This window comes from Frankia sp. QA3 (assembly GCF_000262465.1).
Classification (GTDB): domain Bacteria; phylum Actinomycetota; class Actinomycetes; order Frankiales; family Frankiaceae; genus Frankia.
Genome location: NZ_CM001489.1, coordinates 2,869,853 through 2,980,520, shown reverse-complemented (window position 1 = coordinate 2,980,520; position 110,668 = coordinate 2,869,853). Strand labels below are relative to the sequence as shown.

At 71.8% G+C, this 110,668-nt stretch carries 92 protein-coding genes, 1 tRNA gene, 8 pseudogenes and 2 CRISPR repeat arrays (1 of these 103 only partly in view); of the genes and pseudogenes, 57 read left to right on the top strand and 44 right to left on the bottom strand.

Going from position 1 to position 110,668, the window contains the following annotated elements; translation table 11 throughout:
* Positions 1 to 1,219 (top strand): annotated as a pseudogene (locus FRAQA3DRAFT_RS12260) (hypothetical protein); the annotation flags it as partial.
* 30 nt (positions 1,220 to 1,249) lie between these two features.
* Here the strand turns inward: FRAQA3DRAFT_RS12260 and FRAQA3DRAFT_RS12255 are convergent.
* Positions 1,250 to 2,047, bottom strand: coding sequence for an IclR family transcriptional regulator (locus tag FRAQA3DRAFT_RS12255; protein WP_232292018.1), 798 nt, complete (start codon positions 2,045 to 2,047; stop codon positions 1,250 to 1,252).
* 154 nt (positions 2,048 to 2,201) lie between these two features.
* The gene (locus FRAQA3DRAFT_RS38090; RefSeq protein WP_255347017.1) at positions 2,202 to 2,327 is read right to left on the bottom strand and encodes a hypothetical protein; all 126 of its coding nucleotides are present in this window, start codon (positions 2,325 to 2,327) and stop codon (positions 2,202 to 2,204) included.
* A 186-nt stretch (positions 2,328 to 2,513) separates the two neighbouring features.
* On the opposite strand from FRAQA3DRAFT_RS38090, the gene FRAQA3DRAFT_RS12250 reads away from it, so the two are divergent.
* From FRAQA3DRAFT_RS12250 to FRAQA3DRAFT_RS12235, 4 genes are all read left to right on the top strand, one after another.
* On the top strand, positions 2,514 to 2,795 hold the full coding sequence (locus FRAQA3DRAFT_RS12250) for a hypothetical protein (protein WP_009739344.1): 282 nt from the start codon (positions 2,514 to 2,516) through the stop codon (positions 2,793 to 2,795).
* 707 nt (positions 2,796 to 3,502) lie between these two features.
* Complete coding sequence (locus FRAQA3DRAFT_RS35005) at positions 3,503 to 3,751, top strand: hypothetical protein (RefSeq protein WP_035920903.1); 249 nt, start codon at positions 3,503 to 3,505, stop codon at positions 3,749 to 3,751.
* Entirely contained in the window at positions 3,736 to 4,317 is a 582-nt protein-coding gene (locus FRAQA3DRAFT_RS12240) for an extracellular solute-binding protein (RefSeq protein WP_051054326.1), read from the top strand. Before FRAQA3DRAFT_RS35005 ends, FRAQA3DRAFT_RS12240 begins: the two co-directional genes overlap by 16 nt.
* Before the next feature lie 70 nt (positions 4,318 to 4,387).
* Positions 4,388 to 5,050, top strand: coding sequence for an FMN-dependent NADH-azoreductase (locus FRAQA3DRAFT_RS12235; RefSeq protein WP_009739342.1), 663 nt, complete (start codon positions 4,388 to 4,390; stop codon positions 5,048 to 5,050).
* Here the strand turns inward: FRAQA3DRAFT_RS12235 and FRAQA3DRAFT_RS12230 are convergent.
* The gene (locus tag FRAQA3DRAFT_RS12230) at positions 5,047 to 5,499 is read right to left on the bottom strand and encodes a pyridoxamine 5'-phosphate oxidase family protein (protein ID WP_009739341.1); all 453 of its coding nucleotides are present in this window, start codon (positions 5,497 to 5,499) and stop codon (positions 5,047 to 5,049) included. The two genes, FRAQA3DRAFT_RS12235 and FRAQA3DRAFT_RS12230, sit on opposite strands and share 4 nt — an antisense overlap.
* 157 nt (positions 5,500 to 5,656) lie before the next feature.
* On the opposite strand from FRAQA3DRAFT_RS12230, the gene FRAQA3DRAFT_RS12225 reads away from it, so the two are divergent.
* On the top strand, positions 5,657 to 6,436 hold the full coding sequence (locus FRAQA3DRAFT_RS12225) for an enoyl-CoA hydratase-related protein (RefSeq protein ID WP_035922830.1): 780 nt from the start codon (positions 5,657 to 5,659) through the stop codon (positions 6,434 to 6,436).
* A gap of 41 nt (positions 6,437 to 6,477) precedes the next feature.
* On the opposite strand, the gene FRAQA3DRAFT_RS12220 is transcribed toward FRAQA3DRAFT_RS12225, so the two are convergent.
* Together FRAQA3DRAFT_RS12220 and FRAQA3DRAFT_RS12215 are read right to left on the bottom strand one after the other, a co-directional pair.
* Positions 6,478 to 6,732: a Txe/YoeB family addiction module toxin gene (locus tag FRAQA3DRAFT_RS12220; RefSeq protein ID WP_009739339.1), complete on the bottom strand. Its 255-nt coding sequence runs from the start codon at positions 6,730 to 6,732 to the stop codon at positions 6,478 to 6,480.
* Positions 6,729 to 6,980 carry a type II toxin-antitoxin system Phd/YefM family antitoxin gene (locus FRAQA3DRAFT_RS12215; protein ID WP_009739338.1) on the bottom strand — a complete coding sequence of 84 codons (252 nt, stop codon included), beginning with the start codon at positions 6,978 to 6,980 and terminating at the stop codon, positions 6,729 to 6,731. Before FRAQA3DRAFT_RS12215 ends, FRAQA3DRAFT_RS12220 begins: the two co-directional genes overlap by 4 nt.
* A gap of 294 nt (positions 6,981 to 7,274) precedes the next feature.
* Here FRAQA3DRAFT_RS12215 and FRAQA3DRAFT_RS38730 point away from each other — a divergent pair.
* The 4 genes and pseudogenes from FRAQA3DRAFT_RS38730 to FRAQA3DRAFT_RS12195 all read left to right on the top strand — a co-directional run.
* Positions 7,275 to 7,493 (top strand): annotated as a pseudogene (locus tag FRAQA3DRAFT_RS38730) (hypothetical protein); the annotation flags it as partial.
* Complete coding sequence (fdhD, locus tag FRAQA3DRAFT_RS12205) at positions 7,463 to 8,305, top strand: formate dehydrogenase accessory sulfurtransferase FdhD (protein ID WP_009739337.1); 843 nt, start codon at positions 7,463 to 7,465, stop codon at positions 8,303 to 8,305. The pseudogene FRAQA3DRAFT_RS38730 and the gene fdhD, both read left to right, overlap by 31 nt.
* Before the next feature lie 97 nt (positions 8,306 to 8,402).
* The gene (locus FRAQA3DRAFT_RS12200) at positions 8,403 to 9,932 is read left to right on the top strand and encodes a CYTH and CHAD domain-containing protein (protein WP_009739336.1); all 1,530 of its coding nucleotides are present in this window, start codon (positions 8,403 to 8,405) and stop codon (positions 9,930 to 9,932) included.
* A gap of 416 nt (positions 9,933 to 10,348) precedes the next feature.
* Positions 10,349 to 11,125, top strand: a complete 777-nt coding sequence (locus tag FRAQA3DRAFT_RS12195) for a flavodoxin domain-containing protein (RefSeq protein WP_009739335.1) — start codon at positions 10,349 to 10,351, stop codon at positions 11,123 to 11,125.
* A 32-nt stretch (positions 11,126 to 11,157) separates the two neighbouring features.
* Here FRAQA3DRAFT_RS12195 and FRAQA3DRAFT_RS12190 read toward each other — a convergent pair whose 3' ends face one another.
* From FRAQA3DRAFT_RS12190 to FRAQA3DRAFT_RS12175, 4 genes are all read right to left on the bottom strand, one after another.
* Positions 11,158 to 12,081: an LLM class F420-dependent oxidoreductase gene (locus tag FRAQA3DRAFT_RS12190; protein WP_009739334.1), complete on the bottom strand. Its 924-nt coding sequence runs from the start codon at positions 12,079 to 12,081 to the stop codon at positions 11,158 to 11,160.
* A gap of 24 nt (positions 12,082 to 12,105) precedes the next feature.
* On the bottom strand, positions 12,106 to 12,696 hold the full coding sequence (locus FRAQA3DRAFT_RS12185; RefSeq protein ID WP_035922829.1) for a TetR/AcrR family transcriptional regulator: 591 nt from the start codon (positions 12,694 to 12,696) through the stop codon (positions 12,106 to 12,108).
* A 409-nt stretch (positions 12,697 to 13,105) separates the two neighbouring features.
* Positions 13,106 to 13,312: a hypothetical protein gene (locus FRAQA3DRAFT_RS12180; protein WP_009739332.1), complete on the bottom strand. Its 207-nt coding sequence runs from the start codon at positions 13,310 to 13,312 to the stop codon at positions 13,106 to 13,108.
* A 533-nt stretch (positions 13,313 to 13,845) separates the two neighbouring features.
* A CRISPR array of direct repeats spans positions 13,846 to 14,123; the repeat unit is 24 nt; unit sequence GTCGTCCCCGCACGCGCGGGGATC.
* Complete coding sequence (locus FRAQA3DRAFT_RS12175) at positions 14,124 to 15,005, bottom strand: alpha/beta fold hydrolase (RefSeq protein WP_009739330.1); 882 nt, start codon at positions 15,003 to 15,005, stop codon at positions 14,124 to 14,126.
* A gap of 193 nt (positions 15,006 to 15,198) precedes the next feature.
* Between FRAQA3DRAFT_RS12175 and FRAQA3DRAFT_RS12170 the strand changes: the two genes are divergently transcribed.
* The 10 genes and pseudogenes from FRAQA3DRAFT_RS12170 (at position 15,199) to cas2e (ending at position 27,517) form a co-directional block, all read left to right on the top strand.
* Positions 15,199 to 15,807 carry a TetR/AcrR family transcriptional regulator gene (locus FRAQA3DRAFT_RS12170; protein ID WP_009739329.1) on the top strand — a complete coding sequence of 203 codons (609 nt, stop codon included), beginning with the start codon at positions 15,199 to 15,201 and terminating at the stop codon, positions 15,805 to 15,807.
* A gap of 194 nt (positions 15,808 to 16,001) precedes the next feature.
* Positions 16,002 to 16,687: a CRISPR direct-repeat array (repeat unit 28 nt; unit sequence GTCGTCCCCGCACGCGCGGGGATCTTCC).
* Positions 16,688 to 17,114: 427 nt separating this feature from the next.
* Positions 17,115 to 19,997, top strand: coding sequence for a CRISPR-associated helicase Cas3' (cas3, locus tag FRAQA3DRAFT_RS12165; protein ID WP_157468291.1), 2,883 nt, complete (start codon positions 17,115 to 17,117; stop codon positions 19,995 to 19,997).
* A 66-nt stretch (positions 19,998 to 20,063) separates the two neighbouring features.
* Positions 20,064 to 20,980, top strand: a pseudogene (locus tag FRAQA3DRAFT_RS12160) (IS5 family transposase).
* Between the two features lie 97 nt (positions 20,981 to 21,077).
* Positions 21,078 to 22,727 (top strand): type I-E CRISPR-associated protein Cse1/CasA, encoded by a 1,650-nt coding sequence (gene casA, locus FRAQA3DRAFT_RS12155; protein ID WP_009739327.1) that lies wholly within the window; start codon positions 21,078 to 21,080, stop codon positions 22,725 to 22,727.
* Positions 22,728 to 22,767: 40 nt separating this feature from the next.
* A complete protein-coding gene (gene casB, locus FRAQA3DRAFT_RS12150) occupies positions 22,768 to 23,382 on the top strand; it encodes a type I-E CRISPR-associated protein Cse2/CasB (protein ID WP_009739326.1) in 615 nt (204 codons plus the stop codon).
* Between the two features lie 80 nt (positions 23,383 to 23,462).
* Positions 23,463 to 24,605: a type I-E CRISPR-associated protein Cas7/Cse4/CasC gene (cas7e, locus tag FRAQA3DRAFT_RS12145; RefSeq protein WP_009739325.1), complete on the top strand. Its 1,143-nt coding sequence runs from the start codon at positions 23,463 to 23,465 to the stop codon at positions 24,603 to 24,605.
* Entirely contained in the window at positions 24,602 to 25,429 is an 828-nt protein-coding gene (gene cas5e, locus FRAQA3DRAFT_RS12140) for a type I-E CRISPR-associated protein Cas5/CasD (RefSeq protein ID WP_009739324.1), read from the top strand. Before cas7e ends, cas5e begins: the two co-directional genes overlap by 4 nt.
* A 6-nt stretch (positions 25,430 to 25,435) precedes the next feature.
* Positions 25,436 to 26,245 carry a type I-E CRISPR-associated protein Cas6/Cse3/CasE gene (gene cas6e, locus FRAQA3DRAFT_RS12135; RefSeq protein ID WP_009739323.1) on the top strand — a complete coding sequence of 270 codons (810 nt, stop codon included), beginning with the start codon at positions 25,436 to 25,438 and terminating at the stop codon, positions 26,243 to 26,245.
* Position 26,246: 1 nt separating this feature from the next.
* A complete protein-coding gene (gene cas1e / locus FRAQA3DRAFT_RS12130) occupies positions 26,247 to 27,242 on the top strand; it encodes a type I-E CRISPR-associated endonuclease Cas1e (RefSeq protein WP_009739322.1) in 996 nt (331 codons plus the stop codon).
* Entirely contained in the window at positions 27,239 to 27,517 is a 279-nt protein-coding gene (gene cas2e / locus FRAQA3DRAFT_RS12125) for a type I-E CRISPR-associated endoribonuclease Cas2e (protein WP_009739321.1), read from the top strand. Before cas1e ends, cas2e begins: the two co-directional genes overlap by 4 nt.
* 236 nt (positions 27,518 to 27,753) lie before the next feature.
* Here the strand turns inward: cas2e and FRAQA3DRAFT_RS12120 are convergent, their stop codons facing one another.
* From FRAQA3DRAFT_RS12120 to FRAQA3DRAFT_RS12100, 5 genes and pseudogenes are all read right to left on the bottom strand, one after another.
* Entirely contained in the window at positions 27,754 to 28,608 is an 855-nt protein-coding gene (locus FRAQA3DRAFT_RS12120; protein WP_009739320.1) for a mycofactocin-coupled SDR family oxidoreductase, read from the bottom strand.
* A gap of 84 nt (positions 28,609 to 28,692) precedes the next feature.
* Entirely contained in the window at positions 28,693 to 29,346 is a 654-nt protein-coding gene (locus tag FRAQA3DRAFT_RS12115) for a TetR/AcrR family transcriptional regulator (protein ID WP_009739319.1), read from the bottom strand.
* 81 nt (positions 29,347 to 29,427) lie between these two features.
* Positions 29,428 to 29,628, bottom strand: a pseudogene (locus tag FRAQA3DRAFT_RS12110) (FAD-dependent oxidoreductase); the annotation flags it as partial.
* Positions 29,629 to 29,754: 126 nt separating this feature from the next.
* Positions 29,755 to 30,327 carry a DUF1707 domain-containing protein gene (locus FRAQA3DRAFT_RS31545; RefSeq protein WP_009739318.1) on the bottom strand — a complete coding sequence of 191 codons (573 nt, stop codon included), beginning with the start codon at positions 30,325 to 30,327 and terminating at the stop codon, positions 29,755 to 29,757.
* 102 nt (positions 30,328 to 30,429) lie between these two features.
* On the bottom strand, positions 30,430 to 30,897 hold the full coding sequence (locus FRAQA3DRAFT_RS12100) for an NUDIX domain-containing protein (protein WP_035922824.1): 468 nt from the start codon (positions 30,895 to 30,897) through the stop codon (positions 30,430 to 30,432).
* Positions 30,898 to 31,482: 585 nt separating this feature from the next.
* Between FRAQA3DRAFT_RS12100 and FRAQA3DRAFT_RS12095 the strand changes: the two genes are divergently transcribed.
* Together FRAQA3DRAFT_RS12095 and FRAQA3DRAFT_RS35000 are read left to right on the top strand one after the other, a co-directional pair.
* A complete protein-coding gene (locus FRAQA3DRAFT_RS12095) occupies positions 31,483 to 32,718 on the top strand; it encodes an ABC transporter substrate-binding protein (protein ID WP_009739316.1) in 1,236 nt (411 codons plus the stop codon).
* A 101-nt stretch (positions 32,719 to 32,819) separates the two neighbouring features.
* Positions 32,820 to 32,987 carry a hypothetical protein gene (locus tag FRAQA3DRAFT_RS35000; RefSeq protein ID WP_157467314.1) on the top strand — a complete coding sequence of 56 codons (168 nt, stop codon included), beginning with the start codon at positions 32,820 to 32,822 and terminating at the stop codon, positions 32,985 to 32,987.
* Positions 32,988 to 33,055: 68 nt separating this feature from the next.
* Here the strand turns inward: FRAQA3DRAFT_RS35000 and FRAQA3DRAFT_RS12085 are convergent, their stop codons facing one another.
* The 3 genes from FRAQA3DRAFT_RS12085 to FRAQA3DRAFT_RS12075 form a co-directional block, all read right to left on the bottom strand.
* Positions 33,056 to 35,755: an RNA polymerase sigma factor gene (locus FRAQA3DRAFT_RS12085; protein WP_035920898.1), complete on the bottom strand. Its 2,700-nt coding sequence runs from the start codon at positions 35,753 to 35,755 to the stop codon at positions 33,056 to 33,058.
* 213 nt (positions 35,756 to 35,968) lie between these two features.
* Entirely contained in the window at positions 35,969 to 38,512 is a 2,544-nt protein-coding gene (locus FRAQA3DRAFT_RS12080; protein WP_009739314.1) for a TIR domain-containing protein, read from the bottom strand.
* 126 nt (positions 38,513 to 38,638) lie between these two features.
* Positions 38,639 to 39,313: an SDR family oxidoreductase gene (locus FRAQA3DRAFT_RS12075; protein ID WP_009739313.1), complete on the bottom strand. Its 675-nt coding sequence runs from the start codon at positions 39,311 to 39,313 to the stop codon at positions 38,639 to 38,641.
* A gap of 148 nt (positions 39,314 to 39,461) precedes the next feature.
* Here FRAQA3DRAFT_RS12075 and FRAQA3DRAFT_RS12070 point away from each other — a divergent pair, with 148 nt between their 5' ends.
* From FRAQA3DRAFT_RS12070 to FRAQA3DRAFT_RS12055, 4 genes are all read left to right on the top strand, one after another.
* A complete protein-coding gene (locus tag FRAQA3DRAFT_RS12070) occupies positions 39,462 to 39,992 on the top strand; it encodes a MarR family winged helix-turn-helix transcriptional regulator (RefSeq protein ID WP_009739312.1) in 531 nt (176 codons plus the stop codon).
* Between the two features lie 214 nt (positions 39,993 to 40,206).
* Positions 40,207 to 41,214 (top strand): alpha/beta hydrolase, encoded by a 1,008-nt coding sequence (locus tag FRAQA3DRAFT_RS12065; RefSeq protein WP_009739311.1) that lies wholly within the window; start codon positions 40,207 to 40,209, stop codon positions 41,212 to 41,214.
* Positions 41,215 to 41,381: 167 nt separating this feature from the next.
* Positions 41,382 to 42,485, top strand: a complete 1,104-nt coding sequence (locus tag FRAQA3DRAFT_RS12060; protein WP_009739310.1) for a hypothetical protein — start codon at positions 41,382 to 41,384, stop codon at positions 42,483 to 42,485.
* A 67-nt stretch (positions 42,486 to 42,552) separates the two neighbouring features.
* Complete coding sequence (locus FRAQA3DRAFT_RS12055; protein ID WP_009739309.1) at positions 42,553 to 43,587, top strand: hypothetical protein; 1,035 nt, start codon at positions 42,553 to 42,555, stop codon at positions 43,585 to 43,587.
* 26 nt (positions 43,588 to 43,613) lie between these two features.
* Here FRAQA3DRAFT_RS12055 and FRAQA3DRAFT_RS12050 read toward each other — a convergent pair whose 3' ends face one another.
* The gene (locus FRAQA3DRAFT_RS12050; protein WP_035922823.1) at positions 43,614 to 44,312 is read right to left on the bottom strand and encodes an NADPH-dependent F420 reductase; all 699 of its coding nucleotides are present in this window, start codon (positions 44,310 to 44,312) and stop codon (positions 43,614 to 43,616) included.
* Positions 44,313 to 44,584: 272 nt separating this feature from the next.
* Here FRAQA3DRAFT_RS12050 and FRAQA3DRAFT_RS12045 point away from each other — a divergent pair, with 272 nt between their 5' ends.
* From FRAQA3DRAFT_RS12045 to FRAQA3DRAFT_RS12035, 3 genes are read left to right on the top strand one after another with little or no spacing between them, the layout of a single operon-like run.
* The gene (locus FRAQA3DRAFT_RS12045) at positions 44,585 to 46,126 is read left to right on the top strand and encodes a hypothetical protein (RefSeq protein WP_051054321.1); all 1,542 of its coding nucleotides are present in this window, start codon (positions 44,585 to 44,587) and stop codon (positions 46,124 to 46,126) included.
* The gene (locus tag FRAQA3DRAFT_RS12040; RefSeq protein ID WP_009739306.1) at positions 46,123 to 49,104 is read left to right on the top strand and encodes a DEAD/DEAH box helicase; all 2,982 of its coding nucleotides are present in this window, start codon (positions 46,123 to 46,125) and stop codon (positions 49,102 to 49,104) included. Before FRAQA3DRAFT_RS12045 ends, FRAQA3DRAFT_RS12040 begins: the two co-directional genes overlap by 4 nt.
* Positions 49,101 to 50,294, top strand: a complete 1,194-nt coding sequence (locus FRAQA3DRAFT_RS12035) for a hypothetical protein (RefSeq protein WP_009739305.1) — start codon at positions 49,101 to 49,103, stop codon at positions 50,292 to 50,294. Before FRAQA3DRAFT_RS12040 ends, FRAQA3DRAFT_RS12035 begins: the two co-directional genes overlap by 4 nt.
* Positions 50,295 to 50,326: 32 nt before the next feature.
* Here the strand turns inward: FRAQA3DRAFT_RS12035 and FRAQA3DRAFT_RS12030 are convergent, their stop codons facing one another.
* Complete coding sequence (locus FRAQA3DRAFT_RS12030; protein ID WP_009739304.1) at positions 50,327 to 51,199, bottom strand: NAD(P)-dependent oxidoreductase; 873 nt, start codon at positions 51,197 to 51,199, stop codon at positions 50,327 to 50,329.
* Between the two features lie 111 nt (positions 51,200 to 51,310).
* Between FRAQA3DRAFT_RS12030 and FRAQA3DRAFT_RS12025 the strand changes: the two genes are divergently transcribed.
* Complete coding sequence (locus FRAQA3DRAFT_RS12025) at positions 51,311 to 51,622, top strand: DUF488 family protein (protein WP_232292013.1); 312 nt, start codon at positions 51,311 to 51,313, stop codon at positions 51,620 to 51,622.
* A gap of 300 nt (positions 51,623 to 51,922) precedes the next feature.
* Complete coding sequence (locus FRAQA3DRAFT_RS12020) at positions 51,923 to 52,279, top strand: group 1 truncated hemoglobin (RefSeq protein ID WP_009739303.1); 357 nt, start codon at positions 51,923 to 51,925, stop codon at positions 52,277 to 52,279.
* Positions 52,280 to 52,342: 63 nt separating this feature from the next.
* Here the strand turns inward: FRAQA3DRAFT_RS12020 and FRAQA3DRAFT_RS12015 are convergent, their stop codons facing one another.
* The gene (locus FRAQA3DRAFT_RS12015) at positions 52,343 to 52,885 is read right to left on the bottom strand and encodes an Lsr2 family protein (protein ID WP_009739302.1); all 543 of its coding nucleotides are present in this window, start codon (positions 52,883 to 52,885) and stop codon (positions 52,343 to 52,345) included.
* 378 nt (positions 52,886 to 53,263) lie between these two features.
* On the opposite strand from FRAQA3DRAFT_RS12015, the gene FRAQA3DRAFT_RS12010 reads away from it, so the two are divergent.
* Positions 53,264 to 53,668 (top strand): PPOX class F420-dependent oxidoreductase, encoded by a 405-nt coding sequence (locus tag FRAQA3DRAFT_RS12010; protein WP_009739301.1) that lies wholly within the window; start codon positions 53,264 to 53,266, stop codon positions 53,666 to 53,668.
* A 58-nt stretch (positions 53,669 to 53,726) separates the two neighbouring features.
* Here FRAQA3DRAFT_RS12010 and FRAQA3DRAFT_RS12005 read toward each other — a convergent pair whose 3' ends face one another.
* Entirely contained in the window at positions 53,727 to 54,524 is a 798-nt protein-coding gene (locus FRAQA3DRAFT_RS12005; RefSeq protein ID WP_009739300.1) for a trans-aconitate 2-methyltransferase, read from the bottom strand.
* An 82-nt stretch (positions 54,525 to 54,606) separates the two neighbouring features.
* Positions 54,607 to 55,074, bottom strand: coding sequence for a hypothetical protein (locus FRAQA3DRAFT_RS12000; protein WP_157467313.1), 468 nt, complete (start codon positions 55,072 to 55,074; stop codon positions 54,607 to 54,609).
* Between the two features lie 308 nt (positions 55,075 to 55,382).
* Here FRAQA3DRAFT_RS12000 and FRAQA3DRAFT_RS11995 point away from each other — a divergent pair, with 308 nt between their 5' ends.
* On the top strand, positions 55,383 to 56,213 hold the full coding sequence (locus FRAQA3DRAFT_RS11995) for a hypothetical protein (protein ID WP_035920896.1): 831 nt from the start codon (positions 55,383 to 55,385) through the stop codon (positions 56,211 to 56,213).
* 54 nt (positions 56,214 to 56,267) lie between these two features.
* Here the strand turns inward: FRAQA3DRAFT_RS11995 and FRAQA3DRAFT_RS11990 are convergent, their stop codons facing one another.
* The 4 genes from FRAQA3DRAFT_RS11990 to FRAQA3DRAFT_RS11975 are packed head-to-tail and all read right to left on the bottom strand — an operon-like array spanning position 56,268 to position 62,376.
* Positions 56,268 to 57,359, bottom strand: coding sequence for an LLM class flavin-dependent oxidoreductase (locus FRAQA3DRAFT_RS11990; RefSeq protein ID WP_009739298.1), 1,092 nt, complete (start codon positions 57,357 to 57,359; stop codon positions 56,268 to 56,270).
* Entirely contained in the window at positions 57,356 to 59,338 is a 1,983-nt protein-coding gene (locus FRAQA3DRAFT_RS11985; RefSeq protein WP_009739297.1) for an ABC transporter ATP-binding protein, read from the bottom strand. Before FRAQA3DRAFT_RS11985 ends, FRAQA3DRAFT_RS11990 begins: the two co-directional genes overlap by 4 nt.
* Complete coding sequence (locus FRAQA3DRAFT_RS11980; protein ID WP_009739296.1) at positions 59,331 to 61,148, bottom strand: ABC transporter ATP-binding protein; 1,818 nt, start codon at positions 61,146 to 61,148, stop codon at positions 59,331 to 59,333. The genes FRAQA3DRAFT_RS11985 and FRAQA3DRAFT_RS11980 overlap by 8 nt, the downstream gene beginning before the upstream one ends.
* 28 nt (positions 61,149 to 61,176) lie before the next feature.
* Positions 61,177 to 62,376, bottom strand: a complete 1,200-nt coding sequence (locus FRAQA3DRAFT_RS11975) for an LLM class flavin-dependent oxidoreductase (RefSeq protein WP_009739295.1) — start codon at positions 62,374 to 62,376, stop codon at positions 61,177 to 61,179.
* Between the two features lie 1,373 nt (positions 62,377 to 63,749).
* Here FRAQA3DRAFT_RS11975 and FRAQA3DRAFT_RS11970 point away from each other — a divergent pair.
* From FRAQA3DRAFT_RS11970 to FRAQA3DRAFT_RS11960, 3 genes are all read left to right on the top strand, one after another.
* Positions 63,750 to 64,805, top strand: a complete 1,056-nt coding sequence (locus FRAQA3DRAFT_RS11970; RefSeq protein WP_009739293.1) for an alcohol dehydrogenase catalytic domain-containing protein — start codon at positions 63,750 to 63,752, stop codon at positions 64,803 to 64,805.
* Between the two features lie 154 nt (positions 64,806 to 64,959).
* Complete coding sequence (locus FRAQA3DRAFT_RS11965) at positions 64,960 to 65,607, top strand: HD domain-containing protein (RefSeq protein ID WP_009739292.1); 648 nt, start codon at positions 64,960 to 64,962, stop codon at positions 65,605 to 65,607.
* Between the two features lie 30 nt (positions 65,608 to 65,637).
* On the top strand, positions 65,638 to 66,201 hold the full coding sequence (locus FRAQA3DRAFT_RS11960) for an SDR family NAD(P)-dependent oxidoreductase (RefSeq protein ID WP_009739291.1): 564 nt from the start codon (positions 65,638 to 65,640) through the stop codon (positions 66,199 to 66,201).
* A 286-nt stretch (positions 66,202 to 66,487) separates the two neighbouring features.
* On the opposite strand, the gene FRAQA3DRAFT_RS34995 is transcribed toward FRAQA3DRAFT_RS11960, so the two are convergent.
* The 4 genes from FRAQA3DRAFT_RS34995 to FRAQA3DRAFT_RS11945 form a co-directional block, all read right to left on the bottom strand.
* Positions 66,488 to 66,646, bottom strand: coding sequence for a hypothetical protein (locus tag FRAQA3DRAFT_RS34995; RefSeq protein ID WP_009739290.1), 159 nt, complete (start codon positions 66,644 to 66,646; stop codon positions 66,488 to 66,490).
* 352 nt (positions 66,647 to 66,998) lie between these two features.
* Entirely contained in the window at positions 66,999 to 68,723 is a 1,725-nt protein-coding gene (locus tag FRAQA3DRAFT_RS11955; protein WP_009739289.1) for a bifunctional diguanylate cyclase/phosphodiesterase, read from the bottom strand.
* Positions 68,724 to 68,852: 129 nt separating this feature from the next.
* Positions 68,853 to 71,012, bottom strand: coding sequence for a squalene--hopene cyclase (gene shc / locus FRAQA3DRAFT_RS11950; RefSeq protein ID WP_009739288.1), 2,160 nt, complete (start codon positions 71,010 to 71,012; stop codon positions 68,853 to 68,855).
* Positions 71,005 to 71,643, bottom strand: a complete 639-nt coding sequence (locus FRAQA3DRAFT_RS11945) for a TetR/AcrR family transcriptional regulator (protein WP_035920894.1) — start codon at positions 71,641 to 71,643, stop codon at positions 71,005 to 71,007. Before FRAQA3DRAFT_RS11945 ends, shc begins: the two co-directional genes overlap by 8 nt.
* Positions 71,644 to 72,012: 369 nt before the next feature.
* Between FRAQA3DRAFT_RS11945 and FRAQA3DRAFT_RS11940 the strand changes: the two genes are divergently transcribed.
* The 4 genes from FRAQA3DRAFT_RS11940 to FRAQA3DRAFT_RS11925 all read left to right on the top strand — a co-directional run bounded on the left by FRAQA3DRAFT_RS11940 (position 72,013) and on the right by FRAQA3DRAFT_RS11925 (position 75,145).
* On the top strand, positions 72,013 to 72,636 hold the full coding sequence (locus FRAQA3DRAFT_RS11940; protein ID WP_009739286.1) for a phosphatase PAP2 family protein: 624 nt from the start codon (positions 72,013 to 72,015) through the stop codon (positions 72,634 to 72,636).
* A gap of 88 nt (positions 72,637 to 72,724) precedes the next feature.
* Positions 72,725 to 72,809: transfer RNA gene (locus FRAQA3DRAFT_RS11935), tRNA-Leu, on the top strand.
* 58 nt (positions 72,810 to 72,867) lie between these two features.
* The gene (locus FRAQA3DRAFT_RS11930; RefSeq protein WP_035920893.1) at positions 72,868 to 73,191 is read left to right on the top strand and encodes a hypothetical protein; all 324 of its coding nucleotides are present in this window, start codon (positions 72,868 to 72,870) and stop codon (positions 73,189 to 73,191) included.
* Between the two features lie 421 nt (positions 73,192 to 73,612).
* Positions 73,613 to 75,145, top strand: a complete 1,533-nt coding sequence (locus FRAQA3DRAFT_RS11925; RefSeq protein ID WP_035920892.1) for an ISL3 family transposase — start codon at positions 73,613 to 73,615, stop codon at positions 75,143 to 75,145.
* A 442-nt stretch (positions 75,146 to 75,587) separates the two neighbouring features.
* On the opposite strand, the gene FRAQA3DRAFT_RS11920 is transcribed toward FRAQA3DRAFT_RS11925, so the two are convergent.
* Entirely contained in the window at positions 75,588 to 75,884 is a 297-nt protein-coding gene (locus FRAQA3DRAFT_RS11920; protein ID WP_009739283.1) for a MerR family transcriptional regulator, read from the bottom strand.
* 145 nt (positions 75,885 to 76,029) lie between these two features.
* Between FRAQA3DRAFT_RS11920 and FRAQA3DRAFT_RS11915 the strand changes: the two genes are divergently transcribed.
* Complete coding sequence (locus tag FRAQA3DRAFT_RS11915; protein WP_157467311.1) at positions 76,030 to 76,248, top strand: hypothetical protein; 219 nt, start codon at positions 76,030 to 76,032, stop codon at positions 76,246 to 76,248.
* Position 76,249: 1 nt separating this feature from the next.
* Positions 76,250 to 77,473 (top strand): PP2C family protein-serine/threonine phosphatase, encoded by a 1,224-nt coding sequence (locus FRAQA3DRAFT_RS11910; protein WP_009739282.1) that lies wholly within the window; start codon positions 76,250 to 76,252, stop codon positions 77,471 to 77,473.
* Between the two features lie 153 nt (positions 77,474 to 77,626).
* On the opposite strand, the gene FRAQA3DRAFT_RS11905 is transcribed toward FRAQA3DRAFT_RS11910, so the two are convergent.
* From FRAQA3DRAFT_RS11905 to FRAQA3DRAFT_RS11890, 3 genes and pseudogenes are all read right to left on the bottom strand, one after another.
* A complete protein-coding gene (locus tag FRAQA3DRAFT_RS11905) occupies positions 77,627 to 78,535 on the bottom strand; it encodes a phosphorothioated DNA-binding restriction endonuclease (protein WP_009739281.1) in 909 nt (302 codons plus the stop codon).
* Positions 78,536 to 79,498: 963 nt separating this feature from the next.
* A pseudogene (locus tag FRAQA3DRAFT_RS36005) lies at positions 79,499 to 79,958 on the bottom strand (IS5 family transposase); the annotation flags it as partial.
* An 840-nt stretch (positions 79,959 to 80,798) separates the two neighbouring features.
* On the bottom strand, positions 80,799 to 83,003 hold the full coding sequence (locus tag FRAQA3DRAFT_RS11890; RefSeq protein WP_009739279.1) for a helix-turn-helix domain-containing protein: 2,205 nt from the start codon (positions 83,001 to 83,003) through the stop codon (positions 80,799 to 80,801).
* Positions 83,004 to 83,123: 120 nt separating this feature from the next.
* Here FRAQA3DRAFT_RS11890 and FRAQA3DRAFT_RS11885 point away from each other — a divergent pair, with 120 nt between their 5' ends.
* From FRAQA3DRAFT_RS11885 to FRAQA3DRAFT_RS11880, 3 genes are all read left to right on the top strand, one after another.
* Positions 83,124 to 83,927, top strand: a complete 804-nt coding sequence (locus FRAQA3DRAFT_RS11885) for a nuclear transport factor 2 family protein (RefSeq protein WP_009739278.1) — start codon at positions 83,124 to 83,126, stop codon at positions 83,925 to 83,927.
* Positions 83,928 to 84,202: 275 nt separating this feature from the next.
* Positions 84,203 to 84,400, top strand: coding sequence for a hypothetical protein (locus tag FRAQA3DRAFT_RS31540; protein WP_051054320.1), 198 nt, complete (start codon positions 84,203 to 84,205; stop codon positions 84,398 to 84,400).
* On the top strand, positions 84,401 to 84,958 hold the full coding sequence (locus FRAQA3DRAFT_RS11880) for a transposase (protein WP_051054319.1): 558 nt from the start codon (positions 84,401 to 84,403) through the stop codon (positions 84,956 to 84,958).
* Between the two features lie 65 nt (positions 84,959 to 85,023).
* Here the strand turns inward: FRAQA3DRAFT_RS11880 and FRAQA3DRAFT_RS36000 are convergent, their stop codons facing one another.
* The 6 genes and pseudogenes from FRAQA3DRAFT_RS36000 to FRAQA3DRAFT_RS11855 all read right to left on the bottom strand — a co-directional run bounded on the left by FRAQA3DRAFT_RS36000 (position 85,024) and on the right by FRAQA3DRAFT_RS11855 (position 92,752).
* Positions 85,024 to 85,335, bottom strand: coding sequence for a hypothetical protein (locus tag FRAQA3DRAFT_RS36000; protein ID WP_035920890.1), 312 nt, complete (start codon positions 85,333 to 85,335; stop codon positions 85,024 to 85,026).
* Positions 85,336 to 85,392: 57 nt separating this feature from the next.
* Positions 85,393 to 86,322 (bottom strand): annotated as a pseudogene (locus tag FRAQA3DRAFT_RS11870) (IS3 family transposase); the annotation flags it as partial.
* 63 nt (positions 86,323 to 86,385) lie between these two features.
* Positions 86,386 to 87,302: pseudogene (locus tag FRAQA3DRAFT_RS11865) on the bottom strand (IS5 family transposase).
* A gap of 87 nt (positions 87,303 to 87,389) precedes the next feature.
* A pseudogene (locus tag FRAQA3DRAFT_RS11860) lies at positions 87,390 to 88,109 on the bottom strand (helix-turn-helix domain-containing protein); the annotation flags it as partial.
* Between the two features lie 156 nt (positions 88,110 to 88,265).
* Entirely contained in the window at positions 88,266 to 88,754 is a 489-nt protein-coding gene (locus FRAQA3DRAFT_RS33060; RefSeq protein ID WP_009739275.1) for a hypothetical protein, read from the bottom strand.
* A gap of 89 nt (positions 88,755 to 88,843) precedes the next feature.
* Positions 88,844 to 92,752: a diguanylate cyclase domain-containing protein gene (locus FRAQA3DRAFT_RS11855; RefSeq protein WP_198287080.1), complete on the bottom strand. Its 3,909-nt coding sequence runs from the start codon at positions 92,750 to 92,752 to the stop codon at positions 88,844 to 88,846.
* A 583-nt stretch (positions 92,753 to 93,335) separates the two neighbouring features.
* Here FRAQA3DRAFT_RS11855 and FRAQA3DRAFT_RS11850 point away from each other — a divergent pair.
* A complete protein-coding gene (locus FRAQA3DRAFT_RS11850) occupies positions 93,336 to 94,157 on the top strand; it encodes an IclR family transcriptional regulator (RefSeq protein ID WP_009739273.1) in 822 nt (273 codons plus the stop codon).
* Between the two features lie 54 nt (positions 94,158 to 94,211).
* Here FRAQA3DRAFT_RS11850 and FRAQA3DRAFT_RS11845 read toward each other — a convergent pair whose 3' ends face one another.
* Positions 94,212 to 95,387, bottom strand: a complete 1,176-nt coding sequence (locus FRAQA3DRAFT_RS11845) for an acyl-CoA dehydrogenase family protein (RefSeq protein ID WP_009739272.1) — start codon at positions 95,385 to 95,387, stop codon at positions 94,212 to 94,214.
* Positions 95,388 to 95,515: 128 nt separating this feature from the next.
* Here FRAQA3DRAFT_RS11845 and FRAQA3DRAFT_RS11840 point away from each other — a divergent pair, with 128 nt between their 5' ends.
* From FRAQA3DRAFT_RS11840 to hpaD, 7 genes are all read left to right on the top strand, one after another.
* Positions 95,516 to 96,394, top strand: a complete 879-nt coding sequence (locus FRAQA3DRAFT_RS11840; protein WP_009739271.1) for a MaoC/PaaZ C-terminal domain-containing protein — start codon at positions 95,516 to 95,518, stop codon at positions 96,392 to 96,394.
* A complete protein-coding gene (locus tag FRAQA3DRAFT_RS11835) occupies positions 96,394 to 97,884 on the top strand; it encodes a benzaldehyde dehydrogenase (RefSeq protein ID WP_009739270.1) in 1,491 nt (496 codons plus the stop codon). Before FRAQA3DRAFT_RS11840 ends, FRAQA3DRAFT_RS11835 begins: the two co-directional genes overlap by 1 nt.
* 92 nt (positions 97,885 to 97,976) lie before the next feature.
* Positions 97,977 to 99,503 (top strand): fumarylacetoacetate hydrolase family protein, encoded by a 1,527-nt coding sequence (locus FRAQA3DRAFT_RS11830; protein ID WP_009739269.1) that lies wholly within the window; start codon positions 97,977 to 97,979, stop codon positions 99,501 to 99,503.
* Between the two features lie 73 nt (positions 99,504 to 99,576).
* Entirely contained in the window at positions 99,577 to 100,293 is a 717-nt protein-coding gene (locus FRAQA3DRAFT_RS11825; protein ID WP_009739268.1) for a GntR family transcriptional regulator, read from the top strand.
* Positions 100,290 to 101,225 carry a 4-hydroxy-tetrahydrodipicolinate synthase gene (gene dapA / locus FRAQA3DRAFT_RS11820; protein WP_009739267.1) on the top strand — a complete coding sequence of 312 codons (936 nt, stop codon included), beginning with the start codon at positions 100,290 to 100,292 and terminating at the stop codon, positions 101,223 to 101,225. The genes FRAQA3DRAFT_RS11825 and dapA overlap by 4 nt, the downstream gene beginning before the upstream one ends.
* Before the next feature lie 95 nt (positions 101,226 to 101,320).
* Positions 101,321 to 102,853 carry a 5-carboxymethyl-2-hydroxymuconate semialdehyde dehydrogenase gene (hpaE, locus tag FRAQA3DRAFT_RS11815; protein WP_035922808.1) on the top strand — a complete coding sequence of 511 codons (1,533 nt, stop codon included), beginning with the start codon at positions 101,321 to 101,323 and terminating at the stop codon, positions 102,851 to 102,853.
* Positions 102,854 to 102,921: 68 nt separating this feature from the next.
* Positions 102,922 to 103,953, top strand: a complete 1,032-nt coding sequence (gene hpaD / locus FRAQA3DRAFT_RS11810; RefSeq protein ID WP_009739265.1) for a 3,4-dihydroxyphenylacetate 2,3-dioxygenase — start codon at positions 102,922 to 102,924, stop codon at positions 103,951 to 103,953.
* A gap of 58 nt (positions 103,954 to 104,011) precedes the next feature.
* Here hpaD and FRAQA3DRAFT_RS11805 read toward each other — a convergent pair whose 3' ends face one another.
* From FRAQA3DRAFT_RS11805 to FRAQA3DRAFT_RS11795, 3 genes are read right to left on the bottom strand one after another with little or no spacing between them, the layout of a single operon-like run.
* On the bottom strand, positions 104,012 to 105,247 hold the full coding sequence (locus FRAQA3DRAFT_RS11805) for an NAD(P)/FAD-dependent oxidoreductase (RefSeq protein ID WP_009739264.1): 1,236 nt from the start codon (positions 105,245 to 105,247) through the stop codon (positions 104,012 to 104,014).
* Between the two features lie 50 nt (positions 105,248 to 105,297).
* Entirely contained in the window at positions 105,298 to 105,621 is a 324-nt protein-coding gene (locus FRAQA3DRAFT_RS11800) for a 2Fe-2S iron-sulfur cluster-binding protein (protein WP_009739263.1), read from the bottom strand.
* Between the two features lie 23 nt (positions 105,622 to 105,644).
* Positions 105,645 to 106,865: a cytochrome P450 gene (locus FRAQA3DRAFT_RS11795; RefSeq protein WP_009739262.1), complete on the bottom strand. Its 1,221-nt coding sequence runs from the start codon at positions 106,863 to 106,865 to the stop codon at positions 105,645 to 105,647.
* A gap of 154 nt (positions 106,866 to 107,019) precedes the next feature.
* Between FRAQA3DRAFT_RS11795 and FRAQA3DRAFT_RS11790 the strand changes: the two genes are divergently transcribed.
* From FRAQA3DRAFT_RS11790 to FRAQA3DRAFT_RS11775, 4 genes are all read left to right on the top strand, one after another.
* The gene (locus tag FRAQA3DRAFT_RS11790; RefSeq protein ID WP_009739261.1) at positions 107,020 to 107,934 is read left to right on the top strand and encodes a LysR family transcriptional regulator; all 915 of its coding nucleotides are present in this window, start codon (positions 107,020 to 107,022) and stop codon (positions 107,932 to 107,934) included.
* A gap of 159 nt (positions 107,935 to 108,093) precedes the next feature.
* Positions 108,094 to 108,846, top strand: coding sequence for an alpha/beta fold hydrolase (locus FRAQA3DRAFT_RS11785; protein ID WP_009739260.1), 753 nt, complete (start codon positions 108,094 to 108,096; stop codon positions 108,844 to 108,846).
* A gap of 348 nt (positions 108,847 to 109,194) precedes the next feature.
* Complete coding sequence (locus FRAQA3DRAFT_RS11780) at positions 109,195 to 110,322, top strand: NDMA-dependent alcohol dehydrogenase (protein ID WP_009739259.1); 1,128 nt, start codon at positions 109,195 to 109,197, stop codon at positions 110,320 to 110,322.
* A gap of 69 nt (positions 110,323 to 110,391) precedes the next feature.
* Positions 110,392 to 110,668 carry the 5' portion of an ABC transporter substrate-binding protein gene (locus FRAQA3DRAFT_RS11775; protein ID WP_083873593.1) on the top strand. Its footprint extends 1,130 nt past the window's final position, so only the first 277 of its 1,407 coding nucleotides appear in the window; its start codon is at positions 110,392 to 110,394; its stop codon lies off the right edge, out of view.

Here is a 110,668-nt window from a genome sequence, read left to right as displayed (position 1 = left end):
GGAGGACCCGCCCGACGCACACGCCGGCCCCGCCACCTTCCCGGGTCGCCTCGGTGGATCACCAGCCGCGGGGATGACCGGCGCTCACCTCGGGGACCCGCCGCCACGCGGGCCCGCAACGCCGGCCCCCGCGGCGCCCAGGGCCGCGGACGGCCGCATCCGGATGCGGCGCGACTCGCGGCCGGGGTCGCTGCGCGCGGTCCCGATCGGCGGGGATCCCGGTCCGCCGTTCGGCGCGCCGCCGCGCGACGGCTTCCGGGCGGTGCGGCCCGACGAGCGACAGGCGACCGGGATGACGCCCACGGCGACGGGCGGCGCAGGGGCGGCCGGCGCGCATCCCCGGACCAGGCCGGTGCCGGTGGGGGGAGCGGGGGAAGGATCGCTGTGCGTGTGTGGGCGGAGCAACCCGCCCGGCAGCCGGTTCTGCCCCTGCGGGGAAGCGGTGGAGGCATGGGCCCCCGCCGAGCGGGACCGGCAGTCGGCCGGGTCCGGGGAACACCACTCGCCCCTGGTGGACTACGGCGAGCATCGCCGGTTCGACCGGGAGATGCGGCTGGCCGCGGGCGCCTGGCGCGGCTACGACAGGCCGCTCGCCGGCCGGGTGACGGCGATGCGCACCGCCGCGGTCGGCGCGGTCGTCGCCGTCGCCCTGGTGTTCGCCGGCCCGTGGGGCGGCGGTTGCCGAGGCTGGGTCGCCGAGCGGGCCGCGGGCATCCTGCCACACTCCTACCGCGAGATCGACGTGCACTCGGCCAGCGTCAGCCGGTCCCCCGCCGACGCCGGGCGGGCAGACCCGGCCGGCCGCCCCCCGCTGGCCGCCGTCGACGGGTTCCGCAACCGCGCCTGGGCGACCGCCTGGCATGCCGACCGGCCGATCGACCTGACGGCCCCGTGCGCGCAGACGACTGGTCGCAGCGCGAAGCTCATCCTGCGCTTCGATGAACCGGTCCGGATCGACCGGATCGCGATCCGCGCCGGCCTGGACGACGCCGATCCCGCCCGGCTGAACCAGGCGCGGCCGAAACGGGTCGGCGTCCAGCTCGGCGAGGGCAACTGCAAGATCGTCCAGTTGCGCGACACCGCCGACCGGCAGGAGCTGGACCTGCACGGCCGGGGCGTCGACTACGCCGCGATCTGGGTCGTCGACGCCTTCCCCGCGCCGGGCGGGGCGGGCGACGTCGTGGCGATCAGCGAGCTGGACTTCCTGACCGCCCGCTGAGCCCCGAGCGGCCGGCGACGGCCCGGCCGGTCACCCGGCGGGGGCGCCGCCGCGGGCGACCGGACGGGCAAGCTGCTGCTCGATCTCCCGCGCCGATCGGCGCACCGCGTCCGCGAGGCCGCGGGGGATGGTCTCGGCGACGACGACCACCGCCAACGACGCCACCGCCCGTCCGTCCGGCCCGCGGACCGGCGCGGCCACGCAGCAGATGCCGGTGGCGACGTCCTGCCGGTCGAACGCCGCGCCCTGTTGCTGGATCATCGCCCGGGTCTGCCGCCACTGCGCGTCGGAGAACTCCGGGGGGCCGGCCAGCTCCGGGCGATCGGCCAGCAGCGCCTGTCCCGACGCGGTGACGAGCGGTATGGAGCTGTTCCCCGGCTCGATCATGACGCTGCCCGGGGCGACCACGGAGGCGACGGTGATCAGTTCGCGGTCACGCAGGACGGAGAGCCCGGCCGTCGAGCCGGACGCCGAGGCGAGCTCCGCCAGCGGCGCCCGGGTGGCGGCCCGCAGCCAGCGGAACGGCCGGTCCGGGCTGGCGAGCTGCCGCAGCGCCTGGCTGACCCGGTAATCCCGCCCGTCGCGTGCCACGATGCCGAGCTCGGTGAGCTGGTCGAGCAGGCGGTGGGTGGTCGTTTTCGGTAGGCCCGCCATCCTGGACAGCTCCGACAGGCCGGTCGTGCCCGCCAGGGTCAGCGCGTCCAGCAGGTCGAAGGCGCCTTCCAGGACGCCGCGGGACCGCCCGGCGGGCAGCCGGGCTAGGTCGTCGAACGGCTGGCCGCCCGCCTCGATGCGCCCACGGGCGCCCACCTCCGGATGTTCGACCACGACGTCCCCCGTCTGCCAGCGCGGTGGCCGGAGCACCGTGGCTCTGCCCCTGACGCTCACCGCATCGTCAGTCCAGTGCAGCGTCCCCGGCCCGGGACGGCTCGACATCGTGAAAAGCCGGCTTGTCCGCACGGCCGGCCCGGGGCCGGTGGCGTCAGGCCGAGCCGACGCACCCCGCCATGATCTCGCGGCCGGGGCGGGTACGACGCGAGTAGTCCACTACTCGATCGGCGGCGGATGACACGGCGTCGGCGACGCGCATCACCTCGCGCAGTTCCACGCCCGCGAACCTAGCCGGACCGGCTCGCCGTCGACTGTTTCGCGTTCCAGTCGTCGCACTTGCCGATAAACCGTATATTTTTTGCACTATTTTAGCGTCCGAGGGCGAGAGAGATCCACGGGCAGGCCGACGGCACGTGCGTGGCCGCCGGCAGCGCCCCGGCAGGGCTGAGGAGGTTCCATCACTGTGAGCACCCGTCTGCGGATCGGCGTCATGAACCCCGACCGGGCGGCAACCTATCTGATGGTCGACGACAGCGCGCTGGAAGATGACCCGGTGAAGATCGCCCGCCGGCTGCATGACGCCATACCGGTCGCTGGCAGGGTGCGCCTGTTCTACCCGGGCGGCTCGGTCGACACGGCCAACGGGGGCTCCCGAAGCCCTGCTGACCTCCTAGCGGACGTTGTCGCGCGACTCCCCGCACGCAGGACGAGGGGGACGGCAGACGAGGTGCCACCGGCTGGCTGACCTGCAACAACGCCCACCAGGGCCTAGCCCGAACTCGTAGCCCTGGTGGACGTCGTCCGGCCGTCCGGTCAGCCTGCCAGTGCTTCCACAGACGCCAGGGACACCCCGGTGCCGACGCGCCGTAGCTTGCCCGAAGACGGTGCGCAGTAGCGGTGCACGGTGCCGGTGGACAGGCCGAGCCTGGCAGCGGCGTCAGCGAAGCTGACGGCGGAATCAGGGACCTGATCGACAGGGGCGTCTCCACTGACGACATCGTCGCCCTGGTGGTGCCCTCTGGCAGCCTCAACCGCCCACTCGGGCGGATCGGGCAGGGCCGACAGGTCAGGCCGCGGTGCAGGTCGTAGCCGATTCGTCGGCGCGTTCGACGGGGGCAGGATCGTGGGCTCTGCCCTTCTGATCTTCGATGCTGCCTGGCGCGTTCGCGCGACAGGGTTTTTCCGGGGAGAAGAACTGCCAGGGAGGCTCCCGGCAGTCCGGACGCTCTGCCCGTCATGATCGGTACCGGTCGGCGGGTTCTGGGTCTGGTTCGCCGGACGCTCTCTTTCGGCGAACAGGAGTCGGTACACGGCGTTTCTGCCTCGCCGTGCTCGTTCGGCCAGGACGACCAGACCGCGGGAGACGAGACGGGCGCTGGTGGCGGAGAGCTGCGATCGCCCCAGCCCGGTACGCGCCGTCAGGACCTTGTGGCCAGGCGAGCACGTGTCACGGTGGCCAGGCGAGCACGTGTCACGGCCGGACCGGGCGTCTTCGGCCAGGGCGAGCAGGACGACGCGTTCCTGTGGGCTGAGTTCGCCGGGGAGCAGATCCCACGCGGCCAGCTGGTGTCCGAGACTCATCGGGTCCGTCCGCAGACGGCCCGGCCGCGATTGGACGGCGGGTCGCTGCTGTCCGCGACGGGCGGGCCGCAGCTCGCGAGCCCCCGGCTGTCGGCGCGCTGGCGATGCTCGGCGACCTGACGAACTCGGGCGCGCAGCCGAGGATCGTCGAGACCGACGCCCTGAGCCTGTTCAAGGCCGGCAAGCTCGGGATGCTCGTGACCAGCACCGCGGTGCTCGCCAGTCTCCACAGGTCGGCGAAGGGATCATTCACGCTGCGCACCGCCGGACTGCCCGCCTTCGGTGACCAGCCCGCCTGGCCGACCTACTCGGGCTCCGGGCTGTACGTGCTGCCCCGGGACCGCCGCAAGCAGCAGGCCGCCTGGCAGTTCCTGAAGTACCTGACGAGCGATGCCGGCTTCACCGTCATCACCGCGAAGATCGGTTACCTGCCGCTGCGGCAGTCCACGGTCGGCGGCCGGCAGTTCCTCGGCGAGTACCTGCTGAGCTCCCCGGAGATCCTGCCCGCCGTCCGCCAGTTCACCAGCGTCGCCCCGTACCAGCCGCTGCGCGGCCCGAACGCCGACCAGGCCCGACAGATCCTCCAGGATGACCTCGTGAGCGCCGTGATGCTGGGTGGCGCCGACCCGGCCGCGACGGCGGCGTCGGTCAACGAGCGGTTGGTGACGCTGCTGGGCGCCGCGTAGAGCGCCTGCTTCGGGCCGGGGAGCCGGCGTAAAGTCAGCGGTGCCCGCCGCCCGCGAGCAAGGAGTGCGCATGCCCGGACTGCTGCACCTGGACTCCTCCGCAGACCTCACCGGCTCGACGACGCGGGCGCTGACCCGGACCTTCGCCGACACCTGGCAGGGGCTCGGCCCGCAGCACACGGTGACCTACCGCGACCTGCACGCCGACCCGCCGCCGCATCTGAGTGACGCGGCGCTGCACTGGGCGCCGCGGCTGCGCCGGCCGGGGGAGACCCCCGATCCCGCGGCCGCGGCGACCCAGGACCTCCTCCTGGCGGAGCTGTTCGCCGCCGACGTGCTGGTCATCGGCGCGCCGATGTACAACTGGTCGATCCCGTCGACGCTCAAGGCGTGGATCGACCAGGTGCACGTCCTCGGCGTCACCGCGCCGTTCGACTCCCGGGAGCAGCCGCTGGCCGGCCGGCCGGTCGTCGTCGTCGCCGCCCGCGGCGCGTACTACGGACCCGGCAGCCCCACCGAGGGCTGGGACCATGCGGTTCCGGCGATCGAGCTGGTCCTCGGCCGATCCCTCGGGATGGCGGTGACGGTCGTGGCGACGGATGCGACGCTGGCCTTCCGGGTCCCGGCGATGGCCGAGCTGCGCGCCACGGCGAAGGCGGAGTTCGACGCCGCCCACCGTTCCGTCGTCGAGCTCGCCGCCCGCCTCGGCCACCAGTCGGCCGCCGCCCGCTAGAGCTTGCGGAAGTCCCAGCTGGTGATCTTCTCGGGGGAGAGGCGGAGCCAGCCGTGGCGGCCGTCGGGCTCGGCCGTGCCGCCGCCGGCGTACTTGTCGGCGAACAGGCGCTCCGGGACCTCCAGCTCGGGGTTCGGCACGTCGGCGCGCGGCGCCTCGCCGACCGGCGTGAACCGGCCGCGCAGCTCCACCCCGCGCAGCTCGCCGTAGCCGATCCCGGCGTCGACGAGCACGGCGGCGCGCGGGTCGCGGGTGAGGTCGGTCCACCGCTGGCTGCGCACGATCGACCACAGCCACAGCGCCTGGCCGTCCCACACGAACCACAGCGGCGTCAGGTGCGGGCCGTCGGGGCCGGTCGTGGCCACCCGGCAGACCCGCTCCTCGGTGAGGAAGGCGTCGACCTCCGCCCGCTCCATAGCGATCTTCCTGCCGCGTCGCTGTTCCTGCATGCGCACATCCCCTCGGGCGGAGCCGCGCCGACGGCGGCCGGATTTGGAAACATCGTTCCTGCAAGCCCAGAAGGCTATTCTGGGCCTCCAGCCGACGCTGGTCATCCGGGCCGCGGTGGGGCCGGGGAGCACGGCGGGACGGGGCGTGGAGCAGGCGATGACGGACCAGGACGCGCAACGGGTGGAGGTCCGCCGCGAGGGCCACGTGCTGGTCGTGTCGATGCGCCGCGAGCGCCGGCGCAACGCGGTCGACCGCGCGATGGCCGACGCCCTCGACGCCGCGCTGAACCTGCTCGACGACGACGACGACCTCTGGGTCGGCGTGCTCACCGGCACCCCGACGGTGTTCTGCGCCGGCAGCGACCTGACCGCCGGCGGCGACTACGTCACCGAGCGGGGCGGGGAGTACGGGGTGGTCCGCCGCCGGCGCCGCAAGCCGCTCATCGCCGCGGTCGAGGGGGCCGCGCTCGGCGGCGGCCTGGAGATCGTGCTGGCCTGCGACCTCGTCGTGGCGGCCACCGACGCCCGGTTCGGCCTGCCCGAGGTCACCATCGGCGTCGTCCCCACCTGCGGAGCGCTGTTCCGAGGCCCGCGCGCCCTGCCGCTGAACCTGGCCCGGGAGCTCATCCTCGTCGGCGATCCCTTCGACGCCCGGCGCGCCCACGAGGCGGGCCTCGTCAACGTGCTCGCCGAGCCCGGCCGGGCGCTCGACGCCGCCGTCGTCCTGGCCGAGCGGATCTGCCGCAACGCGCCGAGCGCCGTGCGGGCCTGCCTGGCGGCCGTCGACGCCGCCGTCGCCCCCGCCGCCGACGCCGCCGACGCCGCCGGCTGGCAGGCCACCGCCGCCGCGCTCGACGCGATCCGCGACTCCGCCGACGCCGCCGAGGGCGTCCGCGCCTTCCTCGAGAAGCGTCCCCCCGCCTGGACCGGCCGGTAGGCCACCGGACCCGGTCCCCTCGGGAGAGATCTACCGGCGCCTCAGTAGTGGTACCTGCACTGTGCTATGCGGATCTGATCACCGCTGATCTTGTAGATCAGTCGGTGTTCGTCGTTGATGCGCCGGGACCAATAGCCCTGGAAGCCATGCTTCAGGACTTCGGGCTTGCCGATGCCGTCGTTACCGTTCCGGGCGATGTCCTGGATCAGGGTGTTGATGCGCTTGAGGACCTTGCGGTTCTCCGTCTGCCACCAGATGTAGTCCTGCCATGCGTTCTCATCCCAGACGAGTTTCACTCCACGAGATCCCGAACGGTACCGGCATCGTTTTCGAGGCGATCGATGGCGGCCAGCAGTCGGCGGGCGTTCTCGGGGCTGCGCAGCAGGTATGCCGTCTCTTTGAGGGACTGGTAGTCATCCAGGGAGACGATGACGACCGGCTCGTGGCCGGCTCGGGTGATGACGATCTCTTCTCTGTCATCCGCCACCGCCGTCAGCACCTCGGCGTAGCGCGCTCGTGACTCCGAGTAGGTCATCGTCTTCACTGCGCCTCCTGTTGTACAAGAACTTGTACGTAAGGGTGAGTGTACGTCCGCCTGCTGGACGCGGCAGCCAGATCCGGTGGTCCAGGGGTGCCCGCCGACCGACGGCTGCCGGTGGTGGTGTCCGGGGGCGATCGCGAGGATGGTGGAGGAAGGGGAAGGATCGGCGGGGACCTCGGGGATGACGGCGCCCGGCTGCGGGTGGGGGCGTCGGCGGTGGCGGGGTTGGCGGTGGTGGAGTTGGAGTTGGCGGTGGTGGAGTTGGCGGTGGTGGGGCAGGCGTGGGAGCGGATGGGGCCGCGCCGGGCGGAGAACTTCCGGGCGGTGGCGTACCCGACCGCCCGGGGCTGCGCCGCCGCCTACTTCCCGGAGACCAGCGTGCTGGTCCCGCTGGACTCCACCGCCGCCCGCAGCAACACCCCGACGTCGAAGTCCCTGGTCATCTGGCTGGAGCCGGCGAGCGCGACGAGGGGAGAGACGCCCGGATGGGACGAGCGACCGCACGGCGCAGGGTGACCCGGGTCCGGGCGGGGGTCGCCACGGCGGTCCGCCCGGACACGGTGGTCGGCGAGGAACCGCTGGAGATCCGGGTCGGCGGGCGGGCGCTGGCGGTGACGATGCGCACCCCCGGCGATGACATGGACCTGGCGCTGGGGTTCCTGCTCGGCGAGGGCATGATCGCCGGCGCCGCCGACGTGGCGTCGATGCGCTACTGCGTCGGCCAGGACGGCGCGGTCGACGCCGACGGCCGCCCCACCTACAACGTGCTCGACGTGGCGCTGGCCCCGGGGGTCGCCCCGCCCGAGGTCGACGTGACCCGCAACTTCTACACGACCAGTTCGTGCGGCCTGTGCGGGAAGGCCAGCATCGACGCGGTCCGGCTGCGCAGCCGGTTCACCGTCGCCGACGACCCGCTGCGCCTCGACGCGGCGACCGTGACCGGCCTGCCCGACGCCCTGCGCGCGGCGCAGCGACTGTTCGCCACCACCGGCGGGCTGCACGCGGCGGCGCTCGCCGGCGCCGACGGCGTGCTGCGGGCCGTGCGGGAGGACGTCGGGCGGCACAACGCGGTCGACAAGGTGATCGGCACGGCGGCGCGCGACGGCCTGGTGCCGCTGGCCGGGCACGTGCTGGTCGTCAGCGGCCGGGCGTCGTTCGAGCTGGTGCAGAAGGCCCTGATGGCCGGCGTGCCGATGCTCGCGGCGGTGTCCGCGCCCTCGACGCTGGCGGTGGACCTCGCCGAGGAGGCGGGGATGACGCTCGCCGGCTTCGTCCGCGGCGACTCGATGAACCTCTACACCGGCGCCCACCGGGTCACGCTGGCCTGACCGCCGCGCGTCGCCACCCGCTCCTGCCCGTGTCCGCAGGATTTCCGGCCGGAAGGCGGGGCATCAGTGCGACAAACGCACCGGATGGAGGCCCGTCGTGGCAGTCACGCGTGAGATCGAGCGGAAGTTCGCGGTGGACGAGACGTTCACGCTCCCCGCCTTCGACAAGGTGCGGGGGGTCGCCTCCGTCGCCGACCCGGACGAGCGGCATCTCGACGCCGTCTACTACGACACCGACGACCTGCGCCTGGCCCGCAACCGGCTGACGCTGCGGCGCCGGGAGGGCGGCGCCGACGAGGGCTGGCATCTGAAGATCCCCACCGCCGACGGGGCCCGCGACGAGATCGGCCGCCCGCTCGGCGAGCCCTCGCAGATCCCGCCGGAGCTGCTGGACCTCGTCGCCGTGCGGCTGCGGGGGGCGCAGCTTCGACCGGTGGCGTCGATCACGACCGTCCGGCGCACCCGGCGGCTGCGCGATGCCGCCGGCCACGACCTCGTCGAGGTCGCCGACGACCGGGTCAACGCGCGGACGATGGGTGAGCGCACCATCGTGTCGCGGTGGCGGGAGGTAGAGCTCGAGGCGCTCGACCCGTCCGGGGTGAACGTGCTGCCCGCCGCGAGCAAGGCCCTGCACCGGGCCGGCGCGCGGCCCGCGCCCTCGCCGTCGAAGCTGCAACGCGCCCTCGCCGTCGACCTCGGCGGTCCCGACGTCGAGCCCGGCCCGGCGAGGCTCGCCGCGTCCGACAGCGCGGCCCAGGTCGTCCACGCCTACCTGGCCGAGCACACCGCGGCGCTGCTCGACCGCGACCCCGCGGTACGCGTCGACGAGCCCGAGGCCGTCCATGACATGCGGGTCGCGGCCCGGCGGCTGCGCAGCACGATCCAGACCTTCCGGCCGCTGTTCGACGCCGAGCGGGCCGCGGTGATCGAGGCCGGCCTGCGCGAGATCGGCGACGTGCTCGGGCGGCCCCGCGACGCCGAGGTGCAGCTCGCCCGCTTCTCCGGCGAGCTCGCCGGGCAGCCCGTGGAACTGGTGCTCGGGCCGGTGGCCGCCCGCGTCCAGGAGACGCTGCTCGGCGAGCGGCTGCGCGGCCGGGAGGCGGCGCTGGCCTACCTGCGCGGCGAGCGGTACCTCGGTTTCGTCGAGACGCTGCTCGCCTTCGTCGCCGATGTCGGGCAGACCGAGCGGGCCCGGCGCCCGGCCGGCACCGTGCTGGCGAAGCTCGTCGCCAAGGCGGATCGCAAGCTCGCCCGGCGGGTCGAAGGCGCGCGGCGGGCCCCCGCGGGATCCGACCGCGACGTCGCCTACCACGGCGCCCGCAAGGCGGCGAAGCGGCTGCGCTACGCAAGCGAGCTGATGGTGCCTGTCCACGGCGACGACGCGGCGACGCTCGCGAAGGCGGCGAAGCGGATCCAGAACGAGCTCGGCGAGCACCAGGACTGCGTCGTGGCGCAGACCCGGCTGCGCGAGTTCGCCGTCGCCGCGAACCTCGCCGGCGAATCCTCCTTCACCTACGGGCTGCTCGCCGGGGACGAGCGGGCCCGCGCGGCCGCCACCCGGGCCGCCTTCGACGCCACCTGGGCGCGGGCCTCGCGCCCCCGCCACCGCCGCTGGCTGCGCCGCTGACCCCGCTGACCCCGCTGACCCCGCTGACCCCGAGGACCCCGTGCGCCGGCACCGCGTGCCGGGCGGCACCGCGGTGCCGCCCGGTCGTGTCCGGGCCGGTCGTCGGGGGCTGGCTGTCGCCTGCCGATCCGGGCCATCGGCGGTCGAGCCGTTCGGGACCGTCCGGGCCGCCCGGCGCCGACGGTCCCGGGGGTGTGACCGGGGCGACCATCGCCCGCACCTCGTGACCCCGGGTCAGACCGCGGCGGTCCGCCGGGGTCCGACCGTGCCCGTCGGGCCGGGTCCGGATGGCCCGGTGGACGTGACGTTCGACAGATGGTGTGTGCCCCGCCACGGATGTCCACTGGGTTACGGGCTCGAGTCGATCGCGTGCGGTCCGCCTCGACGGCCCTGGACGCGAGGTTGGGAGGGGTGCGATGACGCGAGCTCTGGTGGCGTTCGGAACCGGGTGTGGCGGGGCCGGCGATCTGGCCGCGATGATCGGCGCGGCGTTGACCGCCCGCGGTCTGGACGCCGATGTGCTGCCGGCGCGACAGGTGCGGGAGGTGGCGTCCTACGACGCGGTGATCGTCGCCGGGGCGCTGTTTGCCGGACGGTGGGCCTGCGATGCCCGCCGGCTCGTGCGCCGGCGCCGCGCCGGACTGTCCCGGCTGCCGGTGTGGCTGGTCAGCAGCGACCCGCGCGCCGGTGCCGCCGCCACCCGTCCCGGCGGCCGCGGCGGGCTGAGCCGGCCGGAAGAGCGCAGTGCGCCGACCGGATCGGCGGGCGTGGCCGGGCCGCTCGGCGGGGGAGAGGAGGGTCGTCCGCAGCCGGCGGCGCAGATCGTCGAGCTCGCGTCGCTGATCGGAGCCCGGGGCATGGTCAGCTTCGACGGCCCTCACGGCGATGGCACCGGCCCTCAAGGCGACGGCACCGGCGCTCACCCGGCCGCCTGCGCAACCCAGGCAACGGCGGGAACTCGGCGCCGTCCGGAGCAGCTCGCCGCGTTCGCCGACGCCGTACTCGCGGCGGCCCCACCGCGGGTCCTGCGAGCCGTGCCGGCCTGGGGCCCCGGTTCCGGCGGAACCGGGGCCGGTCGGCGTAACCACCGGCCGGCCCGGATGCGGCTGGTCGGCGCCGCCCCCCGACCTCGGCCGTCGTCCGACGTGGTCCCCGGTTCCGCCGACGACGCCGACTACTGGGTCACCGGATAGCCACTGTTCAATGGAAAACCTGCCGGGCGCGGTCAGCCCTTGGCGAGGATGATCTCCTCGCCGAAGCGGCGTACCGTCTCCTCGGACGCCCCGGGATCGTCGCCGATCACGTTGAAGATGAGCCAGTCCACGCCGAGGCGCTCGTACGCGGCGATCTCGGCGCGGACCTGCTCGGCATTCCATCCCTGCCGGACATCGATCAGGGACAGGACCCCGCCGAGGGCGACGGTGACCTCTTCCGGGTCGCGCCCCGCGGCGGTCGTGGCGTCGCGCAGCCTGTCGATGCGCTCGCCGACGGCGGCCGCATCGGGGACGTGGGCGGTCCGGATGGTGCCGGCCAGCGTCTCGGTGGTGAGGGTGAGCAGGGCGCCGCCGCCGAACCGGGCCGCCCGATCCAGGCCCCATCTGCTGTTTGCGTGCACCCACAGCGGCGGGTGCGGCCGCTGGATCGACGGCGGCCGCAGCGCGGTGCCGGACGTCTCGAAGCCGATTCCCCGGTGCGAGATCTCCTCGATGTCGGCGTCCGCGGTGAGGATCTCCAGCGCCTCGTCGAACAGCTCGCGCCGTCGGTCGAAATCGGCGCCGGAGGCGCGGAACTCACCGCGCAGATAGCCGGTGCCGACGCCGACGACGAGCCGCCCCCCGCTGAGCCGGTCCAGCGTGCGGATCTGGTGCGCGGTGAATAACGGATTACGGTAGGGCAGCACGGTCACCAGGGTGATCAACGTGATGTCCTCGGTCAGCGCGGCGCAGAAGGCCAGGGACGAGAAAGGTTCGGAACTGCCCTCGCCGCCGGCGTGCGTCCATTTCGTGGACGGGGCCGGGTGGTCGGTGAAGGCGATGCCGGACCACCCGCTCTCCTCGGCCGCCCGCACCCACGAGGTGATGTTCCGCTGGTCCAGCACCTCGGGCCGCCACCGCGGATCGCCGATGCCGTGTTGCACGCCAAACTTCATGAGTCTGCCCTTCGATTGTCCTGGTTACACTGCGTCCTTTCCGGGATCGGGTCGGTGCTGCACGCCGATGGCCCGGCTCAGGAACTCGTGGATCGTGGCCATGACGGTTTCGCTGTCATTCCTTTCGATCCCGTCGCGACGCCGCACCAGGACATTGTTGACGATGTCCTGGATCATGATCGAATCGGTTGCCGGTCGGGTGTGGCGGAAGGTGCCGGCCGCGGCGCCGGCCTCGAGGGCCCGGACGAGCGGTGCCCTGTTCAGCTCCTGATGCCGCGCCAGCGTCTCGGCATACCCGGTGACGCGGTGAAGCTCGAGTGTCTGCATGACGAGGGTCCGGCGGTGCCGCCGGGGTTCGAAGGCGAGCTGGATGTAGAAGCGAATCCATTCGCCGACAGCCGTGTACGGATCGGGCGCGCTGGCCAGCCGTTCGGTGAGCTGGGCCGTCGCCCGTTCGCTCTCTGCTTCGAACATCGACAGCAGGAGCTGGTCCTTCGACTTGAAGTGCCGGTAGAACGACCGGGTCGACAGCTGCGCCTCGGCGAGGATCTCGCTGACGGTGACGGAGCCCGTATCCGCCCGAGCCAACACCCGGTATGCCGCCCGAATCATCATCGAGCGCTCTTCCTCGGGTGCGTAGGCGAGCGGTCGGCCGATGCGGCGCCGAGGGGTGTCCGCCTGCGAACCTTCGCCGGGCCGCGGCCCCTCGTCGGACCGCGCACGCGCACCACCGTCGGTACGCGCACCTTCGTCGGACGCCGTCAGGTCCTGCGCACGAGGCATGGCAGCCCTGCCTCCTGCTGGGGACCGTCGGCGGTCGTCGGACGGGGTCCGGGACGCCCGATGCTATCGAATGGCCCGCCGTGGCGGACCCGCCCCGACGGCCCGGGGGCTTACCCGAGGAAGGGAGTGTGGGCCTGGACCGCCGTCCGCAAGACCAGCAGCGCCTGGCGGGCGCCCCCCCCGGCGCAGGTGCCGCGGTCGAAGCGGCCGCCAGTTGACCGGCACAGGGCGGGCGGCGTTGTCAGCGGTCGTCGCTCGACAGGTGCCCGGAGCCCGACGTCCGCTGCGTGCGGCGGGCCCTGGCGGCGGCGGAACCCTCCGCTGCCTTCCGGTGCATGGAGGCGCCCAGTCGCCCGGCCGGGTAGTAGAGGAGTGAGACGATGCCGTGCGTGATCGCGTCACCCCACGTTTCGCCGACCACCAGCGCCAGGAACAGCGCCAGCCCCACCGCGCTGAGCAGGAGCAGCGGGATGACGAACGGCCGTAGCCAGGGTGTCCTGGCCTCGCGCGGAGGTGGTCCTGTCTCCGGTAGCCCCGCAGGTGGGGTAGCGCGCTGCCAACGCCCACGCCACCCCGGCGGCCGTCCACGATCCTGCCGTCATCGTCGACCACCCGCTGCCTCCCAGTGCTCGACGGCCCGCTCATTGCGACAGATTTGGCAAACATGCCCGGCCTGTCTGGGGAGGAACACCGTGATCCCGAAGTCGTGCCGGGGGTCAGGCTGGGGCCGGCCGGGGCGGTTCCGCGGAACCGCGCCGGCGAGCGTGACCGCTGTGAACGGCGGGCAGGATGTCGACGCGACCCTGTGCCGGTCAGCGGTGTGGAATGCCAATCCAGCCCGCGCGATCGGGCGCGTCGACGCGGGGTGAGCTGCGCGCCAACCCACATCCGCCTGTTCGACCGCGTCGATCACACACCGATCGCTGCCTCCGACCGATGCAAATCGCCCCACCCGCTTGCTAAAGTCCCAGCTCAGCAAGCGTCGTCCCCGCACGCGCGGGGATCTTCCCCACGGCCCGTCCGGCGCATTCACCGTGTTGTGGTCGTCCCCGCACGCGCGGGGATCTTCCGCCACCGTGAGTGTGGGCATGACGCCATGCTCGGTCGTCCCCGCACGCGCGGGGATCTTCCCTCGACGTCCTCGACCGTTTCGGCCGCCGCAACCGACCCGTCGTCCCCGCACGCGCGGGGATCCTCCCCTGTACCGCGATCACCGCGACGGCACGGGTTGGTCGTCCCCGCACGTGCGGGGGTCATCCTCAGGGGTCGGTGGCAAAGTCACGCAGGATCCTGGCGAGCTCGGCGGGCTGGTCCAGGGGGATGAGGGTGCGGGTGTCGGCTACCTCGACCAGCCGTCCGCGGGGGAGGAGCTCGGCGAGGCGGCGGCCGTGCTCGGGCGGCATCACCCGGTCCTCGGCGGCCCAGACCACCAGTGCGGGGCCGGTGAAGCCCGGTAGGTAGGCGGGCGCGTCGAGCAGGAGCTCCCGGGCCGGGCGCAGTGAGCGCAGCACCCGCACGGTGTCGCGGCGGATGCCCCCGCGGGTCGCGCCGCGGCGCAGCAACGGTCGTACCCACCGGGCGGTCGCGGCGTCCCCGCGGGCAGTCAGCCAGCCGAAGGCGATCGGCGCGCGGCGCATCGGCCGCAGCCGCATCTGCTGCATGACCAGGCCGAACAGTGGTGGCGGCAGCGTGCCGGCCAGGGCCAGCGTCCGCCCGGTCAGGCTCGGCGGCATGTTGTCGAACGCCTCGCAGGAGACGAGTGCGATCCGGCTTATCCGCGCGGCGCCGTCCCCCACGACGCCGTCCCGCGCGGCGCCGTCCCGTACGACGAGCTGCACCAGCGCGCCGCCGGTGTCGTTGCCGACCAGGGTGACGTCGTGCAGGTCCAGCCGGTCGAGCAGCTCCGAGACGAGACGGGCGAGTCCGGGCAGCGAGAGGTCGGCGTCGGGGCGCGCAGGATGGCGGTGCGCCCCCATGGGCAGGGTCGGGACCACGCAGCGGTGGTCGGCGGCGAGCTCCGAGACCGGGCCGGCCCACAGGGACGCGTCCATGAGCAGTCCGTGCAGCAGCACCAGGACGGGGCCGGGGCCGCCGGTGTCCTCGTAGTCGATCGTTCCGGTGGACAGTTCGATCTCCGCCATGCCGGCCGCCTTCCGCGTGTCCGGAGCCACAGCTTCTACGTCTTGTAGAAGAGAACCACGGGTCTGGCCGTACGTCCAGCACGGATCGCATCCGCGTCGGGACCCGACCCTGGGACGGCTGCCCGGGTGGTGGGCGAGGTGTCTGGCCGGGTGGATCCGTTCGGGCCTGGCAGGCGCCTCGTAGGCTGAGCGGATGGACCGCGACCCGCCCGGCCCGCGGGGCGCCCGCACCGTCGAGCCCCGACCCCCTCGCCAGGGCGTCCTGCGCGAGGCCGAGATCGTCGCGTCCGCGCTGGCGATCATCGAGCGGGACGGCGTCGAGGGCCTGACGATGCGCCGCCTCTCCCAGTCACTCGGGGTGTCCCTCGGCGCGACCTACAAGCACGTCGCGACCAAGGACGACCTGCTCCGTCTGGTGACCGCCGAGCTGTACAGGCGGGTCCTCGCCGCCGACACGCCCGACGCGGACTGGCGCCCCCGCCTGCGCGCGTTCCTGCTCCGGATGCACGAAGTCGTCGGGAGCTGCCGGGGCCTCGCGGCCCATCTCGCCGCGCACGCCGACGATCCCATCACCGCCCGCCTCTACTACCCGTTGCACGCGGCGCTCACCCAGGCCGGCTTCACCCCCGACGGCGCCGACCGGGTGCTGCGCACGCTGTTCTTCTACACCTCCGGCGCCCTGTTGACGCCCGCGTCCGACCCGGCCCGCGAGCGCGCCGCCGCCGACTTCGCCGCCGGCCTCGACCTGGTGCTCGACGGCGTCGCCCGCGCCCTGCCCGCCAAACGCGAAACCTCGGCCTAATTCACCTACCCGCGCCGGATCCGCTTCCCGGCACCGGCACAGCAGCCAGACGCATCCCCTCGCCCGGCCTACCCGCCCCTTTCCAGCCCGCGCGACTCCTACGGGACGCGGCAAGGCCGGCGAACGTCCCGATTCCCGCGTCCCTACCGATCCAAAGCGCGCCACACTGTTGCTAAAGTCCCAGCTCAGCAAGTGTCGTCCCCGCACGCGCGGGGATCTTCCTGCGATCATGTCGACGATGACCTGACCCACCTTGTCGTCCCCGCACGCGCGGGGATCTTCCCCAGCGCCGGTGTTCGGGCCACACGTAGGCGTCGTCGTCCCCGCACGCGCGGGGATCTTCCCGTGCGCTGCCCGGCGGTAGCACGCAGCGCCTCGTCGTCCCCGCACGCGCGGGGATCTTCCCGCCTCGCGGTTGTCGTCGATGTACCGTGCGAGGTCGTCCCCGCACGCGCGGGGATCTTCCGTGGGGCGGCGAGTGGTCCGCGGACCTCAAGACGTCGTCCCCGCACGCGCGGGGATCTTCCGACGGTCACCCTGACCGGTACGGACGCGGCCGGGTCGTCCCCGCACGCGTGGGGATCTTCCCGAGCAGATGAATGCGTTGCTGAGCTGGATTGCGTCGTCCCCGCACGCGCGGGGATCTTCCGGCGACGAGGTGCGACCAGACTTCGGGTGGCTGGTCGTCCCCGCACGCGCGGGGATCTTCCATACGGTGACCGGTCGTAGCTCATCCCGCACGCGCGGGGGATTTTCCGCTGGAGTGCGTCCACCTCCGTCGTGGGGGCCGGTCGTCCCCGCATGCGCGGGAATCTTCCCGTCCGACCGAGTCCGCCCTTGGAGTCCAGCGCGTCGTCCCCGTACGCGCGGATCTTCCGAGCTCGCTGCGATCCCGGGGCGGACCCGGGGGTCGTCCCCGCGCGGAGATCTTCCCTTGTCCTCGCCTCGCGCCAGGCTTGCCTCTGTGTCGTCCCCGCACACCGAGAGGGGTCTTCCCGTGTACGCGACGACGCAGTCCTACCCCGCGCGCTCGTCCCCGCACATGCGGGTCTTCCTGGATTCGTCTTCTGGCCGGCTCGTCGGAGCGTTTCGTCCCCGCACACGCGGGAATTCGGGGTATCCGAGGTGCCACACCAGACCTTTCTGGTATGTGTGGAGGTCGTCTCCGGGAGTGATGGAACTCTGTGGAGTATTTCCGTCTTGTATTTGTAATTTGGTCGAGCGATATCTCAAGGAAGGTTGTGAGCGTGGAGAGTTTGGCGCTGGGAGTGGTGTGGGGGAAGTCGGCGGAGAATGGGGGTGGTTCGATGCATCTTCTGCTCGGGCATCTGCTGGATACGGCCGCGGTGGGGGAGCTGGTCTGGGATCGGTATCTGGCGCCGGTGATCCGGGAGCGGCTCGACGCGGTCAGCGGCGGGCAGGGGCGGGCATTGTTCGCGTTGGTGTGCGGGCTGCACGACGTCGGAAAGGCGACGCCGGCCTTTCAGATGAAGGACGACGGGCTGGCGGCACGGGTCCGGGTGGCCGGTTTCGACTGGAAGGGCGTGAGTCCGCAGCAGGGGCGGCGTTGGCACCATACACGCGCCGGTGCGGTCATCCTGCGTGACTATCTGCCGCAGGTCGGGTGGAGCCGGCAGGCGTGCAACTGGGTGTGGCCGCTCGTCGCGGGTCATCATGGCCGGATTCCCGGCCGGGACAAGCTGGTCCACCCAGGTGTGGCGCACGGCGTCGGCCCGTGGCCGCAGGTCCAGCAGGCGTTCGTCGACCGGGTCGCCGCCGACCTCGGCGTCGATCTACCGGACCTGGGGAAGGCGAGCACGCCGAACCGGGGAGACCAGCTCGCCCTGGCCGGCCTGGTCATCATGGCTGACTGGATCGCGAGCGATCACAAGAATTTCGGCGGACTGGCCGATCCGGGGAAAGTATCGATGGCCGCCGCCCGGGGCCGGGCCCACGAAGCCTGGGAAAAACTCGGGTTACGCGGCGGCTGGCGGCGCGCGAACCTGGTGCCCGAAGATCAGCCCGATCTCGTACGGCACCGCTTCGGTAAAGCGGCTCGTGCCGCGCAGTCGGCGGCGGTGGAGATGGCGCGGAACATGCCGGGCACGGGGCTGCTGATTCTTGAGGCACCGATGGGGGAAGGCAAGACGGAGGCCGCGTTCGCCGCCGCCGAGATCCTGGCCGCGAAGGTCGGCGCGGACGGCGTCTATGTCGGAATGCCCACGCAGGCGACCAGCGATCCGATGTTCAGCCGGGTGCGTGCCTGGCTCGCCGCCGTCGATGCCGAGGTGCCGGTCGGTCTGCTGCACGGCCGGGCGCGGTTCAATCCCGAATGGGCGGCACTGCGCAGCCAGATCAGCTTCGCCGGCGTGCACGACGACCTCGACGATTTCGGCCTGACCGACGACTACGGCCTGGGTGACGCATTCGGCCTGGGTGACGCATTCGGCCTGGGTGACGCATTCGGCCTGGGCGTCGAGGTCGGCGTGGACGACGAGAGCCGGGCGAGTGCTGCCGCGCGATCGGAGACACCGCCGACCGGTCCCGTGGCGGCCGCAGAATGGTTCCTCGGCGCCAAGCGGGGTCTGCTCGCCCCGGTCACGGTCGGCACGGTCGATCAGCTCCTGCACGCCGCGACCCGCACGAAGTACGTGATGCTGCGCCACGCCGGTCTCGCCGGACGGGTCGTCATCCTCGACGAGGTACACGCCTACGACGTGTACATGGCGCAGTTCCTGTTCGAGGCGCTGCGCTGGCTCGCCGACTCCGGCGTGCCGGTCATCGTCCTGTCGGCGACGCTGCCCCCGGCGTTGCGCGAGCAGCTCGCCCGCGCCTACCTGCAGGGCGCCCTGCAGTGCCGCGACGTCGACCTCGCCGCGCTGCCCACGCCCGTCGGCTACCCGAGCACGACCGCCGTCTTCACCCGCGGCGGCAAGCCGGACTTCACCAGCGTGTCCGCCCAGCCCTGGCGCCCGTCCGCGTCGGTCAACGTGCGGATCCTCGACGAGGACGACGCGTTCGACCCGCGGACGGTCGCCGCAGCGGTGACTCGCGCGGTCGGCGACGGCGGCTGCGCCCTCGTCGTCTGCAACACCGTCCGGCGCGCCCAGGACGTCCACGCCGAGCTCACTGCCGCGTTCGGCGCGGACGTCGTCCTGCTGCACTCCCGGTTCACCGCCGCCGAGCGGGCCCGCCGCACCGCCGAGGTCGTCGACCGGCTCGGGCCGCCTAGGCGCGAAGGCGCCGCGCCCCGGCCGAAGCGACTCGTCGTGGTGGCCACTCAGGTCGCCGAGCAGTCGTTCGACGTCGACGTCGACGTCCTCATCACCGATCTCGCACCCGTCGACCTGGTGTTGCAGCGCGTCGGCCGGCTGCACCGGCACGAACGCCCGTCATCCGATCGCCCGGCGAACCTGCGCCGTCCGCAGGTGCTCGTCAGCGGCCTGCGGCTCACCGGGGAGGACGTTCCGCGCTATCCGGAGGGGAGCCGGGCCGTCTACGGGGATCACCTGCTGCTGCGCGCCGCGGCCCTGGTCGTCGACGCGGCCGAGGACGCCGGCTGGTCGATCCCCGCGGACGTGCCCGGACTCGTCGCCGCCCTTTATGGCGAGGCGTCTCTCGGGCCGTCCGGTTGGTCCGAGGCGTTCGCCGTGGCGCGCACGGCATGGGAGGTCGACGAGGAGCGCCGCCGGGTGAACGCCTCGGCGTTCCTGCTCGGCGGTGAGGACCGGCTTCGCCTGCCGACCCTCGCGGGTCTGCACGACAACGGGACCGCCGCGCTCGAAACCGAGGAGCGGGTCGCGGCGGTCGTGCGCGACGGCGCCGAGTCGATCGAGGTCGTTCTCGTCCGCCGGGCACCCGCCGGCGGCTACCTGACGCTGTCCGGCCGGCGGCTCGGCCCGACCGGCGAGGTCGCCATGTCCGACGACACCGTCCTGGAGGAGGTCGTCGGCTCGGTGATCCGGCTGCCCGCCGTCCCGGAGCTCACGGCCGCGGCCCGCGCCACGCTCATCCCGCTGCCGGGCTGGGCCGGCGACCCCTGGCTGCGCCGCACCCGTGCCCTCATCCTCGACAACCAGCACGCCGCCACCCTCGGCGGCCGCGATCTACGCTACGACAACAACCTCGGCCTCGTCGTCTCCGCGGCGAACGTCCCGACAGGTCGTCGTCGAGTGCATCCGACGCCGTGACCTGGGCCTGAGCCTCGGTGCCGCAGTTCTGCGGTGTTAATAGCTGTTTTGGATCTTGATGTCTGTGTGCTCTGCGTGGTCGCTTGGGTTGAGTTCAGTGTGTTCGGGCTGTCGGGTCTGGACGGTGAGGTCATGCCTCGTTCTGATCCGTATCCGTCCGATCTGTCCGATGCGGAATGGGTGTTGGTGGAGCCGTTGCTGCCGCCGGTGTCGAAGGATGGCCGGAAGGAAGCACATCCCCGCCGGGAGATCGTGAACGCGATTCTGTATGTGACACACACGGGATGTACGTGGCGTTCGCTGCCGAGGGATCTGCCGCCGTGGGAGACGGTCTACGGGTTCTTTGCCCGCTGGCACGACAAAGGCGTCATCGCCCGGGTTCACGACGCGTTACGGGACCTCTCCCGTGAGCTTGAGGGCAGAGACCGGCAGCCCACAGCCGGGGTGATCGACTCGCAGTCGGTGAAGGGTGCGCAGACCGTCGACGCGTCCACCCGGGGCTACGACGCGGGCAAGAAAGTCAACGGCCGCAAGCGGTTCATCATCACGGACACGCTGGACTCCTGCTGAGCGTCCTCGTCCTGCCCGCCAGCGTCCAGGACCGCGACGGCGGAAAAAGGATCATGGTTGATCATTATTTCGATCACTGGCACTGTCGTCATCTGTTCGCGGACGGCGGCTTCGCCGGCCGGTTCGTCGACTGGGCGGGCGAGGTCATGAGAACCACCGTCGAGATCGTCCGGAAAAACCCCGGGCAACGCGACTTCGAGGCCCTCCCGAAACGCTGGGTCGTGGAACGAACCTTCGCGTGGATCACCGCGCACCGTCGCCTCGCCCGCGACTACGAAAGAAAACCCTCGATCTCCGAGACATTCATCCGACTCGCCATGATACGAACCATGGCCAGGCGCATTCCCCGCCAACTCGCAGCCAGCGCGCCGACCTCACCATCCACCACGAAGAGTAACCAGACCAAGATCTAAAACACCCTCTTAGGGAAACCTGGGCGCGGGCTCGTCGGCGGCAACCCCGGCGAAAACTGTCGGACCTCCCTGGTACATCTTTGGCTGGACCAGCCCGATGACCCAGGGATGGACGGGGAAACAGGTGGATGTTTTCAGGTTGAACGACGATGGGTGGATTGCGGTCGACCGGCGGGGGGCCCGTGTCGAGGTCGGCGTCCGGGACGCGCTTGTCAACGCGCATGACATTGATGGGCTCGCCCTCGACGATCCGTTGGAGGCGGTGGCGATCCTGCGGCAGGTGCTGCTGCCCGTGCTCCTCGACGCGTGCGGTGTTCCGCGTACCGACGACGAGTGGGCACAGCAGTGGGATGCCGGCAGGTTTGATGGCCAGCGCATCACCGAATACCTGACCGAGCATGCGGACCGGTTCGATCTGTTCTCCGTCGAAAGGCCATTCGCGCAGGTCGCGGGGCTGCACACGGCGAAGAACGAGACCCGGCCGGTGTCCCTGCTCGTTCCGAGGCTCGCCGCCGGCAACAGTGTCCCGCTGTTCAGTTCCCGGACCGAGGGCGATCCGCCGCGGCTCACGCCGGCCGCGGCCGCGCGGGCGCTGCTCGCGGCGCACTGCTGGGACACCGCGGCGATCAAGACGGGCGTGGTGGGGGACCCACAGGTCAAGGGCGGGAAGACGACCGGCAACCACACCGGGCCGCTCGGCCAGCTCGGCGTCGTCGTTCCCCTTGGCGAGACGCTGTTCCACACGCTGATGCTCAACCTGCCGATTCTGCCCGCCGGCCGGCGCCCCGACGACCGGCCGCAGTGGGCCGGGGAGGAGCCGGCCGGTCCGCGTTGGATGGTCCGGCCCGCCCGCGGACTGCTCGATCTGCTGACGTGGCAGTCCCGGCGCATCCGGCTGATCCCGCAGGAGGACCCGACCGTCCCCGGGGGCGTCTCGGTGCGGCAGGTGGTGCTCGCCGCGGGCGACCGGCTCCTCGGCTCGGTGCACCATCTCGAACCACACACGGCGTGGCGGCAGGTCGACAAGCCCAAGGCCGACCAACCGCCGGTGCGCCCGGCGCGCCACCAGCCGGGGCGCGCGGCCTGGCGCGGCTTCGAAGCCCTGTTGGCCACCGCGCCCAGCCCCGGGGAGAAGGTCTCCGCGCCGACACTGCTGTCCCAGGCCGCGGGCCTGCGTGAGGACGGGCTACTGCCCGCAGACCTGGCATTGCGGGTACTCACCGTCGGCGTGCAGTACGGAACCCAGTCGGCGGTCATCGACGAGGTGACCGTCGACGAGATCCCGCTGCCGGTCACCGCCCTGCTGCGCGACTCGGAGGTCCGTCGCGTCGTGCTGGCCGTCGCGGACCAGGCCGAGAGCCTGCGGGTCGCCGCCAACCGGCTCGGTGACACCCTGCGGGAGGCCGCCGGGGCGAGGGAGAAGCTGTCGTGGGACAAGGGGCAGCGCCTCGGTGACATGCTCGTGCACAACTTCACCCCGGCCGTTCGCCGGCTGCTCGCCGGGCTCGCGCGCCATCCGCAGGACGCCGGGCGGGCCGAGCTGGCCTGGAAGATCATCGCTCGCCAGGTGATCTGGGAGACGGTCGACCCGCTGCTGTCCGCCGCCGGTCCGCGAGCCTTCCTCGGCCCGCATCCCGACGAGCTGTTCGGCGCCCGGCTCGCCGTCGCCGAGACCTCCCTGCGCCGCACCCTCAACGACGTGCTCGGCCAGGATGCGGACAACCGGCGCGACCTCGCCGCCGCCTGACGCCACAACCACCCTGACGCCACCCTCACAAGGAGATCGGATGTCCGAGGCAGCCGGGACATCGCCCGGGACAGCGCCGTCCCCCTCCACAGGGACGGTCGCGCGCCGGCACTTCTGGGAACGCGACCATCCCGGCGGCCGGCCCGACGGCGCGGACCTCGCGGCCCTGCGACGCGGCGTCGGCCGTGCGCCGGGCGAGGCCCCGCAGATGTGGCACTACTACACCACCCTCTCCGCCGACGGCGGGATCAGCCGTCGGCTGTGGGCGGAGCATGTTGCGCTCACCCTGTACGCGATCCACCAGCAGTCACTGTCCGTCCCGGCGCACCAGGCCGGAACCGGGTTCGGAACGGCGGCCCTGCGCCTGCACGACAGCGACGCCTTCAGCCCGGACGCCGTCGACCGTCGGTTCAACGCCGTCGCCACCGCCACCACCCTGGATGAGGCCGCCTACCACCTGCGCGGCCTCGTTCGGCAGTTCCGCCAGGTCGCGATCGCCTTCGACTACACCGCCCTGTGGCATGACCTGATCACGTGGCAGAGCCCCGAACGCATCGGCGAGGTCCGGCGTCGTTGGGGCAGCCAGTACTTCTTCCGCCCGCGCAGGGGCGAGGCCCCGGGTGTCGCCGTCAACGGCGAGCCCGGCGCGTCCTGACCCGCACGCGTCACCGTCCGGTGTCGCGCCCGCGCGCCGGACGCCAACCATCCTGACCCAGCAGAAGGAAACACCAGCCGATGCGTTGCTACATCGATGTCCACATCCTGCAGTCCGTCCCGCCGTCCAACATCAACAGGGACGACGCCGGCACCCCGAAGCAGGCCGTCTACGGCGGGGTGAAGCGCGCCCGGGTCAGCTCACAGGCGTGGAAGCGCGCCACCCGCACAGCGTTCGCCGAGCATGTCGATCATGACCGTCTCGGCACCCGCACCAGGCGGATCTCCGCTCTGCTCGCCGACCGGCTCGCCGCCCGTGGAGGGCTCGACGGCGAGTCCGCCACCCGGATCGCCACCAGCCTGCTGAGCAGCCTGAAGATCAAGCCGGGCAAGAAGGCTGCGGAGACGGCCTACCTGCTGTTTTTCGGCCGTCCTCAGCTCGAACGGCTCGTCGACCTCGTCGCCGACGACATCCCGCGCCTGGTCAAGCTCGATGACGAGGAGCTGGCCGACGCGGTGAAGGGTCTCCCGGTCCTGACGACCCTCGGCAGCGGCCATCCCATCGACGTCGCGTTGTTCGGCCGGATGGTCGCCGACCTCGCGACCCTCAACGTCGACGCCGCCACCCAGGTCGCGCACGCCCTGTCCACCCACGCCGTCGACGTCGAGTTCGACTACTACACCGCCGTCGACGACGAGAACGCCCGCGGCGAGACCGGCGCCGGGATGATCGGCACGGTCGAGTTCCAGTCCGCGACGCTCTACCGGTTCGCCACCGTCGGCCTGCACCAGCTCGCCGAGAACCTGGCCGGCGACGTCGAGGCGACCGTCGAGGCGCTACGGATGTTCCTCACCGCGTTCACCACCTCCATGCCCACCGGCCACCAGAACTCCTTCGCCCACCGCACCGTGCCGAACCTGCTCACCGTCGCGGTCCGCGCCGACCAGCCGGTCAACCTCGTCTCCGCCTTCGAGCAGCCCGTGCCGGCCGGTCGCCACGGCATCCTGGCCGGGTCCGTCGCCCGGTTCGGCGAGGAGATGCGCACCGCCACCTCGCTGTGGGGCCTGCGTCCCGACCTCGTCGCCTCCACCTACCGCGCGCCCGACAACGCGGCGACCGCCCAGACGCTCACCGAGGTGCTCGGCGCGGCAAGGCCCTTCGACGAGGTGATCAGCACCGTCGTGGACGCTGCCCGCCAGCGGTTGGCGAGCGCCACCCGATGACCGCGCCCCCGGCCGGCCACTGCCTGGCCCTGCGCCTCGCCGCCCCGATGCAGTCCTGGGGCACGCGCAGCATGTTCAACCGCCGCGACACCCAGGCCGAACCGACGAAGAGCGGCATCGTCGGACTGCTCGCGGCCGCGCAGGGCCGCCGGCGCACCGACCCGATCGAGGACCTCCTCAAGCTTGCCCTCGGCGTCCGCACCGACCAGCCCGGCACCCTGCTGCGCGACTACCACACCGTCAGCGACTACCGCGGCCGCCCGCTGCCCTCGTCCGCCGTCAGCGCGAAGGGCGCCCAGAAGCCGACCTCGCCGGCCAAGCACACCCATCTCACCGAGCGGTTCTACCTGCAGGACGCGGTGTTCGTCGCCGCCGTCGCCGCGCCCGACCCCGTCCTCGCGACCCTCGCCGAGGCGCTGCGCAACCCCGCCTACCCGCTCGCCCTCGGCCGGCGCGCCTGCCCACCGACCCAGCCGCTGCTGCTCGTCGCCGACAGCGGCGACGACCTCTGGCCCGGCGACGTCGTCGACGTGCTCGGCCGGGTGCCCTGGCAGGCCGGACCGCAGCACCGCGGCGCCCTCATCCGCAGCCGGCGTCCCCGCCCGGCCGCCGTCGACCTGCCCGTCACCGTCGACGACCCCGCCGGCCCCGACGTTCGCCACGACCTGCCCACCGGCTTCGACCCGCACGATCGCGGATTCACCAGCCGCCGGATCCGCCAGACCTGGGTACACCTCCCGCCCCCCTACGACCTGGACGACGCCGACCTCGCCGTCGACGCCGCCGCCCCGCCGCATGATCCCTTCGCGCTCCTCGGATGGTGACCGGTCATGACCTACCTGTCCCGCATCTGGCTGAACCCACTGCGCACCGGCGCCCAGGCGCTGCTGACCAACCCGCAGCGCCTGCACGCGGCCGTCCTCGGCGGACTGTCCCGCCAGCCCGTCACCGAACGGGTCCTGTGGCGGGTCGAGAACGCTGACGCAACCCGGGGCGGCGGCCGGTCCCACCGCGCCGAGGTCCTCGTCCTCACCGAGTCCACCCCGTCGTGGGAGCACCTCGTCGAGCAGGCCGGCTGGATCCACGCCGACGAGCCCCAGATCGTCGTGCGGGACTACCAGCCGCTGCTCGACCGCCTCCAGACCGGCCGAGAGTTCCGCTTCCGACTGCGCGCCAACACCGTCAGCGCCACCCGCACCCCCGACAAGCCCTCCCCGGCGCAGCGGGAGCACCTCGCCGGCCCCCGCCCCCGTGGCGTCCGCGTCGGCCACCGCACCGCCACCCACCAGACCGCCTGGCTCACCGATCGGGTCGACCGCTGGGGCTTCACCCTGCTCACCACCGCCGACCTCGACGGCGAACCCCTCGGCCAGCCCGCCGACGCCGCCGGCCCGGACCGCCGCGCACCGGCACTGCGGCTCACCGCCCGCGAACGTCTCACCTTCACCAAGCGGTCCGCCGACGGAGCGCGGACCGGCCGGCGGGTCGTGCTCAACACCGCGACGTTCGAAGGCGCCATCCGCGTCAGCGACCCCGCCCGGGCACGGGAGACGCTGCTCCACGGCGTCGGCCCGGCCAAGGCCTACGGCTGCGGCCTGATCACTCTCGCGCCCCTGCTCGCCGAGCCGGTCCGGAGCTGACGTGTGGTGGCTGTCCGACCCGCAGGACCTACATCGCGTCGAGGACCGGATCTCGACCCTTTACGTGGAGAAAAGCCACGTCGACCGCGCTGACAACAGCGTCGTCCTGGTCAACAAGGAACGCACGGTGCGCGTCCCCGCGGCCCTCATCGCAACCATCCTGCTCGGTCCCGGAACCCGGATCACCAGCGGCGCGGTCCGCCTGCTCGCGGACTCCGGAACCGCTGTGTGCTGGGTCGGCGAACGAGGCGTGCGGATGTACGCCGCCGGCCTGGGTGCCAGCCGCGGCGCCGGCCTGCTGATGCGGCAGGCCTACCTCGTCACCCGGACGAAGGAACGCCTCGACGTGGCCCGACGCATGTACGGCAAGCGGTTCCCCGACGATGACGTCAGCACCGCCACCATGCAGCAGCTACGCGGCCGGGAAGGCGCCCGGGTCAAGAAGATCTACCGTACGCATGCGGCCCGCACCGGCGTCACCTGGAACCGGCGGGTCTACACGCACGGCGACCCGTTCGCCGATGGCGACGATGTCAACCGCCTGTTGTCCGCCGGGCACAGCTGCCTGTACGGGATCTGTCATGCCGCGATCGTCGGCATCGGAGCGAGTCCGGCCCTCGGCTTCGTCCACACCGGGGCGGCCACCTCGTTCGTCCTCGACATCGCCGACCTGTACAAGGCCGAATACACCATCCCCCTGGCATTCGACCTCGCCGCCGCGGGACTGGTCGAGGAACGCGACATTCGCACCGCCTTCCGGGACCGGGTCGCCGACGGTCACCTCATGGCCCGCATCATCCACGACATCAAGGATCTCCTCCTCGACGACGCGGACGCGGACCTTGACGACGCCGATGCCCTGCACCTGTGGGACGACGTGGACGGCCACGTCCCCGGCGGGGTCAACTGGGCGATCGACCTCGCCGACGGAACCGACGACACCACGATCATCGGCGTCACCGGTCCGGACACCGACCAGCCACCTCCACCCTGGTGACCGTCGTCGTCCTCATCGCCGTCGCCGAGGGCCTCCGCGGCCACCTCACCCGATGGATGATCGAGATCGCCCCCGGCGTCTTCGTCGGCAACCCCAGCGCCCGCGTTCGCGACCGCCTCTGGACCGTCCTCGCCGACCGCGTCGGCGACGGCCACGCAATCAGGATCGAGCCGGCCGCCAACGAACAGGGCTGGTCCGCCCGCACCGCCGGCCGCGACCGTACCCACCCCGTCGACTACGACGGACTGATGCTATTTGCCCGCCCGCGCCGCTAAACCCCCAGCTCAGCAAGCGTCGTCCCCGCACGCGCGGGGATCTTCCTTGGCTGGGTGGTATTCTCGCTTCGCTCAAAAAGTCGTCCCCGCACGCGCGGGGATCTTCCCGCGGAGTACCGGACGGCGCACTACGCGGGTGAGTCGTCCACGCATGTGCGGGGAATCCGCATCTGTCCAGCGCTCCCGCGTTGGCGGGCGAGGCGGTCTCGTCCGCGCTGTGGGCCCGTATAAACCTCCTATCGGACGGGGTTCGCGTTGACGCCGGGGATGAGCAGGTGGCCGGCGTCGACGGGGATGGTCACGCCGGTGACATTTGCCGCCAGGTCGGAGTTCAGGTAGAGCGCGGTGTCGGCGATGGCCTGTGGGTCCAGGAACGTCGTTCCCTTCAGCGCGCCGTAGTGGTAGCCGCCTTCGATCATGTCGGCCGCGGTGCCGCCGGGGTGGCCGGCGAACATGTCCCAGGCGGCCTGGTGGTCGGTCATCGGGGTCAGGATCGCGCCCGGGTTGATGGAGTTGCAGCGAATCCCGTAGCGGGCCAGCTCCAATGCGATGTTCTTCATCAGGCCGATGACGCCGTGCTTGGCTGACACATAGTGGGCGTAGTTCTGGCCGGGCTCGAGACCGTTGACCGACGAGGTGATGACGATCGAGCCGCTCCGGCGCTCGATCATGTGCGGGGTGACCGCCTTGGCGGACTTCCACACCCCGGTGAGGTTGACGCTGATCATCTGCTCCCACTGGTCCTCGGTGAGTTTCCAGAAGGGTGCCTGCGTCCAGATGCCGGCGTTGGCGATCAGAATGTCAATCTTGCCGAATTCCGCGATGCCCTGCGCGACCGCCTCATCGAGCTCCGACTGCGACCGGACGTCCGCCTGGATGGCCAGCGCCCGCCGGCCGAGGGCCTCGACCTGGGTCACGGTCTCGTCGAAGTCGGCCTGGACCGCCATCTTGTAGGCCACCGTCGAGAGCTGCTCGGTGATGTCGACGATGATGACATCGGCGCCCTCGCGCGCGCAGGTGACCGCGTGCGCCCGACCCTGCCCGCGTGCACCACCGGTGATCAGTGCGACCTTGCCCTCGAGCATTCCCATCTGCGCCACTCCTCGTGTCTCATCGGCATTGATCTGTGGTTCGGACAGGCGGGCTCGGCGTTTCGCGCCGCGGCCCGACCTGGGTCAGCCGGCGGTCAACCAGCCCGGTAGGCAGAGCACGAGCGCGTCGATCAGGCGCTCGGGCGGCCAGCGTTCCGGCGGATCGGCGAGCCAGCGGCCGAGGACGCCGAGCACCCCACCGGCGAGGAAGCGCGCGGTGAGGGCGATGTCGACCCCCGGCGGCCGGTTGTCCATCCGCCCGAGGGCCTCGACGGTGTGCTCGGTGAACACGTCGGCGATCACCTGCGCCAGCCGGGGCGCCGCGCCGGGCCCCAGCAGGCGGGCGTAGACGGCGCGATGGGAGTCGACGAAGTGGACGATGTCCCGCAGCGCGCGCTGGCTCGCCTCGGCGGCGCTGACGCTGTGCCGCGTGCGCATCGCGATGTCGGCGCTCTGGACCACGTCGAACACTTCGCCGAGCGCGTAGATCGCCAGATCCTCCGGCGAGGCGAAGTGCGTGTAGAACGACGTGCGGTTGATCCCAGCCGCGCGGGCGAGCGCACTGACCGACATCTCGCTCGGATCCGCCACCCGCACCGCCTCGTGGAAGGCGGCCACGAGCCGCTCCCGCGTGCGTACCGCCCTCGGGTCCGTGTTGTCGATCATCGGACGCTGGCGTGCGCCGCGGCCGAGGTCGCCCTCCGGGATCACCCGCCCGACGCTAGCCTTAACGGACACCTGTCGTCTACCGGTCCGTACTGGACCGATCCCGGCCGACACCGGTCATCATCGGGCAGATCCGTCCGCAGGGAGGCACGATCAGCCGCGCGGAATCACCGGAGCGTCGCGACCGGTTCCCGTGATCCTTCCGGCGCCGCGCGTGGGTCTCTCTTCGTGGTATTCCTGTTCGACGTTGACGGTCCAGACGTCGTGCTTCGCGTCGTCGAGGACGTTCTCGACGGTGAGCATCGCCGTCAGCATCGAATGGTCGGCGTTGTTGTACCGGTGCATGCCTTCTCCGCGAGGATCCGCGGCCCGACCCGGCCACCGCCTGACGACACCGAGCCGGGGACGGCAACCCCTGCCGCCCCGCACCCCGCGGCGAACGTGACGGCCGGACTGTCGGACGGCCGGACCGACAGGATGTCAGTGGTGCCGATGCCGGTGGGGTCCCGGTGCGTGGTGATGGCGGTGGTGGGCCTTGCCGGCGATCATCCCGACGACGATGAGGGGCCAGGGGAACCACATGGCGCCGTGCGTCACGGCCGACAGGGTCAGGAAGAGGGCGAGGAACACGACCGGGATGACGGCGTACGGCGAGCCCATGCGGTCGCGCTCGTGCAGCCGATCGCGCAGGCCAGGGCGCTTCGCCGGCGGCGCGGCGGGTTGCGGCCGGGGCTGCAGGTCCGTCGTGAGGGAGGCGAGCTCGCCGAGAGTGCGGGCCGCGTAGGCGCGGGCCAGGCGCTCGTCCGCCTCGTCCAGGGTGAGCTGCCCGGTCCCGGCGGCCCAGGCGAGCCAGTCGGCGGTGCGCGTCCGGTCGGCGTCGCTTGCCCGCACAGCGCCGGTAGCCCGTACAGCCCCGTTGGCCGGTACAGCCCCGTTGGCCGGTACAGCCCCGTCGGCTTGTGCGGCGTCGTTGGCCCGTACAGCGTCGGTGGGGCCACCAGCGCCGGTGGGGACATTCTTCGAGGTGCCGAGATCCCGTGCGTCGTCCGTCATCGCCGCTCCTCCGCTGGAGGTTGCACCACCCACATCCACGTTATGTCGGATGCCGCGGCTTCGCTGCGGGTGTGGCCAGCCGGGTCACCGGGGGTCGGCTGTTCAGGCCGGCGGGTGGGGCGGGATGCTTGCAGGCCAGCCGGGGCGGGAGAAGGGCTCGCCCTGCACATGTAGGCGGACGATCTCCCTGGTGTAGGGCAGTGTCCGCTCCGGCAGCTCGTCGGGCGCGTACCACTGCAGCGCCGAGCACAGCTCGGGCTCCCGGATGGTCGGCTCACCCGTCCATCGGGCGACGAGGAAGCCGAAGCCGATCCGGGCGCCGCTGTCCGGGGGCAGGGCGTGGGTGACGCCGACGAAGGCGACGTCGTCCTCCTCGGCCCGGAGCCCCAGCTCCTCATCCAGCTCGCGGACGGCCGCGGTCACCACGTCCTCGTCCGGCTCGAGACGCCCGCTGGGCAGCGCCCACCACCCGCTGCCGTAGATGTCTCCGGCCCGGCGGGTCAGCAGCAGCCGCCCCTCGCGCACCACCAGCAGCAGCACGTCCACAGGCGTCCGGTGTTCATGGCGGATCGCGTGCCGACCGTTCTCGTTCACCCTGCCGACGTTATCGGCCGCTGCCAGATTCTCGGCCTGGTCGGTCGGTGCCGAGTCGCATCGACATGCGTCGTCCCTGCCGCATCGGGGGTCTTCCTGGCCACGCGGCGTAGGACGCTTGATGCGTGCCGTCGTCCCGCGTGTGCGGGCACGTGGTCGTCGAGGACCGGCACCAGGCCGACGGCTCTGGGCCGGGCCGGCTGTAACGGTGATCACGTGTTGCGGGAAATCGAGACAGTTAAGGTAATGGATGGTTAAATCGCGCACCGCCCATGCCTGGATGGGTGACCGGAGAACGAGCAGATGGCCGGCGGGTGAATGGCAGGGAACGGGGATTCGACGTTTCTGGTGCATCTTCTCGCCGATTGATGCGCGGGTGCGCCCGCAGCGTGTAGGCGGCGACATCCCGATGACGGCGACTTGGTAAGGTTCGCTCCGTTCTCTGCCTTTCTGATCGACCCGTGAACCGTCACCCCGTGATTCGTGTGGCGATGCCAGACCCTTCATCGCCCGTCTTCGGGTCGTGTTCTCTCCTGTCATGACGACCGCTCAGGGGGTCCCGTGTTCTCGCGCCGCCGGACGTCCGCACGCCGCCGTCCGCGCACCTGGGCGGCCGTCACCGCGCTCGCCGTGGCGGCGGCACTCGCCGGCTGCGGACCGGGCGACACGTCGTCGGTCGCGGACTGCGCCACCCCGGGGGTGAGCGACGACCGGATCGATCTCGGTGTGCTGTACCCGGACAGCGGGCCGGCCGCGGAGCTGTTCGACGCCGCCCGGGCGGGGATCGACGCCCGCCTCGGCGCAGTGAACGCCGCCGGCGGTATCAACGGTCGCCGGGTCGTCTACCAGTGGCGCGACGACCAGGGCTCACCGGCGGCGAACGGCATCGCCGCGCGCGACCTCGTCGAGCAGCGGCAGGTCTTCGGCGTCATCGAGCTGTCCGTCGCGGCGTCGGGCAGCGCCGGCTACCTCGCCGAGCAGGGCGTCCCGGTGACGGGTCTGGCCTCGGAGCAGGTCTGGTCGCAGGCCCGGAACATGTTCGCCGCCACCACGGCGACCGACGCGGCCGTCGACACCCAGGGCCGGTTCGTCCGGGACCAGGGGGGCAGCCGGGCGGTGATCCTGCAGACCGCGCTGTCGGCGGGCATCTCCACGACGGCCTCGACATACGCGCGCAGCCTGGCGGCGGCCGGGGTCCGGGTCATGGGCACGGTCACCTACACCACGGGCGTCGACGACCCCATGGCGGTGGCCCGGCGGATCGTCGCCGCCCGCGCGGACACCATCGTCGGCGTCATCGAGCCGAAGGACCTCGTCGCCGTCCTGAGCGTGTTGCGTAATGCGGGCCACCTCCCGAAGGTCGTCCTGTCCGCCAACGGGTACGACCATGCGTTGCTACGCGCCGCCGGTCCGCAGGCGGCGGGAATCTCCGTGCCGGTGTTCTACCGGCCTTTCGAGATCGGCGGCCCGGGAATCAACGCCTATCTCGCGGCGATGCGCCAGTTCGCGCCGCAGGTCGCCCAGCCCGAGCAGGACATCGCGGTGATCTCCTACATCAGCGCGGACATCTTCCTGCGCGGTCTGGCGCTCGCCGGGAGCTGCCCCACCCGGCAGGGATTCATCGACGGCCTGCGCGCGGTGAACAGCTACGACGCCGGCGGGCTGATCAGCACGATCAGTTTCCGGGAGGGCCTGGCCCGCCCCACCACGTGCTATTCCTTCGTCCAGGCGAATGCCGTCGGCAGCGGGTTCGTCGTGGTGGAACCGAACCTCTGCGGCCACGAGATCAGCCCCTGACGGCGCCACCCGCCCGGTCCGGTGCGGGCGCCGCCTCGTGCGGTACGGGCGCCGGCCGAGCCCGCTACGCCTGCGCGCAGCTCGGCCGGGCCCGGCACCTGTTGGAGACGCTGGTCGACGAGACCCCGGACGATCCCTACGTCCACCGGCTGCTGGGACGCACCCTGCAGCGCCAGAGCGCCGCCGGACCGGACGGCGAGGCGCACCTGCGCCTGGCCGCCGCGATGGCCCCACCGGCCGTCGACGACGTCCCTGGTCACTACGTCTGACTCGGTCACTACGTCTGACTCGGCCCGGACCCGAGCCCGGATGCCGCCCGGCGGTGGATCGGCCCCGATCAGCGGATTACCGGTGGCCGGGGACTCGGCGAGGAGGCGACCACCTGCACCGTGGTCGTGGCCGAGTCCCAGCCGCCGGCGTCGTCCCTGACCTCCACCTCCACCCGGTAGGAGCCGGGCTCGGTGTAGTCGTGCTCGTGCGTCGGACTGGACGAGTTCTCCGTGAAGCCGCCGTCCTCGAAGAAGAACCGGTACGCCACGATCGGATGCGATCCTGCCGTCGAGCCGCTCGCGTCCGCGTGCACGTGCAGGCCGTCGCTGACGACGCGCAGTCTGGCCGTGGGCCACGCGTCGACCGTGAGGGACGCGGTGGCCGTGTCGCTGGTGCCGGCGGCGTCCGTCACCGTGACCCGCACGGTGTAGTCGCCCGCGGCGGCGTAGTGGTGCTGGGGCGATCGTGCCCGGGTCACCGTGTCCGGCCGGGTGCCGTCCCCCCAGTCGAAGGTGTAGGACGTGATCGGACGGTCACCGGCGACGGAGCGGGACGCGTCGGCGACCCAGTCCTCGGGCCGTTCGCCGCCGATGGGTTCCACCCGTGCGGTGGGCGGCGCCGACGTCGTCTCGACCGTCCGGCTCACCGTCTCGGTACCGCCCGCGGTGTCCGTCACCGTCACGGTGACCTCGTGCCGCCCGGCCTCGGCGTAGGTGTGCCGGGCGGTGCCGCCGGCCTGGGGGCCGGTCCGCGTGCCGTCCCCGAAGTCGAAGTCGTACGTGGAGATCGGATGCGAGCCCGCTACCGATGCGCTCGCGTCCGCCGAGACGGCCCGATGATCGGCGGTGACGGTCAGCGCCGGGCGCGGGGCGCGGTCGGGCGCCGTCGCGGTGACCTGCCGGGTGTCCGTCGAGGACCATCCATCGACGTCGGTGACGGTCAGGGTGACCCGGTGGGTCCCCGCCCGGCCGTAGGTGTGCCGCGCGGAGGTCGTCGGGCCGGGCGCGGGGTCGGGGCCGTCGCCGAAGCTGAAGCCGTAGCGGGCGATGGCGGCCGAGCCGGCCCGGGAGCCGCTGGCCGAGGCCAGCACGTCGAGGTGGTCGACGCTCACGGCCAGCCGGGCGACCGGTGGCGTGGTGACCGTCCGGCGAAGCTCCACGCTGGTGGTCGCCGACGCCTGCCCGCCGCCGGCATCGCGCACCCGGACCGTGACGGAATGCCGTCCGGGCCGGCCGAAGGTGTGCTCGGCCCGCGGCGACGAGGCCGGGCCCTCGGTGGCGTCGTCGTCGAACGTGAACTGGTACGTGGTGATCGCCGCGGGACCGGCTACCGAGCCCGACGCGTCCGCGACGACGGACAGGGGCCGGCCACCGGCGCGCAGGATCAGCCGGGCCGCCAGCCGGACCGGGGGCGTCGGCGAGCCGGTGGACGGCCCTGGTGTTGCGGGCCCTGGTGTTGCGGGCCCTGATGGCGTGGGTCCCGATGTCCCTGGCGGGGGCGTCGGTGTCGGGGCCGGGGTGGGGATGGCAGCGGAGCTGGGCGGCGCGGTGGGCAACGGACGGGGCAGCACGGTCGACGGGTCCGGCTGCGAACGCAGGGCCAGGGTGATCGCGCCCGCGCCGAGCACGAGCAGAGCCACGAGGGCCAGCACGAGCGGCCCGCGGCCGAACCGCCGCCGGGTGCGTCGCCGCGGCCCGCGGTCCCGGCGCCCGCCGCCCGGCTCGTCCGGCTCGTCCGGCTCGTCCGGCTCGTCCGGCTCGTCCGGCTCGTCCGGGCGAGCGGACTCGTGGGCGGTGGGCGCGAGCGGCGGGGGCCAGCCGTCCGCGGACCAGCCGGTGGTCGCCCAGGAGGGCAGGCGCCCGGGGCGTGCCGCAGCGCCGAAGGCGGAACTCGCCGACCCACCGTCCGCCGGCACCCGGCCGGCCACCCTCGTCGAGCCGCCGGCCGCCCGTCCCGGGGCCGCACGGCCCGCGATCGCCACGCCCAGAGGCACCGCCGGGGTGATTGCCAACGTCCGGATCGCGCCGCCGCCACCCAGCAGGGCGAGCAGCCGTCGCCGGCTGTCCTGACAGATCCGGCAATGATCGAGATGGTCCGCGAACAGGTCGAGCTGGTCGAGCCGCAGGCTGGTGGTTCGGCCGTCCCAGTCATCGAGCAGGGAGCGCAGCCCGGCGCAGCGGTCGCGCCGCCAGCGGACGACCAGGATCGCCACGAGCCGCTGCTCGGAGCGGTCCAGGCTCGCCGCCACCCAGGCCCGCCCGGCCCGGGTCGGCGGACTGCCGAATGCCTCGGCGAGTTCGCCTTCCGTCAGACCCGCCTCGGTGTGCACCGCGACGACGACGCGGTCCGGGAGTGCGAGCAGCGGTACCGCCGCGACGAGGTCGGCCCGCACCTGCTCGGCGGTGGGGGGCACCTGCCCGTCCACGTCGAGCCAGGACCGACCGGCGCCGGTGCCCGCCGGGTCGGCGAGGAACAACCGGTCCGCCACGTACGCGGTGACGGCGAAGGGCCAGATCCGCGCCCGCGCGGGCGCCTGGTCCAGCGGGAGGTGGTAGCGCGCCGTCGCGAGGGACAGCTCGAAGGCATCCTCGGCGGCGTCCGGGTCGGGCGCGGCGAGCCGGCAGATCCGTTCGAGCGTCGGGGCATACTGCCGGTACAGCTCCTCCCAGGCGTCCGGGGCGCCGGCGCGCCCGGTCGTGGAGCTGGTGAGGGCGGCGGCCCTGGGCGGGTCGCCGGAGGTCGCCGACGCCCCGGACGAATCGTGCACGTGCCCCGTCTCCCCGACATCCACGCGGCCCGCTCGGGTCCCCAGCCGGATGCCGCGACGTATCCGAATGGTGAGAACCAAGTACCGCCGGAAAGAACGGTCATAGGCCGGAGCGAATGGCAGTCGACTCGTTTGCGTGAGCACATCGCGCGACTTGTCCCTGTTTATTGAGAAGGGGGGGCGAGGATGCTCTGGAGCAACATATCCGGGTTCTTACCGCGCGGCCTCGCCGATCGCCCGCTCGGCCCGCGCGAGATTTCTGCCCGCGGCCCTGCTCAGCGGATGATCGGGGCCGTACAGGGCTGCCGTCCTCGCCAGCGCGTCGTGAAAGGCGACGACCGCCTGCGCCCGCTGGCCGAGGGCGAACAGGATCGCGCCGAGAACACCGAGCCGGCGGGCGTCCTCGGTCGCCGCGGTCCGCTCGGGATCGAGTCCGCCTGCCAGCGCGCTCGCGCGGTCCAGCGCGCGTCTGGCCTCGTGCGGCCGTCCCAGGTCCAGCAGCACGATCGCCTGATCGGTGAGGTAGCGGGGCAGCTCGGCCGCACGGTCGCCGTAGAGTACCGCCATCACCCGCACTGCCTCGTCGAGTTCGGCGAGCGCGTCGTCGCTCCTGCCGAGCTGCCGGTAGACCTCGGACATGCTGTGCGCCGTCTCGGCGCGCAGCGGATGCGGGCCGAGACGGTCGAGCTCGGCGCCGGCGGCCCGCAGCAGCGGCAACGCCTCCTGCGGGCGGCCGGCGCCGAGCAGCAGGATCGCCAGATTGTGGCGGCGGGTCGCCAGCGCGAGATCGTCGGGACCGGCAGCGGCCGGCGCCGACCCCTGGGCGGACGCGTCGCCCGCAGGCCCGGACGGGGCTCGGTGGAACTCCTCGACGACGGCCAGCGTTCGGCGCTGGAACGTGATCGCCTGCTCGTGCTCGCCGAGCAGGCCGAGGTAGCTGGCGGCCCGTTCGACCAGCGTCACCGCGGCGGGTTGCCGGTCGCCGGGCAGCGCCGTCGTGCGGGCGAGCGCGGTCTCGGCGACCGTGAGCATGTGCGGCAGCAGCAGGCCCCACCAGGGCCAGGTCTGCGGCCGATCCTCGATGGGCACGAGGGCCAGCGAGTACAGCAGCCGCAGCGCCGCCAGGGTGTCCGCGTCGGCGCGGGCGGGGTCCACCGCCGCCGCGACCTCCCGGATGATCGGATGGAGGTACAGATGGTCGCCGTCGCGGCGGACCAGCCCGCGTTCCAGCAGCACGGCCACCGTGTCGTCCAGGACGCCCGGGTCGGCGGCGGCCGCGGCCAGCGGCTCGTCCAGGTCCTCCGCCCCGGCCACCAGCAGGTCCAGCGGCACCAGGGCGGGGGCGAGCACCGTCAACAGGCCAAGCAGCGCCCGCGCCGTCGGCGAGCTGCCCGCGAGATCGTCGACGGCGGCGGCGAAGGCCGCGTACACGCTGTGCCCGTAGGACGGGACCTGGTCGCGCGCGAGCAGTGCCGCCGCCCCCCGCTCGAGCTGACGCAGGTAGCTTGCGGCGGGTACCCGACGCCAGGCTGCCTGATCCAGAGCGAGCGGCAGCCCCCCGAGTCGCCGCGCGATCGCCCGCAGCGCGGCCTCGTCGGGCCGGCCGGCCCCGTCCCGCGCGACCACCTGCCGATCCCCGCCCGCCCGGGGCAGCGGGAGATGCCCCGGCGGCGTCGCCGCGGCGGACCCGGGCCACCCCGGGGACCCCGGGAACGGTGAGACCGCCCCGGCTGCGCCCGGCCGGGAGCCGCCATCGAAACGGGCAAGCAGGTACCGGAACGATTCCTCGTCGGTGAACGGACCCACCTCGACGGTGCGGTCGCGTCCCGGCGGGAGGAGACGATCGGATCGGGACGTCACGATGACGTGGCCCGACCCGGCGGGCGGTACGAGGTCACCGAGCCCGTCCGCCCAGCCGGCCTGCGCGCCGTCCAGGACGACCAACCACCGCTCCCGGACCGACAGCGCCCGCAGGGCCCGCGCGGCGAGTGGATCACCAGGGGCTGGCGGGTGGCCGACGCCGAGCTCCCGGGCGAGCCCGGCGAGCTGGGAACGGGCGACTGCCGGGTGGGCGGCGTCGACCCACCATCGAATGCGGTAATCCCCGGCGTGCCGGTGGGCGTACTCCACGGCGAGCGCGCTCTTGCCCATCCCGGCGGCGCCGTGCAGGAGCACGATCCCGGCCGGTCCGGTGGCGTGGGCCGGGTCCGTCGGCTCGGAGCGCAGTACCGCTGCCATCCGGGCGAGGACGTCGGCGCGCGCGGTGAACAGGTCGAGGCGGGCCGGCCACGCGTTGGCGATGCTCTCCTGGTGCCGGCCGTGGTAGGCGCTGTCCAGCGCCTCGAGGATCGCGGCGTCGAGGGCTCGGTCGGACTTCCCGACGAGGTCGACCAGCACCCGTGTCTCCAGGTCGGGGTGGAGGTCGCTGGTGACGAACGGCGTCGGGCCGATCCACAGCGGCACCAGCCGCGTCCGCCCGCCCTCCTCGGCCTGCGCGGCCAGCTCCCACTCCTCCATGGCGTACCGCGATTGCTGATACCGCGGGGATAACACGGCGACCGTATGCCGCGACGCCCGCGCCCCATGCACCATGAGATCGTGCCAACGGCTGCCGGGAATGAAATCGTCGCCTTGCCAGAAAACCCGGTAGCCGGCCCGGCGAAGCAGGTCGGCTATCCGCCGGGCCCAGCCGAGGTCGGAGTTGGTGAAGCTGATGAAACAGTCCCAGGTGAATTCCTGGTCCGGCCATCCTGTCATGCCAGGAAAATACCTCGATGATCGCCGCGACGTCCGGCGCCGACCCGGGACCGGTCCTCGGTGTCCGGGTCGAGCGCGTCAACGGGGCGAGCGCGTCAACCGGTCGAGCGCGTCAACCGGTCGAGCTCAGAGGGTCGAGTACAGCCGCTCGGCCTGGTCGCGCTTGGTGTACAGCTCCCAGTAGATGTCGGCGATCGTGTCCGCCTGGGTCTCGGGGCCGCCGCGGCCGATGAAGGTTGCGAGCGGCACGTGGGCGGCGTACACACCCTTGTCGGCGAGGGAGGCGTTCAGCGCCAACACCCAGTTGCGCAGCGCGGCGGTCGCGAGGCCGACGTTGCCCATCCGGGGAAAGACCAGCGCGGACGACGCCCCGGTGGTGACCAGCAGCGTTCCGGCGCCGCGCTCGATCATGCCGGGCAGTACGTGCTGGATCGCGGTGACCGCCCCGTACACGTAGTACTCGATCTCCGGCTGGATGCTCTCCACCGTCACGTCGAGCGCCTCGACGATCGGATTCAGGGCGTTCTGCCGCCCGGCCGGTGCGGGGGAGTACTCCAGCACGTCGATCGGGCCGAGCTGCGCCTCGACACGGGCGAGCGCGTCGACGAGGGACGGCCGGTCGAGGACGTCGGCGGCGAAACCGGCCGCCGTGATGCCGTCCTGGGTGAGCTGGCCGGCGAGGTCGTCGAGCTTCGCCTGGTTGCGGGAGATCAGCGCGACGGCGAAGCCCTCCCGGCCGAAGCGGCGCGCGATGGACAGCCCGAGCCCGGGCCCGGCTCCGACGATGGCGATGGTCGGCATCTGCCTTCTCCTTGCGTCGTGGGAAGCGGTGCGTCGTGGGAAGCGGTGCGTCGTGGGAAGCCGCGGGCCACTGTAGCGGATGCTCCGAGGTCGGAAAATCCGAGATGGGAACATCCTGGCCCGGACGGTATCCGATAGGATCGCACCCGTGCCCGCGCCGTCGCCTCCCTCCGCGAAGCTGCCGGTGGAGCCGTCGGCGAAGCCTGGTGTGGGCCGGGCTGCCGAGTCGCAGCTCACCGAGTCGCAGCCCGCCGACCTCACCTGGCTGCTGAATCGGGCGGCCGCGCGCATGCGGGGGGAGCTCGACACGGTCGCCCGCGGGCACGGCCTCGCCGGCGTGCGCGACTGGATCGTGCTGACCGCGCTCGGCGTCGAGGGCGGCCGCACCCAGCTCCAGCTCGGCCGGGAGCTCGGCGTCGACAAGACCACGCTGACGTCGCTGCTGGATCGGCTCGAAGGCGACGAGCTCGTCGTGCGCCGCCTCGACCCGCGCGACCGGCGCGCCCGCATCCCCGAGGTCACCGCGGCGGGGCGGCGGCTGCAGGCGCGCATCGCCGCGGCCCGCGACGAGGCGGAGGCCCGGCTGCTCGCCGCGTTCAGCCCGGACGAGCAGCGCCTGCTGCGCGCGTTGCTCACCCGGCTTGCGGACTCCACGGCCGCGCCCGTCCCCTGCCTGTGACTTCTTCTGCCTGTGTGACGTCCCTTGTCTGTGACGTCTTCTGCCTGCGACGATCCCTGCTCGTGACGTCCCCGGCCGCGGCTGCGGACGGGGGCCCACCAGCCGTTCGGTGGCGGAAGTGCCGCGCCTGCCGCGCCTGCTGCGTACGGTGGGCCTGATCGTCTGATGCCGCCGGCTCGGATGCCGGCGTCCCGTCCGGTGAGCAGGAGAACAGATGACCGTCAGCAATCTGCCGCTTTCGTCGCCCGCCGCCGTCGGCCCGCCGCCGCCGTTCGACCCGGAGCTGGCTGCGGCCCTCGAGGCGCTCGCGAGGTTCCTCAGCCCGTCGATCACCCCCGAGATGCTGCCGAGGTTACGGGCCGCCTCGGCGGCGCCGTCCGTTCCCGACGAGCAGCTGCGCCGCGACGGCGCGTTCACGGTGGAGGAGCTGTCCGTGCCCGGCCCGCCCGGTGCGCCCGAGGTCGGCCTGCTCGTCTGCCGGCCGACAGCGGCCGCGACGCCGGCGGCGGTCGTCTACCACCTGCACGGCGGCGGCATGATCATGGGTGACAACCGTGCCGGCGTGACGGAGATCCTCGACTGGGCCGAGGCCCTGCACCTCGTCGTCGTCTCGGCCGAGTACCGGCTGGCGCCGGAGCACCCGCATCCGGCGCCGGTCGAGGACTGCTACGCGGGCCTGCTGTGGACGGCCGCGCACGCCGGCGAGCTGGGCGTGGCCTCCGGGCGGGTCGTCCTCGCCGGCACCAGCGCCGGCGGCGGCCTCGCGGCGGCGACGGCGCTGCTTGCCCGCGACCGCGGCGGCCCGGCGCTGGCCGGCCAGCTGCTGATGTGCCCGATGCTCGACGACCGCGGCGGCTCGCCGTCCACCGCGCAGATGGCCGGCCTCGGGGTCTGGGACGGCACGTCGAACCGGACCGGCTGGGCGGCCCTGCTCGGCGCCGGCGTCGGCGGGCCGGACGTCTCCCCCTACGCGGCGCCGGCGCGGGCCGGCGACCTGACCGGCCTGCCGCCGGCGTTCGTCGACGTCGGCTCCGCCGAGACGTTCCGCGACGAGGACATCGACTACGCCACCCGCCTGCTGCGGGCCGGCGTCCAGACGGAGCTGCACGTCTGGCCCGGCGGCTTCCACGGCTTCACCCTGTTCGCGCCGCAGGCACGGATCTCCCAGGAGGCCGCCGCCGCCCGGCTGAACTGGCTTCGGCGCCTGCTGTCCGCCACCTGACCGCCGCCCGACACCCGCCCGAGACCCGCCCGAGACCCGCCCGAGACCCGCTGGACGTTCGTGGATGGGCTCGCGGGGGACGCGCCAATGGAACAGTTCGCCGGTGAACAATGTTGTGAAGGTCGCGGCGGAGTCTTGTTCCCACCGAGGAGATCGAGGAGATCAACGTGACCGAGTACGGACTGCGGGTCGGCCGGGCGGAGCTCGGCTCGGCGGGCCCGATCACCTTCGGCCCGGCGGGGATCCTGTTCCTCGCCGACAACGCCACGGCGACCGTCTTCGCGGTCGACGTCTCCGACCCGGGCCGCACGGCCGGGTCGGGGCCGTTCGAGCTGGCCGACGTCGACGCGCGGGTCGGCTCACTGCTGGGCGCGGACGCGGCCGACGTCGCCATCCGCGACCTCGCCGTCCACCCCGACTCGGGCAACATCTACCTGTCGGTCCAGCGCGGCCACGGCGAGAGCGCCCAGGCGGTGCTGGTGCGCATCGACCGGGCGGACGCCTCGATCAGCGAGGTGCCGCTCACCGACGTCCCGGTCGCGTCGGTGGCGATCGCCGACGCTCCGGCCCCCGACGACGAGCGCGTCGACGTCGTCCTGCCCCTCGGCGACGAGGGGGAGGAGATCACGGTCGGCTCCCGCACGATCCGCATCCTGCGCCGCCCGATCCGCACCTCGACGGTCACCGACCTCGCGTACGTGGACGGGGCGCTGCTGGTCGCCGGGCTGTCCAACGAGGAGTTCTCCTCCAAGCTGCGGCGGATCCCGTTCCCGTTCACCGACGCCGCCGACGCGGCGGGCAACAACCTGGAGATCTACCACGTCTCGCACGGCAAGTGGGAGACGGCGGCGCCGATCCGCACGTTCGTGCCCTTCGACGGCGGTCGCGCCATCCTGGCGAGCTACACCTGCACGCCGGTCGTGCACTTCCCGCTGGCCGAGCTGGCCCCGGGCACCAAGGTGGTCGGGCGCACCGTCGCCGAGCTCGGCGCGATGAACCAGCCGCTGGACATGGTCTCCTTCGTCCAGGGCGGCGAGGAGTACCTGCTCGTCGCGAACACCTCGCATGGTCTGATCAAGATCGCGCGCCGCGACATCGACGCCCAGGCCCCGCTGACCGAGCCCACCGAGCCGGTCGGGGTGCCGCGGGAGACCGCGGACCTCCACGGCATCACCAGGCTTGCGAACCTCGACGGCGAGCACGTGCTGGCCCTGCAGACCGACCCCGACGGGCGGCGGCACCTGCGCTCGTTGAAGTCCGCCTCCCTGTAGGCCGGGCCGGCGGTAGATCGAGTGAGCTGTGGACGGGCTGACGGCGGGCGGCTGTAGGAGGGCGGACGTGGTCGACCGCAGCGGGGTCGCCGTGTCGTGGTCGCGGCACGGCGGGGCGGACTGCATCCGGCTGGCGGGGCTGGCGGAACTGGCTGGGCTGGAGCTGGCTGCGCGGGTGCGGATCCACCCGGTCAGCGCCGTGGCGCTCGGCACCGCCCCGCCGACGGCCGGGCGGCTGCTGCGCGACGGCCCCGACACCTGCTTCGTGCCACGCTTTCCCTTTCTCGACGGCACCGCGTACGTCGTCACCGTCGACGGTGCCGCCGTGGCCGAGCTGACCCGCGCCGGCGCCGACGAGGCGGCCACCACTGAAGTCCTCGCGATCCACCCGAGCGCGGCGACCGTGCCACGCAACCTGCTGCGCAGCTACGTCTGGTTCAGCGCACCGATGAGCGAGGGCTACGCGGCGGGCCACGTGCGGCTCGTCGACGACGCCGGCGATGTCCTGGCCGGGGCGCTGCTGGCGACCGAACAGGAGCTGTGGGACGCCGCCCGGCGCCGGCTCACCGTCCTGCTCGACCCGGCGCGGATCAAGCGGGGTCTCGCCCCGCACCGCGAGGCCGGCTACCCCCTGCGGTCCGGCGCACCGTTCCGGCTGGTGGTCGACGACGGGTTCCGCGACGCCCGCGGCCGCCGGCTGCGGGCCGGGGCCGAGCGGCGCTACCAGGTCGCCGGCGACGAGCGCCGCCACGTCGACCCGCACACCTGGACCCTGCGCGTCCCGCATGTCGGCACCGCCGAACCGCTTCAGGTCGGGTTCGGCCGGCCGCTCGACCACGGCCTGGTCGCCCGCTGCCTGCGCGTCGTCGGGCCCGAGGGCCGGCCCGTCGACGGCGTCGCGGACGTCGGCGCCGAGGAGCGGTCGTGGCGGCTGGCCCCGCGACAGGGCTGGGCGTGCGGGCCGCACCGGCTCGTCGTCGATCCCGTCCTGGAGGATCTGGCCGGCAACTCCGTCGGCCGGGTCTTCGACCGCGACCTCGCCCGCCGGACGGACGACCCCCGCGGCGCCCGTCCCGTCACGGTGACGTTCCACCCGCGCTGAGCCACCCGGCGCGGCGGGTGCCGGGCTCAGCCGCGGGCGATGTCCGCGTAGCGGCGGGCGGCGGCCAGCGCGGCCCGCACGGCGGCCGCGTCCACCTGGCCGCCGTCGCCGTGCACGCCGCCGTCGGGCCCGAAGTAGGGGGTGACGTAGACCGGGGTATCACGCTGGAAGCGCCATCCCTCGGCCAGCGGGCCGGCGTCGACGGCGTCGTATCCGAGCGCGTCGAGGAAGGCCGCGGCCGTCGCCCTGGCGTCCGCGTCGTCGCCGGCGATCGGCAGCGCCGAGCGGTCGGGCGCACCGGCGGGCCGGGCGAGCGACTGCAGATGCCGGTAGTAGATGTTGTTGAACGCCTTGACCACCTTCGAGGTCGGCAGGTGCTCGGCGAGCAGTTCGCTGGTGGTGGTGGACTCGTCGTCCAACGCGGCGATGGTGCCGTCCCGGTCCGGGTAGTAGTTGTTCGTGTCGATGACCACCTTGCCGGCGAGCGGCTCGACGGGAACGTCCCGGTAGGCCCGCAGCGGCACGGTCACGACCACGACGTCGCCGGCCGCCGCGGCCTGCGTGGCGGTGGCGGCGCGGGCACGCGGCCCGAGCTCGGCCACGAGGTCCCGCAGCGTGTCCGGGCCGCGCGAGTTGCTCAGGACCACGTCGTACCCGGCCGGGATGGCCAGGCGCGCCAGCGTCCCACCGATGTTGCCACTGCCGATCAGTCCGAGAGTCGCCATGACGGCGCCAACCACCGCCGGCACACCCCGCATTCCCCACACGCGGGACTGGCAGCAGTGTCGTCGTTCCGAGCTGGCGCGGAACGCTCGGACCAGGCGATTTCGTTGACGGGCCGAAGTCAGGGAAGGCTGTGAACTAACGTAAAGTAAGTGCTATATGCTCACCGGTGGTCGTTGGTCGGTCCTGCGATCAACCGGCTCCAGGGGTTGGCGAACCAGCGGGGGCGCAGTGAATGAATGATCCGGCCGGGGTACCACCTATCAATTTTCAGGTGCATCGCGTCCGTGCCTATGCCGAGGGGGGCCGGCATGAGTTCGAGCAGATGGTCGCGTCGCTCGTGGACACGCTGTACGGGCCAGCCCATGTCGTCCAAGCGGCCCCGGGCGACTGGGGCATCGATGTGTTCGTCGGCGATCTGACCGGCCGGGTGCAGATCTGGCAGGTGAAGTACTTCATCGACGGCGTCGGCCCCGGCCAGATGAGTAATGTCAGGAAGTCGTTTACCCGTGCCTGTCAAGCGGCGGCGGAGAACGGTTACCGGATCGAGAAGTGGACGCTGTGCGTCCCGGTGAGCCTGGACGGCCCGACGGGTCAGAGCTGGGAACGATGGAAAGTCAAGCAGCAGCACCTGACCGGCGTCGACATCGTCCTGTGTGACGAGACCCCGCTGCGCAACCTGCTGATGCAGCCGGAAACCGCGGGCATCAGGCGGGCCTATTACGACCCGTATGCCGAGACGCCGACGCGCCCCTCCCTGGCGCGTTTGCGCATCCGGCCCGACGACGACGTCCTCGACCTCGCCGACCCAGATGCCGGCACCTGGCGCGGCGGGGCGGAGCTGAGGGCCGGTAACACCCACTATCTGCTGCACGACCCGATCGTGGAGAGCGTCGGCCCGGACCGATCGTGGGTGCTGCGCGACGCCGCCGCGCGTGAGCTGGAGCCGCGGGCGCGGGTGGTCCGCCTGCGCCAGCTCCAGATCAGCCGCGCGACGCCCGATGCCCGGAATCGGTGGGCCGGGCTGCGAACACAGGCGGATCTGCTCGTCGAGCTTGCCGGCGCGGCCGGCCTGCCCCGCCTGCTGGTCCGCCACGGCCTCGACAGTGCCGACGGTGACGAACCCGAGCGCGCCGGCCAGGCTCTGCTGGTGATGTCGGCGCCGGCCGGACGGACGTGGCGGGACGTCCACGGCGGGCAGACAGACGCGCTCGGCGGTCAGCGCGGGAGGCGCGGTGAGCACGGCCCGCTCGGTCAGCGCCATGACCGCGCCCCGTCTCGTGGCCATCCGGATCGGCTGGCCACGGCGGCCGTGTTCGCCGCGGCCGCGGATCTGTGCCGGACGTTGGGAGCCCTGCACCGGCACGGGCACGCGCACCGGTCGTTGAGCCCGGACAACATCGTGCTCACCAGCCCGGGCCGGGCTCGGGCCGCGGTGGTTCCCTGCGACCTGGGGCTGGCCGGGATGACCGAGCTTGCCGGCGAGGGCGGTCCCTTCTCCGCACCCGAGCAGCGGCGTCACCAGGGCGGCGAGCCACGGCGTGGTCGCCCCGGACCAGGCACCGACGTCTACCAGGTCGCCGCGCTCGTCCTGGACGCACTCGGCGGGCGCCCACCCAGCCCGGCATCTGCTGGCACCTTGCCACCCCCGCCGCAGCCGGGACTGGAGGGAATGCTGCCCGGCTATCCGGCCCAGCTCGACGAGCTGCTGGCGGTGGCCTTGGACCCCGACCCGGCGCGCCGGCCCGTCATCGGGGCGCTCGGTGCCGGCCTGCGGGCCGCCCGCCGGCAGCTCTCGCTGGGCGGACAGCCATGACGAGCCAGCCAATCACCCTGCCTGGGCCGCTCGCCGTCATCCCCGCCCAGCGCGCCGTCGAACAGCTCGACGGTCGGCCCGACCTGCTGATCGGCGAGTTCGCCGAACTGTCCGGCCGCGGAGCGCTGCCTGCCCGGATCGAGCCAGACCGGCGGGATCCGGCCCGCGGGAAGCTGGTGGTCTACGCCCGCCGCCATGTCGCCTCGCTCTACCCGACCAAGATGATGGACGGATACCGGCTGGGGCACGTCGGCCGGCGGACCTTCCGGGACGAGGACCGGTTGACCACCGCCGCGATGCTCCTGCACTGCCCGGCCGGCTGGCACGCCTTCCACGATCTTCGTGACCTACCACGGGGCGACCGCTACTCGCAGCGACGATGGTCCACCCAGTGGGTCGAGCTGAGCCAGGCTTGGGCGGCGTTGTCGGCGCTGGCCGAGCCGCAGCCGCCGGAATCGACCGTCGCGCCCCACCACCAGCGTTACCTCGACCTGGTCGGCCGGATCATCGACGCCAGCCGGGATATCGAGGTCGCCAAGCAGGAGTCGGCCCCGCCGCTGCCCTACGCGCGCCGCGAGGCGACCCGGGAGCAGCGTTTCTCCGGCCGCGGGGTGTACGCCTTCCACCTCGCCCGGCCGGGCGAGGTGGCGGCCTCCGCGCTCGTGCACATCGCCGACCAACCCGAGCTGCGGGGCCGGGTCGAGCGGGTGAACGGCCGCGAAGTCGTGGTCCGGTTCGACCAGGCGGTGGACTTCAACCGGATACCACCGCAGGGAGAACTGCGGGTACTGCCCAGCGATCGGATCTACCGGATCCAGCAGGCCGCGGCGGACACCCTCGCCCGTGGCGAGGCGGCGAACCCGGCACTGCTGGCGAACCTCGTCGACGGCGTCGTTCTTCCTTACCAGCCGGATCCGGTGGCGCGCCCGCGCGGCCCCCTGAAGGGCAACCAGATCGCGGCGTTCTCCCGCGCGCTGGCCGTACCCGACCTGCTCCTCGTCCTCGGACCCCCCGGCACCGGCAAGACGACGACGATCACCGAGATCGTGCTGGCCTGCGTGGAACGCGGCCAGAAGGTTCTGGTCTCGTCGCACACGAACCGGGCGGTCGACAACGTGCTGGAGAACCTGCCGTCGGACGTCGGTGTCGTCCGGGTCGGCAGCGAGAGCTCGATGACCAGCGCCGCCCGCGCCCGCACCGTCGACAGCCAGATCGAGGGCGTCCGCCGGGACATCCTCGCGGACACCGCCCTGCTCGATCGGCTGGCTGCCTTCGAAGGTGACCGTCCCACGCTCGAGCGGTGGCTGGACTATCTGGCCGACCGACGCTCGACCGCCGCCGAGGCGCAGGCGCAGGCGCGGGTGGTCGGCGAGTCCCTCGACCTGGCCGTCGAGGCGCTCTCCCCGGAGCTGGTCACCGCCCGTCGCCACGCCGACGACGACCATGGCAGGCGGCAGGCGACGTGCGTCCGGTTGGACGAGTCGCTCGCCGCTGCCTACGCCGAGCTTCCGGCGCGGGAGGCCGCCGCGGATACCGCCGGCGCCCTGCAGTGGTGGCGGCGATGGCGGCTGACCCGGCTACGGCGCCGATTCGAGACGACCCTGGCCCGGCGGGCCGCGGCGCAGGCGGAGCTGGCAAGGGCGGCGGCGACGGTCGACGACCTGCGTGCGCAGGCGGCTGCCGTGGCGGCGAACGACCCGCACTGCCAAGGGCTCATCGCGGAGCGCGACCGGCTTGCGACGGCCGCTGCCGAGGCGATGGGCGCCGTCGTCCAGGCCGCCCAAGTCATCACGAGCGCGCTGCGCCCGTTGCTGCCCGTGCCCGACAGCGGTCCAGGCCCGGACGGCGACGCGATGGCCGATTGGGACCGCTTCCACACGTGGGCGACGATGGCGGTCGAGACGTTGCGCAGTCGTGGTGCGCTGTTGACAGAATGGCGGTCGCGGATCGGCGACGCGGAGTCGGAGCTACGCCACGAGCTCGTGCGTTATGCGGACGTCGTGGCCGCGACCTGCGTCGGGACGGCCAGCAGCCAGCTGCTGACCGATATCGTGTTCGACCTCGCGATCATCGACGAGGCCGGGCAGATCTCCACGCCGAACCTGCTGGTGCCGATGGTGCGGGCCCGCCGGTCGGTCCTCGTCGGCGACCACTACCAGCTGCCGCCGTTTCTCGACGACGACGTCCGGCACTGGTCCGAGCAGCTGGTGAAGGGCAACGAGCTACCGCCGGCCGAAGCCCAGGAGATCGGTGAGCTGCTGCGGGCGAGCGGCTTCGAGCACCTGTTTCCCCGGATCGGCGAGGACCACCGGATCGAACTGACCCTGCAACGTCGCATGCCCGAAGAACTGGCGCGCTTCGTTTCCCGGGCCTTCTACCAGGGACGGCTGCGCACGGAGCATCCCGGCGGCGGCGGGGATCCCGTCTTTCGCAGCCCGTTCGCGATGGTGGACACCTCGGACCGGCCGGAGGCCGAGCGGGCCGAGCGGCCGCTGCACGCGACCGAACCGTGGCAGCAGCGCGGTTATGTCAACGAGCTGGAGGTGGAGCTGATCGCCGCCGTCGTCGCCCGGCTGGCCGGCACGTATCGGGACTGGGCGGTGATCGTTCCCTACCGGGCCCAGGCAAGACGGATTGAGGCAGCCCTGGGCCGCGAGCTCGGCGACCCAGCCCGGGTGGCCGAGAACGTCGGCACTGTCGATTCCTTCCAGGGCGGTGAACGGGAACTGATCGTCTACGGGTTCACCCGGAGCAACGGGAGGGGTGCCGTCGGGTTCCTCAAGGAGCTGCGTCGGCTCAACGTGGCGATCACCCGGGCGAAACGTCAGCTCGTTCTGGTCGGCGACACCGCGACGTTGCGCTCGGCCGGCGACGAGGCCTTCGCCGAGATGGCCCGCGGCCTGACCGACTACCTGCGAAGCGACGGCGACCTGCGGGCGTCGATCGACCTCGAGCGACAGCTGCGGAGCGGGCCGTGAAACCAGTCCTCTACCTGCCTCGACGTGCGATTGAGGATGCAGCGACGATCCCCGGTGTACGGCCGCTGCGGCTGTTCCCGGTGCTCTGGCCGCTGTGGCGGACCGAGATCAGCGCGTCCGTGCACGACCCCCAGGCCTACGAGGTGCTCGACCACTTCCTGGTCCGCGCCGTCGCCGAGGGGCGTCTCGACAGCGTCGACGACCTCGCCCGGTTCTTCTCGCTGTCCGCCGCGCTGGTCCGCCGCTGCCTGGGCTTCCTGGCGACGATCGGGCATCTCACCATCCAGGACGGCGACGGCGACGGCGGGGGGCGGGTGGCGCTGACCGAGCTTGGCCTTAGCTCATGGCGTGCCGGAGTCCGCTACGTGCCGAAGGAAAGCCGCCAGACCCTGCTGTTCGAACGCTTCACCGGCCGGCCGCTTCCCCGGGCCTACTACGACGGGAACCTCACCGTCCTGCCGACGTCGAAGGTGCCCGAGGACCGCACGCCCGGCCGGACCCGCTTCCGCGCGCTGTTCGACGCGACACCGCTGCGCCCCGACGCCGTGACCGCCCTCGCGGCCCGTCCCGACCGCGCCGAATTCAACGTGCCGGCGGCGCTCGGCCAGATCCAGGTGCTGGCAGTCAGCGAGGGCTACCTGCCGTGCTACCTCATCCAGACGGCCGGGCACGGGCTGCTCGCCTACAGCGGCGTCTCGGAGCAGCGCGACGGGTTTCTCGCCGAGGTGTGCCGTGAGATCGACTCGGCCAGGATGCTCATCGAAGCGGAGCAGGCGGGCGACCCACGGGAGATCTGGACCGGTTGGCTCGCCCGGTCACCCCACGGCCCGGGAACGCTGCGACAGACCTCCGCCGGCATGTGGCGGATCGTCCTGCCGGCGAGCAGCTTCGGCGGCGAGGGGAAGCTGGCATACTCCCGGCTCGGCTCGTTCGAACTGTGGGACCACCACATCGCTCAGCTGTGGTGCGACGATGCGGCGGCGCGCCGCACCGCCGTCCACGAGCGGGCGCTGAGGATGACCCAGCTATCCGACGTCACCACCGTCGGCGACCTGCGCCGCCGCGCCGAACCCGTCGCCCGCGCCCTGGACGTGGCCGCGCCGAGCCTCGAGGACCTGCGCGAACACGCCCGGCGGACGAAGGCCCTGCACCTGCTCGGCCGCCTCGACCTACTGTCCGCCGCCCCCTGACGGCCCTCCCGTCGGCCCGTCGGCCCGTCGGCTCACCGCCGCTGGGCGGTCAACGGCAGGGGGCCGGACTGCACGACCTCGCCGAGGAGGCCGGTGTCGAGGCCGAGCGCGGCGGCGACCTCCTCGACCGCGGCCACGTCCTTGCGCAGGTACGGACCGGCCGCGGCGAGGAACTCCTCGACGCCCCCGATGGCCTGCAGATGACGGAAGACCACGCTGTCCGCGCTGCAGGCGGTGACGGCGGCGAGGAGGTCCCTGTCCTGGATGCCGAGCTTCTCGCCGAGCTGGACGGCGGCGACCGCGGTCTGGACGTGCGCCGCGAAGGTCAGATTGTTGATCAGCTTGACGGTCGTGGCGGAGCCGACCTCGCCGGTCCGCACGATCGTCGAGGCGTAGGCGGCCAGCAGCGGCTCGACGCGGTCGGCTGCCGCGGCGGCCCCGCCGATCAGCACGGTGAGCCGGCCGGCCAGGATGGCGGCGGACGTTCCGCTGATCGGGGCGTCGAGCACGGTGATGTCACGCGCCGCCGCGTCCGCGGCGAGCTGGCGAATGGCCTCGGTCGGCACGGTGGCGTGCTGCACGACGACGGACCCGGGCGTGGCGTGGGCGAGCAGACCGTCCGGCCCGCCGGCGATCTCGGCGAGCTGGGCCGCGGAGAAGGGGCACACGATCAGCACCGGCGCCGCGGCGGCCACCCGCTCCAGCGAGGGCTCGATGACCGCGCCCAGCTCGGCGAACCTGGCCTGGACCTCGGCCCGGCGGGCGTACAGGTGCACGGGCACGCCGGCCGCGAGCAGGCGCTCGACCATCGGCGCTCCCATGGAGCCGGCTCCGACGAAACCGACGGGGGATAAGACCCCCGGTTCCGCAGTCTCGTCTGGCGACGTCTGGTCGATCATGCTCATCCGCACCTCTCGTCCTCGGCGGGCCCGCCCGACACCCTTCGCCGTGCCCGGCTCGCACCCGGCGGGTCGTCGACGTCATCATGCGCTACCACGACGTCCGGCGGACCCTTCGTGGGCGGGTACACCAGGCGGGTGGAGCCGGCGCCGAACCTGCTCACCGTCGGCCATGGCACGCTCGTCGCGGCGGTCGATGAGCTGCTCGCCGAGGCGGCGACGATCCGCACGGCGGTGAGGTGCGCCGAGACGCTATGGTGGCGCTGCCACCGCCGGATGATCGCCGACTTCGTCACGCTTGCCCGCGGTGGCCGGGTGTCCCACCTGCACCATGACGGCCGCCTCGACCCGCACCGCCCGACCGCCGGCGTGCGCCGCCGTGACGACGGCCTACTCGTCTACGACGCCGGCTCCCTGTTCGCGGGGTGAGCGGGCCGAGCGGGAGGGGGATGGCCAGGTGACTCGCGGTCGCCCCCGTCCCGGACTGCCCGTCGATCGCCGGCCGTCGCCACCGGCCAGCAGGCGAAGCGTCTCCCGACGAACCGGCGGAAGGAGCCAGGCGGCCTGTTTCGGTCTGCCGTCCTTCTTCGCCGCGTGACCATCCGGCCCTTGGGTCGAAGGATTCTCCTGCGGTTCAGTGAACCCATCGGATAGTAAACGGCGCAGCCATGCGGCAAAACATGGTCACCGATCTTGGATCGGGCTACTCGTGCGAAAGCGAGACCTCTGATGAGTATCTACCAGAATATTGGTGGCGCGAAGGCCGTGAAGGCCGCGGTCGACGAGTTCTACGTCCGGGTGTTGGCCGACCCGGACCTCGTAGTGTTTTTCGAGGGCCGGGACCTGGCCAGCCTCAAGGCGAACCAGCGGGAGTTCATCGGCGCGGCGCTCGGCGGTCCCGAGATCTACCAGGGCGGGGACATGGCCCAGGTCCACGCCACCCTCGGAGTCACCGACGCCCACTTCGACGGGGTGGTGGGCCATCTGCTCGCGGCCTTCGCCAGCGCCGGCGTCCCGGCCGAAGCCGCCGGCGAGATCGCCGCGGTTCTCTCCCCGCTGCGTTCCGACATCGTCACCGCCTCGTAGCGTCCGGCCCACGGCGGATCAGGGGGCGCCGCGGAAGGACTGGGCGGAGAAAACCACCGCCGGTCAGTCCCGGCCGGGGTGCTCGGCGCCCACGGGTTCATCGCCGGCGTCCGTGGGCGTCGGGCGCCAGGCCCCGTCGACCTCGTCCCAGCCGTGCCCCCGGTCGTAGGCGGCCTTGAGCTCGCTCGACAGCCGCGGCCCCCGCTCCGGCACGGTCAGCCCGTGCTCGTCGGCGTGGTCCCGCAGCCACGCGCGGACCTCGCTGACGGAGGTGCTCTGGTGGGGGCGACGGACCTTGGCCCGGGCGGGCGCCGGACGGCTCGCCTCGCCCCGGACCTCGGGCGTCGTGATCGCGTCGTTCTGCTCCACCGCCGTCCACGCCGTGTCGATCCTGGCGTTGCGGGCGACGTCGACCGTCTCACCGTATTCCGCGTACTCGCCGAGTACGGACGCCACCTCGTCGCGGCATTCGTCGCACAGATCCAGCCGAACGAGCCGTCCGTCATACGCCAGAGCCGCGGTCTGCGTCGCCGCTGTCCTGTCCTTGGCATGGCGGCCGGCGTTGTCGCACCACACATTTACAAGTGATATAACCTCGCGCGCCATCAAGGTCACCTCATTCCTGGTCCGGACGCCCGCTATTCGGGCTTTGACGCCAGTTTAGTGGGGCCGCGGAGGCCTGGCAAATCCCGTTTTCCCGTGGCGTCGCAGGTCGTGCCGCCGGATTCGACGTGGGCCGCCGACCGGCGAGACAATCCGCTGTGGGTGCATGCGGCAGACCTATGCCGATTAAACTTCGCCGCGGACCACGCCTGCATTCGGCATTACCTCGCTCGGCGGTCGCGTGCCGGCCGATGTGACCGCGTGCCGGCACCGTGCGCCGACGGACGGTGGGACGGCAACCCCCGCGCTGGGCCGCGTCCCGACCTCGTCGGCCGGGCCCCGGCCTCACGCATGGCGGGCCGAGCGGGTAGGCATACAGGGGTGAGCACACCCGAGACGGCCGAGTTTCCGGCCTCCCACCGCGACCTGCTCGACTCTCCGCTGACCGCCGTCTTCGTCACGATCGGCCTCGACGGCCGGCCGCAGGCGACCGCGGTCTGGTACCTGCCCGACGGACCCACGATCAAGGTATCGATGATCAGCACACGGCGGAAGCTGGTGAACCTGCGTCGGAACCCGGTGGCCACCCTGTTCCTGGTCGACCCCGCCAACCCGGGACGCACCCTGGAGATCCGCGCCGACGTCGAGCTCGTGCCCGACCCGGACAAGACCGTCCTCGCCCGCATCACCGACCGCTACCACGTCGACTTCGCCCGGTTCAGCGCGCTGGACTCCGAGCGGACCACCGCCGTGCTGCATCCGCGGCGCGTCGTCGTCCTCGGCTGAGCAGCCAGCGACCCTGCGCCCAGCGGCCGACCCCGCGCCCGGTCGGCCGCCGCGCGGCTCACTTCCTGCGGCACGCCACGCGCAGCTCGGTGAGGTAGCGCTTGGTGATGGCGCCCCCGTAGTTGTGTTCGATCAGGTTCTCGATGCAGCGGAGAAGACCGTGTCGGGCGGGGGGCGCCAGGGCGCGGTGTCCGGAGTAGGTGCGCAGGACGTCGAGGTACTCGGCGCTCGTGTAGGGCAACTCCCACTCGTACCGGAAGAAGGTCGCCTCGTCGAAGCGGCTGGACCAAGCGATTTCCTCGCTGTCCTCGGCGATCTCGTCGGCGGGCTGCAGCCGCAGATTCGGCGGGGTCTGCGGGTCGAATCGCTCATAGCAGCCCTGAACGTCGGCGAAGAAGCGCTCGGTGCCACCGGCGACATGGTGGGTCGCGATGGTGGCCAGGGCACCACCGGGACGCAGCGCCGCCGCCGACTTCTCGACCCGCACGGCCGGGTCGATCCAGTGGAACGCGGTCGCGGCGAACACCACGTCGAACGGCTCCGGCGGCAGCGGCCAGTCCTCGAACACGGCGTTGAGGACCTGCACGTCCCGGTGACCGGCGAGATTGCGGCGGGCCACCGCGGCCATCTCCGGGCCCAGCTCCACCGCCACGATCCGGCATCCGCGCCGCGCGAGCGGCACCGTGGCCTGGCCGGTTCCGCAGCCGATCTCCAGCACGCGGCACCCCGCTCCGAGCCCGACCATCGCGGCGAGATCGTCGAACATCCGGGGTGGATATCCCGGCCGCGCCCGGTCGTAGAGCTCGGCGTCCTCGGTGAAGGTGGCTCGCAGCCGTTCGCGGTCTGAGCTGGTCACGCAGCTGAGCCTAGGGCGACCACGGTGGACGCGGGCCGGCCGGGAGCTCCCGGCCGGCCCGCGTCATGCCTTCAGAACCGGATCAGACCGGCAGCCGCTGGAATCTGATGCAGGAGACCTTGCCGTCGAGATCGCCGCTCCGGTAGTGATAGGTGTGGGTTATCGAGCCGGCGACGAAGTTCTGCTCGAAACTGTTCACCCGCGCCGATCTGTTGAGCGGCTGAATCCGGGTCACCGCGTAGTCGGAGGTGGTGCGGCAGGACGAGTCGTTGAAGACGGTGAGCTGCACACCCCGGTAGTCGACGGCGCTGCTGACGAAGCGGACGGACTTCGTGTCGTCGTTCTCGCAGCCATACGGGTCGGTCTTGAAATTGACATCCTGCAGGGTGGTGGAAGGCGACAGGTAAATCGAGCACACGATGTTCCCGTAGCCGTTGTAGCCGCTGTAGAAGGTCAGGCGCGTGTCGCTGCTCTGGGCGGCCATCGACGGTCCGGCCCCCGCCAGGACGGCTGCGACGATCGCAGCCAGCAGTCCCACGGGGTAGAGCACTCTCCGGATCCCCCGTGCGCCGATGCCAACGGTCATCTCTCCTCGCTTTCGCTCGTTCCGCGCGGTCTTTCTGCTGACATCGCCGGGTCGGCCGCCGGAGGGTCGCCGTGTGACGGCACGCCCCCCGGCGCGCGCCGTCGCGAATCCAGCCCGCCTGCGCGGCGGCGACGTGGCCGGATCTCGGTCAAGGTCGGCGCCGGCCGCCGCTTTCGTGAGCCGGCACTCGATGTCAAGTAGGAGTTCTACCCAGTTGCCCCGCCTGTCGCGTCGCAGTCATCCAGGAGGGTCGGGATGGCGGGCATGCCACCATGGTCAAGACCTGCGAGCACGACCGCAAGTGTCCTTTTGGGAACCCTCGGGGGAGCACCTTCACCATGAACGACGTCCATGCAACCACCAGGGCCGAGCTGACCAGAGCCGATCTCCGAAAAATCATGGATCTTGCTCACCAGCTGAACGACGTCACGACTGTCCGGCAGCTACGCCAAACCATCATGGAAGCGCTCGGGAGGCTGATCGGAGGAAATCTCGTCGGTCTCAACGAGATTGCGCTACCCGGGTTCCGCTCCATTGTCCGGTACTGGCCGGAGGAGCCTTCGATCGACGATCTGAACGAGCGGGTGAGCGCGTATCTCCACCTGCATCCCACCGCCTGCTACTACTTCGACACTGCGGCGGACTTCCTGCCGACGATGGTCAGTGACCACGTGACTCCGGTTCGATGGCGGGAAAGCCCCGCCTACCAGGAGATCTTCGTGCCGATCGACGCGGTCCATCAGCTCACGATCCCCCTGTTCCCCGACGTCGGCGTCCAGCGCGCGGACGCGTACGCGATCAACAGGGAGGCGGGGACCGACTTCAGCGAGCGGGACCGGGCCGTCGCCGCCGCGCTGCAGCCGCTGCTGGTGAGCGCGCACAGGAGGCTGGCGCATCATGGTGGCGACGGGCTCACCGAGCGGCAGGTGGACATTCTCCGCCGGCTCGGGACCGGTCAGACGCAGGAGGCGGTCGCCCGATCCCTGCGGGTAAGTCGGACGATCATCAAAAGGGAACTGGCGGCGTGCAACGTGAAGCTCGGCACGGTGAACGTCACGAGCGCCGTCGCCAAAGCCGCGCATCTGGGGATCATCACGCCCTGACACACCCCGCGCCACAGGCCCCCAGACGGGGCCGGTGGGCGTGGTCGGGCGGGATCAACCGGCGGTGGCGTGGGGGGCCGGGGTCCAGCCGAGGTGGGGGGCGACGGTCTCGGCGAGGTCCTCGAGCAGCCGCAGGTTCTCCCGCAGCCCGAACGCGGGCGGCAGGAACGCGATGAGTTCGTCGGCCAGTGGGACGCTCGGATCCGCGAGCAGCTCGTCGACGACGGCGGCGGGGTCGCCGTGGTGCACGGGGCTCATCGTGAACCGGGAGATGGGCGCGGCGACGGGCGTCAGCGCCCCCGCCGGACGGGAGGCGGCGGGCCCCTGGGTGCGCCGCTCGGCGTCGTAGGCCGCGTAGACGCGGGCGAGCTGCGGCGAGGTGGCGGGCAGCACCGAGCGCGCGACGGCGACCCGCGACGGCGACGTGCCGGGGTGGGCGCCGCGGTAGGCCTCGATGGCGCGGGCGAGCTCCGCGCCGTAGTCGTCGATCTGCCCGCTGAGGATGGTGCTCAGCAGCAGCCGCAGCCCCTGGCGGCCGACCCGCTCGGCGGAGGCGACCGAGCCACCGCCGTACCAGACCCGCTCGGGCAGCGTGGGGCTCGTCGGGCGGACGAACAGCTCGGTGCCCGCGGGGAGCAGCCCGTCGGGGTCGATGATCTCGCCGACCCGCTCGCCGCGCACGGCGCGCAGGAACGCCGCGAGCCGGTCCTGGGACTGCGCCCGCCCGTCGTTCGGCTCCTGGCCGAAGACGGCGTCGAAGCCGCCCTGGCCGGTCCCGAGGCCGAGCTGCAGCCGTCCCGCGCTGAGCAGGTCGGCCGTGCCGGCGGCCTCGGCCAGCAGTACGGGGTCCTCGTAGCGCACGCCGATGATGGCGGTGCCGAGGCCGATGCGCTCGGTGTGCTGCGCGACGGCCGCGTGGAACACCAGCGGGGAGGCGAGGTAGTTGTCGAAGTGGCGCTGGTAGACCCAGCCGGCGTCGTAGCCGAGCTGCTCGGCGACGCGGAACAGCTCGATGCCGTCGCGCAGCGCGGCGCCGGCCTGCCCGGTCGGGAAGGCGATCCGCGCGTTGAAGCCGAGCCGGAGCCGGCGCGGCGTGGGTGTGTCCGCCGGGTCGACGGCGGCGGTGACGGTCGCGGGGGCTGTCATGGGGTGCTCTCCTTCTGACGGTGGAGGGTCCTGCGGGGCTCGTCGCCGGAGGATGTGTGCTCGACCCAGGCGGCGTGCAGCTCGGCGTAACGGCCGGGGACCCGGACGAGGTCGCTGTGGCGTCCGCTCTGGACCAGGCGCCCGTGGTCGAGGACGAGGACGCGGTCGGCGTGCTCGGCCGTCACCATGCGGTGGGCGATCGAGACGGTGGTGCGCCCCACCGTGAGCGCGGCGAGCGCGCGCTGGACCCGGACGTCGGTCGCGGGATCGATGCCGCTGGTCGCCTCGTCGAGCACGAGCAGGTCGGGATCGACCAGCGCGGTGCGGGCGAGGGCGACGAGCTGGCGCTCGCCGGCCGACAGCCGCTCCCCCCGCACCCCGACGCGGGTGTCGAGGCCGTCCGGCAGCGTGTCGAGCCACGGGCGCAGGCCGAGCGAGGAGACGATCTCGCCGAGCACGTCGGAGTCGCCGAGCCCGTCGGAGTCGCCGAGCCCGTCGGAGTCGCCGAGCCCGTCGGAGTCGTTGAACAGGTCTGGGTCGCCGCGCAGCCCGACGCCGATGTTCTCGGCGATCGTGGCGTCGAACAGGAACGGGTCCTGCGGGACGATGGCGACGCGACGCTGGAACGACGCCTCCGACACCCGGCCGACCGGGACGCCGCCGAGCAGGACGCGGCCGCGGCTCGCCGGGATCTGGCGAGTCAGCAGCTTGGCGAACGTGCTCTTGCCGGAGCCGGTCTCGCCGACCACGGCGACGTGCTCGCCGGGGGCGATGGCGACGGTCAGGTGCTCCACGACCGGCGGGCCCGCCCCGTACGCGGCGGCGACGTCGGCCAGCTCGACCCCGATCGGCCCGGCGGGCAGCTCGCGCGCGTCGGCGCCGGTGACCACGCCCGACGGCGTCGCGAGGATCTCCAGCGCGCGCCGCCAGCCCACCACGGCGTTCTGGATCTCCCCGAGCGTCTGCACGAGGGCCTGCAGGGGTCGGACGAAGACGCTGACGAGCAGGAGCATCGCGACCAGCTCGCCGGCGGACAGATGCAGCGCCGGTTCCCACCGGGTGTGCGCGGTCGACCAGCGGGTTCCGGCGACGACCACGAACGCGGTCATCGCCGAGATGGCGACCTCGCCGAGGGCGGTGTTGACGTGCAGGGGCACGAGGGTGTGGCGCTGAGCCGACGCCGTGCCCGCCACGGCGTCGTCGACGGCGGCACGGGTCCGGGTTTCGGTGCCGGTGGAGCGGATCACGGCGATGCCGGTGACGGCCTCGCCGACGGTGGACTGCAGCACCGACACGCTCCCGCGCACGGCGGCGTAGCGGCGGGCGACGACCGCCTGCAGGCGGCGCATGACGACGAACAGCAGCGCCGACAGGACCAGCACCGGCAGCGCGAGCTGCCAGGAGTAGGTCGCGACCAGGACGCCGGCGATGATCATCTGGGTGATGTTGACGAGCAGCGCGACGCCGCCGTTCTGCACGAAGGTCGTGACCGCCTCGATGTCGCTGGTGAGGCGGGTGACGAGGTCGGCGCCGGCCAGTCCCGCGAACGTCTCGGGGGCGATCTCGTGGATGCGGGTGATGCCCTGCGTGCGCAGCTCGGTGAGGGCGGCCTCCGTGCGGCGGTAGACCCGCCGGTTGAGCCAGCACGAGGCGAGCACGGCGGCGACGGTGGCCGCGGCGCCGACGAGCACGGCGCGCCCGACGACGTCCGCGGCGCCGCCGCCATCGGAGTCGAGCAGGCCGTGGTCCAGGGCGTACTGGACGGTCAGCGGGGTCACGATGCGTCCGCCGCCCGCGACGAACGCCAGCAGGACGGTCAGCGGCAGGCCGGCGGTCAGCGCCGGGGTCGTCGCGCGGATCAGCCGGCCGAGCTCACGCACCCCGACGGAGCTCAGCTCGGCCAGGCCCCCGTCGGCGCCGCCCCCGTCGGCGCGGCCCTGGTTGGCCCGGCCCCGGTCAGGGCGGCCGTGGTCAGCCATGGGCGGTGTCCGCCGTTCCGTACGCCTGGAGGATCCGCCGGTAGTCGGGTTCGGCGTCGAGCAGCTCGGCGTGGGTTCCCACGGCGACGAGCCGGCCCGCGCGCAGGAACGCGACCCGGTCGGCGATCAGGACCGAGCTGGGGCGGCCGCCCACGATGAGCACGGTGGTGCGCCCGCGCAGGCCTGCCACGGCGGCGAGCACGTCGCGCTCGACGGCCGGGTCGAGGGCGGAGGTGGCGTCGTCGAGCAGGATGGCGCGGGGCGCGCGCAGCAGGGCGCGTGCCAGGCACAGCCGCTGGCGCTGCCCGCCGGACAGCCGCGTGCCGCGCTCGCCGACCCGCGTGTCCAGTCCGTCCGGCAGGTCGCGTACCACGGTGTCGGCGCCGGCGGCGGCCAGCGCCTGCCAGAGTTCGGCGTCGGTGTAGGGGCGCCGCTCGCGCGGGTGGCCGTCGAGGCGAAGGTTCGCGCGGATGCTGCCGCCGGCCATCCAGGGGGACTGCGACACGACGGCGAGGTGCGCGGGAATCTCCCCGCGGGCGAGGTCGCGGGCGCGCACGCCGCCGATCTCGACGACCCCGTCGGCGGGGTCGACCTGGCGGGCGAGCAGGTCGATCAGGGTGGACTTGCCCGAGCCGGTCGCACCCACCAGGGCGACGATCTCGCCGGGTCGCACCGACAGCTCGACGTCGGCGAGCAGGTGCCGCCCGCCCTGGATGTGCCCGACGCCGCGCGCCCGCAGCCCCAGGGCGCCCGCGCCGGCCAGGGTGCGCGTGCCGTAGGCGGTGGTCTCGTCGGAGTCGAGGACGGCGGCGATCCGCGACCGGCCGGCCGCCGAGATCGGCAGCATGGCGAGGAAGCGGCTGATGACGCTGAGCGGGATGGAGATGGTGAGCAGCAGGTAGACGACCTCGACGAGGACGCCGACGCTGAGCTCGCCGCTGTCGACCCGGCGCGCCCCGACGGCGAGGACGGCGAGGATCGCGACGCTCGGCAACTGCTCCAGGACCGGGTCGAACACCGAGCTGACGTCGCCCATCGAGGTGGTGGCGCGCCGCAGCCGATCCGCGGCGGCCCCGACGCGGGCGCGTTCGCGGTCGGCGAGACCCAGCGTGCGCACGACCTGCGCGCCCTCGATGCTCTCCAGGGCGAGGGCGGCGAACTCACCGCGGCTGTCCTGCACGGCCCGCGCGCGGGCGGCGAGCAGACGCTGATAGAGAAGGTTCAGGCCCAGAACCGAGCCGACGAGGGCGACCCCGACGAGCCCGAGGGCCGGATCGTGCCCGAACATCTGGACAAGCGCGACGGCGAGCATGACGACCATGCCGAACGCGAAGAACCAGAAGACCATCGGGAACCACAGGGCGTCCACGTCGGACACGGCGGTCGACAGCAGCCGGCCGGGCGCGTGCCGACGGTGCCAGGCCAGGTCCAGCTCGAGGTAGCGGCGGACGACGGCGCGGCGGACGCGGGCCTGTGAGCCGTACTGGACGTGGCCGGTCGCGATGCCCCGGGCGATGATTGTCGTCCACCGCAGCGTGGAGACGCCGAGGATCGCGCCCGCGGCCAGCCACCAGGTGGCCCGCCCGACGTCGCCGCCGGCGAGGGCCGGGACGATCAGATGATCGGTGGCCCACCCGATCGCGGCGGCGCCGAGGACCATGGTGACCCCGTTGACGACGCCGGCGACGGCGCCGACCAGGGCCGCCCCCGGATGGGCGATCGAGCCGTCGAGCATCGTGCGCAGTCCCGCCCAGAAGGTCCCGTCCCCGCCGCGGACCCGCTCCCGCCCGTCGTGTCTCCGTTTCACCATGGTCTCGGCGTGAATGTCGCCCTCGCCGTCAGCGGACGCCGGCGAGCGCGGCGGCGTCGAAGCCGGGGGCGAGGGCGCCGGGGTGGGCGTCCTGAAGGGTGCCGCGCTGCCCGGTGGCCGCCCGGTGCGCGATCTCCTGGCGGACCAGCGGCAGGACGTGGCGGCCGTAGTCGACGGCGTCGGCGAGGGTGTCGTAGCCGCGGATCGACACCAGGCTCGCGCCCTGGTCGACGTAGTCGAGGATCGCGGCGGCGACCGTCTCCGGGCTGCCCACCAGCGCGGTCGACGCGCCCAGGCCGCCGGTCGCGGCCGCGGTGCGGGTCCACAGCGCGCGGTCGTAGACCTCGGACTTCGCGGCGAACGCGAGGGCGCGCTGCGAGCCGACGTTCTGCGGGGCGCCCTTGAGGAAGGCGCGAGCCGGGCCGGCGTTGAAGGTCTGCTCGATCCGGGCGGCGTAGTCGAACGCCTTGCGCCAGGCCAGCTCGTCCGTCCGGGCGATGATCGGGCGGAAGGTCACCCAGATGCGCGGGCGGTCGGTCCGGCCGGCCGCGGCGGCGATGCCGTTGACCCGGTCGATCTCGGCACGCAGGTCGGCCAGCGGCTCGCCCCAGAAGCTGAAGATGTCCGCCTTGGCGCCGCCGACGGCGAACGCGGCGTCGGACTGCCCGCCGATCGAGATCGGGATGGTGCTGCCGTACGGCGCGAAGCCGGGGCCGAACTCGTCGAACTTGTAGAACTCGCCCTCGTGGCTGAACGGGCTGGTCTCGGTCCAGGCGCGGCGCAGCAGGTCGATGAACTCCGACGTGCGCGCGTAGCGGCGGTCCTTGGGCAGGTAGTCGCCCTGGCGGGCCTGCTCGGCGTCGTTGCCCCCGGAGATGAGGTGGACGACGGCGCGGCCCTCGGTGAGCTGGTCGAGGGTCGCGAGCTTCTGCGCCGCCACCAGCGGGAACGTGGTGTTCGGCCGCAGCGCGACGATGGGGCGCAGGCGCTCGGTGAGCTGGCCGACGGCCGAGGCGAGGACGAAGGAGTCGGCGCTGTTGGAGCCGTAGGGCAGCAGCGTGTAGTCGTAGCCGGACTCCTCGAGGGCGCGCACGTACTTCTTGAAGTACGGCAGGTCGATGCCGCGGCTCGGCAGCGGGTTGAGCTCGGTCGACGGGTTGAGGTGCGACAGGCTGATGAACTCGACCTGCGGGGACGCGGTCTCGGGGATCGCGGTGGGGTTGGTCATGGCGCCAGTCCTTTCGAAGCTGTCGTACGCGGTCGGGCCGGTGCCGGGGCGCGGCCGTCCCCGGGGGTCGTTGTCGTGGTTCGTCCTGGTGGTTCGTCCTGGTGGTCGCTTCGGGGCACACGGGTCGGGACGGCCCGTCCGGGGTGGCGTCGCGGGTCGTCGTGGCGGTGGGGTCATGCCGCGGCGGGCCACGTGGGCGGCCGGCCGTCGTCGGCCCGCGGGAGGCTTTCCCGTGCGGGATCTCGATGCTGTGCTGTCGGAGCGACCGGGCCCGAGGTCGGCGTACGCCGCCCGCCGGGCCCCGCCTTCGCCGCGGCGTCGCGCCCGAGGGAGCGCCGGGACCGGTCCGCCACGGAGTCGGGTCTGCCGTGGATCAGTCCGCTCGCCCGGTCAGGGCGGTGCCGCAGAGGTCCGTCCGGCGAGCTCCGACGCCTGGTACAGGGTCAGGCACCGTCCGGGTACGGGGAGACGGTGTCATCGAAGGCGCGGTGGGTGTGCAGGCCGGGACCGGCAAGGAGCGGCGGTACCGCGGGCTGGCGGGACCGATGGGCGGCGGGACCGGCGGGTGTGAAAGGCGGATCACTCAGCGTGGGCGACAGCAGGCGGAGGCGAGGATTCCGAAATCGACGAATCGCCGGCGGGTCAGCATCCGCGGCGGGGCGGTCATGCGCGCCGGGCGGCGGGCACGCACTGGAACCAGCCCGCCCGCGTTCCCACCCAGATTCCCTGACATGTTTGTCAGGATGATGGGAAATTGTTGTGCTGTCCAACGCCTATCCGCGATCGCACCGATCGGGATTCGTCATCGATCGAATGACGCGCGGCACCGGCGATGACCGTGGTCACGACCTTGTGGACGGCCTCGGCCTGCGGCGGGCTCGGCGGCGTCGAACAGCTGCTCGCGCACGTCGCGCAGGGCCACCCCGGTCGGCCTGGTCCCCTCCTCCTGCTCTCGGCGGGGCCCGGCAGGACTGCCTGGTGGGCACCTGCCCACTGATCCGAATCGTCGAGGCGTGGCGGTGGGGACACACCATGATCGTCGGAGTTGAGGTCGTGCCGGGCGGCAAGGCACGGCTCCGCGGAACACCATGATCGTCGGGTCGGGTCGGGTCGGCGCTCGGACGCGTGGCACGGTTCCGTGCTCGACACGCTGAGGCCCGACCGGCGATGACGAGTCAGCCCTCGCGTCGTCACATGCGCGATCTCCCCTGTGACTAAAACCGAGCCGCTCGAACGTCCGCCTCCCGGTCGCGGACGACGCGGCGAAAGCGGTACAGTCGTCCTGACTGCCCAGAATCAATGTATCGGCTCGTTTTCCCGGCGTTCGTGCGACCGGTCCGAAAGAGCGGCAGAAATATATCAGGGAGAATTACGTGCGCGCTATACAGTTCGCAGGGGTGCGGGACGTCCGCCGGACGGAGGTCTCGAAGCCCACCATCGGTGCTGGCCAGGCCCTCGTCAAGGTCACGGCTGCCGGTGTGTGTCAGACCGACATCCACATCCGCAGCTCGGCTGAACAGATGATTCCCGACGGGACGATCCTGGGTCACGAGATCGCCGGCGAGATCGTCGACATCGCCGGCGACGTCCCGTATTTTTCCCCGGGCTCCCAGGTGATCGTGCACCCGGTATGGTCCTGTGGTGTGTGCCGGCTGTGTGTCGCCGGCCAGGAGAACGCCTGCCGCAACACCGGGAACCGGCTTCATCCCGCCCCGACGCCCGGGGTCTCCGTGAACGGTGGAATGGCCGACTACGTTGCCGTGAATGCTTCCGCCCTGGTCCCGGCCGACGGGCTCGACCCCGCCTTCGCGGCCGTGCTCGCCGATGCGGGCCTTGTGCCTTACCACTCCATCAACGCCACCCGGGACCTGCTCCGGCCGGGTTCCACGGCCGTGGTCATCGGGATCGGCGGCCTCGGGCAGTTCGCGGTCGAGCTCCTCCGGGAACTCAGCGGGGCGCAGATCATCGCCCTGGACATCAGGGACGCCTCACTCGCCGCCGTCCGGGAAAAGGTCGACCACGCTCTTCGCTCCGACGATCCAGAGGTCGCCGCGAAGGTCCTGGCGGTCACCGATGGCTACGGTGCCGACGTCGTCCTGGATCTGGTCGGCAACAATCAGACCCTCGCGCTGTCGGGCGCCATCGTCGCGCCCTACGGCGCCATCCGCGTACCCGGGCTCAGCGACGGGGTCTTCTCGTTCGAGACCTCCCAGACGTCGGTCTCACTGCCGTGGGGCGCGTCGCTCACCCGCCCCTACAGCGGGACCCACCAGGATCTCCACGACCTGGTGGCGCTGGCCCGGACCGGCCGGATCACCGCCGACCTGCACCGTTACAGCTTCGACGACGGCCTGCAGGCCTTCGACGACCTCGAAGCCGGCAAGATCTTCGGCCGTGCCGTCATCGTCATGGCGGACGCGACGTCCTGACCCGGCAGTGTGGGAGAGGTCGACGCCGCTCACGCCCCGGCGGTCGTCGACCATGCCCCCGGCCGTTCCCCCGGTCGTGGCACTGGGTACGTCCATCGGCGTGTGTCGTCGTGGCCGGCCGACGACGGATCAGCTGCTGACGTAGGGAGTCATCATGACCAGCAGCACGGTGTCGCTCGCCGGCGTCCCGGTACCGGACACGAGCCTGGCCGCGCAGGCCACCGAACTGGTACGCGACGCGACCGACGACCTGATCTACCACCACTCGCGGCGGGTCTACTGCTTCGCCGGCCTGCAGGGCCGCCATCGTGGGCTGAGCTTCGACCCCGAGCTGCTCTACGTCGCGGCGATGTTCCATGATCTCGGCCTCAACGAGCGGTTCCGCCGCAGCGGCCGGCGTTTCGAGGTGGACAGCGCCGACGAGGCACGCCGCTTCCTGCACGGGCACGGGATGCCCGAGGACAGCATCCGACGGGTGTGGACGGCCATCGCCCTGCACACCACCCCAGGCATCCCGGAGTTCATGGAGCCCGAGATCGCCCTGCTCACCGCCGGGGTGGAATACGACGTGCTCGGGATCGGCTACCACGACGTCAGCGACGCCGATCGGGACGCGATCACCGAGCTGCACCCCCGGCCGGACTTCAAACGCCGCATCCTGCGGGCCTTCACCGACGGCATCGCGCCCAGACCGGACACCACCTTCGGCAACGTCAAGGCGGATGTCCTCGCGCACTACCTGCCCGGCTTCCGCCGCCGCGACTTCGTCGACACCATCCTCGACTCCCCGTGGCCCGAGTAGCGGGTGATTTCTCCGTTGGAGGGCAAGACGATGACCACCTCCGTGATCATCGGTGGAAGCGGCGGACTGGGGCAGGCCATCGCCGTACGCCTGGCCGACCGGGTCGATGAGGTCATCGTCACGAGCCGCGACCAGGCGCGTGCGGACGCCGTTGCCCGCCGGATCGGCCCCACAGCACGTGGACTGTCCGTGGACCTGTCCCAGCCGGACGCCATCGCCGCCGACCTTGCCGACGTCCCCGGCGTCGACGACCTCGTTATCACCGGCGTCGAGCAGGGCGCGAACAGCCTCCGCGAGAAGGAACGCCCCTATCCTGGCTCCACGTTCGTGACAGCTTCTAACGGCGGAATCAGCGGCCTCGTCAAGACCCTCGCCGTCGAGATCGCGCCGCACCGCGTCAACGCTGTCCATCCGGGCGTGGTCGGCGACAGTCCGAAATGGCGTGACACACCTCATCACCCGCACGTGCTCCGCACTCCCATCGGACGACTCGTCACGGTGGCCGAAGTCGTCGACGCCACGGAATCTCTGCTCCGCAATACCGGCGTCAACGCGCACGACCTGTTCGTCGACGGCGGCCTGCTCGTCACCTGACCCGGCACTCCACCTTCGCGGGGCCGCTGCTGGACGCCAGCCCCGACGCCGGTCGTCATCTATCCTGACGGGCATCGCACAATCTGTGACCGCCGCCGAACCCGCGGCCGACGGCGGTGTCGGGACCACGGGGTTTTCCGAGTGGGTGCGTACCGCGTTGCGCTGGCCGTGCGGAGACGTTCACCCGTCATTCTGTATACGTTCCGGCTGGCCCGATAGCTTGCCGAGGCTCGGCAGAAGGACAGCGGGTCCATTGGTTCGAGATGGCTCGACCCCGAAGCGCGACCTACACAGCCCTTTTCCAAGAAGAAGCCGAACCGTTTCGGTACTGAAGGATCGTTCCCACCATGGTCGCGGCGGGCGTCCTGACCGCGACGACGTCGATGGCGGCGAGCGCGAAGCCCCCGACCGGCACCGGGAACGCCCCGTCCACGATCGCCGTCATCGGTGACCTCCCTCACGACCCGGACAAGATCGCCGCTTTCCCGGCGAACATCGCCAAGATCAACGCCGATCCGGCCGTGTCTCTCGTCGCGCATCTCTCAAGCTCAGCATCGACCCGTCGGCCCCGGACGTCTTCAGCTGGGCGCGCGTCAACTTCTGATCCGCGCTCCCCGCGATCGCGGTCCACGAAGCGACCAGGGCTCCGGGCGACCGTCGCGGCCTGCGGAAAGCGCCATGGGCGCTGCGCCGTCTCCAGCACTTCGAGAGCGGCCAGCGCCCTGCGCGGTCGGCGTTCGGCGTTGGGTGTTCGGCGTTGGGTGTTCGGCGTTGGGCGGTCGGCGGCCGGCAAGGGGTCATCGCGGACAAGGTCTGCCGCAGCCGGGCGATCCGCGCGGAGCCACGCCGGCGCGGTACCGGCCGTCGGGGTCGGTGAACTGGCCGGCCAGGCGGGTGCGCATCGTGGTGTCGTAGGCCAGGCGCCGGCCGGGACCGTCGCGCTTGGCGGTGTACATGGCGATGTCGGCGGCGTTCAGGAGGGTCTCGGCGTCGGAGAGGTCCGGGTTTGACAGGGCCAGTCCGACGCTCCCGGTCAGGGTGACGGGACGGCCGAGCAGCCGGACCGGTACCGCGAGAGCGGTCACCACCCGGTCGGCGATCGCCTCGAGGTCGGCGGTGCCGTCGACGTTCTCGCACAGGACGGCGAACTCGTCGCCGGCGAGGCGTCCCGCGACGTCACCGGGCCGCACGGCGTGTGAGAGCCGGGTGGCGGTGGTCCGGAGCAGGTCGTCGCCGGCCTGGTGGCCGAGGGCGTCGTTGATCGCCTTGAAGCCGTCGAGGTCGACGAACAGCACTCCGACCTGCCGGTGGTCGTGGTCGGCTCGGCGCAGCGCCCGGCTGAGGCGGTCGAGCAGCGCGGTGCGGTTCGGCAGGCCGGTGAGCCCGTCGTGCAGCGACCGGTGACGGATCTCGCTTTCCATCTGGAATCGCAGGGCCGCCGAACCCAACACCGCGGCGACCGAGTGGACGAACTGGCGCTCCTCGTCGGCGAGCGGCGCCCGGCACAGCTCGATCACCGCCAGCGGCCTGCCGAGGTGTCCGATCGGCACGGTCACGCAGGCGGTGGGGGACCGCGTCGGATCCTTCCGTGTCCTGGGGCGGTCAGGCTCCTGCGGTCCGCGTCGATCCTCGCGGGCGAGCAGGCCGGCCCGCTCCCCGTTCGCGTCCAGACCGTGAGCCTCCACCAGGTCGGCACCAAGATGGTCGGCCAATGCCCGCACCGCCCGCTCCCACAGCTCGGCCGGGTCCCGCGCCTCCAGAGCGCGCCGGCCCAACTCGGCGACGACCGCCTGCTCGGCGGACCGGGCCCGCAGGCTGGCCAGCGCGAGGTGCAGGTCGGTGACGTCGCTGGCCACGGAGGCGACGGAGGCCACCCGGCCCCCGGGCCCCGGGATGGGCACGAGATGCACGTCGAGGCGGCGGCCGAACGCCTCGATGACCTGGTGGACGCGCTGCCCGTCGAGCGCCTGCCGCATGAGCGACGTCGCCTGGGGCAGGTAGGCGAACGCCGTGAAGATCGACGACGCCCGCGCCTCCAGCAGCCCGGCGGCGGCCTCCGGACTGGCGGTCCCCTCGCTGACGAGGACCCGCCCGTTGCGGTCGACCAGGAACATCGACACCGGCGTGTTCTCCACGATGAGCCGCAGCCGGTCCTGGGCGGCGATCTCCTCGGACACGTCCTGGAGATGGACGACGAAGTACTCCTCGCCGTCAGGATCGGCGCGCAGCACGATGGTGGCCAGGGCGTGCCGCAGGTCGCCGTCCGGCTGCAGCAGACGGACCATCATCCGTTCCCGGCGTCGGCCGCTGGCCTGGCGGAAGCGGATCTGCGCGTGCAGGCGGGCATGGTCCTCCGGGGCGGTGATCTTCTCCCAGTCCAGGCCGACGACCTCCGCCTCGGGGCGGCCGAACAGGGCGCAGGCGGCCGTGTTGGCCCGGCGGATGCGGTGATCCCGCACGGTCGCCTCGACGACCGCGATGTCCAGAATCTCGATGAGATCCGGCTCCGCCTCCTGGGGCATGACTGTTCACCCGCCTACCAGCAACTGCTGTCGGGTTTCGTCGTACCCGGAGCATCTGGCCGTAAGCAGGCGTATACATTCAGTGATGATTGCGCAGGGTGTGCGGAGACGGCCGCCCGGCGATCCGGTTCAGCCGGACGGATGCTGCCGGCTGTGCAGGTAGCGGCCGAGAGCCATGACGGGCCACACCAGCCGGTAGCCGTGGTAGTTGAGGTAGAAGAAGCCCGGGAAGCCGGTGCCGGTGAACATCTGCTCGTCCCAGCCGCCGTCCGGCCGCTGCTGCTCGGTGAGCCAGCGGGCGGCGCCGGCGAGGGCGTCGGCGTGGCAGTCCTCGTGGTCGGCGGCGAGCAGGCCGAGCATCGCCCAGGCCGTCTGCGAGGGCGTGGAGATCCCACGGCCGGACCAGGCCGGGTCGGTGTAGGAGCGGATGTCCTCGCCCCAGCCGCCGTCGGGGTTCTGCCGCGACAGCAGCCACTGCGCGCCCGCGCGCAGGGCCGGGTGGGTCGGCGGGAGTCCCGCCGCCTGCAGGGCGGGCAGGACCGAGCCGGTGCCGTAGACGTAGTTGACGCCCCACCGGCCGTACCAGGATCCGTCGGCCTCCTGGTTGCGCAGCAGCCAGTCGACGCCGCGCAGGGTGCGCGGGTCGCGGATCCGTCCCGTCTCGCAGAGCAGTTCGACGACGTGCGCGGTGACGTCGGCGGACGACGGGTCGGTGAGGGCGCCGAAGTCCGCGAACGGAATCTGGTAGACGAGGGCGCTGTCGTTGTCGGAGTCGTAGGCCCCCCACCCGCCGTCGCGGGACTGCAGGGCGAATAGCCAGGTAGTCGACCGTTCGAGGGAGGCTTTGACCGCCTCGTCCGCCGGGTGGCGCAGCCGATGCAGCCGGTTCAGCCGGTGCAGCGCCAGGACGACCTCGGCGGTGTCATCGGTGTCGGGGTAGGTGTCGTTGTCGAACTCGAAGGCCCATCCGCCCGGCGCGACCGTCGGGTGGGCGACGGCCCAGTCGCCCCTGCGGTGCTGGATCTCCTGGCCGAGCAGCCAGTCGGCGGCGCGTCCCAGCGCCGTCGGAACCGTCGCGGCCTGCGCGGCAGCGCCGGTCGCGCCACGCTGGGTGGGCAGCGGGGGCGGCACGTCGAGGTCGGCGTCGACCCCGGCGTCGGCCAGAGCGAGGACGGCCAGCGCCGTGTCCCAGATCGGTGACTGGGAGGCCTCGACCATGCGTGAGCCGTCGTCGCGGTGCAGCGTGTAGGCATCGAGCGAGCGCAGCGCGGCGGCGAGGACCGGATGGTCTAGGTCGTAGCCGAGCAGGCGCAGCGCGATGATCGAGTAGACGGCGGGCGGTTGGATCCCGCCGAAGCAGCCGTCCGCCTCCTGCCGGGCGATGATCCAGCGTTCCGCGGTGCGCAGGGCATGCCGGCGCAGCGGCCCGATCGGGTGCCGGTGGTAGCGGTGCAGCGCCGCGTCGAGCCCCCGGAAGAAGGTCTTCGGCGCGCTCGGCCGGTCGCGTCCCAGGAGCCGGATCGCGCCGTGCAGTCCCCGAGGGCCGCTGCCGGGGGCGTCGGGGACCTCACCGGCGCGCAGCTCGTCCAGGTCGAACGGCGCCGGCCGCTGGGGGCGCGCCGCCGAGACGATCGTCAGGGGGACGATGGTCTGGCGGGCCCAGGAGGCGAACGAGTAGATGCTCAGCGGCGCCCGGGGGGGAAGGAACATGATCTCGGGCGGCAGGACCGGCAGCTCCTCCCAGCGCCACCAACCGAACAGCGCCAACCAGATCCGGGTGAACACCCTGGTCGCCGGGATGCCACCGCGCTCGCGGATCCACGCGGCGCTGCGCCGCAGCAGCTCGCCGTCGACGGGGTCACCGGCGAGCCGCAGGGCGATGTAGCACTCGACCGTGGTGGACAGCTCCCCGGGACCGCCGAAATAGGTCGGCCAGGAACCGTCGTCGAGGCGCCGGGAGCGAATGTGCTTCGCGGTGGCCTCGGTCTGCGCGGCGGTACGGATGCCGAGGTACTCCCGCAGGAGGAGGTCCTCGGCGTCCATCGTCGGATTGGTCTCCAGGTCGAACTTCCACCATCCGCTGGGGTCCTGTAGGGAGAGCAGATGCTCGGCGGCCCGCCGAACCGTCTCCCGCAGCCCGTTCTCGGGCGTGGACGCAGGCGTGGGCTCGGACGCAGGCGCGGGTTCCCCGGCGGGCGCGCCCTGGGGCAGGGTGTCCGTGCGCCCGGGGTCCGGGGCGTGGTGGGTGCCATCCGCGCGGTCGACATCGCAAAGCTCGAGGTCAGGCACGGTGTGCGGGGTTCCTTTCGATGGCGAGGCTGTCCAGGCAGATCAGGGCGGTGGCGACGAGGTCCGCGGGATCGGTGCTGTCCGAGGCGCACCAGGCGCGCACGGCGACCTGCACGGCAGCGAGGAACGTGAAGGCGGCCAGCGAGGCGTCGAGGTCCGTGCGCGGCTGCGGGCCGTCGGGATCATCGCCCTCGACGAACTCCAGCGCGAACCGGTCACCCAAGGCGACAATCCGGTTCTGCACCGCCCCGGCGAGCGTCGAGGCGTTGCCGATCGGCAGCAGATGATCGGTGTAATGCCGCAGCGACTCGCCGTCCGGGGACATGATCGTCCAGGCGTCGAGGACCGCGGCGCGCAGGGCGGTGAGCGGCGGCTCGTCGGCGGGGCGCCGGCGCAGGGCCGTCAGGGTGAGCTCGCCCATCTCGTCCAGCGGCGCGAGCGCCACCTCTTCCTTGTTCGCGAAGTAGCGGAAGAAGGTGCGGACGGACACCTCGGCGCCGGCCGCGATCGCCTCGACCGTGGTCGTGTCGTAGCCGTTGGCGTGGAAGAGGGCATGAGCCACGTCGATGATCGACTGTCGCGTGCGGCGCTTCTTGCGTTCCCGCAAGCTCTCCGCCTGCTTCTCGGACACCCCGCGAACCACCCACCGACCTCGCCGCCACCAAACTGACATCTCGAAACATATGGCACGAACTGCCACATGGCAAAGGGTGCCTACTGCGTCCATGTGTCAGATGCCACCCGGTGACACCCTCTCGGCGCTGCGACGTACTGCGGAACGCGGGGGCCCTGGCTCGGCGAGCCGGTCGTGAGGCGTATCGGCCATCAGGTCGGGTAGGCCGTCATGCATCCTGACCTGGGTATTTCGCGGCTGAAGTCCAAATCGGATCGGATCGGACAGGAGGTGGGCGCCGCGGCCGGGCCTCGACGCGGTCCAGGCGCTCCACGCGCGCCTGCCCGCAACGCTCACCCGTGCATGCGCCGAGAGGACGAGCCCAACGTGCCAGTCACCTCCACGAGGACCCCGCCCGAGGGCATTCCGCTCCTGGTCGACCGCGGCATACTGCGCGCCGTGGTCGCCGTCACGGGTAGGCGCGCTCCGGTAGTGATCAGCTCCCTGAGTAACCGCCAGAAGCCGTGGCTGGCCGCGACCGCGGTCCTGCTGCTGCTCGGTGAACGTCGAGCCGCCGCGCGAGGCCTGACGGCCGTCGTTGCGGCGGGGGCGGGCAACGGAGTACTCAAGAGCCTGGTCGACCGGCGCCGTCCCCAGACGTCGGACTCCGCCGGTCGTCCCCCGTCCGGCGACCCTCCCCGCAGCGCCTCGTTCCCGTCCGGCCACACCGTCACGGCCGTCGCGTTCACCATTGCCGTCACCGATGAGCTGCGCCACCCGCTGCTCGCCGCCACTCTCGCGAGCGCGGCCGCCGCCATCGGGCTCGCCCGCGTCGCGGCCGTCCGCCACTGGCCGACCGACATCGCCGGCAGCGTCGCGATCGGAGCCGTCAGTGGTGTCGCGACCCGGCGCCTGGTTCCGTCCCCGCGCCGAGCCGCCGGCGGGCGGGAGATCGGAGGGACGGGACCGAGGGCCCTTCGGCCGCGGTGTTCTGCGCCCCCACGGCCTTGATCTTCCGGTGGTCGGGGGTAGCGACAGGCACCCACTCTGAGCGTGTAACATCGCAGACGTGCGCGGGTGAGACACCCCGCGACCACCTGTCCGGGTGGCGGAATGGCAGACGCGCTAGCTTGAGGTGCTAGTGCCCTTTATCGGGCGTGGGGGTTCAAGTCCCCCCTCGGACACGGCCACTAGGCCCACCGATGGTCTTGGTGAGGCCTCGGCGGACACGATGCGCGTCTCATGGTCATAGCTGAGGCGCAGTCCCAGTTGCTGGTAGATCTCCGCCTTGTCGGTGGGGTCTGCTGTGCGAAGGACGGTGGCGATCCCGCCGAGGGCTTCGACGATGTTCTTGATCTCTTGGCGGGTGAGGCGGGGCGGCGCGGTCTGTTTCCGGTCGCCTGTCCGTGCGAGGGCGGCTACTGCCTCGGCGCGTTCGGCCTGGGTTTCGTTGATCCAGCCGGTGACGAGGACGGAGTCGGCGCCGGCTTCCAGGGCAGCGCGGTGCTGGGCGAGCTTGCGGTCGCAGGCGGCGATCTTTCTGCGGTTCGGGTCGGTGGCGGCTGACGTCTGCGTGGGCTGCTGGGTCGCCAGGGCATCCAGGGTGGCTTCGAGGTGGTGGGGGGCGAAGGCTGTGGCCAGCCAGGCGTCGAGGTCGGGCAGGATCGCGTCCTCGCGCAGGTAGACGGACAGCGGGTGGTCGATCAGGTTGGCGATGGCGTATTCCTGCGGGTAGCGGCAGCGGTAGTGGGCATGTCCGTGGTTCCAGGTGCCCTGCATGCGTCGGCCGCACTGGAGGTGGACCAGCAGGCTGCGCAGGGCGTAGGGGTGCGGTGTCCGGGTCTGGGGCCGGTCGGAGCTGGGGCCTCGATGGGGAGTGTCAAGATAACGGCTCTGTCGCACTTTCGGTGGTGACGGAGCGTGGTCTCTGCGGAGTCTCGTTCCCGCGGATCGGTGGTCTGCCGCATGTGAGTCGACACGATGTGTCATGTGCGGTGCGGATTGTCTGGTGAAGGTGGCGTTTTCGGGGCTGTCGCCGCTGGTCGTGGAGGAGGTGATCGACGATGGTGAGCTGATCCGGGTGCGGACGCGGACGCCGGACGCGCCGGCGACCTGTCCTGGCTGTGGTGTCGAGACGTCGCGGGTGCACGGCTACCACCTGCGGACGGTGGTCGACCTGCCTGTCGACGAGCGCCGGGTGGTCGTGGTGGTGCGGGTGCGCCGCCTGGTGTGCCCGACTCGGGGCTGCCGGCAGACGTTCCGCGAGCAGCTGCCCGGTGTCCTCGACCGCTACCAGCGCCGCACGTCCCGCCTTGCGCGCCAGGTCGGCGTGGTGGTGCGGGAGTTAGCCGGCCGCGCGGGCGCACGCGTGCTGTCCGCGCTGCGCGTGCTGGTCTCCCGGCACTCCGCCCTGCGCGCGCTGCTCCGGCTGCCGCTGCCCGCTCCGCGGGTGCCCCGCGTGCTCGGCGTCGACGACTTCGCCCTGCGCCGAGGCCAGCGGTACGCCACCGTGCTCATCGACGCCGAGACCCGCCAGCGGATCGACGTCCTACCCGACCGCCTGGCCGGCAGCCTCGAGGCGTGGCTGCGGGCCCACCCGGGCGTCGAGGTCGTCTGCCGCGACGGCTCCGGGGCCTACGCCGAAGCCGTCCGCCGCGCGCTACCCCACGCGTTGCAGGTCGGCGACCGCTGGCACCTCTGGCACAACCTGGCCGAAGCCGTCTTGAAAGAGATCGCCGCGCACAGCGCCTGCTGGGCCAAAGCCGGCCCGCCACCGAGCGAGGGCCCCCGGGCCGCGACCACCCGTGAACGCTGGGCGCAGGTCCACGACCTGCTCGACCACGGCGTCGGCCTGCTCGAGTGCTCCCGCCGCCTCGGCCTCGCGCTGAACACCGTCAAACGCTACGCCCGGATCAGCGAACCCGAACGCCTCATCCGTGCGCCGCAGTACCGCTCCACCCTCGTCGACCCCTACCGCGACCACCTGCGCCAGCGACGCGAACAGGACCCGGCCGTTCCCGTTCTGCGCCTGTTCGACGAGATCACACAGCTCGGCTACACCGGCAGCCTCAACCTGCTCTACCGCTACATCAGCCAGGGCCGGGTCGAAGCCGACCGTCCGGCGATCTCACCACGACGACTCACCCGCTACCTGCTCACCGCCCCCGACCGGCTCACTGACCGTCAACGGGAGCTGCTCGACACGCTCACCGCCGCCTGCCCGGAGATCACCGCCCTCGCCGGCCTGGTGCGCTCGTTCGCCGCGCTGCTCACCCCCGCCGACGACAATGCCGAACGGCTGACCGTCTGGATCGCCGAGGCCCGGGCCGAGGACCTGCCCCACCTGCACGCGTTCACCCGCGGGCTCGAGCTGGACCGCGACGCCGTGAACGCCGCCCTGACCTGCGACTACCACAACGGCGGTACCGAAGGCGTCAACACCAAAACCAAACTGATCAAGCGGCAGATGTACGGACGCGCAGGCTTCCCGCTCCTCCGCCACCGGATCCTGCTCGGTTGACATCACGCTCCGTCACCACCCAAAGTGCGACAGAGCCGTTGTTCTTACAGTCCCGCGTGGCGGCGCGACCCGCCCTCCCGAGCTGAGGGAACGGACAGATCGGTGAGAATCTCGCTGGGACAGATCACCGAGAAAGGCACGAATGCCCAGGCCGCGGCACAGCTGCGGGACAAGTTTGACGAGAACCTATACTTTTGACGAGATTCTGCCTCGACGGCATAGGGAAAGGGTCGAACCAGCGAACACCCGAGCGTCCCGTTGCCGATCAGGATAGTGAGGTGGGAGATCCGGGGGCCGCTGTCGGCCCTGATCTACACGTCGGTGTCGTCTGCGCGCCGACCAGGTTCGTCGAGTGGCGCGGTCTTTGTCGTGTCAGGGGTCGGCTGTTGCTGGTGGGTGCTGAACCGATGGTGTTCGGCCCGTAGCCGGCGCTGGTCGTGCTTCAGCTGTTGTCGTCTCGGAGCCGCCGTTCGTCGTCCCGCAGCTGCCGTTGCTGATCCTGGAGGTCGAGCACCATCGCGATGCCGGCGAGGTTGAGCCCGGCGTCGAGGAGGTCCGTGATGCGGCGTAGCCGGTCAATGTCGTCGGGGCTGTAGCGGCGGGTGCCACCGGCGGTGCGCGCGGGACGCAGGAGCCCGCGGGCCTCGTAGAGCCGCAGCGTCTGCACGCCCATCCCGACCAACTCGGCCGCTACCGAGATGCTGTATACACCGCGGCCGGCCTCCGGACCTTCTTCCACGCCTACCTCCGTTGGTGGTGTGGCTCTCCACGTTTGCACACTTATATGGGCTGTGCTATACAGAATCTCAAGTGCCCACCACACATCTCGGTGGTGGGGACGGCGGCCTCAAGGGGAGCATCAGGGCGAGACGGCGGTGGAGGCGATGCTGGTGCGTACCGATCCGTTCCGCGAGGCCGAACGGCTCACCCAGCACCTGCTCGGCCGGCCCGGCCTCGGCGGCGCGCGCCCTGTTCCGCGCCAGCGCCACGGCCAGGACGAGCAGCGGGCCGGTGCGGGCAGCGACTCCATCGATCGAGGCTGGCCTGGCTTGTCAGGCGAGGCGACGACCGGTAAGGCGCGCCGTCCCGGCGGGGTGAGCTGAAGTGCCCTGGCGGGAGGGCCACCGGACGGACCTGGGTGACCTGCTGGCCGCGGCCGAGTCGGCGGCGCCGGTGGACGCCGTCGACGTGCTGACCGTCGAGTTGGCCAAGGCGGTCGGCGCGACCGAGGTGCGGCTGTTGATCGCCGATTTCAGCGGTAACGCGCTCGTCCGCCTCACCACCCACGCCGGCGACCTCGCCGCGGACAGCCGGGTGCACGGCCAGGAGATCGCGCAGCGGCTGGCGCTGGCCGGCACCCCCTACGAGACCGCGCTGCGTAGTCAGCAGGTCGTCATCGACGGCGACCCACACGCCGGCCCGGTGCGGGCGATAGCCCCGGTGACCAACCGGGGGGAGGCGATCGGCGTCGTCGAGCTGGCGTTGCCGGAGCCGCCGGACGGGCAGACGGAGCGCTACCTGGCGGCCGCGGCGAAGGCGTTCGCGTTCGTGCTGGTGGCCAACCGGCGGTTCACCGACCTGTTCGCCTGGGGACAGCGTTCGGTGCCGCTGTCGCTGGCCGCCGAAATCCAGCACCGGCTGCTGCCCGACGCCTTCACCTGCGACGCTGGGCAGTTCACCCTGGCCGGCTGGGTCGAACCGGCCGGCGAGGTCGGCGGCGACACCTTCGACTACTCCCTGGACCGCACTACCTTGCACCTGTCGATGACCGACGCCATGGGCCACGAAGTCGACGCCGCCCTGCTCGCCACCCTGCTGGTCGGATGCCTGCGCAACACCCGCCGCGCCGGAGCCGGGCTGGCCGCCCAGGCCCAGGCCGCCAACCAGGCCCTGTTCACCCGGGCACGCCCCGACCAGTTCGTCACCGGCCAACTCGCCCGCATCGACCTGAACACCGCCACCGCACACATCATCAACGCCGGGCATCCACTCCCGCTACGGGTACGCGCCGGGCGTGTCGAAGCCCTGCCGCTCGCCCCCGACCCGCCCTTCGGGATGTTCGCTGACACCACCTACCGGGTCCAGCAGATCCCGCTCGAGGCCGGCGACCGTCTGGTGTTCCTCACCGACGGCGTCCTGGACCGCAACACCGCCGCCGCCGACAACATCGCCGCCGATCTGGCCGAAGCCGGCGACCTGCACCCCCGCGAACTCGTCCAACAACTGACCCGCGCCCTCCTGCGCGTCACCGGCGGCCATCTCACCGACGACGCCACCGTGCTCTGCCTGGACTGGAACGGCGGCCCACCCTCCGCAAACCCCACCTGATCGGCATCCACAAGCCCTAGCATCGGACACTCACGGCCTACTGACTCCGGGCGATGTTCCCTTTGCGCGCGTCCGACGAGACGTACCAGCCGGGTGGGGCTTCAAGGCAATATCGCCATTTCGGGCGGTCCAACAGCGGCACGGCCCAGTCCTTCAGGCCGCGTCGCTGCGGAAGACCTGGCGGTCATGCCAGGTGATGTGCTCGACGTCCACAAGGGGTTCGCCGGGGCGGGGTGAGGCGAGCGGGCGTCCGGCGAGGTCGTAGACCGCCCGGCCGGCTGGCGCCTGGGCGATGTAGAGCTCGGACACCTTGAGCCGGCGGTCGGGGGTGAGGCCGAGGACGCCGAGGTCGAGCAGTGTGTGGTGCAACGAGCACAGCGCCAGCCCGTTGCTGACGTCGTCGGGGCCGTGTTGGCTGTGCCAGCGCACGTGTGCGGCCTCCACGCCAACGGGGATTGGTCCGATCCGGCCATCGAAGCCGCAGGCGGCGCAGGAGTAGGCGTAGACCCGCAGCACCTGTTCGGTGAACGCGGCGCTCCGCCGCCGCCGGCTCACCACCGCCAGGCGGGAGCCCTCCACCGGCATAGCCACGTCGAGGCCGACGGCGTCGCAGATGACCGGTGCCAGGGCGGAGGTGAAGTGGCGGTCGAGCAGCAGCCTGGCTGCGGCGGCGAGCGTGGCCGGATCGGCGAGCAGCCGCTCGACGTGCTCGTGAAGCCGGCCGGTTGCGCTGAGATCGAGCAGCAGCCGGCGTCGCTCCGGCAGTTCAGGGCCGAGCAGCCCACCGATGGCGTCGCGGAGATCCCACAGTTCGCGTTCCAGGTGCACGAACGGCATCGCTGCCCGTTGCCGCGCCGTCGCGCGTTGTGCCGGAGGACCGAACTGGTTGATCAGCCGGCCGACCGGCTCCTCGGCGTCGGCGTAGCTCACGGCGCTGCTCCCCGTCGCGGCCAGCCGGCCCAACAGCCACAACAACAGCAATGGTTTGTGAGGAACGCGGACCGCACCCACCTGGGCTCGACGCAACCGACCCAGACGATCAAGTAGCTCGACGCTGTCCATTACGGCGATTCAACCAGCGCTCGCGCGCAGGCAACACGGGCACCGCACCGAGTCTGGGCGGTCACGATGGTCAGTAACAACACCGATCTCGTCACCGGTCTTACCGCGTCGTTCTCCTTGTATAACCAGGCCTCGGTGGTTAGTGGGCAGTCGTCGTGCGGGTCGGCAGCAGCATGGCGGTGGGGACGTCCATTGAGGTTCCGGCCGGGTCGCAGGTCGCCCGGTGGTCGCGACCGTGAGCCCGTTGGCGGATCTGGCGCAGAAGGACGATCATCCGGAGTCCAAGTTCACCACTGTGGGAGTGCATGTCCAGCAGGGGACGGGATCGGCAGTCGGGTCCTCGGTGAGCGAGTCAGCGGATATCAGCAGCCGGTGCATCAGGTCTACGCCAGCGTTGCCTGTTGACGCGGCCGGGGCCGTCATCGGTGGGGGAGAGCACCATGTCGATGCCATCGATCCGGGCCAGCGGGTGGGATTCTCCACCGACGGCCTGCTTGTTTTCGGTGCGCCAGCACGGTGCGAGGCGTTTCCCTCCCTGTCCGGCGCCTCCGGTTAGGCGTCTGAGCAGTGTGGAAGTGGTCAAGCACCATGAGGGGCTGGACCCTCGGCATGGAAGTCCCTCGTGAGCCTCTGCCATCCGCCCGCTGGCCAGTCGGACGATCTGAGCGGCCCGACCGTCCGGGTGGTTCAAGATAGTCAATCATGTTGACCTAGCCGCATGGCACGGTATGGATCACGATAAGGAAATACGAGTTCGTCGCCGGTCATCGAGTGATGCTCGCACGATGTTCCTCCTCGCCTGCGGTCACTGGTCCCCTGCTGGCCGAAGAGCGAGAAAGCGGGTGCGCTGGTGAAGGGCGTGGGCGTAGTGGTCGAGTCCCCCTCGGACACGGCCACTAGGCCCACCGATGGTCTTGGTGAGGCCTCGGCGGACACGATGCGCGTCTCATGATCATAGCTGAGGGACGAGTAGGCCTTGTCCGCCCGCACCCGTAGCGGCCGGGTCCGAGGCCGGCCAGGACCCGGCCGTGGCACCCGAATCGCGTCGAGCACCACGGTGAACTGCGGACTGTTGCCCACGCTGCCCGGCCGTGACGACCAGCGACATCGGTTTCTGTCCCTGCTCGACCGCCAGATGAAGCTTGCTGGTCAGGCCACCCCGTGACCGACCCAGGGCATGATCGTCTGGTTCCGCCGACACTCCGCCCGGTGGCTCCTTCTGCTCCTCGCCGTCACGGCGGGCCCCGGCGGCGTGCTGGTGGGCCCGGCACACCGTCGAGTCCACCGACACCTCCCAGGTGATCAGTCCCGCCGCGTCCGCGCGTGCCCGCAGGGCCGTGAGGATCCCGGCCCACACACCGGCACGCTGCCAGCGGCGGAACAGCCCATACACGGTCTGCCAACGGCCGTACTCGTCCGACCAGCCGCAGCGTCGGCGGGGCGTCGACCGCGGGTACTCGAAGGACGGCACGGTTAGCTGGGCGAACACGTCGGGCAGCAGGATCTGTGCGTCGCTGATGACCGGCATCGCAGCCGTTGCGCCCAGCCCCGCCATGACCTCCTGGGTGCGCGCGGTGGCGCTGGCCAGCTGCGCGGCGAGTTCGGCGTTGAACGCCGCAGCCGCTCCCCGCACGTCGAGCCCGTCGCGCGGAGGAGGGGACCCATCATGGTCAGCTCAGCGCCGCTGAGGGTCAGGGGAAACACCCCGAGGCCCCGACAGTGCGCCGCGGCCGGATCCCGGGCGCTCCCAGCAACTGCGGCCGCGTCCCCGTAGAAGGCGGCCTCGTGGAGGACGGCGGCGTCCGGCTGCTGCGCCAGGACCTGTTGCAGCACGGCGTTTTGCGCGGGCGCCATGGCGGTGAACCAGCCGAACATGGCCTCCAGGAATGCCGGGCCCGGCGCCAGCTCGTGCAGCCACGGCTGCAGCGCACCGAGACGGCGGTCATCGAAGTCGGCCGGTCCGGACAGCGGGACGAACGCCGCTCCCACCGCCTCGGCCTGCGGCCGGAACCGGCTGCCGCTGACGACTGTGACTCGCCGTCCGGTGGCGACGAGGTGGCGGGCGAGGTTCAGGACCGGCTGGACATGACCGGTGAGCGGGGTTGCGGCGAGCACGAGGGGTGCGGCTGTCATTGGAGGACGTCCTCGGGATCGACGGAGGTCGGCCTGCGGGGCGGCCGACCCGATGACCTCGAGTCTCGCCACCCCGCTCGCGAGAGACCACCTGACACCGACCGGACGCCGCCGGTACGGACGGTCGAGCTCAGTCCTGCCCGGAGACGGTGTCGGCGCGCCGGACCAGCTCCCGGAACTGCTCGCGGAGCTCATCGGTGTCCAACGGACCTGCGTCCGGTCCCGCCACGCCCTCCCACCACTGCGCCGAGGCCACGTCACCGAGTTCGGCCGCCACGGCAGCGGCCACGCCCGCCAGGTGCGCCCGACGCCGGTGCCCGTGCCGCTGGAGGCCCAGCTCGTCGGCGGCGGCGAGCATTACGGCCGCGTCGTCCAGACGTCCTTCGCTGCGGGCGGCCTGCGCGCACTCCGCGAGGACCGCGGCCACCGAGAACCCGCTGTCCACCTCCTGCGCCGTGGCTGCGGCCGACCGCCAATGCCGCATCGCCGCGGACCGGTCGCCGCGCAGCAGCGCGCCGTCCCCCCGTCCGATGGGCACGTGCACGGCCGCCCACACGTCGTTCCCAACATCGAGCCGCTGCGTGACGTGCGCCTCGGCCTGAGCCAGCAGAGCCCCTGAACCGTCGAAGTCCCCCAGGCGCAGCGCCGCCGCCGACGCGAAGATCGCCGCCTCCGCGGCGAGGGAGGCGTCGTCGACCTGTTCGGCCAGCCGCATCGCCCGCTCCGCGGTGGCGAACAGGTTCGCGGCGACGCGGTTGAACCCGGCACGCGCCACCAACCAGCGGGCCTGGCCTCGCTCGCTCAGGTCGCCCTCACGCAGGCGTTCGGTCCAGGCGAAGCCTTCGCGGGTATGCCCGTTCATCCACATCGGCAACCACACCGACCACAGCAACTCGGCGGCGTCGTCGTGACGGCGGGCGTCGACGAGCTGGTCGTACCCGAGCCGCAGCACGCCGCGATCGACCTCGACCTGCTCCACCGCCGTCATGTCGCCGCGGCCCCGGATCCGTGCACCGAGTTCGCGCGCCGTACGCAGGGCCCACTGGCTGACGCTCCGCTGGACCTGCTCCCGCTCGGTCGGTTCGAGCGTCTCGAGCGCGTACCGGCGTACCGGTTCCAGCAGCCGGAACCGCGCGACCTGTCCGGCGTCGCTGCGGGCGACCAGCGAGTGCTCGATCAACTCGGCGAGCGCGCCCACCGCATCCGCCGTGTCCGGCGCAGCGATCGCGTCGACGGTATTTAGGGAGAAGCTGCCCGGGACGATGGCGAGCCGCGGGAACAGCCGGCGAGCCGCGGGGCCGAGTATCCGGCAGCTCCACTCGATGGTGGCCGCCATGGTGCGTTGCCGCGCCGGCAGGTCCCGGGGGCCGGCCACAGGCAGCTCCGCCGACTGATCGACCCGGTCCAGCAGTGCCTGGGGGCCGAGTCGCGCGGCTGCGGCGGCCAGAAGTTCGATGGCCAGTGGTAGCCCGTCGGCCCGCCGACACAGCTGCGCGACGGGATCGTCGTCCTGCCCGCCTGTCGTCGGCGATCGTGCGCCGGCGGCGGTCAGCCGCTCGCTGAAGAGCCGCCCGGCCGCCGCCGGGTCCAGCGGGGCGATGCGGATCTCGCGTTCCCGACGCACCCGCAGCGGAACGCGGCTGGTGGCCAGGACCACCGCGCCGGGACAGGCCGACAGCAGCTCGACCAACTGCGGAGCGCAGGCGGCCACACGCTCCAGGTTGTCCAGAACGAGCAGGACCGCCGCCCCGGCAAGGTGCACGCCGAGGCCGGTCACGGTGTCGGCGTGGGTTCCCGCCGCGAGGGCGACGACGGCGAGGACGTCGTCGGGGTCGGTGACGTCGGTGAGGTCGGCGAAGAATGCCCCGCCCGGGTGGTCGGCGACCACCGTCTGCGCCGCCAACAGCGCGACGGTGGTCTTGCCGACCCCGCCTGGGCCGGTGAGCGTCACCAGCCGGCCCGGCGCGGAACGCAGAGCGGCGACGATCTCGGCGACCTCGTCGTCCCGCCCGACCACCGGGATAGCCGGCGGAGGCGGAGGGTGGGACGTCAACGTGCGGGACGGCATCTCGAGGGCCCCGTTCCCCGCCCGTCCCAGCGTCGACAGCAGCGCCGTGGCCTCGGCGTCGCGGAGCTGCAGCGCCGAGGCCAGCGACCGCACGGTGTGCGGCTGGGGCTGGGTCCGCCGCCCGCGTTCCAGCGCGCTGACCGCATCGACGGACAGGCCCGCGGCGGCGGCCAGCTCCTGCTGGGTCAGCGACCTGGCCTCCCGCAGTTCACGCAGCACGGCCGCGAAGCTGCGCGCCTTCCGCGCCGGTCCCGACGGATCATTCACGATCTCGATTATGTCCGCCGCTGTAGGGGCGGTGTCCGGGCGTTGTCCGGTTGTCGAGCCGCACCCCGATGATCACGATGGACAGCGACAGGACGAACCGGCGAGTGAGGAGTCGAAGGCATGGTCCCCGAGGCCCTGGAAGCGTTGCGCGTGGCGATCAATTCCCACGTCCCGGAGCGGATCGCTGGCTGCTTCACGGACGACTACGTGGCCGAGCGGCCGCTGAAGCCGCATGAGGGGTTTATCGGCTCCGACCATGTCGCCGCGAACTGGAGGAAGATCCTGGCCGGGCTGCCGGACCTGCAGGCCGAGATCCTGCGCCACGCCCAGAACGGCGATGAACTGTGGTCGGAGTGGGAGATGCGGGGCACCGCCCCGACCGGCGCGACGGTCGTGCTGCGCGGCCCAGTGGTGCTCACCACCCGCGACGGACGGATCGCATGGGCCCGGTTCTACCCCGACCCGGTCACCATGAACGGCCCGACCCACACCACCGTCTCCTGGGTGCTGGACGCCCCGGCCGACCGGATCTTCGCGGTGCTCCGCGACCCCCGCCGCCACCCCGAGCTCGACGCCACCGGCTTCCTGCGCCGCGCCGAGACCCTCGACCCGATCGGCGCCGTCGGCGACACCTTCGTCCTGGCGATGCACAACGACGAGCAGGGTGACTACCGGATCGAGAACCACGTCGTGACCTTCACCGAGAACCGGGTCATCGGCTGGGCGCCCGGCCGACCGAGTCAGCGCGCGGGCGGTCACCGCTTTACCTGGACGCTCACCCCGACCGACGACGGCCGCACCGAGGTGACCCACACCTACGACTGGGCGGCGGTCACCCACCCGGCAAAGGTACCGCGTCTGCCGCTTGTCTCCGCTGCCCAACTCGAAGCGTCGGTGGGGCAACTGGCCACAATGGTGGCGTAGACGCTGGGTTCTGTCGCCAATCCCGCGTCGGGCTGTCCCGGATCCGGACGACGCTACTCGGAGGGCGCTCGGCGTTGACTCGGTCGTTGACTTCGACTTCGATCCAACCCCACTTGAACGCAGGTTCGACGTTGTTCTGGATGCGGCCGGGACACTCCCGACCGAGGTGGCGCACATTGATCAGGCCTGGCGGCCGAATCATCGACATCCACCCCTCTCCCGTAAAGATGGCTCTTCGCAGTTGGCCGGGTGTCGTGCTCGCCGGCTGACTGACTGTGATCGGGCGGGGCGCGGCAGGCTCGGCGGGCGAGGAACCGCCTGGCGAGGAGCCGCCTGGCGAGGCGGAGGCCGCGCTGGAGGTGAGGGCGCGCCGCTCGGCGGGCGGGCCGCTGCCCGACGTGTCGGTGCTGGGCCTCGACGACCAGCGTCGCGGTGCTCCTCGCTGGCACCGCGACCCGGCCACCGGCCGCTAGGTGGAGGACGCCGACCGCTGGCAGACCGTGCTGATCGACTCCGACGGCGGCTACGGCCTGCTCGGCGTCGTCGAGGGCCGCGCCGCCGGACCCGTCGCCGCCTGGCTGGCCGACCAGCCGGCCGCCTGGCGGGCCAGGGTCAGGGCCGTCACCCTCGACCTGTCGACCGTCTACAAGTCCGCGGCCCGCGCCGCTTTCCCGGACGCGCTGCTGGCGGCCGACCCGTTCCACGTCGCCCAGCTGGCGAACAGGGCCGTCGGCGACGTCCGTCGCCGGGTCACCCAGCAGCTGCGCGGCCGGCGCGGCCGGGCCGGCGACCCCGGGTACCAGATCAAGCGGCTGCTGGTACGCGGCCCAGCCACGCTCTCGCCCGAGGCCCGGAAGAAGATCCTCACCACGCTGGCCGACGTCGGCGGTGACGCAGGCTTCGCGCTCGGCGCTGCCTGGCGCGCGAAGAACCTGCTGCTCGACCTGCTCGCGCTCTCTCCAGCGTCGAGATCATCAACGCGCTCCTCCACGGCCTGTCCAACGCAGCCGCCGAAGCGCTCAACCGCCTGACGGAACTCCTCTACCGGACCGCCCACGGCCTGCGCACCGTCGTCAACCCAGCAGCGGCGCGCCCGCTACGTCGCCTTCCGCATCGTGTCGTCGACCGGCACCATGCCGGTCCATGCGGGGCGCTTGGCTGTCATGGCTGTCTCCTGTGTCAGGTCGAGTGGTGTGCGGGGTGGCTGCGTGCGCGTCCCTGTACACGCAACCTGCGCGTTGTCCACGTTCACGCCGAGTCCCTTGAGGCCGGCGTAGGTCAGCTTGTCGATGCGTGCCCCGTCGAAGTTCACGGTGCGAATGGCATTGCGGTACTTCCGGCTGGTGCCCCGGAAGGACACGTCCCGCAGCGTCGCGCCGCGGAACGACACGTCCTCCAGCGCCGCCATGTCGAACTGAGGTGAGCCCCGTTTCCCGGACACCTGTGTAGCGGGATCCTATCTGGCTTATGCGGCGCCTGCAATGGTTGCGGTGTTTGTGCGGTAGAGGTTTTCGACGTGGTCGGGGTTCTGGTAGCCGAGGGTGGAGTGGAGTCGCTGCCGGTTGTAGAAGACCTCGATGTACTCGGTGATCGCGGTGCGGGCGGTTCGGCGGGTTGGATAGTTTTCGCGGTGAACGAGTTCGTTCTTGAGGGTTCCGAAGAATGATTCAGCGAGACTGTTGTCCCAGCAGACACCGGTCGCTCCGGCTGACGGGTGCACCTGGTGGTGTCGCAGGACTCGCTGGTAGGCGTCGGACAGGTATTGCGAGCCGCGGTCGGAGTGAAACGTCGCGCCTTCCTGAATGCGGGTTCGGGTGGCGGCCATCGTGAACGCATCGACGATCAGTTCGGTGCGCATGTGATCTGCCATCGACCAACCGACGACTTTCCTCGAGTAGCAGTCGATGACGGTGGCCAGATAAAGCCATCCTTTGCCGGTGCGAATATAGGTGATGTCTCCGACGAGTTTGGTTCCTGGTCGGGTGGCGGTGAAGTCGCGACGGACTCGGTCGGTGGGCGCGGGGGCCTGGCCGGGGATGGTCGTGCGCCGGTAGGCCCTGGGCTGGCAGGCCCTGGGCTGGCAGGCCCGCAGCCCGGCCTGGCGCATGACCCGGCGGACCAGGCGCACCGACGCCGGCGTCCCCGAGGCGCGTAGGGCAGCGGCGATCCGCCGGGCGCCGTACGTCTGCCGCGAGGCGGCGAACAGTGCCCGAACCCGGGTTTCCAACGTGGCGCGCCGCCGCGTGCTCGTCGAGGAGGACCGGCGGATCCAGTCGTAGAAACCGGACGCGGACACCGCAAGCCATCGGCACATGTTCCGCACCGGGTAGCAGTCCTTCTCCGCGGTGATCAGCTGATACTTGTCGGTCACTGATGGCGTTGCGCGAAGAAGGCGGGCGTGTCATTCCATCCGTGTAAGCCGGAGGTAGACCATGATCGATGTACCTTAGAGGGTGTTTTAGATCTTGATCTGGTTACTCTTCGTGGTGGATGGTGAGGTCGGCGCGCTGGCTGCGAGTTGGCGGGGAATGCGCCTGGCCATGGTTCGTATCATGGCGAGTCGGATGAATGTCTCGGAGATCGAGGGTTTTCTTTCGTAGTCGCGGGCGAGGCGACGGTGCGCGGTGATCCACGCGAAGGTTCGTTCCACGACCCAGCGTTTCGGGAGGGCCTCGAAGTCGCGTTGCCCGGGGTTTTTCCGGACGATCTCGACGGTGGTTCTCATGACCTCGCCCGCCCAGTCGACGAACCGGCCGGCGAAGCCGCCGTCCGCGAACAGATGACGACAGTGCCAGTGATCGAAATAATGATCAACCATGATCCTTTTTCCGCCGTCGCGGTCCTGGACGCTGGCGGGCAGGACGAGGACGCTCAGCAGGAGTCCAGCGTGTCCGTGATGATGAACCGCTTGCGGCCGTTGACTTTCTTGCCCGCGTCGTAGCCCCGGGTGGACGCGTCGACGGTCTGCGCACCCTTCACCGACTGCGAGTCGATCACCCCGGCTGTGGGCTGCCGGTCTCTGCCCTCAAGCTCACGGGAGAGGTCCCGTAACGCGTCGTGAACCCGGGCGATGACGCCTTTGTCGTGCCAGCGGGCAAAGAACCCGTAGACCGTCTCCCACGGCGGCAGATCCCTCGGCAGCGAACGCCACGTACATCCCGTGTGTGTCACATACAGAATCGCGTTCACGATCTCCCGGCGGGGATGTGCTTCCTTCCGGCCATCCTTCGACACCGGCGGCAGCAACGGCTCCACCAACACCCATTCCGCATCGGACAGATCGGACGGATACGGATCAGAACGAGGCATGACCTCACCGTCCAGACCCGACAGCCCGAACACACTGAACTCAGCCCAAGCGACCACGCAGAGCACACAGACATCAAGATCCAAAACAGCTGCTAAGGTACATCGATCATGGTCTACCTCCGGCTTACACGGATGGAATGACACGCCCGCGGCCGGCAGGAACGAGGTCTCCAGGTAGCCGTTCACCCGCTCGACCAGCCCCTTGAACTCCGGATCCCGCGGTGGTGCGAGCCGGATCCTGGTCGCCAGCGTGCCCGCGAACGCCGCCGCCGGCGCGGTAGGGCGGCCACCCCCGCCGATCGCGGCCTCCCTATCCCAGACCAGTGTCCGGGTCACCCGGCCGACCTCGCCGATCAGCAGCCACATCCCGGCGAGGATGTCCCCGGCCTGCCGGGACGGGATCATCGTCGCGGTCAGGAACCGGGAGAACCCCAACGCCATCACCAGCACCGGAGCCACCCGTTCCTTCCCGACCGCGACCGGCACCGGGGTCGGGGGGAACCACAGGTCGCACTGCGCGACCTGCCCGGGCTCGTAGACGACCCGGTCCACCAGATCGATCCCGACGTACTCCGGGCGGATCACCGCCAGCCGGCGCTTGAGCGGCGACAGCGAGTACGGCCAGCCGATCCGCGCCGCGACCACCGGCGCCGGCATCCGCGGCCACTCGGTCAGCAACGCCCGGATCGCCGGCTCGAACGGATCAACGACCGACCCCTTCGGGGCCCGGACGTACTTCGGTGGCGCGTCCGACGCCAACGCGCGGCGCACCGTGTTCCGCGCGACCCCCAACCGCCGGGCGATCTCCTTGATCGGAACCTCTTCGGCCCGATGCAACCTACGGATCTCCGCCCAGTCCTCCACCTTCAGCACCTCCCTACGCAAGCAGGGGGGTCAACTTTCGGAGCACCGCAGGGGGTCAGTCTTCAGGAAGCGCCTACAATGAGCTCGAATGGTAGGCACGCACTGTCAATTGGCAGCTGGGCGAAGCCTTCGTTGCGGGCGTTAGCCGAGACCGCGCCCAGAACTTCACGGCTTGGGCACATCTACAGATCCACCATCTGCTGGCGAAACTCCTCCGTGCACGGCGGTTTTGATCTCGGCACCTGTACTCCTCCCCGGGGTCATTATCCCAAAGAGCCCAGGTGTGAACAGGATCGGGTTAACTTCAGTCGCTTGCTGTCCCATGAGGGTCGCGATCTCCTTGCGGACCGGTGGCCGGCCCGTCCGCTGCGGAAGGGTCCATTTTCGTGTGAGCAGACGGCGGTGCCACCGTAGGACGGTGCCAGGGGTGACCAGCCGGTGCACTCGCAGCGTCTTGGGGAGAACCCTGATCAGTGCGGCGAGCACCGCGCGGTCCGCCCAGTCCAACCGCGGCTTGGGCCGGGTACGGCGCAGCACCGCGACCTCATGCCGCAACACGGGCAACTCGATGTCCTTCGACGCCGACGAACGACCGAAGAGGACCAGCCAGCCGCACACCCGAACGAAGATCGGATAGAGCAGGCGGATGGACATAGCTGGGCATCATGCCGGCAGCCCGCTCCGCCGCGTCAGCCCAGGTCACAGGTCCAAGCCGACTTCTGGCACCGCACAGGCAGCCGCGTTCACCGAGCTTGCCCGCGCCGTCTGACCGAGGACGGCCGGGCCTCTGGTAGGCGTCCCGCCGTGCTGGCGGTGGCCACCACCGTGCGGTTGCGTCCACGCCGTTTCGCCTCGTACATGGCGCGGTCCGCCGCACGGACCGCAGTGGTGGGATCTTCGACGTCCACGGCCGACAAGGCGCCGCCGATCGTCGCGCTGATCGTGATGTCTGTCCCACGGCAGTTGATGGGCTGGCGAACCGAGTGCAGGATGCGATCGGCGAGATCGGCGAGGTATGCCTCGTCGCCGTGGGGAACGATGACGGCGAACTCGTCACCGCCGAGTCTGGCGACGCTGTCGTCCACGCGCACGGCCGCGCCGAGTCGCATCGCGACGATCGTCAGCACCTGGTCGCCGACGTCGTGACCGTAGGTGTCGTTTACGGGCTTGAAGTGGTCGAGATCGATAAAGAGTACCGCGAACCGTCGCTTCTCCGGCTGCGTGTCGCTTGTGTCGTCCCGTTCGCCATCTTCACCCCTCTCGTCCCTGCGGCTGGAGGCGACCTCCGCGAGCCGGCTGCGGAATGCCGAGCGGTTGGGCAGGCCGGTCAGCGGGTCACGGCTCGCCTGGCTGGCCAGTTCCTCCTCGAGGGTTTTGCGTTCGACGATGTCGTGGCAGGTCAGCAGGGTTCCTGACAGCGCCGCATCGGCCGCGAAGTCGGAGGCGATCACGTCGAACCACCGGTAGCCGCCCTCGGCGGTCGGAAGCCTGAGGTCGCGCAACTGCCGAGGTGGCACCCGCGGGGCGGCGTGCAGGAACGTGCGCAGGGCGGCGGCGTCCTCGCGGTGGGCGAGGTCGGTGACAGCCCGGCCGAGCCAGTCGTCCGGCTGGTGGCCGAGCAGACCGCTGACGGCGGAGCTGACGAACGTGACCTCGTCCTGGTCGTCGACGACCAGGACGAAGTCATGGGCGTTGCGCAGCAGGGCGGCGAACTCGCTCGCCTCGCGGCGTACCGCCCGCTGCCGGCGGTCGTTCGCGACGGCCACGCCCACCAGCGTGGCGGCCGCCACGCCGAACAGGCCCACGGTGACCGCGACCGGTGCACCCAGGCCCTGGTACACAACCGCCGCTGGCTGTTGGTAGAGCACGAAGTATCCAGGCAGACTCGCGACGGGCGCGGCGAAACTCACCAGGTCCCGCTCGACGCCCGCGGTGACCCGCGCGGCCTGGCCGGCCGGGACCGCCGCGAGCGCTTCCGGCGCGGCGAGTAGCTCGCCCGACCGCGCGACGTCGGAGGAGAACGTCGCCACGCCACTGGCGAACACGTAACTGACCTGCCCGAGCGGCCGCAACGACCGCAGGACGTTGATGAGGGGACCTTTGTTGGTCGGCCGGGCGATCACGAGCACGGCGACCGTTGTGCCGTCCCGCCTGATCGGGGTGAGGCCGTAGACGTGCTGGGTGCCCCCGACCGTCACCGGTGCGGCCCACCGTCCGTTTCCGCTGGCCGCCAGGCGCCAGTCCAGACTGTCCGGGCTGATCGTCAACGGCTCCTTTCCCGGATCGGCGGCAAGAACCCGTCCGTCGAGTGTGGTGACGTACAGCTCGGAGCCCGGCCCGCCGTACACCGAGGTTCTGATTCTCGACAGGATTCTGGCGTCCGCCGAGGGGTCGTCGAACGACCAGTCGTTGTCGTTCACCTTTTCCTCCAGCCGCGCCGGATCGAGGACATAGGACGCGTTGCCGGCGAGGGCGGTCGCGACCGACTGGTTCTGGACGAGCCGCTGACTGCGAGTGGAGTCACGGGTGGCGACCTCCTGCCACAGCCCTACCGCGACGACCGCCAGCAGTACGACACCTGCCATCAGGAGCGGGGCCAGCCGGCGAGCGCGGGTCTTCCACCGCGGCCGGCGGCCGGGCGCCGCGCCCGCCGTCGTTGATCGGCGCGCCGTCGCCTTCACCGGCGTCGCCCTTCTGCCTTCGTCGGTCGCGATCGCGTCCCCGGGCGGCGGCCGCGGGCTGACGGCGGCGGGCGCCACCGGCCGCGCGACGTCGTCGGACAGCACCACCCGCGGTCCCTGACCTTGCCGCTTCGCCTTGTACATCGCGATGTCGGCCGCACGCAGCACCTGGTCCGCATCCGTCTGCCCCGGCTCGGGCAGCGCGACGCCGATGCTGGCATCGACCTGGACGGTGGCGTCGCCGAGGTCGATCGGAAGCCGGACGGTGTCGGCGACCCGGCGGGCCACGGCCAGCGCGGTCTGCGCGTCCGCGCGCAACAGCACGCCGAACTCGTCGCCGCCGAACCGGGCGGCCACCTCTCCAGGGCGCAGGGCGCTCCCAATCCGCCTCGCGACGATTTTCAACAGGGCGTCACCGGCATCGTGCCCGCGAGTGTCGTTGACGTGCTTGAACCGGTCGAGGTCGACGAACAGCACGGCGCAGCTCGTGCCGGTCTCGTTGGCCGCTGTGATCGCGGCAGCCAGCTGGTTCACGAAGGTGACACGGTTGCACAGGCCGGTGAGCGCGTCGTGCCGGGCCTGGTGGGACAGCCTGTCCTCGAGTGACTTGCGCTCGCCGACCTCGTGGCACGTGACGAGGACACCGAACAGGTCCGGGTCGCCTCGCTGGTCGCTGGCCTCGAGGTCGAACCACCGGGAACCGCCGTCGGCCGTGCGCAGCCGGACATTGCGGGTACGCGCTGTGCCGGACTCGCCGAACAGCCCGTCGACCAGCTCGGCGACGAGTTCGCTGACCATGCCGCGGTCGTCTTCGTGCACCAGATCGACCAGTCGCCGCCCGAGCCAGTCACCGGAGGACTGTCCCAGGAGTCGGTCGGCCGACGGGCTCATGAAGGCGACGGTGTCGCCGTCCCGGACCAGGATGATGACGTCGTGCGCGTTGCTGAGCAGGTCGTGTAGGCGAGCGCGCGAGCGCCGGGCCGTCACCTCGCGCGCGACCGCGAACAGGACGAGGACGGCGACCGACGCGCTCAGAACGGCGAGCAGGGCCCGGTCGCGGCTCGACTGCCGTGCCCGCAGGTCCGCGTAGAGCTGGCCGGCGGGTTCCTGATAGACCGTGGCGTAGCCGGTCCGCGGCTGGACGACAGAGATCGTCTCCACCGCGCCGGCCGGCATCGCGGCCGTCCACCACTGGAGCTGGCCGGCGGGCACGTCGTCGAGTCGCGCCGGATCGACGACGCGCCGCCCGACGAGGTCGGGATCCCAGGACGCTACCGTCACACCCCTGCTGTCGACGTCGGACAGCCCGCCGGTCGTGCCACCGAGAGAACCTATCTGCTCGTTGAACCGCTGCTCGGCGACGTCGGGGGTGATCAGCACCAGCACAGCCCAAGGGGCGGATCCGCCGACCGGAGCCAGCTCGGCGCGCAGCGGCCGTCCCTCGAAGGAGAACACGTCGGTCCAGCCAGGCCGGCCGGCCAGCGCCGCGGGCCATGCTGCCCCGAGGTCGGCCACGGGGACCGACTCGCCGGCTGGCAGGGTGGCCGCCGCGGTGCCGTCCGGCCTGAGCAGCGCCACCACGGCGGCGGTGTTGCCACTGGCTCCGGCTTCGAAGATCTGCAACAGCCGCTGGTTGCGCGCCGGGTCGTCGGACGAGAACCCCGCCTGGTCCACCAGCCCGGCGAAGTAGTGGGGGTCGTTGGCCAGCGACCGGTTCGACGCGGTGCTCTCGACGAGGTCAGCGCGGTCATCGAGCCGTCGCTGTTCGGCCCTGCCGAGTTGACACGAACCCACTGCCAGCGCTGCCGCGGCGAGCAACAGCACCGCGACCAGGCCGGTCACCAACGGCAGCAGGACGTTGCGGCGTTGGCGCCCCGACGCCAGCCCCTGCCGTGGTGCCTTGATGCCCCTGGACACCGCCTTACGCGGCAGATCTGTTGCTCTTCGTAGTAGATGCTGGATCCGAGGCACCGAGCCGACCTGCGCGGTCGGCGTCTGGTCAGGTCCTCGAGGCTCCGACGTTGCTCCTGTCTCTGCGCCATGGTCGTCTCTGTGGGCCGAGATTGTCACTCAGCGGAGTCCGACCTGCGTCCTCCGTTGATCATGGCTGGTGACGACATGGTGCACACGGACAAAAAGTGGCACATTAACTACCCCATGTTACATGTCTCGGGTGGAGCCGCGCAATGTAGCCAGCCAGGCGCGGGAACGTAGTAACCAGGATCCTGGTGCACCGAGCCCAGCCCGAGCCCGAGCCCGACGACGGCACGGACCGCCTGTCTCGCCCGTCCTACGATGCGGGGTTGTGATCGGCAAGGTTATGTAGGATTTTGTTAGTCGTTGGTCAGGGCCGGGTTAATCGTTAGCCAGGGCCGGGTCGTCCGGACGGGCCGCAGGACGGCATCGCCCGGCGGCGGCGCCATCGTCGTCTGCCGGCGGACCGTTCTCGCGGGAGCGCCGGTCGCCGCGCGCCCCGGCCGGTGCCTGGAGGTCACCGGCCGGCATCAGGGCGGTACGACCGCCGGACACGCTCGTTTCCGTCTCGGAGGTCGCCGTGGAGCGCACGCTGCAGGACGGCATCGACCACGCGGGTGACGCGGCCAGCCGCTCTGTCGTCACTCGCGCGTTACAGGTTCTCGCCGCGTTCACCGAGCGCCGTCCCGAGATGAACCTGACCGATCTGGCCCGGTACTCGGGCCTGCCGCTGTCCACCTCGTTCCGCATTGTCAAGGAGCTGGTCGCCTGGGGGGCGCTCGAACGGGACAGCACAGGCCGTTACCGCATAGGACTGCGCCTGTGGGAGACCGCGATGCTCGCGCCCCGTACTCAGGGACTGCGCGAGCTGGCCCTTCCGATCCTGGAAGATCTCTCCCAGGTGACCCGGGAGACCGTGCAGCTCGCGATCCGCGAAGGCAGCCAGGTGGTGTTCGTGGAGCGGATCGCCGGGACCGGGGCGGTACCGGTGCTGTCCAGAGCGGGCGGTCGGTTCGCCCTCACCGCGACCGGCGTGGGACTCGTCCTGCTGGCCCACGCCCCGACCGAGGTACAGCGCACGATCGTCTACGGCCGTGTCCCGCGGTTCACCGAGTACACCCTCACCGATCCGGTGAGACTGCAGCGAGTTCTGGCCGACGTGCGTGCCAACGGGTTCTCCGTCTCCGACCGGCAGGTGACCAGCGACGCGCTTTCGGTGGCCGCCCCGGTCAGGGCTGCGGGCGGCATCGTGGCCGCGGCGGTGGGGATCGTCGTGCGACACGGGTCAGCCTCGCCGCACGCGCTGGCGCCGCTGGTGCGGTCGAGTGCCAACGCGGTCTCCCGCGCGCTGAACAGCGAGGGCGGCACCGTGACCGCGGCCGTCCGCGACGTCTGGCCGTGATGGCGACACGGATCGCCGCGGACGTCTGGCGGCGCCGTCTCCAGCGGTGGTCGGTCAACCGGTGTACCGGCGGCCGATGAGCTGACGCGCGATGACCGTCTTCTGGATCTGCGCGGTGCCGTCGGCGAGCTGGAAGGCGGACACGTCGCGTAGCAGCGCCTGGAAGGGGAGCTCTTCGGTGAAGGCACCGTGGCCGTTGAGGACGACGCAGTCGCGGACGGTGTCGATCGCGACCTCGGGAGCCCACCACTTGACCATGGCGGCCTCCTTGGTGTGCGGCAGATCGGCGTCGCCGAGCGCGAGCGCCCGGTAGGACAGCCAGGTGGCCGCCTCGAGCCGGGTGGCGTGCTCGGCGACGGGGAACGACACACCCTGCTGGCCTGCGATGGGGCCGCCGAAGGCGTATCGCTCCCGGACGTGCTCCACCGTCATGTCGAGCGCGCGGCGGGCGGCACCGACGACGGTGAGGCCGATCAGCGCCCGGCCGAAGTCGAAGCCGCGCATGACGGTGCGGAACGCGCCGCCGACCGGGCCGAGCACCTGGTTGTCGGGGACGAACACGTCCTGGTAGCCGATGGCGCCGCGGCCCAGCGGTCGCCAGCCCGCGTCCTGGAAGGTCTGGAAGCTCAGACCGTGGCTGTCGCGCGGGACGAAAAAGGCGGTGATGCCACCGGCGCCCCGCTCGGGGTCCGTGACAGCCATCGTGATGAATGCGGACGCGTGCGGGGCGGAGGTGATGGAGGTCTTCTCCCCGCTGATGCGCCACCCGCCAGCTACCCGCCGTGCCCGGGTGGCGAGGTTCGCCACGTCCGACCCCGCGGCGGGCTCGGTCAACGCGAAACTCGCCGTGAGTTCACCGCGCACCAGCCTGGGTAGCCAGTGCTCGGCCAGTTCGGGCGCCAGGTGCGCCTCGAGCAGACGGCCGTTCATGACGCTGGGGAAGACCAGCATGCTCAGGTAGAAGTTGGCGTAGGCCAGCTCCTCCACGGCCACGCCGACGGAGACCCGGTCGACGCCACCGGTCGCACCCTGGCCGCCGAAGCGTTCAGAAACTCCCAGCCCCAGCAGCCCCTGCCGGCCCAGCGCACGGTTCTCCTCCCAGGGAAACTGGTCGCTGTGCGCAAGCGGTAGATACGTCTCGGTGAAAGGTCGGGCGAACGCCTTTACCGATGACCGGAACTCGTCCTGCTCCTCGTCAAGGAGCAGGACCCGCCGGGTTGCAACACTCATAGTCACTCTCCGAGTTCTTCCTGTGACCGAGGTGATGTCGTCCCTGGAATCCAAAATGCTATACGATTCCATTGATGATGTGTCAGGATGCGAGGACGCCCACTCGGATCGCTCTTGAGGAGATGTACATGGCCGCTGTGACGACCACGCCGCCCGACTTCAACGCCGAGCCGGTCGGCCGGTGGGGCGAGGAGAAGGAGTTCGTCGTCGAGCGGGAGCGGCTGGTCCAGTACGCGTCGGCGACCAACGACGACCTGCCGGTGCACGTCCGCGGTGACCTCGCTCCGCCGGTGTTCGCTGCGGTGCCGGCCATGCAGGTCTGTGACCCGATCGCGCAGCGGATCATCCCCGACGACGAGGTCCGGCTGGGCGGGCTGCACGGTGAGCAGGATTTTCGGTTCCACCGTCCGATCGAGCCGGGGATGACGCTGGTCTCCCGGGCGATCGGTGTTGGCTTCCGACCGGTCGGGGCCGGCGTCACGATCACGGTCCGGGGCGAGACGCGAACCAGGGCGGGTGAGCTCGTGGTGGAGCAGTTCGTCACCGTGATCATGCGTAAGGCGCGGACCTCGCGGCCGGTCGGTGGGGGCGCGCCCGCGCGCTTCGTGCCGCCGGGCACCCTCGACGCCCCGCCGCTCGCCGTTTTCGAGCGGACCTTCGATCCGGACACTCCCCCCAGGTACGCACAGGCCTCTGGGGACTTCATGCCGATCCACACCGACGACGAGTTCGCCCGGCGGGCTGGCCTGCCGGGAATCATCAACCACGGCCTGTGCACCCTGGCGTTCGCCACTCGGGGCCTGATCCGGCACACCTGCGACGACGACCCGACCCGGCTCCGGCGTCTGGCGGTGCGCTTCAGCCGGATCGTGCAGCCAAGCCAGACCCTGACCACGCGGTTGTGGGCCGCCGGCGACGCGGGCGGCACCGCGGGCTATGCCTTCGAATCGGTCGTCGACGGCGGGGCGGTAGCCCTCAAGAACGGATTCGTCGAGGTCTCGGCGTGATGAGCATCGAGGCTGTCGAGCGAGCGCACGTGACGCCACTGCTCGCCGAGGACCGCTGGAAGGGCCGCATCTATCTCGGCGAGTGGGTCGATGCGCCGGTGACCATCGATGTGACGGAGCCGGCGACCGGCGCGGTGCTCGGAGTGGCGGGGAGCGCCGACCCGGCAACCGTCGCGCGCGCGGCGGCGTCCGCGGTCCGCGCCCAGCCGGACTGGGCGGCCACCGCGTTCACGGAGCGGGCCGCGGTGCTCCGTCGCGCCGCGGGCCTGCTCCAGCGTCACCACGAGGAGCTGGCCAGGTGGATCGTGCGCGAGACGGGAGGCGTCGCCGCCAAGGCTGACGTCGAACTGCAGGCCAGCGCGGGGGAGCTGCTGGAGGCGGCCGCCCTCACCTCGCAGCCCGACGGGCTCACCCTTCCCTCGGCCCAGCCCGGGCGCCACAGCCTGGCGCGGCGTATCCCGGTCGGGGTCGTCGGCGTGATCGCGCCCTGGAACTTCCCGCTGACCCTGGCGCTGCGGTCGGTGGCGCCGGCCCTGGCCCTGGGCAACGCCGTCGTGCTCAAGTCGGACCCGAACACCCCGCTGGTCGGCGGCGTGCTGGTGGCGCGGGTGCTGGAGGAGGCCGGCCTGCCGGCCGGCGTCCTGCACGCCTTCACCGGCGGCGTGGACGTAGGCCAGGCGCTGGTCGCCGACCCGAACGTCCACATGATCTCCTTTACCGGCTCCACCGCGGCGGGCCGTGCCGTCGGGGCGGCCGCGGGCCGTCTGCTCAAGCGGGTGGCACTCGAGCTCGGCGGCAACAACGCGCTGATCGTGCTCGCCGACGCCGACGTCGAGGCGGCCTCCTCCGCCGGCGCGTGGGGGTCCTTCCTGCACCAGGGGCAGATCTGCATGGCAGCCGGGCGGCACATCGTGCACGAGAGCATCGCCGCCGACTACCTGGACGCGCTCACCGAACGGGCCGGGCGGCTGCTGGCCGGCAACCCGGACACCGGCAAGGTGGCACTGGGTCCGCTGATCAGCGAGAAGCAGATCGCGCGCGTCCAGCAGATCGTCGACGACAGCGTGGCGGCCGGCGCGGCGCTGCGGATCGGCGGTCACCGGGACGGACCGTTCTTCCCCGCGACGGTGGTCTCCGACGTGGGCAGCGCGATGCCGGTCTACCAGGAGGAGGTGTTCGGCCCGGTGGCGCCCGTCATCACCTTCCGCGACGCCGACGAGGCTGTCGCGCTGGCCAACCTCGGAGAGCACGGCCTGGCGGCCGCGATCCAGTCGGCTGACCCGGAACGCGCGTTGGAGATCGGGCGGCGGATCCGGGCCGGCATGGTCCACATCAACGACCAGACCGTGAACGACGACCCGCACGCTCCCTTCGGCGGCCTCGGCGCCTCCGGCAACGGCGTCAGCTTCGGCAGCGTCGCCAACTGGGACTCGTTCAGCAAGTGGCAGTGGGTGACCTCGCGGAACAAGGCGACGCCGTTCCCGTTCTGAGCCGCCCAGCACGGCACACGCCACACCGCGCCGACGAGGGTACCGAAGGTCCGATATGGAATCGTATATGCTTGGCACTCGGGAGAGAGGTGATGACGGTGCGGGACGGGCGGGCTGACGCCGAGGCGGTTCCTTCGAGCGTGGTCCAGTCTAGCGTGGTCCAGTGTCTTGGCCGGTCGCCTTCCAAGGTGGTGGCCGTGCACCTGAACTACTCCAGCCGAGCCCGGGAGCGCGGGCGGACTCCCGAGTTCCCGTCCTACTTCCTGAAGCCACCCTCGTCATTGTCGGAGGCTGGGTCGGCGGTGACCCGCCCGCGCGGCTGCGAGCTGCTGGCCTTCGAGGGCGAGATCGCCCTGGTCGTCGGTGAACGGGTCCGCAACGTCCCGCGGGAGCTGGCGTGGTCCTGCGTGCGGGCGCTCACCGCGGCCAACGACTTCGGCGTGTACGACCTCCGGTATGCCGACCGCGGCGCGAACGTGCGCTCGAAGGGCGCCGACGAGTTCACCCCGATCGGGCCGCGGCTGCTCGATGCCCGCCTGGTGGATCCTGCCCAGCTGCGGCTGCGTACCTGGGTCAACAACGAGCTCGTGCAGGACGCGACCACCGCGGAGCTGCTGTTCGGGTTCGACCTGCTGGTGGCCGACCTGTCCCGGTTGATGACCCTCGAGCCGGGCGACGTCATCCTCACCGGGACTCCGGCAGGCTCCTCGGTGATCGAGCCCGGCGACGTCGTGGAGGTCGAGGTCTCGGCGGTCGCGGGCCCGGCGGGCGGGCTCTCGACCGGCCGGCTGCGCAGCGTCGTCGTCGAGGCGAGCGTCGACCTTGACCCGATCGGGGCCATGCCCCGCACCGACGCCGCGTCCCGCGCGGACGCCGCCGGCGGACCGACCCTGGCCCGTGTCGGCGAGGAGGTGCTCGAACAGCTGCGTCACGTCTCCACGGCGACCGTGAGCTCCCAGCTGCGCCGGCGGGGGCTGCACGGGACCACACTGGACGGGCTGCGCCCGGCGAGCGCGCAGCCGCGGCTGGTCGGAGTCGCCCGGACGCTGCGCTTCCTGCCCCTGCGCGAGGACCTCTTCGACGCCCGGGCGGGCGGGATGAACGCGCAGAAGCTCGCGGTCGAGGAGATCGGCCCCGGGGAGGTACTGGTGATCGAGGCCAGGGGTGTGGCCGAGGCCGGCACCATGGGAGACATCCTCGCGTTGCGTGCCGAACGCCGAGGAGCCGCCGGCATCGTCACCGACGGCGCTGTGCGCGACAGCGCGGTGATCGCGGACATGCGGCTGCCGGTGTTCGCCGCGGCGGCGCACCCGGCCGTTCTCGGCCGCCGGCACATCCCCTGGGAACGCGACGTGGCCGTCGCCTGCGCGGGGGCGCTGGTCGAGCCGGGCGACGTGATCCTGGGCGACGCGGACGGCGTCGTCGTCGTGCCGCCGGCGTTGGCCGCCGAGGTCGCGGCCGACGCGGCCGAGCAGGAGCGTCAGGAGCGGTTCATCGCCGAGCGGGTGGCCGTGGGCGAATCGGTTGCCGGGCTGTACCCGATCGGCCCGAACTGGCGGGCGGCCTACGAGAGGTGGTGCGCCGATGCGGAGAATGCTGACGCGGCCGACAGGCCGTAGAGCCGACAGTGTGCAGAGCGAAGAACGTCGTGGACGGTCCTCCCGGTGCTGGCACAGATTTCGAGGAGACGTGATGGTGGAGCCGGTGGACATGCGCCGCGGCGGTTCGAAGGCGGACAACGCCTACGAGACGATCAAAGCCCGGATCGAGGGCGGCCAGTACGGGCCGGGCCACCGGCTGGTGTTCGACCAGCTCGCGCGAGAGCTGTCGGTCTCGCCGGTTCCGGTGCGCGAGGCCGTGCGGCGCCTCGAGGCTGAAGGCTACGTGACGTTCCAGCGCAACGTGGGAGCCACGGTCGCCACGGTGGACAGCGACCAGTACGTCTTCACGATGCAGGTGCTGGGGCTGTTGGAGGGTGCCGCGACCGCCATGGCCGCGCCGGTGCTCAGCCCGGCCGACCTGGAACGGGCGCGCGAGCTCAACAACCAGATGCGCGAAAGCCTCGCCCAGTTCGACCCGGTCGGCTTCACCCGCCTCAACCGCGAGTTCCATGAGGTGCTCTGCCGGCGGTGCCCGAACCCGCAGCTTCGATCACTCGTCGAACGGGAGTGGTCCCGCCTCGACGTGATCCGCCGCACCACGTTCGGCATCGTGCCTGGCCGCGCCACCAGGTCCGTACTCGAGCACGAGCACCTCGTCCGCCTGATCGAGGCGGGCGCGTCCGCGGGCGAGATCGAACGGGTCGCCCGGGAACACAAACTGGCGACGTTGCGCGCCTTCCAGGACGCCACGGCCGCCGGCGCGGCGGAGTCGGGCGGCGCGTTCTCGGCCGGCGGTACGGCGTCGTGAAGTTCCGTGGGCAACCGCAGTCGATCCGAGGCTCGATCGCTCCGTTGGTCACACCGTTCACCGCTGACGGCGCGCTGGACCTCGACGCGCTCGTCGGACTCGTTCGCTGGCAGCTGGCGGCCGGTTCGCACGGCATCTCGCTCGGCGGGTCGACCGGTGAGCCCAGTGCGCAGACGGTGCAGGAACGGGTGGCCGCGATGGCGGCGGTGGCCGGAGAGGTCAGTGACCGGGTGCCGTTCGTGCCCGGCACCGGCTCGGCCAAGCTCTCGGAGACCCTCGAGCTCACGGCCGCCGCCGAACGACTCGGCGCCGACGCCGTGCTGGTCATCACCCCGTACTACGCGAGGCCGACCCAGGAGGGCCTGTACGCGTGGTACGAGGCAGTGGCCCGCGAGTTCCCGGACCTGCCGATCGTCGTCTACAACGTGCCGTCGCGCACGGCCGTCGACGCCGCGCCCGAGACCGTGGCCAGGCTGCGCCGCGACTTCGACAACATCGTGGGCATCAAGGAGACCACGAAGGACTTCGAGCACTTCTCGCGCGTGATCCGGGCGTGCGGGCGGGACTTCCTCGTCTGGTCCGGCATCGAGCTGCTGTGCCTGCCGCTGCTCGCGCTCGGCGGCACCGGTTTCGTCAGCGCGGTGACGAATCTCGCGCCGCGGGCGGTGGCGCGGATGTACGAGCACTGGACGGCGGGGGAGACGGAGCTTGCGCTCGACCTGCATTACGGCCTGCATCCCCTGGTCGACACGCTGTTCGTCGAGACCAACCCGGCGCCCGCGAAATGGGTGCTGGCCCGGTACGGCCTGCTGACGTCCGACCATGTTCGCCCGCCGCTGGTGCCGCTCACGTCGGCCGGCGCGGCCCGCGTCGAGAGCCTGCTCGCCGAGGGCACCGAGCTCGCCGAGCTCGGCGAGCCGCTGCCCGCCTGACACGCCCCGGCCCGAGGTGGGCTCGGCCGAGGACGCCCGGGGTATTCGTGTCGATTCCCCGACCCGACTGATTGGACTGACCTGCGATGGCCACCATGATCACCGGGACGCCGGCTCCGGCCGTGCCCGCGGACCTCCCCAGCAGCGTGCTCCACTACATCGGCGGGCAGCATGTCGGCAGCGTCGACGGCGCGACGTTCGACGTCGCGGACCCGGTGAGCAACACCCCGTACGCCACGGTCGCCGCCGGCTCGGCGGCGGATGTGGACCGCGCGGTGCGCGCGGCCCTGGCCGCGTTCACCGGCGGGCCGTGGCCGGGCATGCGGCCGCGGGAACGGGCACGGATCCTGAACCGGATCGCGGACGCCATCGAAGCCAGCGACGAGCGGATCGCGCAGTTCGAATCCTTCGACTCCGGTCTGCCAATCACCCAGGCGCGGGGGCAGGCGCACCGTGCGGCCGAGAACTTCCGGTTCTTCGCCGACGTGGTCGTCGCTCTGCACGAGAGCGCCTTCGGCGTCGGCACGTCCCAGCTGAACTACGTGCTGCGCAGGCCGGTGGGGGTCGCCGGGCTCGTCACCCCGTGGAACACGCCCTTCATGCTCGAGTCCTGGAAGCTCGCGCCGGCGCTGGCGGCGGGCTGCACCGTCGTGCTGAAGCCGGCCGAGTGGACCCCGCTGTCGGCGAGCCTGCTACCCGAGCTGATGACCGAGGCCGGAGTGCCCGACGGCGTGTTCAACATCGTGCACGGCATCGGCGAGCAGGCCGGCGACGCGCTCGTGCGCCATCCGCAGGTGCCCGTCATCTCGTTCACGGGGGAGAGCGCGACCGGGAAGACCATCATGGGTAACGCGGCGCCCCACCTCAAGGCGCTGTCGATGGAGCTGGGCGGGAAGTCGCCCGTGGTCGTCTTCGCGGACGCGGACCTCGAACGAACCCTCGACGCGGCCGTGTTCGGGGTGTTCTCACTCAACGGCGAACGCTGCACCGCCGGCTCGCGCATCCTGGTCGAGGACGACCTGTACGACGAGTTCGTCGCCCGGCTCGCAGAGCGGGCCCGCCACGTGCGGGTGGGCCCGCCGTCGGACCCGGCCACCCAGCTCGGCGCGCTGGTGCACCCGGAGCACTACCGACGGGTCCTGGACTATGTCGAGGTCGGATGTGCGGAGGGGGCCAGACTCGTCGCGGGGGGAACCCGGCCCGAGCACCTGCGCGAGGGCAACTATCTGGCGGCGACGGTCTTCGCGGACGTCCGGGCCTCGATGAGGATCTTCCAGGAGGAGATCTTCGGCCCGGTGGTCGCGGTGTCACGGTTCCGCGACGAGGCGGAGGCTGTCGCGCTCGCCAACGACAGCTCCTATGGGCTGGCCGCCTACGTCTGGACGTCGGATCTCGAACGCGGGCACCGCGTCGCCCACGCGGTCGAGGCCGGGATGGTCTGGCTGAACTCGCACAACGTGCGCGACCTGCGTACGCCGTTCGGCGGCATCAAGGCGAGCGGCCTCGGCCACGAGGGCGGCGAGCACAGCATCGACTTCTACACCACCAGCCGGGTCGTGCACGTCGCGCTCTCCGACGCGCGACCGACCCGTTTCGGCGTGCCGCCGCAGGCGGATCCCGCCCTCTGACCGACATCCCGGGGCCCGCGGTCCGCTGGCCGGGGCGCCCGCCCGCGACGCTGGTAAGGAGCCCGAACGTGACGCTTCCCGAGCCTCCCGACGTCGTCCGTTCCGCCTACGCCGAGCTGGTCGTCACCGATCTGGACCGGGCTCGCTGGTTCTGGTCGGAGCTGCTCGGGATGGTCGTGCAGGCCGACGAGCCGGACGCCCTCTACCTCCGGGGGTACGACGAGCTGACCCATCACAACCTGGTGCTGCGGGCCGGGGCGGAGCCAGCCGCTTCGTACTTCGCGTTCCGGGTGCGGACCCCGGCCGACCTCGCCAGGGCGGAGGCGTACTTCGGCGAGCTGGGCTGCCCCACCCGGCGGCTTCCCGCGGGCAGCACGCTCGGGGTGGGTGCGGCCGTGCGGGTGCAGGACCCGCTCGGTTTCACCGTCGAGTTCTTCCACGAGATCGACCGCGCCGAGCGACTCGTGCAACGGTACGACCGGCGCCGGGGGGCGGAGATCGCCCGGCTCGACCACGTCAACATCGTGGTGCCGGACATCCCGGCCGCCTACGAGCACTACACCTCGCTCGGCTTCGGCTGCTCGGAGACGATCGAGGACGAGCACGCCCTCTATGCCGCCTGGATGTACCGCAAGCAGACGGTGCACGACGTGGCCTTCACCGGCGGTGCCGGCCCCCGGCTGCACCATCTGGGGTTCTTCGCGCACGAGTCGCACCAGGTGCTGCGGATCTGCGACATCCTCGGTTCGCTGCAGGAGGAGGCCCACGTCGAGCGCGGGCCCGGGCGTCACGGTGTCTCGAACGCCTTCTACGTCTACCTGCGCGATCCGGACGGGCACCGGCTCGAGGTGTACTCCAGCGACTACTACACCGGTGATCCGGACCACGAGACGCTGCGGTGGAACGTGCACGACCCGCGCCGGCGCGACTTCTGGGGGAACGCGGTGATCGAGTCCTGGTACACGGAGGCGACCACCGTGCTGGACCTCGACGGCAGGCCGTGCCCGGTCCGCGACGTGGCCTGCGACGAGGTCGCGGTCACCGTGGGGGCCGACGGGTTCGGCCTCAGCACGCCCGAATCCGCGCACCCGGGAAGCTGACCCCGCAAGCCGATGAGCACGTACCCGTCCCTCAGCCCGCGCGAGCAACCACCTGTGATCACGAGACGGCGGGCGGGCCGGGCTCGGGCCTGCTCCGGGAATGGGACCTGAGGTCGAAGCTCGGGTCCGCCGCCTGCTCGGGGGTCAACGGCCGGCCGTCGGCGAGCAGTCGGCGCGCGGCCAGGTGGTCCGCCGGCCGGTTCACCGACTCGACCGCGACCAGCCGTCCGGCGACGAAGGAGAACACGGAGAAGGCGCCGGCGTCAGGATCACCTCGCAGCACAGCGCGTTCCGCCCCGGTCGGGACGCCGGCGATCTGGAGCCGCAGCTCGCCCTGATCGCTCCAGAACCAGGGCACGGCGCGGTACGGCGTGGGTTGCCCGCGCAGCAGTGTCTCGGCGACGCAGCGGCCGTGGTCGGCGGCGTTCTGCACCGATTCGAGCCGCACGGGCGATCCGACGGCCGGGCTCGGGTAACGCGCGCAGTCGCCGACGGCGAACACCCGCGGGTCGGGCGTGCGCAGGCAGGCGTCCACCAGGATTCCGTCCGCCGTGGGGAGTCCGGCACCGGCCGCGAGCCCGACGTTCGGCACGGCACCGACCGCCACCAGGACGAGGTCCGCGGGGTGGCGCCGGCCGTCGTCGGTCTCCACCCCGACGACCCGCCCGCGCCGGGCGAGCAGCCTGCGGACTGTGGTCCCGAGCAGAATCCGCACCCCGGCTCGGCGGTGCCCGGCGGTCAGGAAGCCGGAGACCGCCGGGCTCACCGCGCGTGCCATGGTCCGCTCCCCCGCCTCGACGAGCAGGGTGGGTATTCCCCGCGCCCGGGCGACCGAGGCGAACTCCAGGCCGATGAACCCCCCGCCGACCACCACGGCCGAGGTGGCCCCGGCCAGGCGGTCCCGCAACCGCTCGGCGTCGCGCAGGGTCCGCAGGGTGAGCACGCCGTCGGCGTCGTGGCCGGGAACGGGCAGCGTCCGGTTGCGCGCTCCGAGCGCGAGGACGAGATGGTCGAACGCCAACCGGCCCCCGGAGCCGAGGTGGACCTCCCGGGCGGCGCGGTCGAGGGTGACGACCCGCTCGCCGCGGAGCAGGCGGATGTCGTGGGCGTCGTAGAAGCGCTCGGCTCGCAACGGCAGCGGCTGCTGCCCGGGGTCGGCGAGGAATTCCTTCGACAGCGGTGGGCGCTGGTAGGGAAGTTCGGGTTCGTCCCCGATCACCGTCACCGCGCCGTCGAAACCGCCGTGGCGCAGGCTGAGAGCGGCCTGTACGCCCGCCTGACCGGCACCGACCACGACGACGCCGGACCCGGAGCCGTCCTCGATGCCGACGCCGTCGTGGGGTATCAGATCTGCTCCTCGGGTAGCCGGACGACCAGGCCGTCGAGGTCCTCCGAGGCGGTGAGCTGGCAGCTGAGCCGGCTGGCCGTGGTGCGCGGGCTGGCGGTGCTGTCGAGCATCTCGTCCTCGTCGGCGCCGAGTTCGGGCAGCCGGCCGCCGTCGGCCGGGTCGACGTAGACGTGGCAGGTGGCGCACATCGCCGAGCCGCCGCACTCGCCGAGCACGCCCTCGACGCCGTTGGCGACGGCCGCCTGCATCAGGCTGGTACCGTCCGGGGCGTCGACGACGTGCCGCGTCCCGTCGGGATCGACGTAGATGATTTTCGGCATGAGTGGGTTCCTTCCGCGCGAGGTCAGGGCGTCCAGCGCACCGGGAGGTTCAGCACTCCCCGGAACACCCAGCCGCCGAGCTCGACCTCGGGTTCGGGGGCCAGCTGAAGGCCGGGCAGCCGCCGGAAGAGCGTCGGCCAGGCGACCTGGCTGACCTGGGACCGGGCCAGCCAGGAGCCGAGGCAGAAGTGCGGGCCGCCGCCGAACGCGACATGACTGTTGGGCTTGCGGTGAAGGTCGAAACGGTCGGGGTCGGCGAAGACGGTCTCGTCCCGGTTCGCCGAGCCGATCAGCACCCCGATCCGGGCGCCCGCCTCGATCCGGGTGCCGCCGAGCACGACCTCGCGGGTGGTCTGGCGGGGGTACATCCCGATGGGGGAGACCCAGCGGACCGTCTCCTCGAAGGCCCGGCGCCACAGCGACGGGTCCGCCTCGACGGCGGCGCGCTGCTCAGGGTGGGTCAGCAGGGCCCACGCGCCGACGGCGAGGGAGTCCCTGGGCTCGTTCAGGCCACCCCCGATGATGACCTTGACGTTGGCGCGGATCTCCTCGACGGACAGCGGGTCGGTGGCGTGCAGCATCGCCGAGATCACTGACTCGTCGGGGCGGCGGCGCAGGTGGCCGAGCACGTCGTCGATCGCGTCGTCCACCTGCTGCGCGGCGGTCTGGGAGCGCCGCCAGACCGTGGGGTCATCAACGTAGTTGCCGGTGGCGTCCATCATCGCCTGCGACCACTCCTGCAGGTCGGCCGGGGCGGCGTCGGGCAGGCCCAGGACGAGTCCGAGGTTGCGGGCGGCATACGGCCCGGCGAAGTCGCGCAACAGGTCGGCCTCGCCGCGGTCGTAGAGGCCGTCGACGAGCTCGTCGGCGGTGCGCTGGAACAGCGTCGTCCAGTGGTTTGCGACGACCCGGGGTCGCATCGGCGGCTCGGCGGCGGCACGCTCGCGGGCGTGGGCCGCGCCATCCTTGCGGATCATCGTGTGGCCCATCACCCTGATCATGAGCGAGTCGCGCTCGGCGGCGCTGAAGGTCTCCGGGTCCCGCTCGAGCGCGACGACGTCCCGGTGGCGGGCCACCAGGTAGCGGTTGGCGGCCGGCACCCACGCCACCGGCTCGCGCCGCCGCAGTTCTCGGTAGATCGGGTATGGGTCGGACCACAACCGCGCCAGCTCGACGGTCGCTCCCAGCGTCGCCGACGGGGTGCTCATCGCAGATCCGGTGCTCATCGCAGATCCGGTGCTCATCGCAGAGTCCTCCTCGTCGCCGGCCCGGATGCGGGAGGCCGATGCCAGCCGCGTCCGGGCCGCGGTGTCGTTCCCGAAGGGCGTGGCAGGAGCGTGATCGGGCGGTGTAGTCGTGTAAAGCATCGGAATCTTGGAAGTGTCGTAGGTTTTTCTTATGAAGGAGGTTCGCTACTCGCTGCGACAGCTGCGCTACTTCGTCGCGGTGGTCGACGCGGGGACCATCAGCTCGGCGGCCGAGGCGTTGCGGGTCTCCCCGGCCGGGGTGTCGCTGGCGGTCGCCGGACTCGAACGAGCCATGGCCGCCCAGCTGCTGGTGCGCCACCGCGGCCGCGGGGTGAGCCTCACCGCCGCCGGGGCGGACCTCCTCGCCGAGGCGCGCGCATTGCTCGAGGCTGCGGGCGAGCTGCAGGAACGCGCCCACGATCTCGGGCAGGCGCTGGCGGGCCGGCTGGTGGTCGGCTGCTACACCCCGCTGGGCCCGTTCCTGCTGCCCCGGCTGCTGCGGGGCTTCGGCGCCGAGTATCCGGAGATCGTGCTCGACTTTGTCGAGGGTTCCGCGTCCGACCTGCACGACCAGCTCGTCGCGCGGGGCTGCGAGCTGGCGTTGCTGTACGACCTGGACGTGCTGGCGGGCACCGCGACCGAGACGGTCTCGGTGCAGCGCCCGCACGTCATCCTGCCGGCAGGCCACCGCCTGGCCGGCGCCCAGGTGGTCGATATCCGCGACCTCGCGGCCGAGCCGATGGTGGCGCTCGACGTGCCGCCGAGCATGCACCACACCCAGGGCGTGTTCGACGCGGTCGGGGTCGTGCCCCGGATCGTGCACCGCAGCACCAGCTTCGAGCTCGTGCGCTCACTCGTCGGCCGGGGCCTGGGCTACTCGTTGTTGATCCAGCAGCCGGAGACCGACCGCACCTACGACGGCCGTCGGGTGGTGACCCGCCCGATCCTTGGCGACCCGGGCGAACTGGCGATCGTGCTGGCCAGGCCCGCCGGGCTGCGACCGACGCGCCGGGCACTCGCGTTCGCCAGGTTCTGCCGGGACGTGCTCGGTGAGCGTCGGCCGTGAGCCTCGACTGGGTGTTTCCACCCAGCGGAAGAGAACGTCCGCCTCGCGGTCCGCTACGGGGTTGTCTGTGCAATCAGGCGGTCCTATCGTTCGGTTGCCCGACGGTCCGCCGCGCTCGCCGATGACCCGCGACGGCTGGGGCGGAAGGAGCGGTGGGCGGTGGCCGACGTGTTACTCGTGCACGGGGCCTTCCACGCGGGTTCGTGCTGGGACGCGGTGGCGGTGACATTGCGCGCAGCGGGCCACCGGGTGTGGGCCCCGACCCTGACGGGCCTCGGGGAACGGGCGCACCTTGCGACGAAGACGACTGACCTGTCAGGTCATGTCCGAGAGATCGAAGAACTGATCAAGTTCGAGGGTCTCACCTCGGTGGTGCTGGTCGGGCACGGCCTGGCCGGCATGATCCTCAGCGTGCTGCACGAACGCATTCCCGAACGCCTGCGCAACCTCGTCTACCTCGACGGTTTCGTCCCGGACCACGGCGAGAACGCCCTGGACGGGCTGGCACCCCTGTACCGCGCCGCGACGCGGCGGGCCGCTGCCCGCGGCGTCGGCTGGCTGGTGCCGCCGCCCCCGCTCGAGGTCTTCGTCGGCGACCATGACGTGCCCCTGGCCTGGCTGCGGTCGCAGCTCCGGCCGCAGCCGCTCGCCACGCTCACCGAGCGGGTGCGGCTGTTGTCACCGGAGATCCTCGACTGCTCCTACGTGTCCTGCGTCGGGTGGCACAGCATCACGACCGCCTCGCATGCCCGGGCGCTGGCCAGGGGGTGGCGGGTAAGCAGGATCTCCGAACCGCACAGCGCCATGCTCACCTCGCCCGCGGTCGTCTGCCGGGAGATCGAGAACGCGATCGGAGCCGCGAACCCGATGCCCGTCCTGCCAGAGCTGTCGCCGCAGCGCGCGCGCCGGTAGGACTGCGGGGCCTGACCCCCTGGGTGAGAAGTGAGCTTGCTCTCACAGCGCAGAATCATATATGTTCCCGTATATCGACCCGCCTTCAGGTTGCTTGATCCAGCCTCGTGGTGTCGGGATTCCGTACTGAAGACCCCAGTCCGCCGCCAGCCCACGTCCGCGATGTCGGCGCTCCTGCCGGCCGCCGCCAGCGCCCTCGCTCGCAGTACCCGCCGGGTGCCGGATGCCCCGGTGGGGCACCGGCACCCGGGTACCCGGCGGCCCTGAGCCGTGGTCCGGCGCAGTGGTCCGGGGCCGTCGCTTGGCCGTCGAGCCCTGCCGGCTGTCAGCTCCCCAGGAGGCATTCCGATGAAGACGCAAGCCGCGGTCCTGTTCGGCGTCGGGCAGGACTGGAAGATCGTGGAGGTGGACCTCGACCAGCCCCGGGACCACGAGGTCCTGGTCCGCTGGGCGGCGGCCGGCCTCTGCCACACCGACGAACATCTGCGCACCGGCGACATGCCGGCCCGCCTGCCGATGGTCGGTGGCCACGAGGGGGCGGGCGTGGTGGAGAAGGTCGGTCCCGGGGTCAGCCGGGTCAAGGTCGGTGACCATGTCGTCTGCTCCTTTGTCCCGGCCTGTGGCTCCTGCCGGTTCTGCTCGACCGGTCGCCAGAATCTCTGCGACCTCGGCGCGCACGCGCAGGACGGTTCCCTGCCGGAAGGTGGTTTCCGCTTTCACCTGGCCGGCGAGGACGTGGGCGGCATCTGCGTGCTCGGCACGTTCGCCGAACGCGCTGTCGTCTCGGAGTACTCCTGCGTTCCGATTCAGTCGTGGATCCCGTTGGACGTCGCGGCGCTGGTGAGCTGTGGGGTCCCCACCGGCTGGGGCTCCGCGGTCAACGCCGCCGAGGTCGAACCGGGAGACGTGGTCGTGGTCGTGGGCGTGGGCGGGGTCGGCGTCAACGCGGTGCAGGGGGCCGTGCACGCCGGCGCGAGAGCCGTCGTGGCACTCGACCCGATCGAGTTCAAGCGGGACTCGGCCCTCGGTTTCGGCGCCACCCACACGGCGGCCACCGCGGCGGAGGCGTTCGGACTGGTGATGGAGGAACTTGCCCCGGGAGTCGGCGCCGACAAGGTGATCGTGACGGTCGGCGTGGTCGACAAGACCGTGGTACGCCAGGCCTACGACCTCGTCCGCAAGGGCGGGACGCTGGTGTTGACCGGCGCGTCGCCGTTCGGGCAGGACACCATCCAGGTCGACGGCGCGACCTTCGGCCTGTTCCAGAAGCGTATCCAGGGGACGCTGTTCGGCCACTCCAACCCGCTTCGCGACATCCACAAGCTGTTCGAGCTCTACGGTTCGGGCCAGCTCAAGCTCGACGAGCTCATCACCAGGCGCTACCGGCTCGACCAGGTGAACGAGGGCTACCAGGACCTGGCCGACGGTGTGATCATCCGTGGTGTGGTCGTCCACGAGCAGGCAGCGGCGGGCTGAGCGCCGCGTCGGCGCCGGGGAGCCGCGGGGGAGATCCGGGAAAGCACAGCCTTCTTCCCTAGATCATATATGATCTTCAATAGGATTCGTATTTCCGGCCTGACGGGAGTGCTGATGTCCGGCAGCCTCGGCCGCCAGCTGGGGTGGGCCGGCATCGAGGCCGTCATCGAGGAGAAGGTCGCCATGGTCGTCCTCCGACGGTGCGGCCGTCGAGCCGCCGGTGGTTCACCCCCAGCCCCCAGCGCCGTCGTCATGAAGACATTCGGTTCCAGCTACCCAGCCAGAAGGGCTCGGACGATGAATCTACGAGGTCACCGCCGCGGCACCGCCGCCGCGGCCGCGCTGG

Coding starts and splice junctions, on each gene's coding strand:
- FRAQA3DRAFT_RS11995 (WP_035920896.1), top strand. CDS start 55,383: ATGGTCAAGACCTGCGAGCACGACCGCAAGTGTCCTTTTGGGAACCCT.
- FRAQA3DRAFT_RS11930 (WP_035920893.1), top strand. CDS start 72,868: ATGGTCATAGCTGAGGCGCAGTCCCAGTTGCTGGTAGATCTCCGCCTT.
- FRAQA3DRAFT_RS11980 (WP_009739296.1), bottom strand. CDS start 61,148: ATGGTGAAACGGAGACACGACGGGCGGGAGCGGGTCCGCGGCGGGGAC.
- FRAQA3DRAFT_RS11925 (WP_035920892.1), top strand. CDS start 73,613: ATGTGCGGTGCGGATTGTCTGGTGAAGGTGGCGTTTTCGGGGCTGTCG.
- FRAQA3DRAFT_RS12190 (WP_009739334.1), bottom strand. CDS start 12,081: ATGAAGTTTGGCGTGCAACACGGCATCGGCGATCCGCGGTGGCGGCCC.
- casB (WP_009739326.1), top strand. CDS start 22,768: ATGTCCGAGGCAGCCGGGACATCGCCCGGGACAGCGCCGTCCCCCTCC.
- FRAQA3DRAFT_RS12120 (WP_009739320.1), bottom strand. CDS start 28,608: ATGGGAATGCTCGAGGGCAAGGTCGCACTGATCACCGGTGGTGCACGC.
- casA (WP_009739327.1), top strand. CDS start 21,078: ATGACCCAGGGATGGACGGGGAAACAGGTGGATGTTTTCAGGTTGAAC.
- FRAQA3DRAFT_RS11885 (WP_009739278.1), top strand. CDS start 83,124: ATGGTCCCCGAGGCCCTGGAAGCGTTGCGCGTGGCGATCAATTCCCAC.
- cas5e (WP_009739324.1), top strand. CDS start 24,602: ATGACCGCGCCCCCGGCCGGCCACTGCCTGGCCCTGCGCCTCGCCGCC.
- FRAQA3DRAFT_RS12075 (WP_009739313.1), bottom strand. CDS start 39,313: ATGCCGACCATCGCCATCGTCGGAGCCGGGCCCGGGCTCGGGCTGTCC.
- FRAQA3DRAFT_RS11965 (WP_009739292.1), top strand. CDS start 64,960: ATGACCAGCAGCACGGTGTCGCTCGCCGGCGTCCCGGTACCGGACACG.
- FRAQA3DRAFT_RS12240 (WP_051054326.1), top strand. CDS start 3,736: ATGCTCGGCGACCTGACGAACTCGGGCGCGCAGCCGAGGATCGTCGAG.
- FRAQA3DRAFT_RS34995 (WP_009739290.1), bottom strand. CDS start 66,646: ATGACGGCGATCGTGGACGGGGCGTTCCCGGTGCCGGTCGGGGGCTTC.
- FRAQA3DRAFT_RS11780 (WP_009739259.1), top strand. CDS start 109,195: ATGAAGACGCAAGCCGCGGTCCTGTTCGGCGTCGGGCAGGACTGGAAG.
- FRAQA3DRAFT_RS12235 (WP_009739342.1), top strand. CDS start 4,388: ATGCCCGGACTGCTGCACCTGGACTCCTCCGCAGACCTCACCGGCTCG.
- FRAQA3DRAFT_RS11830 (WP_009739269.1), top strand. CDS start 97,977: ATGACGGTGCGGGACGGGCGGGCTGACGCCGAGGCGGTTCCTTCGAGC.
- FRAQA3DRAFT_RS12195 (WP_009739335.1), top strand. CDS start 10,349: ATGACGCGAGCTCTGGTGGCGTTCGGAACCGGGTGTGGCGGGGCCGGC.
- hpaE (WP_035922808.1), top strand. CDS start 101,321: ATGATCACCGGGACGCCGGCTCCGGCCGTGCCCGCGGACCTCCCCAGC.
- FRAQA3DRAFT_RS31545 (WP_009739318.1), bottom strand. CDS start 30,327: ATGACGGACGACGCACGGGATCTCGGCACCTCGAAGAATGTCCCCACC.
- FRAQA3DRAFT_RS11975 (WP_009739295.1), bottom strand. CDS start 62,376: ATGACCAACCCCACCGCGATCCCCGAGACCGCGTCCCCGCAGGTCGAG.
- FRAQA3DRAFT_RS11955 (WP_009739289.1), bottom strand. CDS start 68,723: ATGCCCCAGGAGGCGGAGCCGGATCTCATCGAGATTCTGGACATCGCG.
- FRAQA3DRAFT_RS12230 (WP_009739341.1), bottom strand. CDS start 5,499: ATGCAGGAACAGCGACGCGGCAGGAAGATCGCTATGGAGCGGGCGGAG.
- FRAQA3DRAFT_RS11795 (WP_009739262.1), bottom strand. CDS start 106,865: ATGAGCACCGGATCTGCGATGAGCACCGGATCTGCGATGAGCACCCCG.
- FRAQA3DRAFT_RS36000 (WP_035920890.1), bottom strand. CDS start 85,335: ATGGCGGCGCTGGAGGACGTGTCGTTCCGCGGCGCGACGCTGCGGGAC.
- FRAQA3DRAFT_RS12185 (WP_035922829.1), bottom strand. CDS start 12,696: ATGATGATTCGGGCGGCATACCGGGTGTTGGCTCGGGCGGATACGGGC.
- FRAQA3DRAFT_RS12040 (WP_009739306.1), top strand. CDS start 46,123: ATGACGAGCCAGCCAATCACCCTGCCTGGGCCGCTCGCCGTCATCCCC.
- FRAQA3DRAFT_RS12015 (WP_009739302.1), bottom strand. CDS start 52,885: ATGGCGCGCGAGGTTATATCACTTGTAAATGTGTGGTGCGACAACGCC.
- cas7e (WP_009739325.1), top strand. CDS start 23,463: ATGCGTTGCTACATCGATGTCCACATCCTGCAGTCCGTCCCGCCGTCC.
- FRAQA3DRAFT_RS11790 (WP_009739261.1), top strand. CDS start 107,020: ATGAAGGAGGTTCGCTACTCGCTGCGACAGCTGCGCTACTTCGTCGCG.
- FRAQA3DRAFT_RS11825 (WP_009739268.1), top strand. CDS start 99,577: ATGGTGGAGCCGGTGGACATGCGCCGCGGCGGTTCGAAGGCGGACAAC.
- FRAQA3DRAFT_RS11915 (WP_157467311.1), top strand. CDS start 76,030: ATGCTGGTGCGTACCGATCCGTTCCGCGAGGCCGAACGGCTCACCCAG.
- FRAQA3DRAFT_RS11990 (WP_009739298.1), bottom strand. CDS start 57,359: ATGACAGCCCCCGCGACCGTCACCGCCGCCGTCGACCCGGCGGACACA.
- FRAQA3DRAFT_RS12020 (WP_009739303.1), top strand. CDS start 51,923: ATGAGTATCTACCAGAATATTGGTGGCGCGAAGGCCGTGAAGGCCGCG.
- cas6e (WP_009739323.1), top strand. CDS start 25,436: ATGACCTACCTGTCCCGCATCTGGCTGAACCCACTGCGCACCGGCGCC.
- fdhD (WP_009739337.1), top strand. CDS start 7,463: ATGGGACGAGCGACCGCACGGCGCAGGGTGACCCGGGTCCGGGCGGGG.
- FRAQA3DRAFT_RS12080 (WP_009739314.1), bottom strand. CDS start 38,512: ATGACAGGATGGCCGGACCAGGAATTCACCTGGGACTGTTTCATCAGC.
- FRAQA3DRAFT_RS12225 (WP_035922830.1), top strand. CDS start 5,657: ATGACGGACCAGGACGCGCAACGGGTGGAGGTCCGCCGCGAGGGCCAC.
- cas3 (WP_157468291.1), top strand. CDS start 17,115: ATGCATCTTCTGCTCGGGCATCTGCTGGATACGGCCGCGGTGGGGGAG.
- FRAQA3DRAFT_RS11905 (WP_009739281.1), bottom strand. CDS start 78,535: ATGGACAGCGTCGAGCTACTTGATCGTCTGGGTCGGTTGCGTCGAGCC.
- FRAQA3DRAFT_RS11800 (WP_009739263.1), bottom strand. CDS start 105,621: ATGCCGAAAATCATCTACGTCGATCCCGACGGGACGCGGCACGTCGTC.
- FRAQA3DRAFT_RS11835 (WP_009739270.1), top strand. CDS start 96,394: ATGAGCATCGAGGCTGTCGAGCGAGCGCACGTGACGCCACTGCTCGCC.
- FRAQA3DRAFT_RS12030 (WP_009739304.1), bottom strand. CDS start 51,199: ATGAGCATGATCGACCAGACGTCGCCAGACGAGACTGCGGAACCGGGG.
- FRAQA3DRAFT_RS12050 (WP_035922823.1), bottom strand. CDS start 44,312: ATGGCGACTCTCGGACTGATCGGCAGTGGCAACATCGGTGGGACGCTG.
- FRAQA3DRAFT_RS11845 (WP_009739272.1), bottom strand. CDS start 95,387: ATGAGTGTTGCAACCCGGCGGGTCCTGCTCCTTGACGAGGAGCAGGAC.
- FRAQA3DRAFT_RS12170 (WP_009739329.1), top strand. CDS start 15,199: ATGGACCGCGACCCGCCCGGCCCGCGGGGCGCCCGCACCGTCGAGCCC.
- FRAQA3DRAFT_RS11985 (WP_009739297.1), bottom strand. CDS start 59,338: ATGGCTGACCACGGCCGCCCTGACCGGGGCCGGGCCAACCAGGGCCGC.
- FRAQA3DRAFT_RS11840 (WP_009739271.1), top strand. CDS start 95,516: ATGGCCGCTGTGACGACCACGCCGCCCGACTTCAACGCCGAGCCGGTC.
- FRAQA3DRAFT_RS33060 (WP_009739275.1), bottom strand. CDS start 88,754: ATGTCCATCCGCCTGCTCTATCCGATCTTCGTTCGGGTGTGCGGCTGG.
- FRAQA3DRAFT_RS12065 (WP_009739311.1), top strand. CDS start 40,207: ATGACCGTCAGCAATCTGCCGCTTTCGTCGCCCGCCGCCGTCGGCCCG.
- FRAQA3DRAFT_RS11960 (WP_009739291.1), top strand. CDS start 65,638: ATGACCACCTCCGTGATCATCGGTGGAAGCGGCGGACTGGGGCAGGCC.
- FRAQA3DRAFT_RS12175 (WP_009739330.1), bottom strand. CDS start 15,005: ATGGCGGAGATCGAACTGTCCACCGGAACGATCGACTACGAGGACACC.